90 protein-coding genes, 1 tRNA gene and 4 pseudogenes are annotated in these 91,592 nt (G+C 65.8%); 51 read left to right on the top strand and 44 right to left on the bottom strand.

Translation table 11 applies throughout. The features are described 5' to 3' along the window. Positions 1-389 precede the first annotated feature (389 nt). From C475_RS01025 to C475_RS01040, 4 genes are all read left to right on the top strand, one after another. Entirely contained in the window at positions 390-833 is a 444-nt protein-coding gene (locus C475_RS01025) for a thiol-disulfide oxidoreductase DCC family protein (protein WP_006881861.1), read from the top strand. A gap of 130 nt (positions 834-963) precedes the next feature. After that, positions 964-2,271 (top strand): substrate-binding domain-containing protein, encoded by a 1,308-nt coding sequence (locus tag C475_RS01030; protein ID WP_082223219.1) that lies wholly within the window; start codon positions 964-966, stop codon positions 2,269-2,271. A gap of 54 nt (positions 2,272-2,325) precedes the next feature. After that, a complete protein-coding gene (locus tag C475_RS01035; protein WP_006881863.1) occupies positions 2,326-3,213 on the top strand; it encodes an ATP-binding cassette domain-containing protein in 888 nt (295 codons plus the stop codon). Between the two features lie 5 nt (positions 3,214-3,218). Next, positions 3,219-4,916, top strand: coding sequence for an ABC transporter permease (locus C475_RS01040; protein WP_006881864.1), 1,698 nt, complete (start codon positions 3,219-3,221; stop codon positions 4,914-4,916). Between the two features lie 36 nt (positions 4,917-4,952). On the opposite strand, the gene tgtA is transcribed toward C475_RS01040, so the two are convergent. The 4 genes from tgtA to C475_RS01060 are packed head-to-tail and all read right to left on the bottom strand — an operon-like array spanning position 4,953 to position 7,772. Continuing rightward, complete coding sequence (gene tgtA, locus C475_RS01045) at positions 4,953-6,428, bottom strand: tRNA guanosine(15) transglycosylase TgtA (protein ID WP_006881865.1); 1,476 nt, start codon at positions 6,426-6,428, stop codon at positions 4,953-4,955. A 45-nt stretch (positions 6,429-6,473) separates the two neighbouring features. Beyond that, positions 6,474-6,908 carry a type II toxin-antitoxin system VapC family toxin gene (locus C475_RS01050; protein WP_006881866.1) on the bottom strand — a complete coding sequence of 145 codons (435 nt, stop codon included), beginning with the start codon at positions 6,906-6,908 and terminating at the stop codon, positions 6,474-6,476. Continuing rightward, a complete protein-coding gene (locus C475_RS01055; RefSeq protein WP_049929830.1) occupies positions 6,905-7,180 on the bottom strand; it encodes a hypothetical protein in 276 nt (91 codons plus the stop codon). The genes C475_RS01050 and C475_RS01055 overlap by 4 nt, the downstream gene beginning before the upstream one ends. Before the next feature lie 43 nt (positions 7,181-7,223). Then, positions 7,224-7,772 carry an NUDIX hydrolase gene (locus C475_RS01060; protein ID WP_006881868.1) on the bottom strand — a complete coding sequence of 183 codons (549 nt, stop codon included), beginning with the start codon at positions 7,770-7,772 and terminating at the stop codon, positions 7,224-7,226. A 100-nt stretch (positions 7,773-7,872) separates the two neighbouring features. On the opposite strand from C475_RS01060, the gene C475_RS01065 reads away from it, so the two are divergent. Then, positions 7,873-9,138 (top strand): hypothetical protein, encoded by a 1,266-nt coding sequence (locus tag C475_RS01065; protein ID WP_006881869.1) that lies wholly within the window; start codon positions 7,873-7,875, stop codon positions 9,136-9,138. A 39-nt stretch (positions 9,139-9,177) separates the two neighbouring features. On the opposite strand, the gene C475_RS01070 is transcribed toward C475_RS01065, so the two are convergent. Continuing rightward, positions 9,178-10,467 (bottom strand): outer membrane protein assembly factor BamB family protein, encoded by a 1,290-nt coding sequence (locus C475_RS01070; protein ID WP_006881870.1) that lies wholly within the window; start codon positions 10,465-10,467, stop codon positions 9,178-9,180. Positions 10,468-10,610: 143 nt separating this feature from the next. On the opposite strand from C475_RS01070, the gene C475_RS01075 reads away from it, so the two are divergent. The 3 genes from C475_RS01075 to upp all read left to right on the top strand — a co-directional run bounded on the left by C475_RS01075 (position 10,611) and on the right by upp (position 12,366). Continuing rightward, positions 10,611-10,805: a hypothetical protein gene (locus C475_RS01075; protein ID WP_006881871.1), complete on the top strand. Its 195-nt coding sequence runs from the start codon at positions 10,611-10,613 to the stop codon at positions 10,803-10,805. Positions 10,806-10,911: 106 nt separating this feature from the next. Further along, the gene (locus C475_RS01080) at positions 10,912-11,610 is read left to right on the top strand and encodes a type 1 glutamine amidotransferase domain-containing protein (RefSeq protein ID WP_006881872.1); all 699 of its coding nucleotides are present in this window, start codon (positions 10,912-10,914) and stop codon (positions 11,608-11,610) included. A 75-nt stretch (positions 11,611-11,685) separates the two neighbouring features. Then, positions 11,686-12,366: a uracil phosphoribosyltransferase gene (gene upp, locus C475_RS01085; protein WP_006881873.1), complete on the top strand. Its 681-nt coding sequence runs from the start codon at positions 11,686-11,688 to the stop codon at positions 12,364-12,366. 25 nt (positions 12,367-12,391) lie between these two features. Here upp and C475_RS01090 read toward each other — a convergent pair whose 3' ends face one another. Continuing rightward, positions 12,392-12,622, bottom strand: coding sequence for an Lrp/AsnC family transcriptional regulator (locus C475_RS01090; protein WP_006881874.1), 231 nt, complete (start codon positions 12,620-12,622; stop codon positions 12,392-12,394). A gap of 1 nt (position 12,623) precedes the next feature. Beyond that, entirely contained in the window at positions 12,624-13,304 is a 681-nt protein-coding gene (locus C475_RS01095) for a potassium channel family protein (protein WP_006881875.1), read from the bottom strand. A 182-nt stretch (positions 13,305-13,486) separates the two neighbouring features. On the opposite strand from C475_RS01095, the gene C475_RS01100 reads away from it, so the two are divergent. Further along, a complete protein-coding gene (locus tag C475_RS01100; protein WP_049929832.1) occupies positions 13,487-13,717 on the top strand; it encodes an Lrp/AsnC family transcriptional regulator in 231 nt (76 codons plus the stop codon). Between the two features lie 48 nt (positions 13,718-13,765). On the opposite strand, the gene C475_RS01105 is transcribed toward C475_RS01100, so the two are convergent. After that, entirely contained in the window at positions 13,766-14,863 is a 1,098-nt protein-coding gene (locus C475_RS01105; protein ID WP_006881877.1) for a thiamine pyrophosphate-dependent enzyme, read from the bottom strand. Between the two features lie 120 nt (positions 14,864-14,983). On the opposite strand from C475_RS01105, the gene C475_RS01110 reads away from it, so the two are divergent. Next, on the top strand, positions 14,984-15,337 hold the full coding sequence (locus C475_RS01110; RefSeq protein WP_006881878.1) for a hypothetical protein: 354 nt from the start codon (positions 14,984-14,986) through the stop codon (positions 15,335-15,337). Between the two features lie 46 nt (positions 15,338-15,383). Here the strand turns inward: C475_RS01110 and tmk are convergent, their stop codons facing one another. Then, positions 15,384-15,989: a dTMP kinase gene (gene tmk / locus C475_RS01115; protein ID WP_006881879.1), complete on the bottom strand. Its 606-nt coding sequence runs from the start codon at positions 15,987-15,989 to the stop codon at positions 15,384-15,386. Between the two features lie 131 nt (positions 15,990-16,120). Here tmk and arcS point away from each other — a divergent pair, with 131 nt between their 5' ends. Continuing rightward, positions 16,121-17,917 (top strand): archaeosine synthase subunit alpha, encoded by a 1,797-nt coding sequence (arcS, locus tag C475_RS01120; protein WP_006881880.1) that lies wholly within the window; start codon positions 16,121-16,123, stop codon positions 17,915-17,917. Between the two features lie 155 nt (positions 17,918-18,072). Beyond that, positions 18,073-19,371 (top strand): UDP-glucose 6-dehydrogenase AglM, encoded by a 1,299-nt coding sequence (gene aglM, locus C475_RS01125; RefSeq protein WP_006881881.1) that lies wholly within the window; start codon positions 18,073-18,075, stop codon positions 19,369-19,371. A 40-nt stretch (positions 19,372-19,411) separates the two neighbouring features. Here the strand turns inward: aglM and C475_RS01130 are convergent, their stop codons facing one another. Beyond that, the gene (locus C475_RS01130; protein WP_049929834.1) at positions 19,412-19,591 is read right to left on the bottom strand and encodes a hypothetical protein; all 180 of its coding nucleotides are present in this window, start codon (positions 19,589-19,591) and stop codon (positions 19,412-19,414) included. Positions 19,592-21,708: 2,117 nt separating this feature from the next. On the opposite strand from C475_RS01130, the gene C475_RS01135 reads away from it, so the two are divergent. After that, on the top strand, positions 21,709-22,059 hold the full coding sequence (locus C475_RS01135) for a hypothetical protein (RefSeq protein ID WP_006881882.1): 351 nt from the start codon (positions 21,709-21,711) through the stop codon (positions 22,057-22,059). A 294-nt stretch (positions 22,060-22,353) separates the two neighbouring features. Continuing rightward, complete coding sequence (locus C475_RS01140; protein WP_006881883.1) at positions 22,354-22,596, top strand: HalOD1 output domain-containing protein; 243 nt, start codon at positions 22,354-22,356, stop codon at positions 22,594-22,596. A gap of 213 nt (positions 22,597-22,809) precedes the next feature. Here C475_RS01140 and C475_RS23675 read toward each other — a convergent pair whose 3' ends face one another. Beyond that, positions 22,810-23,232: a MarR family transcriptional regulator gene (locus C475_RS23675; RefSeq protein WP_161625153.1), complete on the bottom strand. Its 423-nt coding sequence runs from the start codon at positions 23,230-23,232 to the stop codon at positions 22,810-22,812. A gap of 726 nt (positions 23,233-23,958) precedes the next feature. Between C475_RS23675 and C475_RS01150 the strand changes: the two genes are divergently transcribed. Both C475_RS01150 and C475_RS01155 read left to right on the top strand, forming a co-directional pair. After that, positions 23,959-24,918 (top strand): sugar phosphate nucleotidyltransferase, encoded by a 960-nt coding sequence (locus tag C475_RS01150; RefSeq protein WP_049929836.1) that lies wholly within the window; start codon positions 23,959-23,961, stop codon positions 24,916-24,918. A gap of 94 nt (positions 24,919-25,012) precedes the next feature. Further along, positions 25,013-25,615 (top strand): metal-dependent hydrolase, encoded by a 603-nt coding sequence (locus C475_RS01155; RefSeq protein ID WP_006881886.1) that lies wholly within the window; start codon positions 25,013-25,015, stop codon positions 25,613-25,615. A gap of 40 nt (positions 25,616-25,655) precedes the next feature. Here C475_RS01155 and C475_RS23680 read toward each other — a convergent pair whose 3' ends face one another. Both C475_RS23680 and C475_RS01160 read right to left on the bottom strand, forming a co-directional pair. After that, on the bottom strand, positions 25,656-25,796 hold the full coding sequence (locus C475_RS23680; protein WP_161625154.1) for a hypothetical protein: 141 nt from the start codon (positions 25,794-25,796) through the stop codon (positions 25,656-25,658). 44 nt (positions 25,797-25,840) lie between these two features. Continuing rightward, complete coding sequence (locus C475_RS01160; protein ID WP_006881887.1) at positions 25,841-27,103, bottom strand: glycosyltransferase family 2 protein; 1,263 nt, start codon at positions 27,101-27,103, stop codon at positions 25,841-25,843. Positions 27,104-27,659: 556 nt separating this feature from the next. On the opposite strand from C475_RS01160, the gene C475_RS01165 reads away from it, so the two are divergent. Further along, entirely contained in the window at positions 27,660-28,580 is a 921-nt protein-coding gene (locus tag C475_RS01165) for an NAD-dependent epimerase/dehydratase family protein (RefSeq protein ID WP_006881888.1), read from the top strand. A 229-nt stretch (positions 28,581-28,809) separates the two neighbouring features. Here C475_RS01165 and C475_RS01170 read toward each other — a convergent pair whose 3' ends face one another. Together C475_RS01170 and C475_RS01175 are read right to left on the bottom strand one after the other, a co-directional pair. Then, positions 28,810-29,820: a DUF1616 domain-containing protein gene (locus C475_RS01170; RefSeq protein ID WP_006881889.1), complete on the bottom strand. Its 1,011-nt coding sequence runs from the start codon at positions 29,818-29,820 to the stop codon at positions 28,810-28,812. Between the two features lie 103 nt (positions 29,821-29,923). After that, positions 29,924-30,196, bottom strand: coding sequence for a hypothetical protein (locus C475_RS01175; RefSeq protein WP_006881890.1), 273 nt, complete (start codon positions 30,194-30,196; stop codon positions 29,924-29,926). Between the two features lie 393 nt (positions 30,197-30,589). Between C475_RS01175 and C475_RS01180 the strand changes: the two genes are divergently transcribed. The 3 genes from C475_RS01180 (at position 30,590) to C475_RS22920 (ending at position 34,696) form a co-directional block, all read left to right on the top strand. Next, positions 30,590-31,786 (top strand): nucleotidyltransferase domain-containing protein, encoded by a 1,197-nt coding sequence (locus tag C475_RS01180; RefSeq protein WP_006881891.1) that lies wholly within the window; start codon positions 30,590-30,592, stop codon positions 31,784-31,786. A gap of 321 nt (positions 31,787-32,107) precedes the next feature. Next, positions 32,108-33,535 (top strand): hypothetical protein, encoded by a 1,428-nt coding sequence (locus C475_RS22915; RefSeq protein WP_152436294.1) that lies wholly within the window; start codon positions 32,108-32,110, stop codon positions 33,533-33,535. Between the two features lie 276 nt (positions 33,536-33,811). Continuing rightward, positions 33,812-34,696, top strand: coding sequence for an alkaline phosphatase family protein (locus tag C475_RS22920; RefSeq protein WP_152436295.1), 885 nt, complete (start codon positions 33,812-33,814; stop codon positions 34,694-34,696). A 48-nt stretch (positions 34,697-34,744) separates the two neighbouring features. On the opposite strand, the gene C475_RS01190 is transcribed toward C475_RS22920, so the two are convergent. Beyond that, entirely contained in the window at positions 34,745-36,190 is a 1,446-nt protein-coding gene (locus tag C475_RS01190) for a flippase (RefSeq protein WP_006881893.1), read from the bottom strand. A gap of 68 nt (positions 36,191-36,258) precedes the next feature. Further along, a pseudogene (locus C475_RS22120) lies at positions 36,259-36,893 on the bottom strand (IS6 family transposase). Between the two features lie 96 nt (positions 36,894-36,989). Between C475_RS22120 and C475_RS22125 the strand changes: the two are divergent. Continuing rightward, positions 36,990-37,916 (top strand): glycosyltransferase family 2 protein, encoded by a 927-nt coding sequence (locus C475_RS22125; protein ID WP_006881895.1) that lies wholly within the window; start codon positions 36,990-36,992, stop codon positions 37,914-37,916. 16 nt (positions 37,917-37,932) lie between these two features. Here C475_RS22125 and C475_RS22130 read toward each other — a convergent pair whose 3' ends face one another. Next, the gene (locus C475_RS22130) at positions 37,933-39,378 is read right to left on the bottom strand and encodes a lipid II flippase MurJ (RefSeq protein ID WP_006881896.1); all 1,446 of its coding nucleotides are present in this window, start codon (positions 39,376-39,378) and stop codon (positions 37,933-37,935) included. A 170-nt stretch (positions 39,379-39,548) separates the two neighbouring features. Here C475_RS22130 and C475_RS01200 point away from each other — a divergent pair, with 170 nt between their 5' ends. Continuing rightward, complete coding sequence (locus tag C475_RS01200; RefSeq protein ID WP_006881897.1) at positions 39,549-40,481, top strand: alkaline phosphatase family protein; 933 nt, start codon at positions 39,549-39,551, stop codon at positions 40,479-40,481. A gap of 5 nt (positions 40,482-40,486) precedes the next feature. Then, a complete protein-coding gene (locus C475_RS01205) occupies positions 40,487-41,554 on the top strand; it encodes a glycosyltransferase family 4 protein (RefSeq protein WP_049929842.1) in 1,068 nt (355 codons plus the stop codon). Here the strand turns inward: C475_RS01205 and C475_RS01210 are convergent. The 6 genes from C475_RS01210 to C475_RS01235 all read right to left on the bottom strand — a co-directional run bounded on the left by C475_RS01210 (position 41,545) and on the right by C475_RS01235 (position 48,782). After that, positions 41,545-42,654 carry an alkaline phosphatase family protein gene (locus tag C475_RS01210; protein WP_049929845.1) on the bottom strand — a complete coding sequence of 370 codons (1,110 nt, stop codon included), beginning with the start codon at positions 42,652-42,654 and terminating at the stop codon, positions 41,545-41,547. The two genes, C475_RS01205 and C475_RS01210, sit on opposite strands and share 10 nt — an antisense overlap. Before the next feature lie 124 nt (positions 42,655-42,778). Further along, positions 42,779-44,740: a hypothetical protein gene (locus C475_RS01215; protein ID WP_006881900.1), complete on the bottom strand. Its 1,962-nt coding sequence runs from the start codon at positions 44,738-44,740 to the stop codon at positions 42,779-42,781. Between the two features lie 64 nt (positions 44,741-44,804). Continuing rightward, a complete protein-coding gene (locus C475_RS01220) occupies positions 44,805-45,986 on the bottom strand; it encodes a glycosyltransferase family 4 protein (protein ID WP_204366132.1) in 1,182 nt (393 codons plus the stop codon). Next, entirely contained in the window at positions 45,983-47,299 is a 1,317-nt protein-coding gene (locus tag C475_RS01225; protein WP_006881902.1) for a sulfatase-like hydrolase/transferase, read from the bottom strand. The genes C475_RS01220 and C475_RS01225 overlap by 4 nt, the downstream gene beginning before the upstream one ends. After that, on the bottom strand, positions 47,296-47,508 hold the full coding sequence (locus tag C475_RS01230) for a hypothetical protein (protein WP_006881903.1): 213 nt from the start codon (positions 47,506-47,508) through the stop codon (positions 47,296-47,298). Before C475_RS01230 ends, C475_RS01225 begins: the two co-directional genes overlap by 4 nt. Before the next feature lie 2 nt (positions 47,509-47,510). Beyond that, positions 47,511-48,782, bottom strand: coding sequence for a sulfatase (locus tag C475_RS01235; RefSeq protein WP_006881904.1), 1,272 nt, complete (start codon positions 48,780-48,782; stop codon positions 47,511-47,513). Between the two features lie 125 nt (positions 48,783-48,907). On the opposite strand from C475_RS01235, the gene C475_RS01240 reads away from it, so the two are divergent. The 5 genes from C475_RS01240 (at position 48,908) to C475_RS22930 (ending at position 54,010) form a co-directional block, all read left to right on the top strand. Next, on the top strand, positions 48,908-50,059 hold the full coding sequence (locus C475_RS01240) for a glycosyltransferase family 4 protein (RefSeq protein WP_006881905.1): 1,152 nt from the start codon (positions 48,908-48,910) through the stop codon (positions 50,057-50,059). A 540-nt stretch (positions 50,060-50,599) separates the two neighbouring features. Then, entirely contained in the window at positions 50,600-51,217 is a 618-nt protein-coding gene (locus C475_RS01245; protein WP_152436296.1) for a hypothetical protein, read from the top strand. A 130-nt stretch (positions 51,218-51,347) separates the two neighbouring features. After that, entirely contained in the window at positions 51,348-53,267 is a 1,920-nt protein-coding gene (locus C475_RS01250; RefSeq protein ID WP_006881907.1) for an asparagine synthase-related protein, read from the top strand. A gap of 124 nt (positions 53,268-53,391) precedes the next feature. Continuing rightward, positions 53,392-53,553 carry a hypothetical protein gene (locus tag C475_RS22925; RefSeq protein ID WP_006881908.1) on the top strand — a complete coding sequence of 54 codons (162 nt, stop codon included), beginning with the start codon at positions 53,392-53,394 and terminating at the stop codon, positions 53,551-53,553. Between the two features lie 298 nt (positions 53,554-53,851). Continuing rightward, positions 53,852-54,010, top strand: coding sequence for a putative RiPP precursor (locus C475_RS22930; RefSeq protein WP_152436297.1), 159 nt, complete (start codon positions 53,852-53,854; stop codon positions 54,008-54,010). A gap of 81 nt (positions 54,011-54,091) precedes the next feature. Here the strand turns inward: C475_RS22930 and C475_RS01255 are convergent, their stop codons facing one another. From C475_RS01255 to C475_RS01270, 4 genes are all read right to left on the bottom strand, one after another. After that, a complete protein-coding gene (locus tag C475_RS01255) occupies positions 54,092-55,006 on the bottom strand; it encodes a phosphoenolpyruvate carboxykinase (ATP) (protein WP_006881910.1) in 915 nt (304 codons plus the stop codon). Between the two features lie 124 nt (positions 55,007-55,130). Next, the gene (locus C475_RS01260; RefSeq protein WP_049929849.1) at positions 55,131-56,918 is read right to left on the bottom strand and encodes an ABC transporter ATP-binding protein; all 1,788 of its coding nucleotides are present in this window, start codon (positions 56,916-56,918) and stop codon (positions 55,131-55,133) included. Between the two features lie 179 nt (positions 56,919-57,097). Next, positions 57,098-57,544, bottom strand: coding sequence for a lasso peptide biosynthesis B2 protein (locus C475_RS01265; protein ID WP_006881912.1), 447 nt, complete (start codon positions 57,542-57,544; stop codon positions 57,098-57,100). 7 nt (positions 57,545-57,551) lie between these two features. Continuing rightward, positions 57,552-57,842 carry a PqqD family protein gene (locus C475_RS01270; RefSeq protein WP_006881913.1) on the bottom strand — a complete coding sequence of 97 codons (291 nt, stop codon included), beginning with the start codon at positions 57,840-57,842 and terminating at the stop codon, positions 57,552-57,554. A gap of 316 nt (positions 57,843-58,158) precedes the next feature. On the opposite strand from C475_RS01270, the gene C475_RS01275 reads away from it, so the two are divergent. Beyond that, positions 58,159-59,019, top strand: coding sequence for a hypothetical protein (locus C475_RS01275; RefSeq protein ID WP_152436298.1), 861 nt, complete (start codon positions 58,159-58,161; stop codon positions 59,017-59,019). A gap of 113 nt (positions 59,020-59,132) precedes the next feature. Next, positions 59,133-59,648 carry a DUF192 domain-containing protein gene (locus tag C475_RS01280; RefSeq protein WP_235728424.1) on the top strand — a complete coding sequence of 172 codons (516 nt, stop codon included), beginning with the start codon at positions 59,133-59,135 and terminating at the stop codon, positions 59,646-59,648. 683 nt (positions 59,649-60,331) lie between these two features. Here C475_RS01280 and C475_RS01285 read toward each other — a convergent pair. After that, positions 60,332-61,422 (bottom strand): annotated as a pseudogene (locus C475_RS01285) (NAD-dependent epimerase/dehydratase family protein). Positions 61,423-61,730: 308 nt separating this feature from the next. Between C475_RS01285 and C475_RS01290 the strand changes: the two are divergent. The 9 genes from C475_RS01290 to cofG all read left to right on the top strand — a co-directional run bounded on the left by C475_RS01290 (position 61,731) and on the right by cofG (position 69,673). After that, positions 61,731-62,201, top strand: coding sequence for an NUDIX hydrolase (locus C475_RS01290; RefSeq protein WP_006881918.1), 471 nt, complete (start codon positions 61,731-61,733; stop codon positions 62,199-62,201). A gap of 268 nt (positions 62,202-62,469) precedes the next feature. Next, complete coding sequence (locus C475_RS01295; RefSeq protein ID WP_082223223.1) at positions 62,470-63,264, top strand: MarR family transcriptional regulator; 795 nt, start codon at positions 62,470-62,472, stop codon at positions 63,262-63,264. 117 nt (positions 63,265-63,381) lie between these two features. Further along, positions 63,382-63,978, top strand: coding sequence for a tRNA (pseudouridine(54)-N(1))-methyltransferase TrmY (gene trmY, locus C475_RS01300; protein WP_006881920.1), 597 nt, complete (start codon positions 63,382-63,384; stop codon positions 63,976-63,978). A gap of 106 nt (positions 63,979-64,084) precedes the next feature. After that, positions 64,085-64,157, top strand: a tRNA-Pro gene (locus C475_RS01305). 327 nt (positions 64,158-64,484) lie between these two features. Beyond that, positions 64,485-65,387, top strand: a complete 903-nt coding sequence (locus C475_RS01310) for a complex I NDUFA9 subunit family protein (protein ID WP_049929850.1) — start codon at positions 64,485-64,487, stop codon at positions 65,385-65,387. 266 nt (positions 65,388-65,653) lie between these two features. Further along, a complete protein-coding gene (locus C475_RS01315; protein WP_006881922.1) occupies positions 65,654-66,838 on the top strand; it encodes a tubulin/FtsZ family protein in 1,185 nt (394 codons plus the stop codon). Then, complete coding sequence (locus C475_RS01320; protein WP_082223224.1) at positions 66,816-67,580, top strand: hypothetical protein; 765 nt, start codon at positions 66,816-66,818, stop codon at positions 67,578-67,580. The genes C475_RS01315 and C475_RS01320 overlap by 23 nt, the downstream gene beginning before the upstream one ends. After that, a complete protein-coding gene (cofC, locus tag C475_RS01325) occupies positions 67,581-68,222 on the top strand; it encodes a 2-phospho-L-lactate guanylyltransferase (RefSeq protein WP_006881924.1) in 642 nt (213 codons plus the stop codon). A 302-nt stretch (positions 68,223-68,524) separates the two neighbouring features. Next, a complete protein-coding gene (gene cofG / locus C475_RS01330) occupies positions 68,525-69,673 on the top strand; it encodes a 7,8-didemethyl-8-hydroxy-5-deazariboflavin synthase subunit CofG (RefSeq protein WP_006881925.1) in 1,149 nt (382 codons plus the stop codon). Between the two features lie 8 nt (positions 69,674-69,681). Here the strand turns inward: cofG and C475_RS01335 are convergent, their stop codons facing one another. After that, positions 69,682-70,500: a beta clamp domain-containing protein gene (locus C475_RS01335; protein WP_006881926.1), complete on the bottom strand. Its 819-nt coding sequence runs from the start codon at positions 70,498-70,500 to the stop codon at positions 69,682-69,684. A 271-nt stretch (positions 70,501-70,771) separates the two neighbouring features. Between C475_RS01335 and C475_RS01340 the strand changes: the two genes are divergently transcribed. Next, positions 70,772-71,329 carry a hypothetical protein gene (locus tag C475_RS01340; protein WP_006881927.1) on the top strand — a complete coding sequence of 186 codons (558 nt, stop codon included), beginning with the start codon at positions 70,772-70,774 and terminating at the stop codon, positions 71,327-71,329. Between the two features lie 40 nt (positions 71,330-71,369). On the opposite strand, the gene C475_RS01345 is transcribed toward C475_RS01340, so the two are convergent. Further along, positions 71,370-71,759, bottom strand: coding sequence for a UPF0146 family protein (locus tag C475_RS01345; protein WP_006881928.1), 390 nt, complete (start codon positions 71,757-71,759; stop codon positions 71,370-71,372). Between the two features lie 40 nt (positions 71,760-71,799). On the opposite strand from C475_RS01345, the gene C475_RS01350 reads away from it, so the two are divergent. The 3 genes from C475_RS01350 to C475_RS01360 all read left to right on the top strand — a co-directional run bounded on the left by C475_RS01350 (position 71,800) and on the right by C475_RS01360 (position 73,945). Continuing rightward, complete coding sequence (locus C475_RS01350) at positions 71,800-72,321, top strand: archaemetzincin family Zn-dependent metalloprotease (protein WP_006881929.1); 522 nt, start codon at positions 71,800-71,802, stop codon at positions 72,319-72,321. Positions 72,322-72,438: 117 nt separating this feature from the next. Next, positions 72,439-72,636, top strand: coding sequence for a hypothetical protein (locus tag C475_RS01355; RefSeq protein WP_006881930.1), 198 nt, complete (start codon positions 72,439-72,441; stop codon positions 72,634-72,636). 172 nt (positions 72,637-72,808) lie between these two features. Beyond that, a complete protein-coding gene (locus tag C475_RS01360) occupies positions 72,809-73,945 on the top strand; it encodes an ATP-binding protein (protein WP_006881931.1) in 1,137 nt (378 codons plus the stop codon). 9 nt (positions 73,946-73,954) lie between these two features. On the opposite strand, the gene C475_RS01365 is transcribed toward C475_RS01360, so the two are convergent. Both C475_RS01365 and C475_RS01370 read right to left on the bottom strand, forming a co-directional pair. Further along, entirely contained in the window at positions 73,955-74,953 is a 999-nt protein-coding gene (locus C475_RS01365; RefSeq protein WP_006881932.1) for a WD40/YVTN/BNR-like repeat-containing protein, read from the bottom strand. Positions 74,954-75,218: 265 nt separating this feature from the next. Beyond that, positions 75,219-75,407, bottom strand: a pseudogene (locus C475_RS01370) (SDR family NAD(P)-dependent oxidoreductase); the annotation flags it as partial. Positions 75,408-75,569: 162 nt separating this feature from the next. Here C475_RS01370 and C475_RS01375 point away from each other — a divergent pair. Continuing rightward, positions 75,570-76,505: an ROK family protein gene (locus C475_RS01375; protein ID WP_006881934.1), complete on the top strand. Its 936-nt coding sequence runs from the start codon at positions 75,570-75,572 to the stop codon at positions 76,503-76,505. A gap of 50 nt (positions 76,506-76,555) precedes the next feature. Here C475_RS01375 and C475_RS23685 read toward each other — a convergent pair whose 3' ends face one another. The 5 genes from C475_RS23685 to C475_RS01395 all read right to left on the bottom strand — a co-directional run bounded on the left by C475_RS23685 (position 76,556) and on the right by C475_RS01395 (position 79,375). Beyond that, entirely contained in the window at positions 76,556-76,693 is a 138-nt protein-coding gene (locus C475_RS23685) for a hypothetical protein (protein ID WP_006881935.1), read from the bottom strand. Positions 76,694-76,717: 24 nt separating this feature from the next. Continuing rightward, positions 76,718-76,963: a type II toxin-antitoxin system HicA family toxin gene (locus tag C475_RS01380; protein ID WP_006881936.1), complete on the bottom strand. Its 246-nt coding sequence runs from the start codon at positions 76,961-76,963 to the stop codon at positions 76,718-76,720. Positions 76,964-76,966: 3 nt separating this feature from the next. Continuing rightward, positions 76,967-77,170: a type II toxin-antitoxin system HicB family antitoxin gene (locus tag C475_RS24800; protein WP_006881937.1), complete on the bottom strand. Its 204-nt coding sequence runs from the start codon at positions 77,168-77,170 to the stop codon at positions 76,967-76,969. 67 nt (positions 77,171-77,237) lie between these two features. Then, on the bottom strand, positions 77,238-79,070 hold the full coding sequence (locus tag C475_RS01390; RefSeq protein WP_006881938.1) for a ribosome biogenesis/translation initiation ATPase RLI: 1,833 nt from the start codon (positions 79,068-79,070) through the stop codon (positions 77,238-77,240). 2 nt (positions 79,071-79,072) lie between these two features. Next, positions 79,073-79,375, bottom strand: coding sequence for an EMC6-like membrane protein (locus C475_RS01395; protein WP_006881939.1), 303 nt, complete (start codon positions 79,373-79,375; stop codon positions 79,073-79,075). Between the two features lie 215 nt (positions 79,376-79,590). Between C475_RS01395 and C475_RS01400 the strand changes: the two genes are divergently transcribed. The 4 genes from C475_RS01400 (at position 79,591) to C475_RS01415 (ending at position 83,833) form a co-directional block, all read left to right on the top strand. Further along, positions 79,591-79,863, top strand: a complete 273-nt coding sequence (locus C475_RS01400; RefSeq protein ID WP_006881940.1) for a MarR family transcriptional regulator — start codon at positions 79,591-79,593, stop codon at positions 79,861-79,863. A gap of 151 nt (positions 79,864-80,014) precedes the next feature. Beyond that, positions 80,015-81,838, top strand: coding sequence for a hypothetical protein (locus C475_RS01405; RefSeq protein ID WP_006881941.1), 1,824 nt, complete (start codon positions 80,015-80,017; stop codon positions 81,836-81,838). Between the two features lie 83 nt (positions 81,839-81,921). Continuing rightward, on the top strand, positions 81,922-82,227 hold the full coding sequence (locus tag C475_RS01410; protein WP_006881942.1) for a CPCC family cysteine-rich protein: 306 nt from the start codon (positions 81,922-81,924) through the stop codon (positions 82,225-82,227). 100 nt (positions 82,228-82,327) lie between these two features. After that, positions 82,328-83,833, top strand: a complete 1,506-nt coding sequence (locus C475_RS01415; protein WP_006881943.1) for an arylsulfotransferase family protein — start codon at positions 82,328-82,330, stop codon at positions 83,831-83,833. A gap of 34 nt (positions 83,834-83,867) precedes the next feature. Here C475_RS01415 and C475_RS01420 read toward each other — a convergent pair whose 3' ends face one another. The 5 genes from C475_RS01420 to C475_RS01440 all read right to left on the bottom strand — a co-directional run bounded on the left by C475_RS01420 (position 83,868) and on the right by C475_RS01440 (position 88,421). After that, positions 83,868-85,013, bottom strand: a complete 1,146-nt coding sequence (locus C475_RS01420) for an iron transporter (protein ID WP_006881944.1) — start codon at positions 85,011-85,013, stop codon at positions 83,868-83,870. Between the two features lie 139 nt (positions 85,014-85,152). Beyond that, positions 85,153-86,463 carry a DUF7405 family protein gene (locus tag C475_RS01425; protein ID WP_006881945.1) on the bottom strand — a complete coding sequence of 437 codons (1,311 nt, stop codon included), beginning with the start codon at positions 86,461-86,463 and terminating at the stop codon, positions 85,153-85,155. Between the two features lie 105 nt (positions 86,464-86,568). Next, a complete protein-coding gene (locus C475_RS01430; protein ID WP_006881946.1) occupies positions 86,569-87,081 on the bottom strand; it encodes a winged helix-turn-helix transcriptional regulator in 513 nt (170 codons plus the stop codon). Positions 87,082-87,097: 16 nt separating this feature from the next. After that, positions 87,098-87,436 carry a DUF7471 family protein gene (locus tag C475_RS01435; protein ID WP_006881947.1) on the bottom strand — a complete coding sequence of 113 codons (339 nt, stop codon included), beginning with the start codon at positions 87,434-87,436 and terminating at the stop codon, positions 87,098-87,100. A 133-nt stretch (positions 87,437-87,569) separates the two neighbouring features. Next, entirely contained in the window at positions 87,570-88,421 is an 852-nt protein-coding gene (locus C475_RS01440) for a ZIP family metal transporter (RefSeq protein WP_006881948.1), read from the bottom strand. Between the two features lie 101 nt (positions 88,422-88,522). Between C475_RS01440 and C475_RS01445 the strand changes: the two genes are divergently transcribed. The 3 genes from C475_RS01445 (at position 88,523) to C475_RS01455 (ending at position 91,442) form a co-directional block, all read left to right on the top strand. Continuing rightward, on the top strand, positions 88,523-89,179 hold the full coding sequence (locus C475_RS01445) for a hypothetical protein (protein ID WP_006881949.1): 657 nt from the start codon (positions 88,523-88,525) through the stop codon (positions 89,177-89,179). A 161-nt stretch (positions 89,180-89,340) separates the two neighbouring features. Next, positions 89,341-90,432: an archaeosine biosynthesis radical SAM protein RaSEA gene (locus tag C475_RS01450; protein ID WP_006881950.1), complete on the top strand. Its 1,092-nt coding sequence runs from the start codon at positions 89,341-89,343 to the stop codon at positions 90,430-90,432. Between the two features lie 407 nt (positions 90,433-90,839). After that, entirely contained in the window at positions 90,840-91,442 is a 603-nt protein-coding gene (locus C475_RS01455) for an NUDIX hydrolase (protein ID WP_161625155.1), read from the top strand. A gap of 35 nt (positions 91,443-91,477) precedes the next feature. Here the strand turns inward: C475_RS01455 and C475_RS24805 are convergent. Continuing rightward, positions 91,478-91,592, bottom strand: a pseudogene (locus tag C475_RS24805) (phosphoribosylformylglycinamidine synthase I); the annotation flags it as partial.

Raw genomic sequence — 91,592 nt, forward strand, 5'->3', positions numbered from 1 at the left:
GCGCTCTCGACGTCGATATCACCCTCTCGGCGGGCGGGTCGGAACTGCTGGCGACGAGCGAGACCGTCGCGAACGACTCGAGCACGCGGATCACTCGCGACTGGTCGGGCGACGCCGCGGCCTACCGCCTGCGAGTCGACGCGGCCGACACGGATCTGGGCATAGACGCGGATCTGCCGGACGGGACCTGGCCCCGCGGGCGCTGTGCGTGGGCCGAGGTCGACTTCGGCAGCCCCAACCGGGAGCGCCAGCCCGGCGGCGAGACGGAAACGTACTCCGCCAGCGCTCGACTCCGCGACAACGACGAGGGCCCCTTCGGCGAGCAGTGCCCCCCGGAGTGACCGCGGTGGGTGGGGTCTTTCAAGTGCGTCGCCGCCGTAGCGTGAGTGATGGCCGAGGACATCCCCCGGGACAAGCCGATCCTCCTGTTCGACGGCGTCTGCAACCTCTGCAACGGGTCGATCCAGTTCGTCATCGAACACGACCCCGAGGGCGTCTTCCGTTTCGCGCCGCTGCAGTCCGAGGCGGCGGAGCGGTTGCTAGAGGACGTTGGCTTTCACGACTACGACTTCGATACGTTCGTCCTCGTCGACGGCGACGACTACTACACGAAGTCCGACGCCGCGCTGCGGGTCGCGCGTGAGCTGGGGTTCCCGTGGTCGCTCGCGGGAGTCGGGCGCGTCGTGCCGCGTCCCCTCCGGAATGCGGTGTACGATACGGTCGCCAGTCACCGCTACGCCGTCTTCGGGAAGCAGGCCCAGTGCATGATCCCCTCGCCCGAGATTCGAGAGCGATTCGTCGAGATGAGCTCCGGGGACAACTCGTCTTACTGATAGGCCGACGAGTACGCCGAGCAAGCGGCTTCGCTTCGCAGACGACCAGGCACGCCCCTCAGCGACGGAAAGGACAGCAATGGTACATAATTACCGCATTATTTTATATTATGTATTTTAATAGTGTGGTATGAGTTCGCAAGACACAGTGGACAGTGATAGACTCCCGATCGAGGTGGGTTCGAGGGTTTCCCGACGCGACGTGATGAAACAGATCGGCGCGGCGGGCGCCGCGCTGGGACTGGCCGGCTGTCAGACGGAGAACGGGGGGACGGCGACCGGTGACGGAAACGACAACGGTGACGGCGGTGACGGCGCGGCCCAGGCCGGGGACTTCGAGTTCTCGCGCCACCCGGCGGTCGCCCCGCCTGGCTGGGACGCGTCGAAGACGCGACAGGGGTCGGGACAGACCGAGCGGACCGCGGTGTTCGTCCTGCAGAACATCGACAACCCCTTCTTCATCCCGATGACCTGTGGATTCCACGACGCGCTCAACATCTTCGGGTGGGACGGTCAGGTCACCGGCCCGCCGGCGAACGGCGGTATCCCGGACCAGGTGAGCCTCATCGAACAGAACGTCTCGAACATGGAACCGGGCGACGTGCTGGTAACGACCGTGCTGAACAACGAGGCGTACAACGACGCGATCCAGAACGCGCTCGACAACGACATCGCAGTCGTGAACGGTCACTCGACCCCGGCAACGCGCGACTGGAACTACGACTACATGATGAACGATGTCGGGTTCAGCTACCGCGACCAGCCGATGATCGTCCCCCACGTCGGCATCCGCGACGCACGCGGGGGCGCGGCGATGGCCGCCGAGGCGTACGACCGCCTTCAGGAGAAGATCCCCGACAAGGACGAGTACACCGTCCTGATCACGAACGAACTGCCCGATAACCCCTCTGTCACCCGGCGTGTCAGCGCCGACGCGGCCGACCTCGGGACCGCCCAGCGCTACTTCGAGGCGCAGAGCGACCCGTCGGTGAGCCTCTACAACGATCAGATCATCAACCCACCCGCGAGCATCGCGGACGCCCAGACGCAGATCGTCGACACAATCTCGGGCGCGGACGTCGACGGCGTGGTCTGCTCGGCGTTCTGGGGCGCGGTCGGCGCCGGGCAGGCACTCGAGGCCGGCGAACTCGAGGGGCCGATGGTCGTCTGCGGGTTCGACCTCCTGCGCCCCCTGCTCGAACAGATCGAGGCGGGCAACGTCGACTTCACGGTCGGTCAGGACCCCTACAGTCAGGGGTTCCAGAACGTCCCGCTGGCGTGGATGTACCTGGAGCGCGGCATCGAGATGAAAGACCTCGAGTGGGGCGTCTCGGTCTGGGACCAGGAGAACGTCGACTTCGCGCTCGAGCGGCGCTCGTGGGCCGGCGACGGCGGCCTGCTGCAGTGGCAACAGGAGAACTACGACTTCCTGCGGTGAGCTGTCAGTCGTAGCGAGCCAGACACGCGAATGTCCGCCTATCCAACCCAATCAATGTCACAGTCAGACTCAGACACGGAATCGGACGCGGCGCCGTCCGCCGACGCGGCGGGCGCACAGCCGGGAGACGCCACGGCGAGCGCGGGGGAGCCCGAGGTCCCCGTCGCGGATGACGAGGAGGTGGTGCTCCGGACGAAAGACCTCACCAAGTTCTTCGGCGCCATCGAGGCGGTGCGGGACGTCAGCCTCGACGTCAACGCCGACGAGATCCTCGCCATCGCCGGCGACAACGGCGCCGGAAAGACGACGTTCATCAAGATGCTCTCGGGGGTGCTCGAGCCGACGCGCGGCGAGATCTTCCTCCGGCAGGACGGTCGGCTCGAGCGACAGTACTTCTCCTCGTCGAAGGACGCCATGGACGCCGGCATCGCGACGGTCTACCAGGGCCAGCACCTCAGCCCGACGGCCAGCGCCGCGAACAACATCTTCCTCGGGATGGAACCGCTGAGAGACGGCCCCGAGGGGTGGCTGTTGCGCCGGGTCGACGACGAGTACATGATCGGCGAGAGCCGGAAACTGCTCGCCGACATCGGGTTCGACTTCGACCCGCGCACCCCCGTCGACGAGCTGTCGGGCGGGCAGAAACAGGCCGTCGCCGTCGCGCGAGCGCTCATCAGGGACCCGCCGATCATCGTCCTCGACGAGCCGACCTCGGAGGTGTCGACGACGGGCACCGACAAGATCATCGACCTCGTCAGGGGCATCCCGGACGGGGAGAAGTCGGTGATCCTCATCTCGCACAAGATCGACGTCGTCGTCGACGTGGCCGACCGGATCGCGGTCATGCGCGACGGCGAGGTCGTCGAGGTGCTGGACACCCAGCGCGACGACGTGGCGCGCATGGACATCGTCGAACGGATGCACCGGGAGCGGGAGCGCTGATCGCCGTGGCGACCGAATCGACCGGCGTGCGCGGCCGGGTCAGCTCGACCGCGGCGTCCGTGTTCGACCGGCGCGAGGGGAGCGTCCTCGTCGGCCTCATCGCCATCTTCTTGGTCGGCGTCTACATCGATGCCTCTCGCTTTCTCCTGCTTGACAACATGGCCCGCATCCTCCGGTCGGCGGCGACGACGGCCATCATCGGCTACGGCGTCGCGCTGCTGATGGTCACTGCGGAGTTCGACCTGTCGGTCGGGTCGATGTACGGCGTGGCCGCCGGCATGGGCGCCATCCTCGTCGGCGGCGACGCGTTCGGCTTCCACCCCCTGTTCGCGCTCGCCGTCATCCTCGTCTTCGCGCTCATCTTCGGGATCACGCAGGGACTCGTCGTCACGAAGATGGAACTGCCGTCGCTCATCGTCACGATCGGGACGCTGACGCTCCTGCGCGGCGTCCACCGCATCCTGCTCGGCGGCACGACCGCCTCGGCCAGCGAAGTGGGGCTGCTGAAGTGGCTCGGCGGCCCGATCATCATCGCGGACCTGCCGTTCGTGAACGGACCGATACGCTACCAGGTTCCGTTCCTCCACGACCAGGTTCACAGCTTCGGCCAGTTCTCCATCCTGATCGTCTGGATCTTCGTCCTGCTGGGCCTGTTTCACTACATCCTCAACTACACTCGCTTCGGGCGCCACGCGCGAGCGACCGGGGACAACATCGAGTCCGTCGAGACGACCGGGGTCGACCCGGAGATGGTCAAGCTCGGCTGTTTCGGGCTCTGTTCGCTGACGGCCGCGTTCGCCGGGCTCGCCTTCCTCGGTCGGTTCGGGTCGGTCTCCTCGGGGAGCGGGGACGGACTCGCGCTGGTCGTCATCGCCGCCGTCGTGCTCGGCGGGACGAAGCTCACCGGCGGCGAAGGGTCGATGGTGGGCGTGCTGTTCGGCGCGCTCGTGCTCGCGACCGCTAACAACGTACTCGCCCTGGCGGGCCTGAACGTCAGCGGCTGGCAAGGCGTCATCACCGGCGGGTTCATCATCGCCGCGATCGGCCTCGACGTCATCCTGAAGGGGTTCAGCTACGACCTGCTGGAGTCGTGGTACGCCACGCCGATGCGGAACCTGCTCGCCTCCCCCCGCGAGTTCTTCGCGACGAACGCCGAGCAGAAAACCACCGACGACACCTTCGGCTTCCTGATGCTGACCGTCGGCGTCGCGGCCGTCGCGACGAACGTCCTCGCGTGGATCCTCGGCACCGAGGCGGTCAGCGGAGCGCTCGGTCTGCCGGTCGAGGACTTCAAGCTGTTCCTCCTCGGGGGCTGGCCGGAGACGGTCGCCCAGATCTACTTCTTCCTGATGCTGATGACGCTGCTCGCCGCGGCCGCGGTCGCGGTGGCGACGCAGTACTTCGACAGCCGCGGCGACTACGAGGACGCGCTCGTCGCCGTCTGTTACGGGATGGCGGCCGCCCCGCTGTTCGCCGTCCCCACCGTCCTGCTCGGGTTCGGCATCTTCTTCGTCGTCAGTCCGATGGTCTCGGCGCTCCTGGCGGCCGTCCCGGTCGTGCTCCTCATCGGCTGGACGATGGCCGCCGGGGTCACGGAGACCCACGACCTCTCACGCGGCCGCGCGTTCGCCGTCGTCGGCGCGGTCTACCTCGTCTGGGTCGTCGCGGCAGGGGTCGTCGCTCTCGGGCTCTCGACCGCGTGAATCCGGGCCTCGGCGGTCGGGAGCGCCGCCCCAGTCCTACTCCGCTCCGCGCAGGTTCCACAGGTCGACGCGCTCGGGAAGCGCGTCGAGCGCGCTCGCGGGCCAGTCGTCGTGGGCGAGCGTGAACTCGGTGTCGGGGTGGGCGGAGACGAGGCGGGCGACGCCGGCCGCGGCGGCCTCGTAGGCGGGCGCTTCGAAGCGCTCGGGCGTCTCGGCGGTGAGCGGGTAGCCGTCGGCGAGTTCCCGTGGGAACGGGCCAAAGGGCGGGAGCAAGTTCCAGCACTCGTCGAAGTCGTCGTGGCCGTTGCCTTCGGTCAGCAGCACCGAGTCGCCGCGCGGGTCGAGGCGGTCGAGGCGCTGGTGATGCCGGACGACCTCGGGCCGGCGGGCGCTCTCGCCGGAGAGGTGGAAGAAGGTGTCCTTGGAGACGGGGTCCGTGCGTTCGAGTTGGGCGGCGTGGTCGAGCAGGGCGCGGTAGCCGTCGAGCATCGCCGGGTGGCCACGGGCGCGGGCCTCGACGAGTTCCAGCAGGTCGCCCCGGCGGATGGCCTGCTTGATGGTGCGGAGTTCGCCGTAGGAGACGTGGAGGTTGTGCTCGGAGAGCAGGCGCTCGCGCTCGTCGGCGTCGAGCGAGCGGACTTCCGCGGGCGTGTGGCTCGTACAGACCGGACAGGAGCAGGGGAAGTAATCCAGGTCTTCGAGGTGTTCGGTGGTGCGGACGGTCATGTAGCGGTCGTCGCGGGCGTAGATGGCGTAGGCGGCGGAGTCGAAGAGATCACAGCCCAGCGCGACCGCGAGGGCGAACATCATGGGGTGGCCGGCGCCGAACAGGTGGACGGGCGCGCTCTCGGGGAGGCCGCGCTTGGCGGCGGCGACCACGTCCGCCAGGTCGGCGTAGCGGTACTCGTTCATCATCGGCACGACCGCGCCGACGGGGAACACGTCCAGCCCCGACTGCGCGGCGTGGGCGCCCGCCGCCTCGCGCAGGTCGGTGTAGGTCGACCCCTGGACCGGCGCGTTGACGAGCATGTCGCCGGTCTCGACCTCGGCGGCGGTGGCGAGCCGTTCCTGGGTGGTCGCGAGTTCGCCCTCGGCCTGCTCGCGCGAGACGTCCGGCGGTGTGGGGATGTCGACCGGTGTGCCGATATCGGAGCCGATGCGGTGCTGGAAGTCGAGTATCTCCTCGGTGGTTACGTCGATCTGGCCGTACTCGGCCAGCTGGAAGGATCCCGAGTCCGTCACGACAGCGCCGGAGAAGTCGAGCAGGTCGTGCAGTCCCTGCTGTTCGACGGGCTCGCGCAGGTCCTCGCTGCCGTAGAGGACGTAGGAGTTGGTGATGAGGATCTCGGCGCCGAACTCCGATTCGAGCTGTGCGGGCGTGATGGTCTGGAGGTGGGGGTTGATGACGGGGAGGAGCGCGGGCGTCTCGACCGTGACGCCGGCGCGCGGGACCTCCAGTTCGCCCAGCCGCCCGGCGGCGTCGTAGCGGTCGACCTCGAAGACGTCGGTCATTGCCCGCGTTTTCCCGCGGGCGGGCCTAAGGGTTGTGTTCGGTTGCTAGTCGAGGTCGGCGGGGTCGATCCGGTCGACGATGCCGTCGAAATCGTCGTCGAAGCTCAACACGGAGTCGATATCGCGTTTTTTCATCAAGGCGATCGTCGTCGCATCGGTAAAGCTGAGGCCCTGATCGTCGAATCGTTCGAACGTGTCGACCGCTTCTCGGAACACAGATCGGTCGATGTGTTCGAGTGTGACGAGATTCGGGTAACCGGTAGCGCCTCGTATTCGCCGTCCGACTCGGTTTGCGCGCTCGAACGATCCCGTGCGACTGAGCGTCAGCGTCACAGCCTCGTCGTAGAGATAGTCGCTTACGTACGGTTGCCCCTCGTCACCGTCGATGACTGCATCGAATGCCCGTACTGCGGCGTCATGACGAGTGGCGTCGATGTCGGCGTGAGCGTAGAAAACACCGCTGTCGACGATGACGCTCATCCGTAGAGGATGTCGTCGATATCGTCCTCGTCCGTTTCGACCCCGGAGGAGAACATCCCGCTATGGAACGCCTCACGTTCCTCTTCCGAGAGCGGGACGGTCGATTCGCGGAACGAATCGACGACTTCGGACTTCGATTCGTGTGCGTCTTTCAACAGACTGGTCATGATCTCCTGTTGGGTGACTTTCTTCCCGGTCCGTAGTTTGATCTCGGCCTGTAGCTCCTCCAGTAGCGACTTCCCCTCCTCGTCCATTTTGACTGCCGTCGCCATACTCGATGGTAGCGTCCGAAACCAGGTTAACTTTTCTACCAGACTACTCCTCGCCGAACAACGCGAAGTACAGCACCCCCAGCATCGACCGGCCGTCACGGAGTTCGTCCTCGCGCGCGGCGTCGACGAGGGCGTCGAAGGTCGTCGTCTCGACGCGGATGTCCTCGTTGTAGTCCAGGTCCTGCTCGCTACGCTGCTCGCAGTCGCGGGCGACGAAGTAGTGGAAGACGGCGTCGGAGAAGCCGTTGGCGGGCTCGACGGTCGTGAGGTGTTCGACCTCCCCGGGGAGATACCCCGTCTCCTCTTCGAGTTCGCGGGCGACGCACTCGGCGGGGTCGGCGTCCTCGGCTTCGATGCCCCCGGCGGGCAGGGCGAGGTTCACGCGGCCGACGGGCTGGCGCCACTGCTCGATGGCGACCACGTCGCCGTCGGGGGTGAACGGGAGGACGACGACGCTCTCGCCCTCGGTGAGGTAGTCGAACTCGGCCTCCTCGCCCGACGGGAAGCGCACGGTGTCGGTGAGGATGTCGAACCCTTCGCACGAGTAGGACGTTCGGCTGTCGATGGTCTCCCAGGCCAGATCGTCGGTCATGGTGGCAGGGGCGGCGCGAGCGGATTAGCGGTGTCGGTTGGCCGCGAGCGCTCGCAGTCGCCGAGCCCGAGCTTTTCCGGCCGGCGGCCGAACCGTGGGTATGGACGAGCCCTCGCCCCGGAAGAGCCGAGCCGCGGCGTCCGAAACGGACCAGCCGGTGGCGGTCGCGGAGGAGTCCGGAGAGGGGGCACCGACGGTCGACGTGGGACTGCTCGCGGCGACGGGGTCGCGGGTCGACTCCGACCGGCTGGTGGCGTTCGCGACCCGGCTGGCCGCCGACGGCGCCGACGAGCTGGCGGCGGCCACGGGAGCGACCTGGCGGTTCTACGCCGAAGAGCCCGAACCGCTGCCCGACGCGGGGCCGCGGCGGCCCTCGGAGTTCCTCGACGAGGCGGCGCTGCGGATGGTCGAGGGGCCCTACGACCTGGTCGTCGTCGTCACCGACGCGCCGCTGCTCGCGCGGAGCCGCCGCCGGGTCGCCGGGCTGGCGTCGCCGCTCAGCCGGGTCGCCGTCGTCTCGACCCACCGGCTCCGCGTGTCGGGCCGCGACAGCCCCAGCCGACCGCTGGACGCGCCGGCCGTCCGGTACAACGGCGCGGCGGTCATGCTCCACCAGGTCGGACACCTGCTCGGCGCCGACCACGACCCCAGCGGCGGCGCGATGGCGCCCTACGAGTTCGACCGCGACCGACGGTCGGTACCGTCGTTCGACGCGGACCTGACGCGGCGGCTGGCACGGCTCGCGCCGGCGATCCCGGAGGAGTCGGTCGAGTCGCGGAGCGTCACCGAACTGGTCGGGTTCCACCTGCGGAGCGCGGCGCGCCACCCCGGCGAGGTCGTTCGGTCGGTGGCGACCAGTCGGGCGCCGCTGTTGCCGCTGTCGCTGCCGAAACTGTCGACCGCGGCGGTGGCGCCGACGCTCATCCTCGTGTTCAGCGCCGAGACGTGGGACGTGGGGCTCAACCTCGACAACGGGACGGCGGCGCTGTTCGCGGTCGTCAGCGTCCTCGCCGCGGCGGCGTATCTCATGTTCTCGCTGAACCTCAACGTCCCGCGCGAGCGTCGCGGCGTCGTCACCGAACACGTCGCGCTGCTCAACGTCGTGATCCTGGCGATCCTCGTCGCCGGGACGGTCGGGCTGTTCGCGCTCGTCGGCGGGATCATGCTGGTCATCGCCTACGTCGTCTTCCCGCCGAACCTGATGACCAACTGGCCGAGCCTGGAGGACCCCGTCGTAACGACCGTCGACATCGTCCGCATCGCCGGGTTCATCGCCACCGTCGGCGTCCTCTCCGGCGCGCTCGCCGGCGGGCTGGAGGACCGAACGATCCTCCGCCACCTCGCGCTGTTCCGCCGTCGTCCCTGACCGCTGGCCATCACTGAGCGCTCGCCGTCCCTGTTCCCGTTACCCGTCCGCGTCGACGATCCGATAGAGCCCGCCCGATTCCTCGGGGTCGGCGTCCCGGTCGTCGGCCGCTTTCGCATCGAGGTAGGACGTGGCGGCGCGGTCGGTGAAGTAGACGGCGTCGTCGGTGACCAGCGGCGCGCACGTGACGACGCCGACGCCCTCGACGCTCCAGACCTCGTCGCCGGACGCCTTCTCGACGGCGTAGCAGGTGTCGTCGTAGGCGCCGACGACGACGTGCTCGCTCGTGACCGTCGGGCAGCCGATGATCGACCCGCCGGTGTCGAACGACCAGCGCTCGGCCCCGTCCTCGAACGCCAGCGCGTAGAGGTGCGAGTCGTGGCTGCCGACGTAGACGGTGCCGGTCTCGACCTCGATCGAGGGGCCGGACATCACCAGGTCGTCGGTCTCAAACGACCACTCCTCGGTACCGTCGTCGAGCGAGACCCGGTAGACCGTCCGGTCCCACGACCCGAAGACGGCGCTGCCGTCCGCGGTGGCGATCGGTCCCTTGATCTCCTCGCCCGTCGGGAACGTCCACAGGTACTCCAGGCCGGGGTAGCTCCAGCCGTAGAGGGAGCCGTCGTTCGAGCCGACGACGAGACGACCCGCCTCGCGGTCGATCGCGGCGGTCGAGTGGGGGTGGTCGGTCACCCGCTGGTCCTCCCAGGTCACGTCGCCGGTGACGGCGTCGACGGCGAACATCGCGCCGCTGGGGTCGTGGTACTCGACGGCGATGTAGACGGTGCCATCGTGATACCCCGGGCTGGAGCCGATGGCGTCGCCGAGTTTGCTCCGCCAGTAGCGCTCGCCGGATTCGAGGTCGAAGGCGTACAGCGCGCCGTCGTAGGCGCCGACGTAGACGACGCCGTTGGCGACCGCGGGCGTCCCGTGGACGCCCCGCGAGGTCGGGTCGACCGAGGAGCGCCAGACCTCCTCGCCGGCGGGCGTCACCCGCCGGATCTCGCCGTTGTCGCCCGGGACGACGATATCGCCGCCGGGGACCTCGACGGGGCTGGCCTTGGCCGCCGTGTGGTCGCCGGTGTTGACCTCCCAGATGGTCCAGTCGACTTCGGGGTCGGTCGGAATCGTGGCCTCGGGATAGACGCCGCGTCGCTGGAGACCGCCGCGGAACTCCGCGGTCGCGGTCTCGCTGAGCGGCTCGCCGTCGGTCTCGATCCTGCCGCCGACCTCCGTTCCCCCGGGCGCCGCCACGCAGCCCGCGAGGCCGGTCGCGATCGCGGCGCCGGCCGCCCCGAGGAACGCCCGTCGTGACTGGCGCTCGTCCATGTAGCCGGTAGTCGTCGCCGGGTCGTTTCACTGTTACGGGCCGGCGACGGGTCGAGACCCCTCCGCTCGTTCGTCTTCCGCTCCACGCGCTCGCGGTCCGACCCCACCCGCACAGCTAAGGGCTCGGCGGCCGCGCTCCCGGTATGGCGACCGACGAGGCGCCCTCGGGCGACATCCGCGTGTTGCTCGTCCTCGATCTCGTCCTCTCGCTGCTGTTCAGCGTCGGCGCCGTCTACGCGCTGGACCTGGCCGGGGTCGGCGAGTACACGTGGGAGAACGTCGCGCTCGCGACGCTGTTCCTCGCGGTCGTGACGTACGTCGCGGTCCTCAGGCAGTGAGCCGTGGCGCGAGCGACAGGCGAGGACGACCGCGCTGCTCCGCGGAGCCGGCAAGCCGTTCGGTCGCCGGATCGGTTACCCGTCTGGATCCCGTAGCGCGCGTGCTATGACATCCGCACTGTTCGTCGTCAGCGAGGAAGGCTACTGGGGAGAGGAATGCATCGAACCGCTCACGACGCTGGAGTCGGCGGGCGTCGACGTGACGGTCGCGACGCCCTCGGGCGACCCGCCCGTGATCGACGAGCGCTCGGTCGACCCCGACGAGGTCGGCGAGGAGACCGCCGAGCGCGTCCGCGACGTTCACGAGAACCACGCGGAACTGAACGACCCCGACCCGGTCGCTCGCGCGAGTGCCGACGACTACGACGCCGTCGTCTTTCCCGGCGGCCACGGTACCGCGTGGGACATCAACCAGGACCGCCACGCTCGGGCGCTGCTCCGGGAGGCCGTCGCCGGCGACGACGGGACGGCCCTGGTCGTCTGTCACGCCGTCGGGCTCCTGGCTTTCACCCGCGCCGACGACGGCGATTTCCTCGTCGACGGCCGCGACGTGACCGGCTTCCCCAACGAGTGGGAGGAGGGGATCGTCGACGACGACGACCGAATGCCCGGCGGTCGGAAGCTTCCCTACTGGGTCGAGGACGAAGTAAAAGCCGCGGGGGCCAACTGGGACGCCGAACTCGACGCTGACGAGAGCGTCACCGTCGACGGAGACCTGGTGACCGGCCGCGGTCCCGGCTCGTCGGCCGCCGCCGCGCAGGCACTGCTCGACGAACTCGGCGTCGCCGCCGAGGCGAGCGACTGAGACGGGACGGCGAACGCGAGGGCGGGACCGACGTCTCGCGGTGGCTATTTGGTGGGGCCGGACCCACTCGCGGGTATGACGATCGAAGACCGCGGCGACGCGAGCCTGATCACCCACGCACTCGCGTCGGACGTGTTGACGCGGCTGCGCGACGTGCAGACAGAACAGGTGGAGTTCCGGAAGGGGCTGGTCAAGCTCGGCCGGATCTGCGGCTACGAGATCATCGACGGCGCGATGGAGACTGAGTACGTCACCGTCGAGACGCCGCTGACGGAGACGATGGGCCAGCGCGTCAAGGGACTGGACGACGTGGTCATCGTCAACGTCCTCCGCGCGGCGACGCCGTTCGTCGAGGGGCTGCTGAAGGCGTTCCCGCGCGCTCGCCAGGGCGTCATCTCCGCCAGCCGCGACGAGGCGGCGGGCATGGACGGGTCGGGACAGTTCCCCATCTCCGTCGACTACGTCAAGCTCCCGGACATCGAGCCCGAGGACACCGTGATCGTCGCCGACCCGATGCTGGCGACGGGGTCGACGATGTGCGCCGTCCTCGAACGGGTGCTGGAAGGCCAGCCGGAACCGGAGAACCTGTTCGTCCTCTCGGCGGTGAGCGCGCCCGAGGGACTGCTGGCGGTCGGCGACGCCGTCCCGGAGGCCGAGTTGCTCACCGTCGCGATCGACGACGAACTCGACGACGACGGCTACATCGTGCCCGGACTGGGCGACGCCGGCGACCGGGCGTTCCGGACGACGGAGTAGGACGGAGAACGGCCGTGGGGCGCCGTCAGTCCATCGCGACGTAGGTCTGGGTGTCCTCGATGCCGTCGAGGCTCTGGATGTGGGTGGCGGCGACGGCCTTCACGTCGGCGGTCTCGTCGACGCTGACGGTGGCGATGAAGTCAACGTCGCCGGCGACGATGTAGGCGTCGTCGACGCCCTCGACGTCGAGGATCTCCGATTTGAGTCGCTCGGCGTCGCCCGAGTGGGCCTTGACCATGACGTAGGCGCGGACCATCTCAGGCACCCCCCGTCGCGGCGACGGCCTCGCCGACGACGATCTGGCGCACGTCGTCGAGTTTCTCGAAGTCCGCGAGGATGGCGAGCGTGTCACCGACCTCCAGGGACACGTCCTCGTCGGGGATCGACAGGGGGTCGCCCTGTTTGCCGAACGCGAGCAACTCGGTATCGGCGGGCAGTTCGAGTTCGCTCAGGGTGTAGCCGCGCATGGGCGACTCCGGCGTGACGGTGAGTTCGACCAGCTGGAGATTCTGCGCGATGTCGGCGACGGCGCGGATGTTCCCGCCCAGCAGGGCGTTCTTGGCGACGATGGCGCCCAGCCGTTCGGGGTAGATGACCTCGTCGACGTCGGAGGCGTACTTGCGGTAGATGTCCTCGCGGTACTCCTCGTCGATCCGGAGGACGGTGCGACAGCCGTGGTGTTTCGCGACCATGCACGCGACGAAGTTCGTCGAGAGGTCGCCCGTCAGTGCGCCCAGAGCGTCCGCCTCCGCGAGGTCGGCGGCGATCAACACCTGCTCGTCGCTGGCGTCGCCCTCGATGACCTCGTAGCCCTCCGCCGTCGCGCGGTCGACCTTCGTCGGGTCGCGCTCGATGAGGACCACCTCGTGTCCGCTGTCTTCGAGTGCGCGTGCCGTTCGCAGCCCGACGCGGCCGGCACCCACGATAACGAATCGCATGGTAACGCGTACGACCAGGCAGGGAATAAAGCTACCTCCGATCACCCCCCGATCGGTGGGTCCGAATCCCCGACTGAATCTCCCGACCGTATGCGTGCGTGTTAGTCTCACCCTATCCGATTACTGCGGGCTTCGCGGTACGGGGGAAGGTTTTTGGAGTCACCGCGAGAAGTTCGGGTACGATGGTGCGGGCCTTTATCATGGTGAAGACGGCGGCCGGGAAGTCCGAACAGTTGCTCGACTCGATCCGGGGGATCGACGGGGTCGAGGAGGCGCACATCGTCGCCGGCCAGTACGACATCATCGTCGAGGCGGTCGGCGAGGAAGTGTACGACCTCATGCACGGCGTCGCGACCAGGCTCCGCGATATCGACGGCGTCGCCGACACGAAGACGTACATCTGCCTCGACTGAGCGCTCTCCTCCCGGTCGGGTCTTCGGTATCGCCGGCCGATCCCCGTTTCACTCGCTGGACCGCTCGCGTCCCTGGGTCTCGCTCTCGGTGACCGCCCGGTCGGTGGCGGCTCGCTGGACGGTCCCACGGCGCTGGTCGCGGACTCGCCGCGGAAGCGCCGCGTAAGCGTGGTCGAACACGTCGCCGGGGTCTGGTTCGCTCTCTTCGGCGGCCGCCACGGCCTCGGCGACCTCGGTCGTCGCCGCCTCGCGAGCCGCGTCGACGAATCCCGCCTCGACGACGCCCTCCTCGCGCAGGTAGTCGGCGTACCGCTCCAGCGGGTCCGCGGTCCGCCAGTCGGGGAGGTCCTCGGTGGCGGCGTCGCGGTAGCGGTCGGGGTCGTCCGCGGTCGTGTGTGGACCCCGCCGGTAGGTCAGGCTCTCGACGAGAACCGGGTCACCCGACAGCGCCGACGCGCGGGCCTCGGCGACGACCTCGTAGACCGCGACGGGGTCGTTACCGTCGACCCGCACCCCCTCGAACCCGTAGGCGTTCGCCTTCCCGGCGATGGTCTCGCTGGCCGTCTGGCGCTCGGTCGGGACGCTGATCGCCCAGCCGTTGTTCTCGCAGAAGAAGACGACCGGCGCCGAGAACACGCCAGCGACGTTCATCGCCTCGTGGAAGTCCCCCTCGCTCGTGGCGCCGTCACCGAAGCAGGCGCAGACCGCGGGGTCGTCGTCGCGGTGGCGAGCGGCCATCCCCGCGCCGACCGCGTGGGGAAGTTGGGTCGCGATCGGTGTCGCCTGCGTGAACGTGACCGGGCCTCTCCCGGTTTCCGTGTCCGCCTCGGCGACGGGTTCGTACTCGGAGTATCCGCGTCGAAAGCGGAGGATATCGGCCGGCGAGCGGCCGCGGGCGAGTTGCATGGCGTTCGAGCGGTAGGTCGGAAAGAGCCAGTCGTCGTCGGTCAGGGCGTGGGCGGCGCCGACCTGCGAGCCCTCCTGGCCGACGAACGGCGGGTAACCGCTCATCCACCCCCTGCGCTGGAGCGCGACCGCTCGCTCGTCGAAGACGCGGGCGCGGACGATTCCCCGGAGGAGCCGGCGCGCCAGCTCCGGGTCGACGCCCGTCTCGCCCAGCGACCGCTCGCCGATGACGCGATGCATGGTGTCCCGGTTGGCGCGGCGGCCGGAAAGCGATTGCGTCGGGTCCGGACGGCGACCCGGCCAGAGACGACGCCCGCTCGCAGTCGACACCTCAAAGAGCGCGCGACACTAACGGTCGGTATGGTCACCGCCGTCGACGCGGTCGAGCTGGTCTTCCTGATCGTCGTCCACAGCGCGGTCGCCGCCCTGATGACGCGGTTTTTCCGCGTGCGGCTGTCGACCCGCTGGGGCGGTTTCCTCTACGCCGGCATCCTCGTGCCGATCGCGCTCGTCCTGTCGACGCTGTTTTTCAGCGGTATCTTACCGCTGGGACCGGATCTGGGGTCGGCCGGCGCCGTCGTGACGCTGATCATCCTCCTGCCGACGGTGGCGGGCATCACGTTCGACTACTTCTGGATGCCCTCGCCGGACGAGGTGGACCTCCCCGAGCGCTGGGACAGGGACGAGCGACCCAACCGCTACGAGAACCGCTGACCGGCCGCCGCTGCGCCGCGGCCCGCTTGCGCGGACGCCCCCGCGATCACCCGCCCAGCAACTCCAGCACCGCCGCTTGCACGTCGGAACGCACCGCCTCCTGGGGGCGGGTCGCGTCGATCCGGACGAACCGCTCGGGGTCGTCGTCGATCAGCCGCTCGTAGTTGTCACGTACCGATCCGAGGAACTCGACCTGTTCCATCTTGTTCGTCGCGCCCGCGCGACGGGCGCCGGTCTCGGGGTCGACGTCGAGGTAGATCGTCGCGTCGGGGCGGCGAGTGAACGGACGGTGTACGTCGCGGACGTAGTCCAGCGGGTCGTCGACGTCGAGGTGTGGGTGGGCGTCGAGCGTCGCGCCCTGGTAGGCGTACCGCGAGTCGGAGTAGCGGTCGGAGACGACGAGGCGACCCGCTGAGAGCGCCGGTCGGACCACGCGGTGGAGGTGGTCGGCGTGGTCGGCGGTGTAGAGGAACAACTCGGCGATCGAGTCGGCGTCGGCGTCGCCGATCGAGCGGGCGACCGCCTCGCCGTACCACGACTCGGTGGGCTCGCGGGTGAACGCCGCGTCGTCGGGCAGCGCGTCGCTCTCGGCGAGGTGGGCGGCCGCCGAGGATTTTCCGCTGCCGTCGAGCCCCTCCAGCGTCACGAGCATACCTGCCTGTCTCGGTGGCCCCACCTAAACGACTCGGTGGCGACCTGTGGCGGACGCCCGGGTCGACCCCCGCGCAGGGCCGGACGACGCGAGACGATAGCCTCATCCCGGGCGACACCGACGGGACGGATATGACCGACCACTTCGAGGTCCACGAGCGCGACGGGGCGGCCCGTCTCGCCGAGGTGCGCCTCGACTCGCCGGTGACGACGCCCGCGCTGGTCACCGACGCCGACCGCGACGACGACGCGCCCGAAGCCGGGGTCGCGGCGCCGGTCCTGGCCGACGCCGGGACCGGCTGGGCGACCGAACCCGACGCGCCGGCAGGCGACGACTCGCGACTCACCGTCCTGCCCGCCCGCGGGTTCCCGTCGGGGACGCCCGACGAGGTCGAGGAGGCGTTCGCGCCGGAGGTCCCCGAGGCCGACTACCCGAGCGCCGCCGTGATCTCCGCCGACACCGCCACCGACCTGGGCACCGACGCCTACGTCCTCTCGGGAGCGCCCGGGATCGCCGGCCACGCCGCGAAGTTCGTCGATTCGATCGTCCGCGTGCGGGAAGCGATCCCCTACGACGCCGCCCTCTACTTGCCGGGCGTCGCGACGCCCGCGAACGTCGCGACACTGGTCTACGCGGGCGTCGACCTCGTCGACGCCGACCGCGCGGTCGTCCGCGGCACGCAGGGCCGCTATCTCACCGTCGACGACCACCAGTTCCTCGAAGATCTAGACGAACTCCCCTGTGCTTGCCCCGCCTGCCAGCAGCCCCGCGAGGAGTTCGACCGGACGGACTGCGCGCGCCACAACGTCAACGCGCTGTCCACCGCGCTCGCGACCGTCCGCCGACGGATCCGCGACGGGCGTCTCCGGGACTACGTCGAGGGCCAGGCCCGCCACGAACAGTGGCTCACCGCCGTCTTCCGCCGGCTCGACCAGCAGTACGGCTACGTCGAGGAGCGCACGCCTATCCTCCGACAGGCCGAGATCACCGCCGCCACGGAGGACACGATCCGGCGCGTGGAGATCCAGCGCTTCGCCGAGCGAGTCACCTCGCGCTATCGCAACCGCTTCGACAACCCGCTCGTGCTGGTCCCCTGCTCGGCACGTAAGCCGTACAGCGACTCCCAGAGCCACAAACAGTACCACGACGCCGTCCAGTGGCGCGCCCACAAGGTGTCGATGACCTCCCCCATCGGCGTCGTCCCGCAGGAGCTCGAACTCACCTACCCCGCCCAGCACTACGATTCGGTGGTGACCGGCCGCTGGAGCGAAAACGAGATCGAGTTCGTCGCAAACGTGCTGGAGCGCTATCTGGAGAACACGGACTACCCGCGCGTCATCGCGCACGTCCCCGAGGACTACCGGCCCATCTGCGAACGCGTCGAGCAGTCGCTGGGGACGGAGTTCACTTACACCGTCGAGGACCACCCGACCACCACCGACTCCCTGGGCAACCTCGCGAGCGAGCTCTCGGGCGGGCCGAAGTACGGCAAGCGCGAGCGCCAGCACAACACGATCCGCGCCATCGCCGACTACCAGTTCGGCGCCGGTGCGGGCGACGAGCTGTTCGACGACCTCACGGTTCGAGGGAGCCACCCCGGCCTGCAGGCCCACGACGGCGACGGCGAGCAACTGGCCGTGGTCGTCCGCCCCTACGGCACGCTGGCGTTCACGCTCGCCGGCGCCCGCCACTGGGTCGACAGCGACGCCCCCACCAAGCGCGTCGAGATCGACGACTTCGTCCCCCACGGGAGCGTCCTCGCGCCCGGTATCGTCGACGCCGACGACGACATCCGCGTCGGCGACGAGGTCGTCTTCGAGGGACCGAGCGCCTTCGCCGTCGGCCGCGCGGAGATGTCCGGCCCGGAGATGGCCCGCTCGACCCGCGGGATCGCCGCGCAGGTCCGCCACGTCGACGAAGTGGACTGAGCGGGGACGCCGGTCCGAGGCGGTCACGGTCCGCGTTCGTTCGAGTTCGCTCCGCGCGAACGGGGACGGGACCAACGACTCGACTCGCGACGCGAACCGAGCGTCGCCGGATCGATCCGAATCCTGAAGACCTGTGGTGGACAACCCATTCGTCAATGCACGTCAGCATCGTGGGCAGCGGGTACGTCGGGACGACGGTCGCCGCCTGTCTCGCCGAGTTGGGCCACGACGTGACGAACGTCGACATCGACGAGGACATCGTCGCCGCGATCAACGACGGGGAGTCGCCGATCCACGAGCCCGGTCTCGCCGACCTCGTGGCCGAGCACGCCGGCGACACCCTCCGGGCGACCACCGACTACGACGCCGTCCGCGAGACGGACGTGACCTTCCTCGCGCTGCCGACCCCCTCCGAGGACGACGGCGCCATCGACCTGGCCTACATGGAGGCCGGCGCCGCCTCGCTCGGCGAGGCGCTGGCCGACAAGGACGGCGACCACCTCGTCGTCGTCAAGAGCACCGTCGTCCCCGGCTCCACCGAGGAGGTCATCGCGCCCGCGATCGAGGAGACTTCCGGGAAGACCGCCGGCGAGGGGTTCCACGTCGCGATGAATCCCGAGTTCCTCCGGATGGGTACCGCCGTCGAGGACTTCCTCGACCCCCAGAAGATCGTCTTCGGCGCCCGCGAGGCCGCCGCCTACGATACGTTGGGCGAGGTGTTCGAACCGCTGGTCGCCGAGAGCGACGCCGCCGTCGTCGAAACCGGGATCCGCGAGGCCGAGATGATCAAGTACGCCAACAACGGCTTTCTCGCTTCGAAGGTTTCCCTCATCAACGACATCGGAAACATCTGCAAGGAGTTCGACGTCGACGCCTACGAGGTCGCCGACGCCATCGCCCTGGACGACCGTATCGGCGGGAAATTCCTGCGTTCAGGGCTCGGCTGGGGCGGATCTTGTTTCCCAAAAGACACAAATGCCATCATCGCGGCCGCACGCGACGCCGGCTACGAGCCGCCCGTCCTCGAAGCCGCGGTCGAGGTGAACGATCTCCAGCCTGAACGTCTCCTCTCGCTACTGGACGAGCGGACCGACGTGGCCGGCGAGCGGGTCGCGGTGCTGGGCCTGTCGTTCAAGCCCGGGACGGACGACGTTCGGAAGACTCGGGCGGTGCCGGTCATCGAGGGACTGCAGGAGCGCGGGGCCGACGTGGTCGCCTACGACCCCGTAGCGGCCGAGAGCTTCGACGACAGCTACCCCGATATCGAGATCGAATACGCCGACAGTGCCGCCGAAGCGCTGGAAGGCGCCCGCGCGGCGGTCGCGGTCACCGACTGGGACGAGTTCGCCGCGCTCGATTCGGAGTTCGACGCGATGGCGACCCCGCTGGTCCTCGACGGCCGGCACATCGTCGAGCGCCGCGAGGGCGTCGAATACGTCGGTCTAACGTGGTAACGCTCCCGGAAGCGGTACCGAAGCCGACCCGGCCTCGCCCTTACCACCCGTAGCGCTCGGTCCCGTATCTACCAGTACCGTATCCCATCGTCCGGTCGATGTCGGCCCCTCCGGCCGTCGCTCCGGCCAGTGCTACGCCTGCAACGGTCAGATAGGTCCGCCGATCGATCCCTCTCTCGCTCCCCTCCGGCTCGGCGTCCGAGTCTGGTTCCTCCTCCACAGTCGCCTCCGTCCGAACAGTCCCCCGGTTCTGGCGCGACCGATATGAACCCACTGACAGTACCTGCGACACACCGGCCGCCGCCGGGCTCGAGGCCGCCGTGGTTCGTGCCGGCCACCCCTCGGTCCGGGGCCGGTATCGCGCCGAATACAATAGTAGAGAATAGAATACATCACCAGATCCATAATATATATGTTATTATTTGGGTCGGCAGGGTGGGGGTGAGTGTGCGGACGATTGCATGCAACAGAGCGGATTCGAACTGCGGTCCCACGGAGGTTCAGGGCTCGCGACCGGCGTTCCGGATCCGGCGCTTCGAGGAAGCGGCGAACTGCACGACCTCGGGACGTGTCGTCGAGATCTCCAGCTGTGCTGCGCTGTCGACACCGACCGAAAGCGAGCGGGAAAGCGGGGTTTCGGCACGATGAGACGGCTGCGAGTGGTGACTTCGAACCGCGCGTCGAACGGGCGATCGATGGACGACCTCGTTCGGAGCGGCCGGAGATCCGGTACAGACACTATCTCACGACGGGTTTTCTTCGAACCACGACGGGTCCCGGGGCGCTATTGTTCAACACCAGAACATATAATAATAAATATATAGAAGTATTTCTCACAAGTGCCAGCTGCACGGAGTTAGGATACAGAGATAACTCTGCCACAGTCGGACAGTGGTGAGCGTATAAATTTCCGGTGTTGACTGACAGGACGCCGTGAAGTCCGGGTGACTGTGGCGGCGACCGACGCGGTGCCTGACAGCTACGTGTCACAGAACAGAGGGGGCGCCGACGAACCGACGGTTCCGTCGTCGAGAGTGCATTCCGGGAACCGCCCCGCGCTTCCCGATCGGGGTGGCCGAACAGGCCTTCCGCGGTGGCCGAGTTGGAGTGATACGTGAGAAACTGACTGAGCGATTTCGAATTCCGTCAGGTATCGGAACGGAAGTCCACAGGAGGAGCCACGTTTGGGGGTTGGGGCTGGGTTGTGTGATCGAATGGCGGGTGGGCTCCTCTGTGGTCTCGAGCCACCGAACGGACGCTGACCGTCCCGGACGAGAAACTGGTAACTCGCCGTCAGTTCGGCGGCATCTGGCCATTTAGTTACCGGCCATATAACGATTGCTTGGATAACAATTCGTAGATTGGTCGTGAACCGCTGCCAGCGGTTTCGTGAAGGTGGTTTCGTCCCGTTCCACCGATCCGTTCGACGGAAGCCACGAGGTCAATATCGGCCCCGCTCGCGTGAGCTCCTGTTGCCGTGGGCTGGCCATCGCTGGCACCGTTACCAGATCTGAATTCGGTCTTATGGACCCGATAGCCGCCTGTATCGGTGCTCTCACTCCCGACGGGGCGTGGTCGGTCGGCGGAGCCCGCTCGCGAAGTCCGACAGAGACTCCTTTCCCCCCGACCGGGCGGGCTCCCGCACGAGTCCGCTATCAGTTTGCGAACCCACCGGTCTCACTCGTTTTCGGCGACTCTGTCCCGATCTGTTCCAGTGCGTGCGCCCACACTCCGTGCCGTTCTGTGGCCAGGCTCCGGTCGCTGGACGACCTACTTCTTCGCTCTCCGGCCGCTTCGACCAATATCAACATCGATTCTACCCACCCATCATTCATTCAGTTTGATATTAATATCCGAATTTCATTACCTCCCGTCTTCGAACTGCATCTTTTCGAAATTTCTCTACACATAGCCACATGCACTTTATTATACCGAGTTAAATTGGTCATTCAGCCAATTACAGACCCCCTCGTAGTAACCTGTTTTATTTTTAACTATGTGGGCCGGTATTATTCCCGTCATTCCACTGGATAGACATTTTCAATAACAATAGTATACGTGTAATCTGGTCTCGCTCGGTAGTTCGGTCGGCCGGTCGTCCGGTCACAGTGAATCACGCATCGTTAGATCGGGAATCGGATCGACGAAACGGATTCGAGACCGTTGCTTCACCACCGACTTCTCGTGTCGTTTCGAACCGCGAGCCGTCGCGTGACCTGCCGAAATGTCGTGCCTCGAGCTTCGTTCCCGGAGTTTCCCGGAGCTTCGAATGACACCGATCTGCAAGTATAAGTGATAGGCGGTTCACCTATCCACTGAAGATAAGCGGGCCGTGGCATGATCAGGATCCCACTGCGGCAGAGCCTCGAGGAGTTCATCAGCCATCTCAGCGAGTACGCCGTCCACCTCTGGGCAATCACCGTGTTGTTCTACGGTTTCGGCGACCTCGGAACGACGTTCATCGGAGTTTCGGTCACGGGCATCGCAGAGACGGGGCCGGTGGCGGGGCCACTACTCCGGCGGTTCGGCTTCCAGCTCGTGGTGGTAGTAAAGCTCTTGTTCCTCGCAATTTGTTTCGCCTTTTGGCGCCTGGTGCCCGACCGGGTGGCCGTCGGTATTCCGCTCGGTCTCGGTGTTCTCGGCGTCGTCGTGGTCCTCTGGAACGTCTCGATCATCCTCACCCGCTGAGGTGCGGCCGTGGACGACGACGTTAGGTCGTTGAGACCGGCTATCGACCGGGACCTGTCCCTGCTGTTCGTGAGAGTCCTCGCTGGAGCTGCGTGACGCGCTCCTCCCGACACAGCGTCGGTTCACACACGATTCACTGCCGACTACGGATTCATTGCCGACTACTTGCCGGATTACTCCGATCGCTCATTTCGTTCGTTTCCGTAGCGTTGAGTGATTATGTGAGACATAGCCGGAGGTGCAGAGTCTTTAACCGCAATCGGGTGCAGCATCTCCGTTGTGGGTGACCCAGCTATGGCCGAAGAGCTCCACTACCGCATTATCCAGGGACTCGCTGAAGCCGAAGGGACCGGCCCGGAGGACCTCGAGAGCTGTCTGTACGAGTACACCGACATCGACGCGCTCACGAAGCTCTACCAGCAGGGCTGTGTCAACCCTACGGTGACGTTGGAGATTCGGGACCACGAAGTCACCGTCACCGACGAAGGCGACGTACGCGTCGACGGAAAGCTGCGGACGCTATCCTGTGGCGGGTAGTCGAGCGTAGATCCAGCCTCGGCTCGGACTCTCCAATATCTGTCATTTCTAAACCAGATACAGATACTGATAGGAAGCCGATTCGAACGCACGGCTCCGCGGGCCCGACGAACTATCCCGCGGACGGAGCCGTGCCTCGGGTCTCGGGTGGCGCTCCGTTACGGACACCGCCTCAACCGGCGAGCACGTCCCTTCAAACGGGTGGAAAAATCCTCACAGTATCCGGCGGAGGAGCGCCAGTTCGTCCTCTTTCGAGAGGTACTCCGCGTCCAGACATGCGTGGATGATCTTGTGGGCGAGGTCGGGGTCCCACTCCGCAGTGTCGTTCCGGGCCGGCCCGTCGCCGATCCGCTCCTCCAGCGAACTGATCCGGGACTCGAGTTCGTGGATCTGATCCTCCCGGGTGGAACGGTTCCGAATCCGTGGGCCGTCGCCCGGTTCCTCGTCGAACAGTCGCTTCACGAACGCTCGTCGGTTCGTCCAGTCGAACCCCTCGATCTCGTTGACTCGTTTCGAGACCGTGGCTCTCGTCACGTCGAGGGTTGCCGCGATCTCCTCCTGCGTCGCCGTCGGCTCCCGGTGAACCGCACGGAGCGTCTCCCACTGTTTGTCCGTGAGCGCCGCGGGGTCAGTCACCTGAGACCCGCTGCTCGCCCCCGAGTCGCCGGAGCCCACTTCGGTGAGGCGGTTGGCTGCCGCTCGGTCGGCCCCCGGAAAGTCGTCACGGTCGTCGGTTCTCGCTCCGGTGTCTGACTCGGGAGACACCTCACTGTCCGGTCCATCTAGATCTGTCGAAGTTCCCGACTGTCGTTCGGTCCCCCTTTCGCTCGCCAGGTCCGGGATCTTGAGTTCAGTCTCTTGATCGGGGCTGTCGTCCATCGTGGATTGCTCGGTATCGATGTCTGTATCGCGATTGCTCTCACCGTGACCGTCCGCCCGCTTGGTTCGAGATCTGTCCTTCGCCGGGTCGCCGTATTCCTCTAGGACACGCTCGACGAACAGCTCCGACGCCCCACCCACGTGGTCCGCGATCCCCGTGAGTGACGCGTTCGGGTTCGACTGCGCGACGTCGAGGATCTTTTTGTGAATCATCGCCCTCGGTCGTGACCCGGCACTGATAGTATGCTCAGCGGTAGTTGTTTCAGATTTTCCCATCCGGATCCTCCCGCAAGTAAGTGATATACAAATTCAACAATAAGTCTTCTCCTTATATTAGTTTTAATACGCACACGTCTGGGAGCGACCGAGTGAGCGAACGTGCTCTCGACCGACCGATTACCGTTCGGCGCCCCCGCATCACCGACGCTCGATTTCGGGCTATCCGGGGGGTAAAAATAAGTGAGTTGGTGACAACTCCAAAACATGGACGCAATCGTGCTGGCTGGGGGGTTCGCGACCAGGCTATGGCCGATCACCAGCGATCGGCCGAAGATGTTTCTCCCGATCGGTGAGACGACGGTGATCGACAGTATCTTCGGCGAACTCGAAGCGGACGACCGGATCGACGACGTCTACGTGTCCACGAACGAAGAGTTCGCGGACGACTTTCGAAGGCACCTCTCGGACTCGCCGTTCAGTAAACCGACGGTTTCGGTCGAAGCGGCCGGGGCCGAAAACGAAAAGTTCGGCGTCGTCGGTGCGCTCGGGGAGCTCGTCGAGCGCGAGGGGCTCGACGACGACACGCTGGTGATCGCGGGTGACAACCTGTTCAGCTTCTCCCTCTCGGAGTTCGTCGACGCGTTCGACGACTACGGAGCGACGACCGTCGCCGCGTACGACGTCGGGACTCTGGACCGAGCCACCCAATACGGCGTGATCGATACCGAGGGCGACCGCGTCGTCGAGTTTCGGGAGAAACCATCCGATCCGCCGAGTACGCTCGTCTCGATCGCCTGCTACGCGTTTCCCGCCGAGACCGTCGGACAGTTCGAGACGTACCTCTCGGGGGACAACAACCCGGACGAACCGGGCTGGTTCATCGAGTGGCTCATCGACCGCGAACCCGTGTTCGCCTTCCCGTTCGAGGGGGCATGGTTCGATATCGGAACCCCCGATGGATACCTGGACGCGTTCTCGTGGCACCTCGACGGGGCGACGATCGTTCACCCGGAGGCGACGGTTCGCAACTCGGACCTCGGAGCGAACGTTCACGTCATGCGCGGTGCGACGGTGGTCGACTCGGCGCTCGAACACACAGTCGTGTTCCCCGACGTGAAACTTACCGATAGCGAACTTCACTCCTCGATCGTCGACACGCGAGCCGAACTGACCGGGGTTACCCTCTCCGACGCGCAGGTCGGGGCGAACACGTCGTTGGAATAGCCCTCGGTGGATCGAGATGGCTGGACACTCCCCGAACGTCCCCGCCGGAAGCGGTCCGGTAACTGACTCCCGCTCGCCGAGTGCGTCCGCATAGATGGAGCCGTTCGTCCATCTCGCGCTCGGCTATCTCGTCTACTCCCTCGCCTGTCGACTGTGGACCGGTCGTCCGCCCTCCGGCGCCTCGACGCTCGTGCTCGCGTTCGCTACGCAGTTCCCCGACGCGGTCGACAAGCCGCTCAACTGGTGGTTCGACATCCTCGACGGGCGGGGGATCGGCCACTCGATACTGACGATGGCGCCGCTCTGTGTCGCGCTCTACGTCCTCGCTCGACGATCCGGCCGCGAACGGTTGAGTAGTGCGTTCGCGGTCGGGGTCGGAACGCACCTCTGTTACGACGCGCGGGTCGCGCTGGGGCCCGGAGCGATCAGCGAATCGGCGCCGTACCTACTCTGGCCGCTGGTCCCCGCACCCACGTACCCGAAGGACAGTCTCACCGACCACCTCGATCACGTGGTCTTCGTCGTTCGCTCGTTCGCTCGGGAGCTGCCGGCCGCTCTCTTCTCCGAGGGGGCCCTGCGGATCGTCGGGGTGGCGTGTTTCACTCTCGCCCTCTGGGTCTACGACGGGCGGCCCGGACTCGAAGTCGTGTCCGCGACGCTCCGAAAGTCGCTCCGACAGCTGCGACGAGAGACCTGATCGGCGCCGCGGCTCGCCTTCCGCCCCGCCCCCCAGGGCGTTACTCTCGCGCTTCGAGCGATTCGACGAGCTGCAGTGACTCCCGGATGTGCCGGTGTTTCTCCGTATCGTCGTCGGAATACAGTGCTTCGTAGAGGTGGTCCTCGATCGAGCCGGTTATTCGCTCTTCGTCTCTGTCCATTGTGGTTCGCTCACTGTCCGTCTCGATCGCTGGGTGGGTGTTCGTCATTGGGCTGTCTTGGTGGTACCGAGCATGCTCAGGAAGAACGAGCAGAAGACCGTTTGCACGCCGATCATCGTGACCGTCGACGCCAGGAGATTCACGGACGCGGAGGGGACGGCTGCGTAGCCCTCGACCGTCCACGCCACGACCGCGTAGCCCAGGATGGCCGCGCCGATACTGAACGTGACGAGCCCGACCGACGCGCCGTGTTCCAGCCTGAACCGGTTCCGGATGAAATCGGTGACCGGATCCGCCGGCTCGCGGATCGGGTCGGTCGCGACCGAGCTGAACATCGCGAGGCTGCCGATCTGGTAGGCCACGACCGTGATCAGGCTGCCGCCGATCATCGTCTGGAGCCCGAACGTCACCGACCCCAGTTGCGTCCCGAACAGCGACAGCGCCATAACCGAGATTCCGAGCAACCCGAACAGGACGGCGGGCGCCGAGAACAGGTACCCCGGCGCGTTCACGAGCATGAACTTCACGTGTCGCCAGCCGTCGCGGAAGCTGTCGAGGGTCGCTTCGCCTTCACGTTCGTGATACGTGATCGGTCGCTCTTCGATGGTCATGTCCTTGGCCGCCGCGTCCATGATCATCTCGCTGGCGAACTCCATCCCGGTGGTTTCGAGGTCGAGCCGGTCGAGCGCGTCCCGGTCGAGGACGCGGAGCCCGCTGTGGGCGTCACTGACACCGGCGTCGTAAAACGTGTTCAGGAACTTCGTCAGCAGCGGGTTGCCGACGTACTGGTGGAGCGGAGGCATCGCACCCTGCTTGATCTCCCCGTCGAGGCGACTCCCCATGGCGATGTCGACGTCGTCGCGGTTGGCCAGCTTCACTAGCTTCGGTAACTCCTCGAAGTCGTAGGTCGTATCCGCGTCGCCGATCGCGACGTATTCGCCGCGGGCGCGCTCGAAGGCGTACTTGTAGGCGTTGCCGTACCCGCCCTCCTCGGGCTCGACGACGATCGCGCCCTTCTCGCGAGCGATCTCCGGCGTCCGGTCGGTCGAACTGTCGCTGACGAGTATCTCGGTGACGACACCGAGCTCCGCGACCGCCGATTTCACGCGGCCCATACACTCCGAGATGCCCTCCTCCTCGTTGAGTGTGGGCATAACGACTGTCAGACTCGGCTCGCGCTCGCTGTCCGCCTGAACCAGCAGGGACTCGGCGTGCGACCCCGACGCGGCGTTCGCACCGTCTTCGATCGCTACCTCGTCGACTGCACCCTCCGTCACGTCGCTGCTCGGGTCAGTGTCCGCCGACATATCACTTCGCCTGCTCGCCGCCGTCAGCTGCGATTCGGGCATCTGCGGACCCGTCGCACTGGACCGGACTTTCCCCACATTCGACGCACACGTAGGTGCTCTCGACGGTCTCGACGACTGGGGCGTTGCAGTTGATACATTTGATGCTTGCCGTCCGTGCCGCTCGTGGATATCGACTCACCCGTTTTCACCTTCGTCAATGAACTGATTGGATGACGACCATATAATAGTTTACTCCGTTCTGATAATTGATCCTAATACGTTACGTAGACCTCGGTAACACACGACTGTCTCCGGCTTTCATCCGGACGTGACCCGCCTGTCGATCGCTAAGGAGTCGATAATCTCCACATCTAACTATCCGTGAATAATTTCACACGTGTGAACTGTTCGGGAACGAACGAAACGCGGCGGTGTGCGCGCGCGACGGGGATAGATCGATCGGATATCATTTCGGTCGCGTCGCCCGGTCCGACGGCGGCCGACCCCGAAATGTCGGCTGTGAGACCTCTCGTGAACGGCCGTTTTTAATACGCCCGGGACAGGCATTTCGGATATGCAAGGGAAACGAGTGCTGGTCACGGGCGGTGCGGGATTCATCGGGTCGAACCTGGCGAACTCCCTCGCCGAGGACAACGAGGTCCTCGCGCTGGACGACTGCTATCTGGGCACGCCGGACAACCTCGACGAGTCGGTCGAGTTCGTCGAGGGGTCGGTCCTCGACGAGGACCTGCCGACCGACGTGGACGCGGTCTTCCACATCGCGGCGCTGTCGTCCTATGCGATGCACGAGGACGACCCCACGCGGGGCGCCCGTGTCAACGTCGAGGGCTTCGTCAACACGGTCGACCAGGCCCGCCAGGACGGCTGTGACACGGTCGTCTACGCCTCGACGTCCTCTATCTACGGCGACCGCACGGATCCCTCGCCCGAGGACATGCCTGTCACGGTCAACACGGGGTACGAGGCGTCGAAGCTCGCCCGGGAGAAGTACGCCGAGTACTTCGCCAACCACTACGACATGTCCATGGCCGGCATGCGCTTTTTCTCGGTCTATCAGGGTATGGAGGACGGCGCGGAGGAACACAAAGGCGAGTACGCCAACCTGATCGCGCAGTTCGCCGACGATATCGCCAACGGCCGCAACCCCGAAATCTGGGGCGACGGCTCGCAGACGCGGGATTTCACCCACGTCGACGACATCGTCCGCGGGCTCGAACTCGCCGCCGACCACGAACTCACCGGCGTCTACAACCTCGGCACCGGCGAACAGTACAGTTTCGACCACCTCGTCTCCCTCCTCAACGACGAACTCGGGACCGACGTGGAGCCGGTCTACGAGGAGAATCCGATCCCCGAGGACGTGTACGTCCACGACACCATGGCCGACGCCACGAAGATGCGCGAGGCCACCGGCTGGGAACCGGAAATTTCCTTCGAGGAAGGCGTCGAACGAGTCTGCGCCCAGTACGACTGAGTCGGGGAGTCGTCTCTCGTTTCGCGGTCCGTCGGCGGCGCGGTCACGATTCGTCGAGCCGGTCCGTCGTGGCTGGGTTTCCGTCCGATTCACTCGTCTAATCGATAGAAAACAGGCGCGATTATCGTCGTGTTTTACCAGTCCGTTCGCTCGGCTGCGCGGAATTCATACGTCGGGCGCGCTGTGTAGCGGGAGTCCACCGCTCACACGGGTCTCACGCCGTCGGGAGCTATCGTTCGTTCACGTCGATCCACAGGCGTGCGTCCCGATAGGCGTTGCCCACTGTCGGGTCCTCGGGCGGACTCTCCCTGTACAGCAGATACGTGAGGCGGAGTCGCTCCCCCGCCATCGACGGCCGAACTGCGTGCTGGCGATGCCACGTCTCGTTGGCCGCCAGACGGGGTTCGAACCGGTGCAATCGTTCGGATTCGACGACCCTCGTCGAGCTGGCTCGAAGCTCGACGCGGTCGAGGCGGACGACGACAGTGTAGGACGTCGTCGTCTGCTCGTCGTTCTGTATCCCGACGACGAGCGACCGGGATTCACCGACCGTGAAGTTCTGCGGGTAACTCTCGGCGGTCAGGTCCCCGGAGTCGTCCGCCCCGAGGAGATAGAATTCGCTGAACTGCGCTCCCTGTTTCGGGTCGACTGCAACGAAGCCGACGCTCCCGACAGCCAGCAGGAGCGAGACCGCGACGACGGCCGTCAGGGCGGTGTCTCGACTGGTCTCCGTCCGGAACAGGTTCGACCGAGCTGCCGAGAGCCACCGCCGATACGGCACGGAGTATCGCAGCTCCGACGGGAGCGCCCGACGCCGACGCACGGCTACCGCGACGAGAGCGAGGACGAGCCCCGCGAGCGAGGCGACGACGGCGTCCGGGGCGAGCCCGACCGGGGAGAGGTCGAGAACCAGGCCGACGACGGGGATCACCGCGATCGAGGTACCGAACGACAGCGCGACCCGTTCGTAGAGCGTCAGGCCGTCGCTGACGGTCCGGTCGCCGCCGCTCTCGTCCGTCTCGTGATGACCGTGCGGGAACAGCACCGCGACGAGCGCCCAACCGGGGGCGAACAGCGCGAACGGAATCGCGACCAGCGCCCGGACCAGGGTCTCGTTCACTATCGGCAACACGGCCGCAGCGACGACGACCGACGTGAGACCGACGACCCCCGCGAGGTCAGCAGGGAGACCCGACGGGCGCTTCCCCGCGGCTTTCACCTCTCGGAGATCGGTTCCCATGGTCAGGCGTCTCAGTGCGTCGTGAAAAGTTCACTGATGGTGTCATCGTTCACACCGAGCCGATCCGCGTTCCGCACCACAGCGCGTCCGGACCGCCCCGCCGTCAGAACAGCCACGGTGAGACCCTCGCGACGAACTGCCGTACGAGCACGAACACGAAGCCCGCGAGACCGAGCACGGTTAGCCAGTAGACGTGCCGTTGCCAGGTCAGTCCCACGTAGACGGTAAGCGTCAGTTCCCGCGCCGCGAGCAGACCGATGAGCGAACAGACGAAGAACAGCTCGTAGGAGAAGGCATCGAGAGCGATCAGCGAGAGTAACGCAGTGCATACCCACCCCATCGAGAGAACCAGAAACTGGTCGCGGGTGGTCCACATATCAGCTAGTATGATATGCCGGCATACGAAAGTATCGCCGTACTCGCTGTCGAGCGGGGCCCGACGACGGAACGCGAACCGTCGGCCGGGCCCGACAGTGGCGCTCCTCCTCGATCCGTGACGGCGGCTGTAGCGTTCGGAGTCACGACCGTTCGACTCCGTTCACGTGAACGTTCGTTCGCTCACGTCCGAAGCAACCAGTATCCGTTCCCCGCTGTCGGATGGCGCTCGGGACGGACCTGGGGAAAATAGATAAAGGAGTGTCAAGAAGTCCAGCCAAATGGGTGTGATGGCGTCCCACCGCGTAGGAGGTGGCGGAACCGCTTTCGAACGGTGGCCGCCGGTTCGGCATCGAGACAGTACGCGGCAGTTCGAGAGTCGGGGGTAAACCGGATGGGTTCACTCACGACCGGCCACGAGACCGACCTCCCCGAGGAGTTCGCGACGCTCCTGAATTGCGGCCGGTACTTCCTCGCGGATAGAGAAACCGAAGGGGCGCACGCGCCGTCCAGCGTCTCGGTGTCGGCCACGGAGTGGGAAGGGGTTCACGAGTTGGCGAGGCAGCACGGAATGGAGCCGCTGCTGATCCGGTCGGTGTCGGATCCGGGTAGTGACGCCGGCGCGTCGGAGTTGCAGACCGTGGTAGAGCAGCGACGACAACAGTTACAGACCCGTACGCTCGGAATGGTCGCCGAACTGCTGGCGGTGCTGGACCTGTTCGACGGGCGCGATATCCCCGCCCTCGCGTACAAGGGCCCGGTCGCGGCGGCACGGGCCTACGGCGACCCGTCGTATCGCACGTACGCAGACCTCGACTTGTTGGTTCCCCAGTCCGCGCAACCCGCGGCTCTCGAGGTGCTCGAACGGCGGGGCTACCGGCGCCAGGCGGTCAACGGGCCGGTGTTCCAGACCGTCCTCCAGCGGCCGAGTGATAGCTTCGCAATCGATCTTCACACGCACGTTATCCCCGACTTCTTCCCGTTCGAGCTCCCCTTCGAGGGCCTGTACGAGGGGCGGGATTCCGTCGCGGTGAGCGGGCGGACGGTCCCCACCCTCTCGACCGAAGACGCGTTTCTGGTCCACTCCATCCACGGGTCGAAACACCACTGGTTCCGCCTGGAGTGGATCCTGACCACGGCGCTGGTGGCGCGCCGCGTCGAGGATCTGGGCGCTGCGCTCCGTCGAGCCGCCGACATCGGATGTGAGCGCATGGCGCTGCTTGGACTCGAACTGTCCCGGCGGCTCTTCGACGCGTCGTTCGGTGCGGCGGTCGAGAGCCGACTAACCGCTCGGACCGGCTCGGCCGTGCGGAGTGCGGCCGAAGATATCGTCGACTGGATCGTCCACGAGGACTGGTCGGCGGACAACGACAAACGGACGCACCTCGCGGACTTCCGCCTCCGATCCAAGCTCTTCGGTCGGCGCCGCGACAAGGCTCGGTTCTGGGCACGAGCCCTGACGAAGCCCCGTACCGACGACGTCGAGTGGGTATCGCTCCCCGGATGGCTCTCACCGCTCTACAGGGTCGTCCGCCCAGTTCGGCTGCTGCTGGAGTACCGACAAGCGATGACGAACGGCCTTTCGAGGTGATCAGAGCGTCCGCTCCGGGGCCTCGGAGCGAGTTGGTCGTCCCGTCCTTTAGTTCGTGTCCCAGCCGGCACCCCATACCTCCGAACGCGAGGGACCAGCGAGACGCCCGATTGCGTGAAAATTTCAGTCACAAGGCACGTAAACTACGATAAGGCTTATTCACGTGTGTGAGAATTTTCAAGTGATGTGTCCGTCCCGAACCCGGATGCCGGTTTCTACGACCGACGGTCCGCAGCGCCGATCGACGGGTTCGAGACTCGGGCCCACTCCGAATAAACGGACGAAGATACCCGTTACAGAGCTCTCAGCGGAGGACAACCAATGAAAAGAACACCGAATCACCAGTACAACGTTCCCGAAGAGGGTGCCAAAGATTGGCACGTCGCGCTGAACGAAAATTTCGAGCGTATCGACGAGGGAGTCGAGATCAGAGATACCGAGGCGAACAAGGGAGACTACGATCCGAGAGACGGCGCGAAGTACGAAGCGACGGACTCCGGTGCGGTGTATCTCGGAAACGGCAACAGTTGGGTACTCGCTAATCGACGAGTGAAGTCCTTCCAAGCGGAAAGCGTCAACAACGTGAGAACGCCGTCGGACACGGATATCGAATCGTTCCGTACTGTGGCCGAAGGGGGTGGAGTCATTCGATTGAAGCCGGGTGCCACCTACGAATGGGACGAGACGTTTACCTTCGACCCCGAAAGTAACGAAACGCTTCGCGTGATCGCACACGGTGCGACGATCGATCACAGTTCAGACCCCGCTGTCGACATCCACACCTCGAATCCCGAGGCGATAGAGAGTACTCCGAGCAGATTCGTTTGGCGGGGTGGTGAATTCGTCGGCCCCGGTCAGTCAGGGGATTCGTCTGTTTCGGGATTGAGCGTTCCCGACCACGCACCGGATGTGAATGACGGGAGCGCACATTTCAGATTGCTAGCTTCGTCCTTCCATACGATATTTGTAGAGTCGTCGGAACAGGTCCGAGCATCGATTTACGTGAAGAATCAGCGCCAGAACGGCGATTCGGGATGGTCGGAGGGTAATAAACTCGGGGTTAGCCGTGGCCACGCACGGATACGCGATCAGAGTGTCGACTTCTTCCTCCTTGCGGTTGGGTCTCAATACGTTTCCGGAGATGCAGGGGGAAGCATGCGAAATATTCAGATCGAATATCCGTGGGGGTCCGGAAGAGGTGCTACTGCAACGATCTATCAGGGAGGGGCCAATTGGCAAGGTGGGAAGCTAGAGTTCCGAGGGAATCTTCCTCCGGGCGGATGGGGCTGGTGGTCGGATGGCGGAAACGACGGGATGGATATTCACTGGGAATCAGAGTTCGGGGACAGTGAGAGTACTGATATAGAATTTGCAGGAAACAACGCAGTTCCACCCGTTTTTACTGCCAGAATAACCAATCCGGATGCAGGAATTATCAACGGAAGGCCGGGAAACATATTCGTCCGCCGCATCGGTGGTGGAATACGATCACCGGACGGAAAAAAAGGATTTCAGATCGAGAGTGGCAATGATAGGTGGACGTTCCAATCGAATACGCTCATCGATGCGGGCTCGTATTCTACGAATACCCCAGTAAATCTCGCCAACAGAGACGGCAATAAACATACGCAGATGCGGTATCACAACGGGTCGGATGGTTCGCCTCCTGGTTGGTACTGGTGGGATGCTAACGGGGATGAATCCAAAGAGACCTGGATCATGATGGGGAATAATTCTGTGAAAATCTAAGTCGCTGATCGCTACGTCACTCCGATCGACTCCCAACTCGTGAAAGGGTAGTTACGCTCCGTAACTACAGACTCGGCGACTGACACCGGACGCACACCCGAATCACTCAGTCGAGAGTCTGCTGTCGTCCCACGAACGACAGGTCTATCCACGTGATAGCATCGTTGAGGCGTTCGAGATCGAGCATTGACACCCAGAGATCGATGCCTCGTTCTCTACCGGGACGACCATTCAACTGAGGAATATTTATTGCCAGTTGGTCAATATCGACAACACATGGTAGATACGGGGTCAGTAAAATTTGCTCTCCGCTATCCAAAGGTAGCGGCGGCTCAAGTTTGGAAAATGCGACAGGAAAAGCAAGATCCGGCATACGATCCAGATGGCGTGTACATTCATGACGAAGACTGGGATATAATGATTATTTTGGATGCTTGCCGGTATGATACATTCGCCGAACATTCTACTCTCGACGGTGAGCTTGCTCGTAAACGGTCACGTGGGTCCACCAGCGAGGAATGGATCCGAGGCAACTTTTCTGAAGAGGAACACGGGGATCTTGTCGTGGTAGCGACAAATCCGTTCTACAAGGACTTGGCCGGTGAGATCGACCTGAAGGTCCATCACTTTGAATGGGTGGAACCGGACGATTACGGAAAGGAGTTAACAGACCCTGATCGCGTCACAGAGCGAGTTCTGGAGATGGCGGAGAAATATCCGAACAAACGGATTCTGGCACATTACATGCAGCCACATGCCCCCTATATCGGTTCTGTGGGTGAGAAGGTTCCATTCGAACGGGAGCCCCTGCATCAAGCCATCGTACGAGGCGGAGTCGAGCAAGATGTTGTACGAGGCGCGTATCGTGAAAATCTCGAAATTGTGCAAAAATCCATTCGACCCATCGTGAGCGGCGAGTACGGAAAAGTAGTCATTACAGCCGATCATGGTGAACTGTTGGGCGAACGGATTCTTCATTCCGTCCCACTGACCTCCTATTACGGTCACCCGTATGGATGCGACCACGAAGCAACACGGATGGTCCCTTGGTTGGAAGTCCCGTGCGAGACTTCGGATCGCAGGACGGTTCGCGATGAAGAGGCGACAGGCATCCATTCTGAAGATGTTAGTGATCAATTGGAAGCTCTCGGATATCTCTGAAGAGAGAGGGGTCTCCCCATCGGTGCGAACGTTCGGCAAACGGTTGAGCTATTGACTGTCGACGGGTAGTGCTGTTCGGGTCATTTCTGTAAGGAATTCTCGTAGTGGTTTGTACAATACGATGATCAAACCATATGTTACTGCGCCGACCGCCACAATCGCTGCCAATTCCAACAATGAATCCACGGACATCGACTCGTAAACGAGCCTCACGACCACCCACATTGCTGATGCAGATACCGCACACCACGCGCCTTCCTGTATTGGTAGGGAAATTTCCATAAATTGCCGCAGATAATGTATCTGAAAGCCAAGAAGGACCGCCGATGAGACGAGGGTGGCCACAGCGGCGCCGACGATGCCAAACATCCAGATGAGTAAAACGTTCAATACCAGATTCACGGTTGCGGATATCAGGATCGGATAGGCAGCGAGTTTGGGTTTGTTGATGCCCCAGATCACCTGACCGAGTATCGAATGAAATGCCTGTAGAATTCGTTCGCCAGCCAAAATCGTCAAGGCAAGCGCAGCAACTGTGAACTCCGGCCCGAATAGTATGCTAAGCAGGTCTTCCGCGAGGATCGTGGTCCCTGCAAAGGCTGGAATGACGATCATCAACCCGGGTAGCGTTGCACGCGGGATCACGGACTCAATTTGTTTGAGCGCATCTTCGGATTCCCACCGGCTGAACTGAGGAAATACAGTTGTAGCGATGGACCGGCTGAGTAGCATGACAACGAGGGTTAGCCGCCATGCATTCTCATACGCCCCGATATCAGCGCGAGTCGCAGTGATCCCGTACGAAACGAATAGCGAGAGAATGACCACGTCGATCCAACTGTAGATGTATCCCCCAGTCTCAGCGATGGCGCTGTATTTTCCGAAGCTGAGAAGCGATCGGGCATGAGCCAACGAGGGCAGTGATACCCCAGTCGAAACTTTCCACCAACCGACCACGGCCATGAGAATACAACCAACGAGATATCCGTAGATGAGTCCGCGAACTCCGAACCCCTCGAGGTAGAGGGCGTACCCAACGACGAGCCAGCAAAGTGGCCGGATAACCTCGATTAAGGCTGTTTCCCCGACTCGCAACTCACCCCGTAATACGTTCAAGGAGAAATCGCTCGCTTGCTTTGCGAAGAGGGTGGCAATGAAAAGAAGCGCTAGCTCGGAGCCGAAGAATTGGTCGATGTATCCTCGCCCGACGTACAGTACTATCGAGATTATGGTCACGAAGCCCAACCGTAATGTTATTGCTGTGCCCAGGTGCCTCTCCGGGTCTTCGCCTTCACTTATCCGCTTTTCCGTGGCAGTTGCAAGGCCAAACGTTGCAGGAATGGACACGATTCCGAGTAGGGCGATAAAGGGGTAGTAGGTACCGAGTGGTGATGCACCCAACGCCCGCGAGAAAAGGACGACAGCTAAAAACTGAGAGGCTGACTTCCCGACACGGGCGATTAGTATCTTGATGCTGGATTTTATGATATCCATTAGATACGCTTTATCACCAAGTCGTCACGTAGCCACAATAAATCTTAGTTTGGGAAAGGGGGTCGTGCTTAGTTAGCGGCATTGTGCCAGCGAGTGAAGACCTGGTGCCACGATTCGGCTGTTTCCGGTTTGACGTGGCTGAAGCAGTTCGAGAGCGACGAGGTTCGGCGCTTGAGTTCGCGGAAGATCCGTTCGACAGCATGCCGATTTCCGTGGCGACGCATCTGAAATCGGAGCCCTGCTCGACGAAGTGCGGCTTGGAGATGCTGGGCGCCATCGACGAGAAACACAGCGGTTTCGATATCGTGTTTCTCGTGCAGTTCCCGGAGGAACGTCTCGGCGAGCGCGGTGGTGGTCGTCGAGAACAACCGCACGTGGAGCAAGTGATTTGTCTCCGGATCAGCGGCGGCGTACAGCCAGTATGGCTCGTCGTCGATCCGAACCACAGTCTCCTCGAGCGCGACGTGATTCGGACTCTGTCCGGCGTCACGCTGTAGATCAGCCTTCTGAACCCGATCGTGGATCGCTTTCCGACTCCGCTGGACACCAAACGTGTCGAGCAAATCGACGGTTTCGACAGCGGCAGTCCCGCTACATACGTTTGAATACCGAGTGCCATCGCCTGCTCGGGTGTCCGCTCGCGCTCCACAAAATCAAAATCTTTTGAGTCTCTATGACCGCTGAGGCGAGGGATTTCTGGCATGGAAAGGAATCACATCACCTCACATTTCGCCTTTGACTAAACACGATTGCTCAATTCGTACAAACACTTATCTATCGCAGATCAGATCATAGACATATGAGAGATGGTCCTTTAGTGTCAATAGTCACCCCAACGTACAATAGACCGGATAAAATCACAGATGCTATCGACGAGGTTGCGAAACAATCATACACTAATCTTCAGCACATAATCGTCGACGGGAACTCCGAAGCTCCGATAAGGGATATCGTTTCAGATCACGTGGAGAGTTCAGACATTGACTGTGAAGTTATCGCAGAGATACAGTCAGAGAACGAAGGGATTAGCTCAGCCCGGAATATGGGGCTTGAAATTGCGGATGGAAGTTATATCGCATTTCTCGATGACGATGACCAGTGGTATCCGGACAAGATCGAGCGACAGGTACGTTTGGCAGAGGAGGAAGACGCGGATTTCATACACTGCGGGATCGAGCAGCGTGAAAACGGCCATGTGTTTTCAACACAGGTGCCGAAAGTTGAACGAGACCTCACGAAAGAACTACTGACTGGTGCCCCAATAAAGAGCCCCTCAACGGTTATGATCAGCTCCGAGCTGTTTGATCAGACCGGTGGTTTCGATGCGGATCTATGGATATACGAGGATTGGGACTTTTATATCAGATGCTCGTTACATACAGAATTTGCGGGGGTACAGGACGTGCTCGTGACGCGCCAGCACCACGACTCCCAATTGAGTGGAAACTACCAGAAAAAGCTGAGCTCTGCCGTCCCGAGATTGAAACGAAAACATAGGAGTTTAGCGAGAGATTATGACGTAGAGGAGAGATTCGTTGCCACACTGGAGAGGTTTCTGGCAGCGAGCGCGATTAAGTCTGGGCAGTACCGTTCAGCACGCAATCATTATATAAACGCCGTGAGGAACGATATCTCAGAGGAAGATATCGTCCGGTTACTCGCACTTTCCGCTGGTGGCATCTCATATAGACCCCTGCAACGCGTGCGTCGTCGACTTATATCCTAATTCGTAGAGATGGATATCATATCCACTGGTCTTTGATAACCGGTTGTAACAGTGATTGTATTTCGTGACGCGTAGGAGAATACAATAAGATGAGCGAGGAGTAGGTTGCAGCACCGACGAACACGATCAGAAGGAGGTCGACGGCTGAACTAACCCCAATCTCTGAATGAAGAACATACACCAATACACCCATTACTGCCGATGCAACGAGACTCCATGCTAGTTGCCAGAATGGAACCTGGACGTTGATATAGCGATTCAAGAAGTGTGCTTGCAAAGTTGCATTTACACTGAAAGAGATAGCGGTTGCGATCGCTGCCCCAGTAATACCCAAGACAGAGATTAGAACGATATTCAATATTATATTTAGTACAGATCCAATAGCGGTCGCGATGGCACCAAGCTTTGGTTTATTTATTGCACCCAGCGAATGTCCGAAAATTGCCTGTACTGACTGAAATAGTTTTTCTCCCATCAATATGATCAGAGCGATCCAGGCCACTGTGAATTCAGGTCCAAATAGAATCCTGAGAATGTCTTTAGATAAAACTAATGTTCCAGAAAATGCCGGGAAAACGACTAATAAACCCGGAAGTATAGCTTTCGGGAGTAGGTTTTCGATTTTCTCTGTGGCATTTTCTGCATCCCACTGGCTAACTTGAGGAAAAATTGTCACGGATATCGCTCGACTCACCATCGTCACTAGTAGGGATATTCGCCACGCATTCTCATATGCGCCGATCTCTGCTCTATTAGACGCTAGATTTAAAGACACGAATGCAGTCAAGATTAGGACATCCATCCAGCTATAGAACAGACCGCCGACAGCACCTATGACGCTCCAGCGTCCGAATCCAAGGAGTGAACGCAGATGTGCTAGGCTCGGCCAAGACGGTTGTACTGAGACTTTTAGCCATGCTATCGTAGCCATTCCAATCGATCCGCAAATATATCCATATATAACTCCCTCAATGCCGTGCCCATACGAGTATAATATGTACCCAAAAACTAACCAGCCTAATGGCCTGACAGACCTCGCAATTGCCGTCTCTCCGACTCTCATCTCACCCCGGAGGACTGCAATTCCGAAGTCACCAATCAGCCGAATAATTAACGCGATTATGAGGAGATCAGTGACTTCTGCGCCAAGATACTGATTGATTTGATTACGAAACAGTACAGTTGAAAACAGCACAAAAAGGAACGGAGGAATTTTTGCGAGGATTGCCGCGCCCAGAAACTCACTTTTGTTCGTCCCTTCACTGATTCGCTTTTCAGCTGCGATCGAGATTCCAAAGTTAGCTGGGATCACCAGCACCCCTAGTAAAGCGATAAACGGATAGTACGTCCCCAGCGGAGACGCTCCGAGTTCTCTCGAAAATACGACTACTGCCAGGAATCCCGAGAGGGAGTTTACTATTTTTGCACAGAGGATCTTCAAACTGGACTTAGCTAAGTTCATATATCACACACATCGAAATTGAGCTCGAATGTATCCATCTTTTTGAGTGAGGCACTCCCGTAGCTCGTGTCGATTCATCAAAGTTACTAAGATCTATTTAAACTATCCACTCACAGCGAAATTACGAACGACCGAAATCTTGATTCGTCGGCCCGACAACTGACAGACCGATGGAAGTACAGAGGAGTCAAATCCGACTCGGGCTCTCGAATCCCAAACTCTTGGCGCGGAAGTTATCGCAGTTCTATAATTACACGAGTTCACGGTCGGACTACAATCCGAAGGGGATCGACTTCATGTCTCAAGACTGGGACTGTCTGGCGATTCTCGATGCGTGTCGGTACGACCTGTTCGAGGCGGAGAACACGATGGAGGGAGACCTTCGGAAGGTCGTTTCACGGGGCTCCGCGACACCGGAATTTCTCCGTGGGAACCTCCGAGGTCGAGAATTCCTGGATACGGTCTACGTGACGACCAATCCGATGCTTCGCCGACATGCCGACGAGATCAACACGCGATTTCACGAAGTGATCGACCTCTGGACCGGAGATACGTGGGATCGCGAACACGAGACCGTTCTGCCGGAGACGGTGACCAGGGAGGCACTAAAGGCTGCAGACGAGTTCCCGAACAAACGGATCTTCGTCCACTACATGCAGCCTCACTACCCGTTTCTCGGCGCTGACACCGACTTCGACAAGGGACATATAGACGACTCCTCGACGGACGGACTCACGACCTGGATGCAAGTGATGACCGGTGAGATCGATATCGATCACGGCACTCTGTGGGAGGCGTACGCGGACAATCTCAGACGCGCGCTTCCGCACGTGGAGGAACTCGTGGAGAGCGTAACCGGAAAGTCAGTCGTGACCTCCGACCACGGGAACATGCTCGGCGAACGGTCGTCGCCGATCCCGATCCGGGAATGGGGACATCCGCAAGGTATCTGGACCGACGAACTGGTCTGTGTCCCCTGGCTCGAAACAGAATGGGAGACCCGGCGGGAAGTCACCAGTGAACCTCCCAGCAGCGAAACGGAAGGTAGTGACTCCGGCTCTGTCGAGGAGCGACTAGAGAGCCTCGGTTATGTGGACGGCTGAGTTCGATGCCCGAGATCGCCATGATCCATCGCGCGGAGCACCCACATCCCGCTCACGAGGGGTTCGCGGAAGCGATCGGTGCTGATATCCTCAGTCTCAGTGAGTACTCGATACCCGGCGGGGTCGGGCGTCACTCGATCCCGGAAGAGATCATCAATGGACCCCTTCTCTCGGACTACGATATATTCATCTCCGAGGGAACGAGAGCGCTGTACGGCTCTCTGGCGAAACGTCTCACGTCAGACAGTACACTCATCTATCTCGTCGGCGACCACGACCTGTATCAGCTCACCGACGACTCCTATCAGCCGGAATCAACCCTGAACAGATTGATCAGTGAATACGGAATCGATGTTCTAAGCGCTGTATTCGACAGGTACATCGACGGCTGTATGGTGATATCTGAATTCACTGGCTCCTGCGTCGAAACGGTACTAACCGATAAGCCGTATCGGATCGCCCACCCCTACATTCAGCCTTCGGTCTACCGAACGTTGGAACACGTTTCCCCGAATTTAGAGAGTAAGACGGCTGTCACTGTCGGCTCGTACTCCTACTACAAGGGCCAAGATCTCCTCGTTGATGCGTGGGAATCGGTTCGGGAAGCCCATCCCGGTGCAGAACTGAAGCTCGTCGGGACGGGGTACCCACCGGAGTTCCAATCGGTGCCCGGAGTCACGGTCGCCGGATACGTAGAGAACCTCGCTGACGCCTTTGAGGGGTGTTCGCTGTACGTGCAGCCGTCCCGAGCGGATGGGTTTGGGGTGAGCGTGGTGGAAGCGATGCACAGTGGCTTACCGGCGATCGTCACGACGACAACGGGGAGTAAATCCGAGGTTGAGCGTGTCAGTTCGGATTTGATAACTGACCCGTCGAGAGACGCGATAGCGAACGCCATCTCCGCGTATTTCAGTAGGGATTTTGACGCCCGATGCCGACTCTCTCAGGCAGCACAGAAACGTGGCTCGAAGTTCGATTGTGAATCTCGAAAAGACGAATTTCGGTCCCAGTTCGACGAGTTGGTGTCGGATATTTCCGGATCCGCTCCAATTCGAAACGTCGATCAGGCATAGCCGAGATCTTCGAGCCGTTCGTGAATCACCTCGTTTTCGAGAGCGGACGTGACAGTGTCGGTCGAGTCCCGCTTCTTGGGAACTTCGCAGTCGATCTGTAGTCGGTCGAGTATCGCCGGAGTCACGTCCGTGTGTCGTTCCAGTTCGAACGAATCAGTTGCGCCCCAGACACCTTGGGTCGTGTCGTGGTCCATTCGCATCTGCTTGTCGGGTCTATAATCGGACGCGGGTCGCATCCCGTGGTCCGAGAGAACCAGTGTCGTTTCTGGGTCGACGGCGTCGACGACCTCCCGAGTCACTCGGTCGATCAGCTCGTACGCGTCTCGGATGATCGACGTGTCCTCAGTTGCGTGCATGATATCGTCGAGTCCGCGAAGCATGAGGAACCCGACCTCGAATTCCCGTTCGGGTGACGTTTTTTCATAGAGTTCGACGTATTTCTCCGCGTTCGCCTCCATGCGCTGTAAGTGTTGATCGCAGTACGGTCGTTCCGATACCGACGGATCGTTGACTGGTGACTCTTTTTCGACGTAGTACCCGGCGTCACCCCCATCGTATACAGTCTCTTCTAACTGTTCAGGGTAGACGACCGGATTGCTAGCCTCTTCGAATTTCGGCGCAGGAATACCCGAAACGACGACGCCGTTGGTTTCCCAGATCGGATACGTCAGCGGGAGCCCGTATATGAGGCCGTCTCCCTCAGTATACTCCCAGAAGCGCTTGTACGAGATGTTCGTACTGTTTACTTTATCGCCCTTCTCGCCTTTCGTACCGGCTCCGAGTGCTCCCATGACACGTCCGATCAAGATACGTCGAATCAGCGGGGGAAGCCACGTCTGAGTGGCGAGATACTGTATCGAACCGGCGAGTTGGTGACCGGAGTATGGACCGTACACGAACCCCAACATCCCGTGTTCGGAGAAAGGAGCACCAGTAGAGATCGTCGTCCACGCATTCGCGCTGCTGATGTATCCGGCTTTGTCAAACGGGTACTCAGGAAGTAGTTTCCCTTTTTCAGACAGCGACTCCCAGAAGGGAAGGTCGAACTGTGACAGGTGGCGACTGGTCGCTGCGTCCCATCCGATGACAAGAGTCTCCATAGTGACGTAGTCCGCGCGGCACCTATTAGTCGTTCTGAATATGAATGTTATTCACACTCAAATAGGTCGACCGTATACCCAATTCCTGCCCCGACCAGATTCAGAGAGACGGGCAGATCAGAATTCAGTTCGGGGAAATCCCGGAGAGAGATCGGTTGTCCGGCATTTCCGTCCGATACACTCCTGTCTGTCCGTTTGTGTATACTTTCGATTCGGAAGGGGTGGCCGGTGAGTCTGCGAACACGAACTGTCGCCCGCCGAAAGTGAGACCGACACTCACCAGGACTCCTGTTCTGTCTGTGAGTGCGGAGTACGAATAGACTGCCCCCCGCTCGAGTACGCTAGTGTTCGCTCTGCCGGTGACTCGCCCTGTTCGTTCTATCGGAACGTTCGTATTCGGCGGAACGATACGGCTCGTGTTCTCGGAACCGAAACGCTCGGTCCAGGTCTCTCCGTGGTTTAACTGCGCAGTGTCGAACTGCCTGAAGTGGGGGATATCGTCGGAAACCGGAGAGGTTGCCTTGTCGGCTACGGGCGACGCGAGGCTCGTCACTGCCAACACACAGATCACTACCGCCACGATCCCACGCCCGGCGCTGATCGAAACCCGTCCATCGGAGAACCGATTCGTCCTGCCGAGATAGTAGAAGACGGTTCCTGCGCAGATGTTGAACCCGAACAGACCGAGGAGTGCGTAGAACCGCTGGGGGGCGGTGTCGACGGAGTTCGTGACGATGCTCACGATGAGCAACAGTGAGACTAACCCCATCCAGACGAGGACGTAGTCGTACTCCCACTCGGACCGCCGGAACATCCAGATCGCACCGACGATGAAGAGAGCGAACAACAGCGTCTGGGCGGCCGTACTGACGAAAAGCACGTCCAGCGGGAGATCCGAGTATCGGCCTGGTCCACCGGCCGCGGCACCGGCCTCCGTCCCGGCCGCACCGGTCGTGACCAGAACTGCCAACACCAGCCCTGCGATCCGCGACAGCAGGGCCTCTTGATGGAGGGGATTCCCCAGGATTCCGATGGTGTACAGCGCGACGAAAAAGATGGGCGAGCCCACCGGCACTTTCTCGTACTGGTCTTTCAGAACACTATGGCTCAGCCCCGAGAACAGCCCGAACACGGCCAGAAAGACGAGGCCCGCGCCCGCACTGAACCGGTGTCCGAAGATGATCGCCGGTGCGAGGACGACGCCGATAGTGAACCACGCCCTGCGGTCTCCCTGCCGCGACGCCTCCGACTGGTACAGGTTGGCCGCGACGATGCCGAGCAGCAGTATGATCGGATAGAAGAAGTTGAGTTTGTTCGGGTGCATTCCGCGACCGATCATCCAGCTCATCACGCTGAACACGAGCGCGCTGTACAGCGCGACTCGCTTCGGGAGCACCGGAAAGACGCGGTCCAGCATCCCGAGCAGCAACACGGTCCCGACCAACACCAGCGTCGCCAGGAGGTAGTACGACGCCTTCGCCGACAGCCCGGACAGATAGGCGAACTCGGTCACGTACGCGAGATGACCCGCGTACCGCGCCTCGGACGCGGGTATCTGATAGGTCGAGAAGACACTCTCGATCACGGGAATGTATCTGTAGTTGGTGTCCGGTGCGTACATCCCGGCAGGGAACAGGAACTGGCTGCTCCAGTAGGTGAAAAACGCCAGCACGAGGATCTGCGGGACGACTCGAACTCGACTCTCTCCCCGGGCGATCTGGTACCCGATGGCTCCGGCGTAGCCCCCGAACAGGACGTACAGCAGGTCCGGGCGGTGGTAGGTGTTGAACCGGAAGAGCACGACCATACTCAGGACGTACAGACTCGCCAGCAGTAGCGGGACGCGTGCGTCGAGAGGCTTCGGGTCCGCCCCATCGGTGGACGGCTCGGTATCACGGAACCGGCCGATGAGGGTCCCGACGATAGCGATGGACGACCCGATCACGACGCCGAGGACGGGACCGACGATAGACCAGAACTCGATCGAGACGAAAAAGCGCAGCAGTAGCCCGCCGACGGCCAGCAGCGGTATTGACGCGTACTTCCGGAGCAGTGCCAGCCCGCCGTGGAACGCGCGCCCGATCATGGCCGTCGGCCTCCGGAGGACGACCGAGTGTCCGCCCCGTACACGCCCTTCCGAGCGTATCGCGTCACGCTCGTTGGCCTCTCGTTAGTTCCGCGTACTCGGTCTCGACGCGTGCAGCGATCTCGCTCCACTCGTGGTCGCTGGCCCACGCCTCGGAGGACTCGGCCATCCGCTCGTACGTCTCGGGGTCGCCCAGTAACTCCTCCATTCGGGTCGCGAGTTCGCCGACCCCCTCGCGCGGGACGAGGTACCCCGTCTCGCCGTCGGCGACTGCGGTCGGGATGCCGCCGACCTCGGTGCCGATCACGGGGGTCCCACAGGCCATCGCCTCCATGAAGACGATCCCGAACCCCTCGTACTCCGAGGGCAGGACGAACAGCTCGACCGACGAGTACAGCGACGGTAGCTCCTCGTCCGGGACGAACCCCAGGAACGACACGTCCTCGGCGACGCCCAGGTCTGCGGCCAGATCCTTCAGCGACGACTCCAACCGCCCGGTCCCGGCGATCAGCAGCTCCGCGTCGGTCCCCTCGGCCCGCGCGAACGCGCGGATCGCCTTGTCGATCCCCTTGCGCGGGTCGAGGCGGCTGAGGACCAGCACCGACGGCCGGTCCTCGCTCACTGCGGGGTGGCTCCCGGGTCGCTCGCTGAACCGCTCGGTGTCGATCCCCGGCGGAACCGTCCGGAGCTTCGACTCGTCGAACCGATACAACTCGCCCAGTTGCTCGCGCGTGTGGTCGCTGACCGCGACGATCCGGTCGGCGAACCGACCGCTGACGGCGTCCATCACCACGTTGATCGGGTGGAACACGTACTTGAACAGATAGTCCGGGGGGCTCTGGGGGTCGACCGACCGGGCCTCGTCGTAGGACGTGCCGTGGCTGGTCAACACCAGCGGGGCGTCGAGCGACCGGAGGAACCACGGATCGAGCGCGAACGTCGAGGCCGGCATCAACGTTCCGTGAATCACGTCGTACTGCTCGAAGTCGATCCGACGCCGGCAGGCGATACTGAAATACAGCGTCGAAACCACGACGAGCGGCCGCGCCTTCGTGATCCTGGTCACCGAGACGTTCGCCTGCGTCGGCGGCGGGTCGTCGCCGTCGGGAACCGCCTGGGTGTACACGTCCACGTCGTGACCCCGCTCGCCGAGCGCGTTCGCCAGCTCGTACGCGTAGGTCGCGCCGCCGCCCGTCCGCGGAGGGTACATCTTCGTTATCAGGCAGACCCGGAGGCCGTCAGTCATACTGTCGCGTCCTCCGCGGCGAGTTCCTCGGTCACTCGACGGATCGACGCTTTCTCGTCCCGCGTTCGGTCGTGGCGGTCGAGGACCGCCGAGAGCGACTCGGCGATCTCCCCGTGACTCGACGAGAGGTCTTCGCGCTCGCCCGGGTCCTCCTGCAGGTCGTAGAGTCGTTCGGTGGCCGCTTCACGGTCACGGACGAGCTTCCACGACCGCGTCCGGACGGCCCGGTGTCGGTCGTTCTCCGTCTTCGACAGCACGGCCCGGTCGGTGTACGCCGTCGGGTCGAACCCCGTCGGCTCGGCCAGGTCGGTCAGCATGTCCGGCAGCGACCGCAGCGAGACCTGCTCGTCGACCTGCCCGCGGACGCCGGCGTTGTGGACGAACATTGGCACCCGGAGGTTCTCGTCGTACAGCGCCTGCGGGTGTCCGAAGTTGCCGTGGTCGCCGACCGCCTCGCCGTGGTCCGCACAGAAGACGGTGACCGGATCGTGCGGGGCGACGGCGTCGGCGAGTTCGTCGACGAACGCGTCGACCGAGCGAACGGCGTCCCGGTAGGCGGCGCCGATCATGTCCCGGGCGTGGCCGGGGATCTCCTCGTCCGAGCTCTCCCCGTGCCAGTAACGCAGGATCGAGTAGTACATCTGCCAGGCCGACGCCTCCTCGCGGAACCGCCGCGGCGTGATGTACGGCTGGTGGGAGTCGAGGATGAACACCCAGAGGAAAAACGGCTCCGACAGCGCCGACAGCTGCTCGGTGACCAGCTCGAAACTGCCCGGCCACTGCGAGAACCACTCTTTCTTGTCGCTCCACCCGAGGGGGTCGCCCGGTAACGCGTCCAGGCCCGTATCGGCCAGTTTGAACAGCGTCGAATCGGAGAGCTGCGTCGAGGAGATGTCGTCGCTGTCGGCGCTGATCTCGAAAAACCGGTCGAAGCCCGCGTCGAAGTTGCTCTCGCGGGTGGTCCAGGGGTTGGCAGTGATCCCTGCGGTCTCGTACCCCATCGCCTGCAGCCGCTCGCTGAGGTGTCCGAACCGCGCCATGTGTCGGCCGATGCGCTGCTGGCGACCGCGCCAGTCGGCCATCGACCACTCCGGGTCGTCGGCCATGAACTCGCCCGTGAACAACACCGGGATCGACGACGGCGTGCGCGGTCCGGTCGCGACCGCCTGCGTGAACGAGACGCCGTCGTCGGCGATCCGGTCGATCGCGGGAGTGAGGCTCGAACCGGAGTCGACGAACCCGCAGTGGTCGGCACGGAGGCTGTCGACCGTGACGAACACGAGGTTTCGTGCGTCCGTGTCCGTCGCCGTCATTCGTTCAGATACCCCAGCGACTGGAGGCGGTCCTCGACGCCCTCGTCGTCGACCGCGGGCTCGCGCCTGTCGGCGCCGTCCGCGTCGAGACTCGCGAGCACCTCGTGCAGGACGTACTCGGCGTAGTCGTCGGCGGTCTCGAACTCCGTGTGTTCGGCCCGGGTTTCGATGCGTTCGATCAGGTCGTCCGAAATCGAGATGTCTGCCATCGTTACTTGTACCCCAGCGCGGACAGCCGGTCTTCGATCGCGTCGTCGACCGCCTCGTTCTCGCTCGCCCCGGCCGTCGCGCCGGCGTCCGTTCGGTCCGCGACGTGGGCGCGCAACTGTGCGGCCGTGTCTCCCTCCTCGTGTTCGCCCGAGAGCGAGAGGTCGGCGGCCGTCGTGTCGTACTCCCCGAACCTGGTGGCCGACTCGCTCCGCGCGCTGAACCGCCGGAGGTGCGCGTCGGCGTCCTCCCCGCGGGCCTGCGAGAAGACCACCCGGTCGGCGTGCTCCTCGGGGGCGTCGGCGACCGCACGCAAGTCCTCTCCGGGTAGTCCCTCCGCCGATGCGCCGGCCGTTTCGAGCGCGGTCCGTGCGACGTCGAGCGTGCTGACCGGCGTTTCGACGGTGACCGACGGCACGTCGGGCCCGGTCATCACGAGCGGGACGTGGACCAGTTCGTCGTGCAGGTATCGCGGATGCTCGAAGTAGCCGTGTTCGCCGAAGGCGTCGCCGTGGTCGGCGGTGAGGAGGACCAGCGACTCCGAGAGGAGCCCCCGGTCACCCAGTTCGTCGAACAGCGACCGGAGCCGGTCGTCGGTGTACTTGATCTCCGCGTCGTAGAGATCGCGCAACCGCTCGCGCTCCGCGTCGGTGATGCTCTCGGGGTCGTCTATCGCCCGCTGGTAGAGGTCCTGGGCGGCCGAATCCGGGACGACCTCGCCGTGGAACTCGCGCTGGTACGCCGCGGGCGCTTCGTAGGGCCCGTGGGGGTCCATGTAGTGGTTCCAGAGGAAAAAGGGGTCGTCGTCCAGCGAGTCGAGCCAGTCCAGCGACCGCTCGTTGATCTCCGAGGCGCGCGCGTAGTGGCGGTTCCGAACCTTGTCGAGCGCCCGCTGTGCGAGCGCCAGCAGCTTGTTCTTCCCGAGGTGAAGGTCGTCGTCGAAGTGGTCGAACCCCTGGTCGAAGCCGTAGGCGCGCGACACGAACGGGTTGGAGTGGAAGCCGGCGCTCGTGAATCCGTTCGACCCGAGCGTCGCAGCGACCGTGTCCGCGTCGCGCTGGTATCCCGCGTCGACGGCGTCGTCCGGATACCGCCCGGTCAGGATCGACGGCACCGCCTCGCGAGTGTGCGAACTCGCGCTGAACGCGCGGTCGAACCGCGCACCGTCCGCCGCGACGGACGCGAGGAACGGCGATGTCTCCCGCCCGTAGCCGTAGCACGAGAGGTGGTCGGCCCGAAGGGCGTCGAATGTAATGAGGACGATATTCCGCGGCATGGCCATCGAATTGCTATCCCTGTCGTTCGGGTATAATGTTTCTCCTTCACACAAATTCACACTGCCACGAAACAGGGAAACACAATTACCGTGGGCCGCGAAGCGACGGTCGACGGAGTCAACCAGTGCATATCGCGTTCGTCTCCAACGTCGTCTACCCGTTCGTCAAGGGCGGTGCGGAGAAGCGGATCTACGAGATCGGACGCCGTCTCGCCCGGGACGGACACGCGGTGACGGTCTATGGGCGCCACTACTGGGACGGCCCCCAAGTCACCGAGCACGAGGGAATGACGCTCAGGGCTGTCGCGCCCGGCGCCGACCTCTACGCCGGCGAACGACGGTCGATCACCGAGGCCCTCGATTTCGCCGTTCGGGCCGCTCCCTCGCTTCGCTCGGCGCTGTCCGACCGCGACCACGATCTGGTCGTCGCGTCCGTGTTCCCGTACTTTCCGGTGCTCTCGGCGAAGGTGTCGGCGCTCGGCACGGACGTCCCGCTCGTCACGACCTGGCACGAGGTCTGGCGCTCGCACTGGGAGGAGTACCTCGGTCGGCTCGCCCCCTGTGGCAAGCTCGTCGAGCGGGTCACCGCGCGGACACCGCAGCTCCCGGTCGCCGTCTCGGGCGTCACCGCCGACCGCCTCGCGACGCTCGGCCCCGACCGCGACCGGATCCGCGTCGTCCCGAACGGGCTCGACACCCAGCAGGTCCGGACGGCGCCGCTCCCGGACGACCCCGCCGAGGGCTACGACCTCCTGTATGCCGGCCGGCTGATCGAACACAAGAACGTCGACCTGCTGCTCGACGCGTTCGACAGGGTCGCCGACCGCCACGACGCGACCCTCGGGGTCATCGGCGACGGGCCGGAAGCCGACGCACTTCGTCGGCAGGCGAGCGGCCTCGACGCCGCCGCCGATATCGAGTTTCTCGGCTTCCTCGACGACTACGAGGACGTACTCGGCCACATGCGAGCCGCGGACGGCTTCGTCTCCCCGTCGACCCGGGAGGGGTTCGGGATCACCTTCGCCGAGGCGATGGCCGCCGGATGCACCGTCGTCGGTGTCGAACACCCACACTCGGCGGCCTCGGAGGTCGTCGGCGATGCCGGCTTTCTCGCGGACCCGTCGGTCGCGGCCGTCGCGGACGCGCTCGACCGCACGCTCGACGGTGACAGGCCGGCCGTCGACCCGACCGAGCGCGTCGAGCGCTACGACTGGTCGTCGGTCGCGCGACGAGCCGAACGGACCTACGAGCGCGCCCTGAACGGGGCGTGGTCGTAGTATGCCCGCGCGGCACTCGCCCGAGCGCAACGGTTTTAGCACCTCCCTGGGCGGTCCCGTGAATCCGTTCACTCCTGCCGCCGAGACCGATTTAATCAGTGATTTTATAGTATTAGCAGACTTCGCAACGCTCAACGCACCGGTGTCGTCACCGGAACCTCGATGGCGGCTGGGCCCGGTCTACCGCCGGTCGATGTCGACCCGAGCGCGGGACCCGGTCGCCCCGGTCGCCGACCATAGATACGAGAGACATAACGAATGAGTCCTGAAGCGAGCTACGAGTCGCGGGGGACGGATCCCGATTCGGACGCGAGGGCCGATCCCGATTCGGACGCGAAACGGGAGGTACCGCGCGCACGTCGCGAGCGCGACCGTGCGAGAGCCGGTGGGGCGAGTATACTGGCGGTCGGGTATCGGGGCGGAGCGGTCCTGTTGCTTCTGGCGGCGGTCGTTTCGGGAGGCGCCGCGTTGTTCTATCCCTCCGTTTCGGAGCCCCTCACGGCGCTCGCGGGTGTCGGTGCGTTCGGAGCGGTCGTCTGTATGGTGCTTTCGAGCGGCTTTCGCCACCCCGTCGAAGTGGGCCAGAGCCTGTACGGCGCGACCGTCGAGAACAGAGCCGCAGTCGTGGACCACTTCGCCGTGACCGGCCATCGGACGTACGTTCCGACGGGCGAGCGTCCGGTCGACGCCCGGCTCTACGTCGGCGGGACGATGGACCAGCCCGTCCCGCCAGCCGAGAAACTGGACTCGCTGGTCGTCGGCTCCGACGACCGCCGGGCGCTGTCGCTCGTTCCGACGGGTCGGGGGCTGGCTCGCGACTTCGAACCGGCGGTCACGGACCTCCCCGACGAGGACAGGGCGGTCGTACAGGCGCTGCTCGAAGGCGTCACGGATTACTACGAGCTCGCGGAATCGACGGGCCTCGAACGGATCGCGGACCTGGACGTCGCGGATCGGAGGCGAGTCACGGTCCGGGTCAGGGGGGAGACGGTCGGGGACGCCGGCGAACTCGACAACCCCGTCCAGTCGTTCATCGGAGTCGGTTTGGCCGTCGCGATGGGGACCCCGATCGAATCCGAATCGACCGTCAGGCAGGGGGCGACCTACCTGTCGTTCGAGTGGAACACGAACGACGACGCACCGAGATCGACCGAATGAACCACCCGCTCAGACATCGCGCTCGGTTCGGTTCGCCAGCCTCGAACCGTACCGCGAGCGGCCGGGAGCGGCCGTCCGGTCACAGCGGTCGGTGCCAGTCGAGCGTGGCGGATCGAACGGGTGGGGACGAATGAGCGGCATCGTCGCGCTCTTCGACCGCGGTCGCGGGGGCGTCGATTCCGACCTGGAGGCGATGCACGAGCGCATCGCCCATCGAGGGCCCGACGGTGACGAGACCTGGTGTGACGGCACCGTCGGACTGGGCCACCAGCAGCTCCGCTCGACGCCGGAGGCCGAACACGACGACCAGCCGTATCGCGACGGCGCAGCCGTCGTCGCCGGCGATATCCGTCTCGACAACAGAGCGACCCTGCTGAACGCGCTCGACGTCGCGAACGGCGGGAAACCGGTTCCCGATAGCCGGCTGGTGCTCGCGGCGTATCGGCGGTGGGGTGAGGCGTGTCCGGAGCACCTCGTCGGGTCGTTCGCGTTCGCGCTGTGGGACTCGGCGGCCGGGCGTCTGTTCTGCGCCCGGGACTGCTTCGGTGTCAAGCCCCTGTACTACCACTCGGGCCCCGACACCTTCGCGGTCGGGTCGGAGCCGAAGGCACTCGTCGCGCTCCCCGACGTCGACCGAACCCCTGACGAGCGGAAGATCGGCGACCTCCTCACCGGGACGTTCGAGGACAAGGAGCGGACGTACTACCGCGATATCGACCGGCTTCCGCCGGCCCACGCGATCAGTGTTCGCAGCGACGGCATCCGGACGTGGCAGTACTGGGACCTCGACCCGACCGACAGTATCAGTCTCGGGTCGGACGCCGCCTACGAACGGCGATTCCGGGAACTGTTCGAGCAGGCCGTTCGCTCTCGACTCCGGACGGACGGGGCCGTTGGAACCGCGCTGAGTGGAGGGCTCGATTCGTCGTCGATCACGGTCGTGGCCCGTGACCTGCTGTCGTCGACGGAGCCGCTGTTCGCCTTCTCGAACGTGTACGACGACGCCCCGGCGAGCGACGAACGGGAATTCATCGAGCTGGTGACCGAGCGTGAGGGGATCGACTCGCAGTACGTGTTCATGGACGGTATCGGAATGTTCGACGACCGGGAGTCGATGGGCTGGCACTACGACCAGCCGCCCCACGACACGATGCACCACGCGATCTGGGAGCGGATGAAGCGTGTGGACGAGACGGGTGGGAACGTCGTTCTGGAGGGGGCGCTCGGCGACAGCGCCACCGGGTACGGGCTGGGACTGATACCGGAACTGCTGCGGACGGGGCGGTGGCGACGGCTCGCCGCGGAGATCCAGGCCATCTCGGAGCTGGGCGGTGCGCGGAGACATCGGGTCTTCCTGCGCCACGCCGTGGCGCCGCTCGTCCCGCCGGCGGTCCGCCGAACGTACCGACGGGTCCGCGACAGACCCGTGCTGGCCGGGCGGAAGAATCCGACGCTTCGCCCGGAGTTCGTCGACCGGGTCGGCCTCGACGAGAAGTTACGAGAGCGCTATGCGACCGGTTCGGTGCTCAAGGAGACGGCTCGGCGCCGCCAGTGCCGGTCGCTCACGTTCGGAACGATCACCGCGAGCCTCGAAACGACCGACCTGGTCGCCGCCGCCTTCGGCGTCGAGCCTCGCTACCCGTTCACCGACAGGCGACTCGTCGAGTTCTCCCTGGCGATGCCACCGACGCAGCAACTCTCCGAGGGGTGGACCAGGTCGATCATTCGCCGGTCGCTCGCCGACCTGCTCCCCGAGGAGATCAGGACTCGCGTCTGGAAGACCGATATGAGCCAGGGGTTCTGGAACTCGCTCGCGCGGGAAGACGACCGACTCCGGCGCCTCGTCGGCGACCCCGGCCCGATCGAGCGGTTCGTCGACCCGGACGCGCTGCGAGCGGCCCGCGAACGGTTCACCGAAACCCAAAACACCCGCGATGCGCGAGCACTGTGGCGCGCGCTCTCGCTCTCGACATGGATGCAGACGTGGGTCCACACGAACGACGAACTGCGCGAACCGCCTCGTGCGCTCGGTGACGATTCGCGACCGTGACTCGGCCGCGACGGTTCGATCCTGTGGATCCGCCGAATTTCTCGTCTATCGCCGGTGTGAAGCGAATTCACTCCTGTATCGGAGTAACCTTTATAATAGAAAGACGACAATCGTGTGATGAGTCATGGAAAGAGATACGAGTGACTACGGTGTGCCTGAACTGACCGAATACGGGTCGGTTGAGGCGATTACGGAACAGCAATTCAACAAAGACGGCATGTCGACCGACCAGTACACTGACGACACTAACGGCGAGATCGTGGGATCGCTTAGCGAGTATCCCTGAAAGCGGTCCGCCGTCGAGTCGAGGTCAGTACTGGTCGTCGCGACCGCCCACTTTCTCGACACCGACGGCTCAGACGGACACCGTTCGGATACGAGTATCCCACCTTAGATGTTCGTCCGGTCGTCGCCGTCTCAGTTCCACCATCGAACGACGTGTGTGCCGGATATCGTTTGTTCACATACGCGTGTTAGGTCGTCGTTCACTACCAGTCGACAGTCAGTCACATACCCGTTCCGCCGAATCACGATCCCGATCCTACGCTGGTTTTATGTTGTTTGCCAAGGTTGTTCCAGTTAGGATGACGCGTCAGCAATCCAACAACGAGTACACGTCGCCCCAGATGACCGAATACGGCTCAGTCGAATCGATCACCGAGCAGTCGAACAAGGAAGGCGGGGGCACCGACCAGTACAGCGACAACACGCCGCTCGTCGGTTCGATCTCGCCCGCGTCGTAACGTACCATCGCTTATAATCGGTCGGTCAAGCAGTTTCGGTGTCAGGTAACAGCCGTTCCCGTCGCCGGACACCGGTCGACTTCATCCTTCTACGAGCCGACCACGTAGCGCGTCCTCGGCCACCTTTTCGACCAGTTCCGGGAGTCTATCGTGGTCCTGCGGACGCTTCAACACGCGGAACGCCGCGGTGTCGACCACGCGCGAGCAGTGCTCGAAGTGGGTCCGGGACTGCTCCGTGTCAGAGAGCAGCCCACGCGCGTGCGTTCGGGAGACGAGTTCGAGCAGTTTCGCGCGGCCGCTCAGCTCCTCGAAGCGGAGGCCGTCGCCGCGCTGGAGTTTGAAACACCGAGTGAGAGGGACGGGGTCGGGTATTTCGGACACCGACAGGTACCGTTTTTCGTACCACGACTCCTCCGACGGGGTGGACCGGTCCGTGACGTCCAGTGCCGCCGCGGCGTCCTCCCGCAAGCGCAGCTGCGGGACGCCCGGGACGACCATCGGAGTCCCGGAGCCGAAACGGATTCCGACCACGTCGTCCTCCAGCATCGAGTACCCCTCGAGCTGCATCGCCGTCGCCGTGGTCGACTTTCCCGCCCCTCGCGGTCCGAGAAACACGACCCCGTTTCCGCCGATGGACACCGCGCTCGCGTGCAAAACGAGATGGTCGCGCTGGTGGAGCACGAGCCCCAGCATCTCGTTTTCCAGCAGCCGGCGAAAGAGGTCCCGGCCCACGACTTCCTCGGAGTCCGGGTCACAGACGACGCGTTCGCCCCCTTCGACCAGGAACGACCCGATCGAGTCGTACGACAGCCGACAGACCCCCGGCGACGCCGCGATCCGGCGACCGTCGAACGCTTCGACCGTCTCGGCTACGGGTGTGACCGCCCCGGTGCGGAATTCGACGTCGACGCTCGCGGGCTCGTCCGGAAGCGGCGGGAGCTCGGGGAGTGTGAATTCGGATCGGATGGTGAGGTCGTACGCGGAGTAATAATGCATTGGCGCCCCCTGTTGTCAACTCAGTACACAGTTGGGCACAAGTTAAAGCTGCCTGCCCCGGTCCTGCGACGACGGCCGTAGCGCCTCCGGGCGGGTTTCGAGTCCGTGACCGACCAACGAAAATTCACGATTGTGTCGCGTAGAGTTCGGCGTACGTTCCGTCGCTCGCGAGCAGTTGGTCGTGTGTCCCGACTTCGGTGACCGATCCATCGACCAAGGTGTAGATACGGTCGGCGTCGTCGACCGTCGAGAGGCGATGTGCGATACTGACCGTCGCGTACTCCGATTCGAGGGAGCGGATCCCTTCGTAAACGGTCTGTTCGATGTTCGAGTCGAGTTCACTCGTCGCCTCGTCCAGCACCAACACGTCGGCGTCTTTCAGGAGCGCCCGAGCGATCGCGACCCGCTGTTTCTGGCCGCCGGACAGCCGCACCCCGTCTTCCCCGAGCTCCGTCCCGTAGCCGTCGGGCAGTTCCGGGAGGAATTCGGTGACCTGTGCGGTTTCGCACGCCCGTTCGACCGCTCGGTCGGATGCGTTTCGGTTCCCAACCGAGACGTTCTCCCGCAGGGTTCCGTCGAACAGGAACGGGTCCTGACGGACGACGGCGAGGCGCTCGCGCCACTCGCGAACGTCGAGATCCCCGATCGGTGTTCCATCCGCACGGATCTCGCCCGCGTCCGGCGCCTGCAGGCGACCGAGGAGCGCGATGACGGTCGATTTTCCCGCGCCCGACGGCCCGACCAGTGCGACTGTCTCGCCGCGCTCGACCGAAAACGAGACGTCGTCGAGAACCCGTTCGCCGCTATCGTACGAGAACGAGACGTCGTCGAAATCGACGCGCCGTACCGTCCGGATCGACTGGTCGCCCCCGGTAGCCGGCGCGTCCCGTTCGGCGAGCGATTCCAGCCGGTCTCGCACCCGCACGAGGTGCGGGAGCTGGCCGTCCAGCGTGTACAGACGGTTGTTGATCTGGTTCACGACGGGCGACAGTCGGAATATCGCGAAGAGGAACACGCCCAGTCGTGCGATCGAGAGCGAGGTCATCCGGAACCCGGCGTAGACGAGTCCGAACACGACGATCACGTTCGCGAACTGGTTGAGATTCTGCAGCGCGGCCTGGTTCCGGCGGAGCCTGACGTTGCTGGTGACGTATCTGTCGAGCGATTCGTGCATCCTGTCGACGAACTCCTCTCGCATGTTAAACAGTCGCACGTCGCGCGCTCCCTGGAGGCTCGCCTGGGAGACCGTCTGGAGCTCGTCGTTGACGTTCGCGACTTCGTCGCCGACCGCGTACGCCGGTTCGAGCACGTAGCGGACGAGGAGGGTACTCACGGTGAGACTCACGACGGCGACGGCAGTCAGCACCGGCGACAACAGCGTGGCCAGGATCAGGTAGACACCGCCCCGGAGCACGATCTCCGTGATGTTGAACGTGGCCATGACGATGCCGGCGGCCCTGTTCGTCTCCGTGATGAAACTGTTCAGGAGGTCGTCCGATCCGACTTCGTCGATGTAGTCGACCGGGCCGTACATCAGCGAATCGAACAACCGTTCGCGGAGCTCACGCTGGTAGCTCACGCCGAGGATAGCTCGGAGCCACCCGCCGACGAAGCTGAGCGCGAACCGGAGGAACATGACCGCGCCGAGACTCACGATGAGGTACTCGAGAGTGAAGGGGATCCCGAAGCGTTCGTAGAATCGGACGAAGAGACCCAACAGCCCGTCGGCGTCGGTCGGAGACGACGACTGGGTTATCTCGATGATGGGCAACAACAGGCCGAGACCGACCCCCTCGAGGAACGCTGCGGCGAAGCTCACGACGACGACCCCTATCCCGAGCCACGGTCTGAATTGGGCCGCTTCGTACACCGCCGATACTTTCTCCCGAAGCGTCGGACCGGTGTCTGTCATTCCGAACACACCATCACAGCGGAACGCCGCCGCGGCCCTCGACCCGGTTCCAGCTCCCGAACCCGCGCTCGCGGACACCGCGCGTGGTCGATCGGACCCGATATCGACATCTTCGGTCGCCGGAACTCCGGTGATCGACCGTACGTCGTGATGCTACTCATCTTTCGATAACACTCTGTTTAGCGTTCATCTCCGGCGCTTATCGCTGGGAGCGGTTCGTACTCTTCCAGGTTGTCCACGTCTCCGATCAGCACCTCGTCTCCCGACTCGATCCAGCTGTGTGCCCTGACACTATCGGCCTCGTCCCTGTCGACGCCGATCCGGTGTTCGAACGAGTGGCCGTAGGTTCGGAGCAGTACCTCCGCGGTCAACGAGCGGACCAGACAGGTCCGGGACCCCGGCAGCCACGAGTCCGCGACGTCGACCGCCGCGACCACCTGACCCGCGGTCGGTGTTCCCGGAACGAACCGCGCGCCGAGGTCACCGGCTCCGGCCAGTACCCACCTGAGCCGATCGAACGAGACGGCGAGCAACCCTCCCGAAATGACGACCAGCAGTCCGCTCGCGACCGCGAGTCGAAGCCGGTCCCCCGGCGGGGCCGAGACGAATTTTCTCACCCGTTCCATCGGCACTTCACCGATCTTCGACGATCCGAGCGAGGTCCTGTTCGACCAATTCGTCGACCAGAGATTCGATATCCGACCGGCATCGTTCCCTCTCGACATCGAACTCGGTTTCGATCTGCTGTGTGATCTCGGCCATCGACCGGGGCTCCTGCATCGTTTCCCAGATCCGGGTCCCGACCTCGTTGAACCCGAAGTACTTCCCCGATCCCGTATGCAGGATCACGGACTCCCCATCGAGCGTCGTCGAAAGCGCGTCTTCGACCGCGGCCACGGTCGTCGAATCCCTGTAGTCACCCATTGTTCGTTGTCAGTTACGGTAGCGTCTTCCCAACAGAATATAAATCCTGACCTTCACGTCGCGTTCACGCGACCGACCGAACCGAGTACTCCGCCGGACCACTCGACCAAAGGAATTTAGTATAAGCGGTTTAGTCCTGCCAGCAAGACCCACATTTGTCCGGTACCGCTATCGTTGAACCCGTTCTCCGGCTTTCGAACGAACGCGCTCTGGGAGAATCAACTCTGAGACTCGAGCGGGGTGCTTTTTCATTCGTCTTCCGGAACACCAGTACGACTCGCAGTATGAACGAGACAACCGCTATGGGATCGGAGGGATGCGGGCGTGGATCACCGCTCTCGACTGCGCTTCCGCGTTCCGGTGCGATCCCGCCGGAAGGCCGCAGACGACATCAGGGGGACTGCTCGTCGAGGGGGGCCGGATCTCAGATTCGGAACCGACTATGAAAGAGGACACGTCGGCGAACTCCGAGGAACGTGACTCCGGCAAGCGGTTAGGGCGCCGGAGCTTTCTGAAAATCGGCGCCATCGTCTCCGCGGTCGCGACATCCGGGTTCGGTATGAGCGGGGTCCTCTCGGGAGAGGACGCCGGGTCGGGGACCGACACCGACACTCGATTCGGCTACGGTGGGACGCCCATCGCGACGACCGGGACGGGAGGGGACTCGGACGTCGAAGGGACGACGCCGGCCGCGACCGATAGCACCGCCTCCACGCAGTCGAGCAGCACCGCGACCCCTGAGACGGTCGGTGATACAGTGACCCCGTTGGTATCGACGACAGCGACGCCGACTGCGGTCGGGGCTCCGACCGAAACTCCGGCGCCGACAGTGACCGATCAAGGGGGTAGCGGCCCCGGCGGCGTCGACGGTGCAGACAGTTCGGATCAGTCGTCCACCGAAACCCCACCGCTGACTCCGACTGGGACGCCGCCCGACACGCCTCGAGACGCTCCGGTCGACACCGGTACACCGGTTTCGACGGACACCGCGACGTCGACGGCGGCCCCCGGTGGCTCCGAGGCACCGGGCGCAACCCCCACCCCGGCACCCAGTGACTCCGACGCACCGAGCGCAACCCCGACCCCGGTACCCGGAGCGACGGCAACTCGAAACCTCACCGACGAGTACGGTGAGCAGGGTTACGGCGAGTACGGGTACGGCGGTGTCCCGTCGTAGACGAGCGGTTCAACACGGAGTCCAGCCTGTATGGCCGGACCGCCCCTCTTGACCCGCAGGTGAGTGATTTTCCGCCCGCAGATTTACGTACTTAGGGTGATAAAAACTCGATAATGTTAGATCGAAAGAGTTGGATGCGCGCCACCCTCGTACTGTCGGTCGGGCTGATGGTCCTCGTCGTGCTGCGGGCGATTCGGACCCGCTCGTCGAGCGGCGACATCTCCGGGTACGAACGTACCGCGGTGTTCTTTTCCGACGGCGACGGCGCCGAACTGGGAACCGCCCGCGTCAGGATCGCCGACACCGACGCGAAGCGTTACGTCGGCCTCAGTCGCACGGAGTCGCTCCGGGAGGGCGAAGGTATGTTGTTCGTACACCCCTGTGAGCAGTCGGTGTCGTACGTGATGCGGGAGATGTCGTTCCCGCTCGATATCGTCTTCGTCGACGAGGACCGGACGGTGACGGACGTCTACCACGCCGAGCTGCCGGCCGATGGACTCGCGGATTCAGAACTCGAACGATACGACGGACGGGCGAAATACGTCCTTGAACTTCCGTATCAGTACACGTCAGAACGCGGGATCGGAGTGGGCGATCGGATCCGATCGGCGTCCGATCGGGACATCTGAACGCCGGCAACGGTTCCCGTTGCGCCCGTCTTCAGGGCCTATCGGGCGGAACGAGTTCGGAATCGGACCCGCTCGGCGACATCTTTCCCCGCTTCAGCTACCGAAACGATCAGTTCCCGCGCACGCGACGCTACAGTTCCAACCGCGAGCAACGCTACGTACACGATACCGAGGATGAAAATTACGGACACGTCTTTCAGATGTTCCGTCACCGACGTATCTGACGCCATGTGAAGATGTACAGCGATTCACTCGTAAATATATTTCCTCGCTGCTACCAAAAATGAAAACTAGAGTGAAGATCGGCGGCTCCTGCAGGGTTCCGACAGCCACTCCGTCGGGATCCCGGAGCGCGAGACGGGTCCCGACCACAACTCCGGACAGGGGCCCCGGTCAGTCGGGACGATTGTCCCGCGGTTCCTGCACTCGACGACGCTTCGGCCCTCTGTCGAACGACGGGCCGGTGGTCGGCTCGCGGACCCTCATCAGTTCCCCGAACGACCTGTACGGATATACTACACTATATTACATATATACTATTTTGATAGTTATACGGATACTGCCGTCGCTCCGAGAGCGGGCCGACCGTGTCGTCCACCGCCAGTCACCCGGTAGCACCGCTTATCGAGAGGGCGGCCCCGACGGGTGCGAATCGGGGCCCCTCGGGTGGGACCCCCTACCGGTCAGCCGTCGAGTAGCGCCCGCGTCGCCCGCCGCACCGCGTCGTCGCTGGAGTCGTCGGGCTCCCAGCCGAGCGCGGAGAGCTTCTCGATTGAGAGGCGCATCCGCGGGACGTCGCCGACCCACCCGCGGTCGCCGCCGGTGTACTCGTAGTCGGGGTCGAGACCCATCTCGTCGGCGACGATGTCGGCGATGGTCGTCACGGAGGTCGTCGTTCGCGTCCCCAGATTGTAGACGTTGAAGTCGCTGTCGGCGTGTTCGACGACGTGGCANGTCGTCACGGAGGTCGTCGTTCGCGTCCCCAGATTGTAGACGTTGAAGTCGCTGTCGGCGTGTTCGACGACGTGGCACATCGCGTCGACGCACTCGTCGACGTCCATGTACGATTTCTCCTGGCGCCCGTCGCCGAGGATCGTCAGCGATTCGGGGTCGTCTTCGAGTTTGTCGATGAAGTCGGGGATCACGGCGCCCAGTTGCAGGCGCGGGCCGACGATGTTGGCGAAGCGATACACCCAGACGGTGAAGTCGTGGCTGTTGGCGTACACCGACAGCAGGCTCTCCTCGCCGAGTTTGGAGGCGCCGTAGATGCTGATCGGTTCCAGCGGGGCGTAATCTTCCGGAGTGGGCCGAGGCGCTTCGCCGTACACCGTCGACGAGGAGGTGAAGGCGATGTTGTCGACGCCCACCTCGTCCATCCGCTCTACGACGGTTTCGGTGAGGCGGTTGTTGAAGCGGTACTGCTCGATGTCGTCGGCCGCGGCGTTCTTGTTCGCGGCGAAGTGGAACACGCCGTCGACGTCCTCGGTGATGGNTTGTTGAAGCGGTACTGCTCGATGTCGTCGGCCGCGGCGTTCTTGTTCGCGGCGAAGTGGAACACGCCGTCGACGTCCTCGGTGATGGCCTCGGCGGCCACGTCGGGGTCGGTCAGGTCGCCCGCGACGACTTCGACCCCGTCGGGGATCCAGTCGCGCTCGCCGTTCGAGAAATCGTCGACCGCGACCACCTCGTTGTCCGCGACGAGTCGCTCACAGAGGTGCGAGCCCACGAAACCTGCCCCGCCCGTCACGACCAGTCGCTTCCCGGAGAGATCCATATTTCGGGGTTGGGAAGAGCTGGTATGGTTGTTTTGGTGAAATTAGTTCACGGTCGCGGATTCACGGGCGAACCGAACAGTCAGATCGCATATCAAGCGGTGACGGCGGCGGAACGTATCGGATCCGTGTCGGACCAGCCCGTGCGACGTTCACGTTTCGTTCGTGGGTCGTGCCTGAGTGTGCCTGCACCTCGTAGCGCGACTGCTGTTCACGGCGCGAGCGGTCCGGTGGTCGCGGCTGTGTTCGCCGTGTGTCGAGTTGTGATAGCCACTAGATTGAAATCGGTGTGCGTAGGATGGTGGTTTAGATGACAGAAACTCCGCTCCGGGCGACGATTTCCCTGCGCGGCGTCGTTTTCGATACCGATGAGACCGTGCTAGTCGTGAAGCGGGCGAGCGACCGCGGCTGGGAACTGCCCGGCGGTCGGCTCGGCGCGCACGAGGCGTGTCGGGCCGGGCTCGAACGGGAGATCCGTGAGGAGACGAGCCTCGAGCCCGCGGTCCGCGAACCGGTACACACGGTCTCGTGGCGAAACGATGCCGATAACGGTCGGTTCGCGGTATACTACCGGTGTGATGCGAGCGAGCGAGCGGTGACCCTCTCTGCGGAACACGTCGGGCACAGCTGGGTTTCGGAAGCGACCGCCCGCGACCGGCTCAGTGACCCGCAAGCGACCGCCGTCGAGCGCGCCCTCGATGCGGACACCTCTTCGATGCGGACGAGTCCCGCACCCGACGGATCGAACACCGCCGAGGCCGATGTCGAACTGCCGCGATAATCGCTCGCGATCGCTTCCCGAGAGGCCGTGTCGAATCCGAGACGACGACGGGGCGAACCGCGAAACTGGCGCGCCCTCCCTTCGGTGTCTATCGCGCCCCCGTCGGCCCCGGTGCGGGTTCGGTGAGCGGGAACCGTCGTTCGTATCCGTGAATTAACGTTCTCCCCTTTTTACGGAGCGTCAGTTCCCGTATTATGTCACCGGGAGCGGTTTCGCGACGAGAGAACGCTGATCGGGCCTAATACAGCAGTAGACTGTCGGCTAGCCCATGTCGCATTGTCTGGACTCGACGGAGGACGACACCGTACGGAGTTCCGGAGGCGACGGCACCGGAGCGGTGACTTACAGGAGGGTGCTCGATGCCGTCGAGAAGCATCCCGACGCGTCGCCGGGCAGGATTGCCGACGAAATCGGAGACGTTCCGGTCTCGTTCGTGGAGCGCGTCTTCGAGGAGCTCGGTGATCCCACCGACGGCGAACGCCCCTCCGGGCGTTCCGGCGAGACCGGCGAGGACCGGAACGCGCCGGTCACGTCCGCTACCGGGAGCCGTTCGACCGCCCGTGACGTGGAAGCGAAGCGCGACGACAGCGATCCGGAAGCGAGCGCGTGCCTCGAGGGTGACGACCCCGTCCGGGAGCCGGACCTGGCTCCCGAGCAGCGAGCCGTCCTTCGAGCGGTCGCGGAGCGTCCGAGCGCGACGCAAGCGGAACTCGCCGAGATCCTCGGAGCGAGCAGGGCGACCGTCTCGAAGCGGCTCAACGAGATCCCCGGGTTCGACTGGAAGTCCCGGCGGGCGTTCGTCGGGAGGGTGTTCGGCGACGGCGCCGGTCGGTCGCTGCGCGCTCGCGAGCACCCTGAAGGCGATTCGGAGCGTGACCGGTTGGCAGCGCTCGCGGACCGGATCGAGCGGCTGGAGTCGGCGGTCGCGGACCGGTCAGCCTCGACCGGGACTGTCGATGTCGAGACGGTTCGAGCGGTGGTCCACGCCTCTCTCGACGCGGACCACATCTCACGGGAGGAAGAGCTACACATCGTCCGTAATCTGCTAGGGGAGCTACGGTAGGCGCGCGGCCGAGTCCGGCACGCGACGGCGGGGCGCGGTGACTGTCGACCGCACGCCCGACCCGTCCGCCGCCGGTACTTCGACGGAGGTAAATCGCGACCGCGTCTCAGCTCGCCCATGCGCCAGTTCGTCGTCCTCGGCCACGACGCGCCGACGACCCCCGACTTCTCGCTCGACGACATCGCCGGCGGCGCCGGCCGCCTCGACGTGCTCTGTCGCTGTGTCACCTCCGCATTTTTCCTCTCGCACGACATCCGCGAGGCCGTCCGGGTCCACCTCGTCCTCGCCGACGAGTTCACCGTTACCTTCGACGGCCGCGAGCTGCGCCGGCTCAACCCCGACGAGCGCTCGACGGCCGCCCTGGTCCGCGGGGCCCTCGACGAGCGCGAGGAAGCCATCGGCCACCAGCCCGTCGAGACCTCGCCGGGCGTCTCGCTCACCCGCAAGGGCTTCGAGCCGACCCTCGACGCCGCCGCCCGCGACGGCGCCGTCGTCCAGCTCCACGAGGACGGCGACCCCGTCGTCGACGCCGAGCCGCCCGCCGACCCCACCTTCGTCCTCTCGGACCACCGCGATTTCACCGATCGGGAGGCCGACCTGCTGGCCGAGTCCGCCGACCGGCGCGTGCGGCTGGGGCCCGAAGCGCTCCACGCCGACCACGCGATCACCGTCGCGCACAACTACCTCGACACCGACGGCTTCACCGAGTACTGACTCGCCCGGTGGCGTCTGCCGGTTCGAAGCGGCCCGCCGTCGGGCGATGGCCGCGCTTCGGAACTGTTAAAAACGGCCAGCGTCTCCGTACAGGTGCTACCAGCACGGGCCGGTGGGGTAGCTTGGTATCCTTCGGCCTTCGGGTGGCCGTAACCGCGATTCGAATTCGCGCCGGCCCACTTTTCCACCCACTTCGCAACGACGAGCGGCGCGTAGCGCTGCGCGTCACGGGGACGCGACCGGCGACGCCGTGAGCGCCAGCGAGGTGCCCGTAGTGAGTGTGTAGATCACGCCGCCCCCACGTTTCCGCCGCACTACGAGCCGAACCCGCCCCCACGCGGGTCCGTCTCGTCGAGACGGTCCCTCAAGAAACCGAAGGCTCCGAGCCGGCGACGACTCGCCGACAGTTCTTTCGGGCGGACGAACCGCGATCGGCGCCCGTCCGGGCGGAGTACACGACCAGTTGGGCGGGAACGTTTAGGGGTCTGGCCCCAAATAGTTCTGACATGAACGTACTTGTCGTCGGTGGGAGCGGATTCGTCGGGACGCATTTGAGCGAAGAACTGGTCGAGCGAGGGCACGAGGTGACGGTTCTCTCGCGGAGTCCCGACGACGACGGGCTGTCTGCGGCGGTGGACACCTACGCGGGCGACGTGACCGACTACGACAGCATCGAGGGCGCCTTCGAGGGCAAGGACGCGGTCGTCTACCTCGTGGCGCTGTCGCCGCTGTTCAAGCCCGACGGGGGCGACGAGATGCACGACCGGATCCACCGCGGCGGCACGGAGAACTGCCTGCGGGCCGCCGAGGAACACGGCGTCGAGCGGTTCGTCCAGATGAGCGCGCTGGGCGCCGACGCGGACGGGCCGACCCACTACCTGCGGGCGAAGGGCCGCGCCGAGGACCTCGTTCGCGACTCGGACAGCGGGTGGGTGATCTTCCGGCCGTCGATCATCTTCGGCGAGGGCGGGGAGTTCGTCACGTTCACGAAGAAGCTCAAGTCCTGGTTCGCGCCGGGCGTGCCGGTGTACCCGCTGCCCGGCGGCGGGAAGCAGACGCGCTTCCAGCCCATCTGGGTCGGGGAGTTCGTCCCGATGATAGCCGACGCGGTCGAGGACGACGAGCACGTCGGCGAGACCTACGAGGTCGGCGGCCCCGACGTGCTGACGCTCCGGGAGGTGACCGAGCTCGTCTACGACTCGGAGGACAAATCGATCTCGATCGTCCCGCTGCCGATGGCGATGGCGAACATCGGCCTGTCCGTGCTGGGGAGCGTCGGATTCCCGATGGGCAAAGACCAGGTCCGGTCGTTGCGGCTGGACAACACGACCGACCGCAACGACGTGGACGCATTCGGCGCGGACGCGACCGAGTTGACGACGTTCCGGTCGTATCTCGGCGTCGCCTGAGCGACAGGTTCGCCGAGTACCGGTTCGTTACCCGAGGTATCGAGCGCTTTCCCGGCAACCGATCGTGTCGTGTGTCCACGTCCCTCACGGGGTCGTGTCCCACTATCGTTCGATTCGTGTCGATACTCGGAAACGTCGGCTTACCGGGGCCCGGTCGAGCGATTTCGCACGCAGTAGTTGTTCCGCTGACGATTTCGCGTTCGATACCCGGACAAAAAGCTTATATCCGCGTTGGGATTGTTTATTTCTCAACGGTAACGGCAGCTATGAAACTGGCGATGATCGGCTTCGGGCAGGCCGGCGGGAAGATCGTCGACAAGTTCCTCGAATACGACGAGGCAACGCAGAGCGGGATCGTCCGCTCTGCAGTCGCGGTCAACACAGCGAAAGCGGACCTGCTCGGGCTAGAACGAATTCCGGAGGAGAATCGAGTACTGATCGGTCAGGCGCGCGTGAAGGGTCACGGCGTCGGGGCCGACAACGAGCTCGGCGCGGAGATCGCCGAGGAAGACATCGACGAGGTCCAGGGGGCCATCGACAACATCCCCGTCCACGAGATCGACGCGTTCATGATCGTGGCCGGACTCGGTGGCGGGACCGGTTCCGGCGGTTCACCGGTCCTCGCGAAGCACCTCAAGCGGATCTACACCGAACCGGTGTACGGCCTGGGCGTGCTGCCCGGCGGCGACGAAGGGGGCATCTACACGCTCAACGCCGCGCGGTCGTTCCAGACGTTCGTCCGCGAGGTCGACAACCTGCTCGTGTTCGACAACGACGCCTGGCGCAAGTCCGGCGAGTCGATGGAGGGCGGCTACGAGCAGATCAACGACGAGATCGTCCGGCGGTTCGGCGTCCTCTTCGGCGCCGGTGAGGTCGGCGCCGGCGACGAGGTCGCCGAGAGCGTCGTCGACTCCTCGGAGATCATCAACACGCTCTCCGGCGGGGGCGTCTCCACCGTGGGGTACGCCGCCGAGACCGTCGAAGAGCAGGACTCCGGTGGACTGCTCTCGCGGTTCAAGGGCGACGACGACGGCCTCGACGACAGCGGCATGGACACCGCAAACACCACCAACCGGATCACGTCGCTGGTCCGGAAGGCGGCGCTGGGGCGGCTGACCCTGCCCTGTGAGATCGACGGCGCCGAGCGGGCGCTGCTCGTGATGAGCGGCCCGTCGAACCACCTCAACCGGAAAGGCATCGAGCGCGGCCGGAAGTGGCTCGAGGAGCAGACCGGTTCGATGGAGGTTCGCGGCGGGGACTACCCCGTCCGCGAGAACAACGTCGCGGCGTCGATCCTGCTGTCGGGCGTCCACAACGTCCCGCGGATCAAGGAGCTCCAGCAGGTGGCGATCGAGGCACAGGACAACATCGACGACATCCGGCAGCAAAGCGAAGAGAACTTAGAGGACTTGGTTGAAGATGACGAAGATGAGCTGGATCCGCTCTTCTAAGAGCGCCGCTCTGGTCGCATTGCTCGCCCTCTCGCTCGTTGCGGTCGGGACAGCCGGTGCTATCTCGGTTTCCCCCGGCGAGGTCCCCAACGAGTCGCAAGTCGGCGAGACGGTGACGACGACGGTGACCGTCGAGGACCCGTTCGTCGACATGCCCGACGAGTGGACGCTCCAGGGGAGCACCGAGCTCACTAACGTCAGCTGGACGGTGACGGTCCGTCAGCAGGGCGAGCAAGTGAGCCAGGAGACCTTCGGCGAGCAGTCGTTCGATCACCCACTCAACGCGAGCAACAACGGCGACACCGTGATCGTCGAGATCACCGGTGACACGCCGGCGGTCGATAACTACACGTACGAGCCCGCCGAGACCTACACGCTCTACGACTTCGACACGGTCCAGGGGAGCTCGACGAACGATCTGAACGCCACCGCGGTTCACCACTACACGAACGCCAGCAAGAACGCGCGGTTGGCCATCGACGAGGCCGCCGCGGCGGTCAACGAGTCCGGCACGGGGCAGAACGACCTTGACCAGGCGATCTCCGCCTACGAGAACGGCAACTTCGAGAACGCCGAGTCCAACGCGCAGGACGCGGTCGAGGCGGCCGAACAGGCCCAGCAGTCCTCTCAGCGCAACCAGACCATCCTGATGGGTGTCGGTGCGCTCGTGGTCCTCGCCATCATCGGCGGCGGGATCTACTACTGGCGCTCCAACCAGGACGAACCGACGAAGCTCCAGTAGATGCGCGTCGTCGTCCCGTTCGCCCCCGAGCGGCCCAAGACTCGCCTCGCGCCGGTCCTCGACGAGGCCGGACGGGTCGCCTTCGCGCGGACGATGCTGGACGACGTCCTCTCCGTTCTTTCGACGCTCGACCGCGAGCGTGGCGTCCCCGTCGATCCGCTCGTCCTCTCGACGGCGTCCGTCGACTGCGGGGCGCCCGTGACCGTCGACGACCGGCAGCTGACCGAGGCGGTGAACGACTATCTGCCGACGAGCGACGGTGACGACCCGGTCGCGGTCGTCATGGCCGACCTGGCGCTCGTGACGCCGGCGGCGCTCGAAGGGCTGTTCGAACCCGACGCGGACGTGGTGATCGCGCCCGGCCGCGGCGGCGGGACGAACGCCCTCGTCGTCCGCGATCCCGACTTCCGCGTCGACTACCACGGCGCGTCGGTCCGCGACCACCGCGATATCGCCCGCGAAGCCGGCCTCTCGGTCGCACACGTCGACTCGTTCCGGCTCGCGACCGACGTGGACGAGCCGGCCGACCTCGTCGAGGTGTTGCTCCACGGGACGGGCGAGGCCGCGACGTGGCTTCGCGAGGCGGGCTTCTCCGTCGTCGCGACCGACGGCCGCGTCGATGTCGAACGGAATTCGGGCTGATCCCGAACGAAATTCGGACAACGGTTTTCATGTGGTAAGACAACTATCCACATGCACGGGCCGATCCCGTGTAGACGGGTCGCGTTTCCCATCGCGCACCTGGCTGCGTCGTCGGTTCCGCTCCCAGACGCCCCGACGCTCGGAGGCGCGGCTGGCCGTTCCGCGGTCGGCAGCCCACGGGTCCGCCGCCGACCGTTCCATTGTTCATCGCGGTTCGGCGGACCCTCGCCCGCTGGCTCCCTCGACGTCCGCTCGTCTCCGGGAGCGTCAACGCTTTCCCGGTCGAACGCAGACGAGCGAACGTGATCCCCGGCGCCGACGAGTACGACGTGACCGTCGACCCCGACCCCGCAGCCGTCGAGCGCCTGCTCGCGGTCACGCCGGCGGACGTGAGCGCGGCCGACGAACTCACTTTCGCCCGCAACGTGTTCGTCCCGCTGACGACCGCCTGCCGGTACACCTGTACCTACTGCACCTACTACGACCCGCCCGGCCGGGCCGAACTCATGTCCCCCGAAGCCGTGCGCGAGGTCGTCCGCCGCGGCGCCGACGCCGGCTGCACGGAAGCGCTCTTCACCTTCGGCGACGACCCCGACGACCGCTACACCGCGGTCCACGACCAGCTCGCCGAGTGGGGCCACGACTCCATCCACACGTATCTCCGGGAGGTCTGCGAGATCGCTCTCGACGAGGGGCTGCTCCCCCACGCCAACCCCGGCGACCAGACGCGCGAACAGCTGGCGACCGTCGCGGACGTGAACGCCAGCATGGGCGTGATGCTCGAAACCACCGCCGACGTGCAGGCCCACGGCGGCCCCCGCGCCAAGAGTCCGGGGCAACGCCTGCACACCATCCGCACCGCTGGCGAACTCGGCGTCCCCTTCACGACGGGTATCCTCGTCGGCATCGGCGAGGACTGGGCCGACCGCGCCGAGAGCCTGCTGGCCATCCGCGAGTTGCACGAGCGCTACGACCACGTTCAGGAGGTCATCGTCCAGCCGGTCCGGGAGAACGAGCGCTGGACGGGCGGCTCGCCGGGCGTCGAGACGCTCCGGCGGACGGTCGCGATGGCCCGCTGCGCCCTGCCGGAGGAGGTTTCGGTGCAGGTGCCGCCCAACCTCGCGCCCGTCCGCGACGTGCTCGACTGCGGCGTCGACGACCTCGGCGGCGTCTCACCGGTCACCGACGACCACATCAACCCCGATTACGCGTGGCCCGCCCTGCGCGAACTCGAGGATATCGCCGACTACGCGGGCGTTCCGCTCTCCGAACGGCTCCCGGTCTACGAGCGGTTCCTCCCCGCCCGGCTCCGGTCGACGGGCGTCGAGCCGGCGGACCCGCCCGCCGAGCCCGACCGCTGGATCTCCGCGCGGATCGCCGACGCTATCGACGCCGGCGACGACGCGGGCGAGCGGTATCGCGCGGTGCTGTCGGGCGGGGCCGCGGACTGAGTCGTCCGCTATCGCCTGATCCGCGGCGCCAGCAGCCACCGCCCGGTCCCGTCTCCGCCCGCGAAGGCGTGTTCCAGCGAGAGCGGACAGCCACCCTCACCGCCGCCGACGAACTCGACGGTCACCGGGACGCCGCTCGGGATCGCCCCGACGATGTCACGGAGGTAGTCCACCGAATACAGCGACTCGACGGCCCCCGCGTCGAGCGCGTCGAGGTCCGACTCGTCGAAGTCGAGCCGCACGTCGTCCGTGTCGCCGCTGGCGGCGACCGTCAGCGTCCGCTCGTCGGCGTCCACCGCGAACGTCGCGTGGTCGGCGACCAGGTCCGCGGCGCGGACCGCCCGCCGGAGGTCGCCGGCCGCCATCGTCGCGCTCGCCGCCACCGATCCCGCGTCGACCCACTCGACCGCCCTGACCGCCTCGGTGGCGATCGGTGCGAACGCGTACTCGACGGCCCCCGCGCTCACGTCGAATCGCCCGTCCTCGCCAAGCCTCAGTCGGACCGACTCGTCGCCGGCCAGCGAGACCGCGTCACCGAGGCGGTCGAGCGCCACGCCGAACGTCGCCTCGTCGGCCTCGTAGGCGTCGAAGGCCTCGCGGTCGAGCCGTAGTTCGGCCATCGCCACGTCCGCCGGGTCGCGCGCCCGGAAGGCCATCCCGTCGCCGACGGTCAACCGACACTCGTCGGCGACCGCCGCCGCGGCGTCGACGGCCGTCGCTAGCCGCTCCGCGCCGAGACGTACGTCGAGGCCGCCGCTCGCCGGTTCCGTCGTCCGATTCGCTGTCGATCCCTCGCCGTCGCCGTCCTGTCGTTGTCGGGCAGTCATGTCTGTGGTCGTCGGTCGCGTGCGGGAGGAAGCGTTAACCGACGCGCCGACGAACCGGCGGCCGGGCGCTTCGCCCGCGTTCTGCGCGGCCGGCGACACCTGCCAGGGAGCCCGGCCGCGCGTCGTTTTCTACCCGAGCGACTGCGTTCGCGCTCGGTGTGTCTCCTCGTTCCCCGACGACCCCGTTAAGCGTTGCGTCGATACGTTCGTCTGTACCCCGTTTCGGAGTATAATCGCTTAAATACGGGGGCGATATAACCTGATATAGAGTATGTCTGACGGGGAGCGACCGCGGGGTATCCTCTCGCCCGCGGACCGGGCGTATCTGCGCGGCGAGACGACCTTCGACAGCGACCAGAGCGAGCGCAACGCTCGCGCGCGGATCCGCGAGCGGATGCTCGCGGGCTTGCGGGACTTCGACCTGCTGGCCGACGCGCTCTCGGAACGGGACCGCGAACTGGTCTTCGGGAAGCACGTGGGCGACGACCCCGAGGCGGTCCGGTCGCTCATCGCCGCGCTGGCCGTCTGCTATCGCGGCGCGGACGAGGCCGCTCTCGACTTCGGGACGCTCCTCGAAGAGGGCGTCAGCCGCGCCGAGGCCGACCGCAACGTGGCCGCCGCCGTCGACTTCGAGGTGCGCCGCGAGCCGCTCGACGCCGACCGGCTCACGCGGAAGCTCCGGCGGACCGGCTCGCTCACGCTCTCGGAGCTGTCGTACCTCCGCGAGACCGAGGACGTGAGTCTCGACCGCCTGCTCGACCGCTACGCGACCGACGTGGAGACCGACGAGGGCGACGACTGGGTCCAGGCGAAGATGACCAGCTTCTGACCGTCGCCGTCGAACGGGCGACGAGGCGGTCGACTCGTCGTCACCCGCGGGCGACGAACAGCGTCTCGGCGGGCAGGGTCTCCCGCTCGACGGGAACGAGCGGCTGGTCGGTGCCGAGCGTCGTGAACATGAACGCGGCGTCGGCCTCGCGGGCGGCGGCCAGCGTCGGCCGGTGGAGTTCGGGCGGGAGGTTCAGCGCGTACACCAGTTCGGCGTCGGCGTACACCGACGAGTCGGGGTCGGTCACGTCGTCGACGACGAAGTGCACGGGGTCGGGGACCGACCGGACCCGGCGGTCGGTGGCGACCACGTCGGTGTCGGTCTCGGCGAGCGCGTCGGCGACGACGGGCCGGCGGCCGATCCCGACCTCGACGGCGGCGTCGAACTCGGCGAAGCGAGCGACGAGTGCGTCCAGCGTCTCGGGGATCACGTCGGGGAGTTTATATCGGCGGCACGCATAAACACCCCGTATGCACGTCGACATCGTGCCGGTGGGCGACGTCCGCGCCGAGGTCAAGCGCGAAGCCTCGGCGAGCCTCCGGGCCGTCTACGAGAGCGACGTGACGATGCACGACACGCAGTCGATCCCCTCCGGCGCGTACGACCGCAATCGCGACCAGTACAGCGCGGAATCGTTCATCAAGCTCGCCACCCGCGTGGGCGACGGCGACAAGAACATCGCCGTCACCCCAAAGGACCTGTTCTATCACCGCCGCAACTACGTCTTCGGCCTGGCCTACCTCGACGGGAAAGGGTCGGTCATCTCTACCTATCGGCTCAACACTTCCTCCGACGGCGGCATCTCCCGGCGCTCGGACGAAGACGTGTTCTCCGACCGCGTCCGCAAGGAAGTCATCCACGAGATCGGCCACACCATGGGCCTCGAACACTGCGACAACAAGCGCTGCGTCATGAGCTTCTCCCCGACCGTCCGCGAGGTCGACATCAAAGACGAGGCGCTCTGCGGGACCTGCCAGCGCCAGGTCATGTGAGCGGTAAAGTCGGAACCCGACACACAACACCGCTACCGACGTTTTTCCCCGCTTGGCGGCGGTATACCAACGTGGTTAGGCACCAGCGCTATTCCGGGGCCCCGCCAAGCAGAGGTGATGAGTGAATCCCAGAACCGCGAGCGCACGCGTGAACTCGGCGAACTGTTCGTCTCGGTCACCGGCGACGACACCGTGACGGAGTCCCAGGAGGAAGACGGCGAGAAGGTTTCCGAGTCGGAAGACGACGAGTACGCGATGGGCGACGACGGCCTCGACGGCGCCATCGACGCGGACCTCGACGGCGCGTCGAACTGACAGAGCGAGCGCGGTCGCGTGGACGCGGCGCGCCCCTCCGGCTTCTCGACCTGACGCTACCCGCTCGCGCCGCGACGTGCCGGCGGCTCGAACTGTGCAGAGACCTCCGTAGCGGCGCGGTTCGGGGCTGTGAGGCACCCGATTGAAAAAAGAGTAGACGCAATCGATGAACATGAACACGAATCGTCGGTGGGAGCTGAGCCCGCTGGCGATCGGAGTCGTGGGGATCGTACTCGCGGCGACGGCGTTCGTCCATCACGGCGCCGAAGCGGCGGCGCTCGACTCGGTCCGGGGGCCGCTGCTCGCGTTGCTGATCGACGGGGCCCCGGCCGTCGGGCTAATCTACGCGGGCCACCGGCTGCGCCGCACCGACCTCGCCGCCGAGTACCGGTGGGTGGTCGCCGTCTGGTGTCTCGGCGGCGTCGTGGTCTTCACGAGCGTGGTCGGGCTGACCATCGCCGTGCGGCTCCTGGAGGACAGAGTCGTCTCGGAGCCGACGTTCACGCTGCTGGTCGCCGCGTCGTTCGGCGGCCTGGCCGGCACGCTCGCGGGCTACTACCGGGCACGGGCGGTCGCCGACGCCACCCGAGCCGAGCGGGCGAGCGACGCGCTGGCGTTCGTCAACGGCCTCATCAGACACGACCTCCGCAACGACATGCAGGTGATCCGCGCCTACGCCGAAGAGATCGAAAACGCCGACGCGCCCGCCGACGCCGCAGTGTGCGACCACGCGACGATCGTCCGGGAGAAGACCGACGAAGCGTTCGAACGCATCGACACGGCGGGCTCGCTGGCGGAGACGGTCGCCGACGAAGCCGACTACGAGCCCGTCGACCTGGCCGCCGTCGCCGAGGACGCGGCCGCGAGCATCGAGTCCGCCACGGCCGCGACCGTCAGCACGGACCTCCCCGACCGGGCGCCGGTCGCCGCCAACGCCGGCCTCCGCTCGGTCGTCGACAACCTCACCGAGAACGCCGTCGAACACGACGACAGCGGTGACCCTCGGGTCGCGCTCTCCGTCGAACCCGGCGACGAGACGGTTCGACTGACCGTCAGCGACGACGGTTCCGGGATCCCGCCCGGAGAGCGCCCCAGCGCCTACCACCACGGCGGGGAGACGGACGGCGGCGGGCTCCGCATCGCCGCGACGCTCGTCGAGCGCTACGGCGGCGACCTCCGGATCGCCGACGACGGGGGCGTCGGTCCGGGCGACGGTACCACCGCCGTCGTCGAACTCCCCAGCGCCGCGGACGGGAGCGAGCCGTCACGGGCGTCGGCGAACGGGACCGGTGCCGGGGGCAATGCGTGAGACGCGCGCTCAGTTCTCCACCCGCGTCAGCGGCGTGTACCGACCCGTCAGTTCCTCGTTCACCGGCAGGTCGCCGACTGCGGCCCACTCACCGTCCCGGTGGACGAGCATCGACCCGCGGTGAGTCGCGACGACGAGGTCGCCGTCGGCGGCGGTCATCCCGGTGACCGTCTCGTCGCTCGCGGGGAAGTCGATGACTTCGATACCGCTGTCCCGCAACGCGAACAGTTCCGGCTCGGCGTCCGCGTCGTCCCACGTCGAGGAGTTCGCCAGCGCGCCGCCGGCGTAGACCGTCCCGTCGACCGAGACGACCGACCGGAAGTATCGCTGGTCGAACGCCTCGTCCAGCCGGGTCCAGGTCGCGCCCGCGTCGGTCGTCCGGAACAGGCCGAAGCCCGTCGCGGCGACGTACTCGCCGGCGCCAACCGCGCGGAGCTCGTGGATATCGTCGTCGACACTCGACTCGTCGTCGCCCGGCCCGCGGCGCTCGGTCCAGGTCTCGCCGCCGTCGTCGCTGACGTGGACCCCGCCGACCTCGACGCCGGCGACGAGTCGGTCGGAACCGGCCGGGTCGTGGTGGATGTCGCGGACCTGCGCGAGGTTCTCGTGGCGAGGGAGCCGCCACTCCTCGCGAGAAGGGAGGTCCCGGAACCCCTCGCACTCCGTCCAGTCGACCGACGGGGCGTCGGCGCCCTCACCCGTGGCCGCGCCGCCGTCGAATTCGCCCACGTAGACGCGAGCGGGCCGGGCCCCGGCGTAGAACCGCCCGTCCGGGAGCGCGCCGACGCTGTACACCTGTTCTTCGGGGACGGCCAGGTCGGTCCACGTCTCGCCGTCCGTGGAATGAACGAGACCCGTCGTCGTCGCGGCGAAGAGTCCGTCGACGGAGCCGAACTGACGGAGACGCATCACACGCCCGCTCTCGAGGACCCGCTCGGCCGTCCGGTCGGCCGAGCCGTCGAGGTCGGGGAGGCGATACACGCCGTCGTCGCTGCCGGCGAGGAGCATACGCGAATCGACGACCGGCTGTCACTAAAACGCTCGCTGAAGCGGACTTTCGTTCGGAGACCGATACGTGGGGTCGCGGGTCGGTCCCGTAGTCAAATATGGCGGTCGCCANTGGTACCCGAATTTCCGGAGAACGCCGACGATCTCCTCGCCCGAGAAGTCGCGTGAGACCATCGGTCGCCGTCGACCCACAGCGTCTCGCCGGTGAGGTAGTCGGCGCCGTCGCTGGCGAGGGAGCGATAGGCGTCCGTCAGATCCTCCGGTCGCCCCGCTCGCGCCGGCGGTTCTCGGCCGCCGCGTCGGCGTCGCGGTCCTTCGGGTCGGCCCGCACGTCGGCGTTGATCACCGTCGCGCCGGCCTCACCGAAGCCGAGCGCGACCGCGCGGCCGATGCCGGAGCTGGCGCCCGTGACGCTCACCGTGTCGTCCGAGAAGTCCGCGGAGACGCGTCCCATACCGGGGGAGGGCGCCGGAGTCTCAACGGCGTTTCCGGCGGGGGAGACAGGTCGGAGGGCGCGGGTGTCCCCGGTCCGGGGCGAGCGGTGCCGTCGAGGCGCCATCGGGCCGCGGGAGTGACATCCGAATACTCATACACGGTCGGTCGGATCGTCGGACAGATGGATCGCGTCGCCGCGTTCGGTATCGGGAGCACGAACTTTCGGGCGGCCGTCGCTACCGCAGACGGGACGCTACTGACAGACCCCGTCGTCGAGCCGACGCGCCCTCGCGAGCTTGCCGACCAGCTCGCGGCAGCAGTCGGCGACCTGCGGCGATCGACCGACCGGCCCTTCGACGCCGTGGCCGTCTCGACCGCGGGGCTCGTGGACGACGCCGGCGGCGCGATCCGCGAGTTCGATACGCCCGACGGGGAGACGGTCGACCGGATCGCCGTCGCGTCGGCGGTCGACCGCGCCCACGGACTTCCCGTCACGCTGGTCAACGACTGCAACGCGGCCGCGCTCGGAGAGTGGCACTACGGGGCGCGCGAGGACGAGAACTGCCTCGCCCACGTCACGTTCGGGACCGGCATCGGCGGCGGCGTCGTCGCGGACGGCCGCCTCCTCCGCGGCGAGGACGGGCAGGCCGGCGAGTTCGGGCTGCTCCCGGTCGCCCCACACGACTACGAGAGCACGGGAGTCACCGGCGCCTGGGAAGCGGTCTGCTCCGGCCGCGGGATCCCCGCGCTCGCGGCCAGACACATCGAAGCGAACGCCGGCCCCGCTGACGCGGAACGGGTCGACACCGACGCCCTCACGGCCGAAGACGTCTTCGTCGCGGCCGACGGGGACGAGCGCTGGGCGGTGGAGTGTCTCGACGCGGTCGCGCGCTACAACGCGGCCGGGGTCGCGGCGGTCTGCAACGCGGTCAACCCCGGAGTCGTCACGCTCGGTGGCGGCGTCGCGCTGCACAACCCCGATCGGATCGTCTCCGGTATCGAGGAGCACCTCGATCGGTTCCTGTTCGTCGACCGACCGACGATCCGACTCACGCCGCTGGGCGACGACATCGGGCTCTACGGCGCGCTCGCTGCCGTCGGCGCCGAACAAACGTAGCGGGAGGCGGGGCTGTCGGACACCGAGGTGGCGACGACCGCGGTCAGCCGCTAGAAGTTCTCGTTGGCCGACTCTTGTTCGCGGCCGAGCTGGCTGCCGGCCCTGTTGACCTGCGGGTGGCCGATACACTCGTCGCGGCGGACGGTGATGTCGAGAGTCGCGAGGGACTCGGTCGTGCCATCACGCACTCCGCACAAGCTGCGAGGCGCGACTCAGCGATGGTCGTCGATCCACTCACACCACGAGCGAAAGTCGTCGGCGCCGCACTGGTCGGCGATCTGCTGCAGCGTTCCCGTCCGAACGCGGTCGTGCAATGGCACGGTATCCGTCCGTTTCTCGCCCGTCTCCGGATGCGTGTACTTCAGGATCGCGTGGTCGCCGCGCGTCCGGTCGTGGCGGTACCCGAATTTCCGGAGAACGCCGACGATCTCCTCGCCCGAGAAGTCGCGTGAGACCATCGGTTACTCGTCGAACCACGGCGCGTCCGGTTCCGGGGCCTCGCTGTCGGCTTCCTCGGCCGCCTGCGTCGCTTCGACGGCCTCGTCGAGATTCGCCAGCGCCTCCGTCCTGCTCGGCCCCTGACTCGCGACGCCGGTCTCTTCGTCGATAGCCGACCACCAGCCGTCGTCTTCCTCCACGAGACGGATCTCCCGCCCTGTGCTCATACGCGACGGTACGGCGGAATGTCGGAAAAGGGTTCGGACGTGTCGGGAACGAGCCCCAGCCGTCGATTCAGTCCGAGTAGTAGTACTCGCCGGCGTTCTTCTGCTCGCGGTCGAGCTGGCTCTCGGGCTTGTTGATGCGCGGGCGGCCGGTGCGCTCGTCGCGGCGGAAGGTGATATCGAGGTTCGCGAGGAACTCGTTCATGCCGTCGCGCATGCTCACCGGCGGCGAGGCGCGGCCGTGTTCGGCCGGCTCGCCGTCGAAGACGAGCATCCGGTCGGCCAGCAGGTCGATCATGTAGATGTCGTGGTCGATCACGAGGGCGGTGGCGTCGTGGTTCTCGGCGTAGCGGCGGATGGCGGTGGTTGCGCGGACCCGCTGTTCCACGTCGAGGTGTGCCGAGGGTTCGTCGAGCAGGTAGAGGTCGGCGTCCTCGGAGAGGCAGGCCGCGATGGCGACGCGCTGGCGTTCGCCGCCCGACAGATCGGTGAGGTCCTGCTCCATGATGCGGTCCAGTTGCAGGGGGTCGGCGATCTCCGTGTTCCAGTAGGAGGTGCCGAAGTCGTCGGTGATCGAGGAGAGGAACGCGTCGACGCGCATCGGCTGGTCGATCTCGACGTACTGCGGTTTGTAGGCGATGTCGAGTCGCGCGTCGACCTCGCCCTCGTCGGGCTCTAGCCGGCCGGTCAGCAGCTGGGCGAACGTCGACTTCCCGATGCCGTTCGGGCCGACGACGCCCAGCACCTCGTTCTCCTGGATCTCGCCGCCGTCCACTTCGAGGGAGAACTCGCCGTCGCCGTAGGACTTGCTGAGGTCGGGGTACTCGACGACCACGTCGCCCTCCGCGGTGGAGCGGGGGGCGTGTTCCTCGAACTGGATGGACTCCTGGCGGACCCGCATGTTCTCGTTCTCCAGGTAGCCGCCGAGGTACTCGTTGATGCCGTTCTTGGTCGATTTGGGGCTCGTGACGACGCCGAACGCGCCCGGCGACCCGTAGGCGACGTGGATGGTGTCGGCCAGCAGGTCCAGGATGGCCAGGTCGTGTTCGACGACGAGCATCGACCGGCCGCCCTCGTCGGCGAGTTCGCGGACGAGCCGCGCGGCGGTCATCCGCTGGCCGATGTCGAGGTACGGCGTCAGCTCGTCGAGGAAGTAGAAGTCGGCGTCGCGGGCGAGACAGGCCACCAGCGCGACCCGCTGGAGCTCGCCGCCCGAGAGCGTGTCGATGTCCTGGTCGACGACCGGCCGGATGCCGACCCGGTCGATCAGCTCGTCGAGAGCGCCGCGTTCGTCGGTCCGTTCCAGCAACTGGCGAGTGGTGCCGTCGAACTGGTCGGGGATCTGGTCGACGTACTGCGGTTTGCGCGCGACGGTCACGTCGCCCTCGCGGAGCTGTTCGAGGTAGGTCTGCAGCTCCGTCCCGCGGTACTCGTCCATGATGGTCTCCCAGGCGGGCGGGTCGCCCGACACCTGGCCGAGGTTCGGGGCCATCTCGTCGGCGAGGATGCGGACCGCGGTGGTCTTCCCGATGCCGTTCGGGCCGAGGATGCCGGTGACCTGACCCTCCTGGGGGGCCGGCAGACCGTAGAGGGCGAAGGCGTTCTCGCCGTAGCGGTGGACGGGGTCGTCGTCGAGTTCCTGCGGGAGGTTGATGATCTCGATGGCGTCGAACGGACACTTGTTGACGCAGATGCCGCAGGACTCGCCGAGGCAGATCTCCTCGGAGATGTGGACCTGGTCGGCGCCGCCCTCGTAGCCGTCCTCGCCCTCGAAGCGCTCCTCGCGCGTGACGATACACTCCTTGCCCGAGCGGTTAGGCGGGCAGAAGTTCGCGCACTCGTAGTTACAGCGGTCGGGCTGACATCTATCGAGGTCGACGACCGCGATCGAATCGTCCGCCATCGTTACAGGGGCGTCTCCGCGGTCAGGAGGATGCCCCAGGAGACGAACCACAGCGAGAAGGTGATGAAGGCGATGTAGAGGTACTCCTTCACGCCGAAGTCGTCTACGTCGATGCCGATCGCCATGTAGACGGGGATCTGGACGAGTACCGCCGCGCCGAGCAGGTACAGGCCCAGCCGGTCGTTCGGGCCGGCGGCCAGCGCCTGGGCGGCCACGCCGGCGCCGATCCCCAGCACGGAGGCGAACGTCGTCACCGTCAGCCCCCGGAGGTGGTCGTCCCACCCCTCGGCGGTTTCGGTAGCCATACGTTCGTCTCGGCCACGCGGCCTCAAAAGCCGTTCGTTCCTGCCCCCGGCGACCGACTCGCGAGCGCCGCGCGCACCCGCGCCCACGCGGCGGCCGACCCTCGGCCACACCGCGACCGAGCCCGCCCGTATTCGACCGCGTTCCGGCGGTACTGTGGCGTCTTGGCTGTCGCCAGTGTCAATCTTTATTGTAGACGCGCCCTACCCATCTACCGATGCCAGAGACAGACGGGGACGACCTCAGCGACTTGCCGCCGAGCGCGAAACTCGTCTTCAAGGTACTGGAGTACGACGGTCCGCTCACACAGAAGGGGATCGTCGAGGAGTCCATGCTTTCTGCGCGGACCGTCCGCTACGCCCTCGAACGCCTCGAAGACGTCGGCGTCGTCGAGGAAGACGTCTACTTCGCCGACGCCCGCCAGAACCTCTACGAGATCGATCTGACCGACTGCGACGGCGACTGCGAGGCCGCCGCCTCCGCCGACTGAGTCCGTTTTCGCTCTCTCGACTCGCGTTTTCTCCGTGCGTTTCCGACCCGTGACCGCCCCGTGTAGCCGACGAGGCCGGCGGTGCCGCGGCGCGCGCCGTCGTTCCGGGGTCGCCGACAGGTATTTGACCGCGAATCCGAATACCCGGACGATGCGTCGGTCCTCGGTCGCCCTCGCAGCCCTCCTCCTCGTCGGTGCGGCGGCGACACTGACACTCACCGGAGCCCTCCCGGTCGGCGATAGCGCGACGAACGGCTCCGCGGACGCCGGTCTGTTCGACAGGCAGGCCACGGCGACGCCCGCGAACGACGCGGACGGCGACGGCCTCCCCGACGGCGTCGAGCGCACCGAATACGACACCGACCCCGCGAGCGACGACACGGACGGCGACGGGCTGGGAGACGGCGCGGAAGCCGAACGCGGACTGGACCCCACCGCCGCGGACACGGACGGGGACGGACTGCCCGACGGCCGCGAACTCGAACTCGGCACGAACGCCAGCCGCGCGGATTCGGACGGGGACGGGCTCGAAGACGGCGCTGAAGCCGAACGCGGGACGGATCCCGCGGTCGCCGATACGGACGACGACGGGCTGAGGGACGGTCGGGAGGGCGCTCTCGGGACGAACGCGACGCTGGCGGACTCGGACGACGACGGCCTCGAAGACGGGCGAGAGGTCGACCTCGGCACGAACGCCACCGCAGCGGACTCGGACGACGACGGGATCGAAGACGGCGCGGAAGCCGAACGCGGGACGGATCCCACGGTCGCGGACACGGACGGGGACGGCCTCGCCGACGGCCGGGAGGCCGACCTCGGCACGAACGCGACCGCTCCCGACACGGACGGCGACGGGCTCTCGGACGCGACCGAAGTCGAGGGAGCGACCGACCCGCTGACCGGCGACACGGACGGGGACGGGCTCGCCGACGGCGCCGAACGCGACCGCGGGACGAACGCGACGCTGGCGGACACGGACGACGACGGCCTGGCGGACGGTCGGGAGGACGACCTCGGGACGAACGCGACGTTGGCGAACTCGGACGACGACGGCCTCACCGACGGCGAGGAAGCCGACCGCGGGCTGAACGCGACGGCCGCGGACACCGACGGCGACGGGCTGGCCGACGGCGAGGAACTGGTGCGCGGGACGAACGCGACGGCCGCAGACACCGACGGCGACGGACTGTCCGACGGCCGCGAGCTCGAACTCGGCGCCAGGCCCACGGTCGCGGACACGGACGGCGACGGCCTCGACGACGGCCGGGAGGCCGACCTCGGCACGAACCTCACCCTCGCGGACACCGACGGCGACAGCCTCGACGACGGCGCCGAGGTGGATGGGGTCACCCGCGGCGGCGCCCGCTTACCCGACGCCGACCCGCTACACAAGGATCTGTACCTCCAGATCAACGTCAGCGAGAACGCGGAGGCCTTCGACGAAGGCGAACTCGCGGACCTCCGTAAAGCGTGGGCCGACATGCCCGTCTCGAACCCCGACGGCGAGTCCGGGGTCGCCGTCCACGCCGACCAGGGGTCGCTCGACCGCTCGGTCACGATCGCCAGCGAGCGCGACTACGCGGCGCTCAAGCGCCAGTACGACAGCGAGTCGTTCATGGGCAACCGCAGCGGCGTCTACCACCTCGTCACCGTCGTCGACGTCGACGCCGAGTGGGCCGGCCGCGCGCCCGCGCCGGGCACGTTCGCCGTCGTCTCTACGCAGCATCACACCGAGTTCGACGGGACGAGCTACCGGACGTTCATCGCCGTCCACGAACTGTTGCACAACGTCGTCGGCCCCCTCGACGAGGCCAATCGGTGCCCCGGCGAGCACGGCGGTCGGGGCGGCGCCTACCACACCTGCGAGGGGTATCTCAGCTACGACGACCCCGGCTCGGCGCAGTTCCTCCCCGACTCCGTGGCCGCCGAGCTCGAACGCGACGGGCTGCTGAAGCAGTTCGACCTCGGGCGATAGCGGCGGCTCGATGTCAGGGCGGCCGCTGCACTCGCGGGACTCCCCGTCGCCACCCATTTCTCCCGACGGCCCCAAGGGCGGCCATGGCAGACCCCCGGGGAAACCCCGCGGCGCGGGAGCGGGGCTACTGTCCCTGCTGTGGCTATCGGACGCTCCCGCCGGGGCCGCCCGGCTCCTACGAGCGCTGCCCGGTCTGCGACTGGCTGGACGACCCCATCCAGTTCGCCGACCCCGAGTTCGTCAGCGACACCAACCACGTCGCGCTCGCGGAGGCCCGTGCCAACGTCCGGGCGTTCGGCGCCTGCGTCGAGGACGCCGCGCCCAGCACGCGCGAGCCGAGCGAGGACGAGCCCCGAGATCCGAACTGGCCCTACGAGCGCGAGGGGTGAGGCGGGGCGGACGGCGACCGTAACGGGGCGGGGCCGTGCTACGTCGACTCGTCACAGACCCGAAGGCTTATTCGCGAACGAGGCGGAAAGACGTGCTACGATGGACGTATCGCGCGGCAGCGCCCTGGTCTTGCTCGGCGTCGGCCTCTTCCTCGCGACGATGGTCGTCGGCGCCGCGACCGCCCCCTCCGGGTCCGCCGGCGGCGTCGACGCGCCGGCGACCCCCACGCCCTCACCGGACGACACCGCGGCCCCGTCGGACCCCGACGCCACGGCCGCCCCCTCCGGCGCGCCCTCGCCCGACGAGCCCCAGACGCTCGTCGGCAACCAGGGCGGCTGGGTGACCCACGGCAGCGTCATCGCCTTCGACGGCCGGTCGGTCGCCTGGCGAAACACGCAGGCCGACGGCTACTTCGAGGTGAGCAGGCTCGACGACGGCCGCGTCCTCGCCGCCTTCGCCAACGAGAGCTCCGACGACTGCGGCGAGATCGGCGCGCCCTGCGCCCGGACGGGCTACCGGATCATCGAGCCCGGCAGCGGGGAGATCCTCTCGGAGTACAGCTTCCCCGTCGGGTCGATCACCAACAGCGAGGTCCACGCCGCCGACGCCACCGGGGACGGCGCCATTGCCTACGTCGACATGGACGCCGAGCGGGTCGTCGTGGTCGAGAACGGCACCGAGGTCTGGGAGTGGCGCGCCAGCGAGCTCTACGAGGCGCCCGACGAGCCGGCGAGCCGCGACTGGCTGCACATCAACGACGTGGACACCATCGGCGACGGCCGCTTCCTCGTCTCGGTGCGCAACGCCAACCAGCTCCTGATCGTCGAGCGCGGCGAGGGCGTCGTCGAGATCATCAACGAGGACGACGGGACGAGCGACGAAAACTGTCTCAAGAGCGGGCGGCTCTACGACGCCGACGGCGACGGTGACGTGCGCTGTGGCGACCCCGGCGTCATCAAGGAACAGCACAACCCGCAGTGGCTCGGCGACGGGGCGGTGCTGGTGGCCGACAGCGAGAACGACCGCGTGGTCGAGCTCCACCGCACCGACGACGGCGACTGGGAGCCCGTCTGGGCGGTCGACCGGGCCGGCGGCATCGCGCTCACCTGGCCGCGCGACGCCGACCGCCTGCCCAACGGCAACACCCTGATCGCCGACTCCCGCAACCGACGCGTGATCGAGGTCAACTCCCGGGGCGAGATGGTCTGGAACGTCTCGGTCGGCGCCGCCGCCAAGCACGGCCCGGGCATCGTCTACGAGGCCGACCGGCTCCCCTACGGCGAGTACGCGGGCAGCTACGACGGCGGCTCGACGGGGACCGACGCGAACGGCACCGTCACCGACGACGGGAGCGCGACGGCGACGAAGACCCCCCTGCCGCGGATGACCGCCGCGAACAGCTCCGCCGGGCTGACCGCCCCCGACGACGAGATTCCCCTGCTCTCGGAAGCGGTCGCCGGGCTCCAGGGCACCTTCGCCTGGGTGCCCATCTGGTTCGGCGAACTCCACCTCGCCGCGACGGCGCTCGGACTCCTGTTCGTCCTCGTCGGCGGCGTCGACCACCTGCTCGCGGCGCGCGGCGTCTCAGTCCCCGGGCGGGAGTAGACGTCCCGCCCGCGGCCGACACCGCCCCGCCGACCTATTCTCCGACGGTCATCGAGAGCTCGTCGAAGGAGACGAACGCGGTTTCGTACCCTTCGTGACGGGCGATCTGCGGGATCGCGTCGACCGAGAGCGTCAGGTCGTCGCCCGACTGGACGTCCGCGACGGTCCCGTAGTGATACCCCAGGTCGGGGTGGACGGTCGCGGTGAGCGGGCCGTCGTAGAGGGTCGTCCCGTCGCGGACGACCGTCGCCGACAGCGACGCCTGGGGGATCGGGTAGCCGTTGTACGGCGTCCGCATCGAGACGGCGAGATACGAGCGGTCGCCACCGGACCCGGAGTCGGTCGCGGTGCCGTCACCGCTCGCGTCGGTCGCCGTGGCGGTGGCGCTCGATTCCGAGCCCTCGGCGGAGACACCAGCGGGCGGCGACGCCAGTCGCGAGACGACGAAGCGGGCGTCGCCGCTGGTCCCCTCGCCGACGACGGTTCCCGGCACGTCCTCGGGCGCGGGCGTCGCGGAGACGGGCATCATGTCCATCGACATCGGGTCGAGGGCGTCCCGTTCGCCCTGGCGGTCCGGGAGCCGCTCGTAGGAGATCGCTTCGAGGGTCGACTGGGAGAACTCAAGGGAGAAGGTGGTGCTGGCCAGCTCGCCGAAACGACCGCTGAGCGCGCCCGCGCGGCGAGTGGGGAGCGGCGGGACCGTCACTTCGACCTCGTAGGTGCCGTCGCCGTCGAGCGCGAGGTTGTCGCCGGCGTGGACGCCCATGTTCTGGGAGAGCATCGGCCACAGCGACTTGCCGCTGGTGAGCGTCTCGCCGTCGCGGGTGATCGTCGTCGTGACCGACCCGTGCGGGAGGACGGTCCCCGTCTCGGGGTCCCAGACGGTCGTCATGAGGTGCAGCGAGTCCGAGCCTTCGATTTCGACCTTGTTCGGGCTGTCGCCGCTGACGAGCCAGAACCGGTGGGGGTAGCTGTATGTCAGCGCGACCCGGAAGTCGCCGGCCGAAGCCATACCGACCATCTCCATTCCCTCGACGTGGCTGGGGACGTAGACTGCGTCGGGGCGGTCGGAGACGAGCGGCGGCGACCGCGCCGAGCGCGTCTGAAAGAGCGACCGACACCCGGCCAGCCCGACCGACGCCGCGGCCGCGCCCGCGGCGAGGAAGCGTCGTCTGTGCATACCCGGTCCTAATCGCTGTACCCAAAAGCGGCTTCTGGTTGGGTTCTCGAAAGCGGCCGGGACCACCCCGGGCCGTCGGTCGATTCCGACGACCGGGCGGCCGCACCGTCGGTCGCTCGCCGCGACGCTCGCGGACCCGTCAGGCCCCGGGTCGCGGGGTCGGGAGCGCCCGCGACTCCCGCGGCGGGAGGAGGTAGTTGCCCCGGCGGCGGACGTTGATGTACTGGAGGATACCGTTGTTGGCGCGCTGGCCGACGGCGCCTTCGGCGGCGGCGTCGGTCCCGTTCATCGCCTCGCGAGTCTTCACGAAGTCCGATATCGACTCCTGCAGCGCGAGGAAGTGCAGGCCCGCACGGTCGCCGTCCGTCGAGTCGAAGTCCCGGCGGAGCATCACCGGCCGACCGTCTTCGCGGGCGCGAGCGTTCTTCTGGGCGTGGCCGACGACGCCGTCGCGGGCGTCCTCTTCGACCGTCTCGGCGCAGCCGCCGACGCCGCTGGAGTTCCCGAGGTTCTCGCCGGTGCCCTCGATCACGTCGTTGTCGGCGTGTGCCGGGCAGAACATCGACGCTTCGCGGTGCTCGCGGCTGTCCTGCTCGTACCACTGGGTGAGATTGAGATCCATCGAGGAGACGTGCTGGGCGGTCCCGCCGGCGAACGGCCCCTCGGCGATGGTCACGCTGTCCTCCGTGGCCTGGGTCTTCTCGAAGCCCGACTCGAAGCCCATGTACAGCGGCGAGTCGTCGGGCACCGGTTCGGAGTCGGGGATCCCCGCCACGTCCTGGTTGTCGGCCGGGAGGCCCTCGCCGATGAAGCCGGTCCGGCGGGCGCGGCCGTCCTCGGCCAGGGCGGCGCGCTCGAAGACGCCGTCGAAAGTGGCGTCCATCGCGCGGCCGTTCACCTCGTCTCGTTCGCCCAGGAGGCCCTCCTCGGCGGCCAACAGGACCGAGCCGTAGTCGCTGGCGAGGTGAACCACCGCGTCGGGCTCGTCGGGAACGGGGTTCTCGAAGGGGGCCAGCGCCTCGGGCGCCGGCAGATCGACGCTCTCGGGCAGGGCGCCCTCGAAGCGCTCGAAGTACGCGGGGGCGTAGCCGACCGTAAAGAGGAGGCCGATATCGCCGTCGTCGGTATTGGGTGGGTAGGCGCGTTCGAGCGAGCGGAGGGCGGTCTCGGCGGTCTCGCGGTCGGCGTCGGCTGGCGTCCCGTCGCCGGCGTAGTCGAGATACAGCAGGAGGTGGTGTTTCGGCGGGACGTGGTTGCCGTGGTCGTCGGTGCGGAGGGCGTCGTTCCAGGCGTGTTGGCGGCGGGACAGCCCCGAGAGGTCGTCGGGCCCCTGCGGGAGGTCGGGGCTCTCCCGACCCAGGCAGGCCGACAGCGCCGCGGACCCGCCGATGGCGACGGCGGCCTTGACGAACTCCCGGCGCGAGACCCCGCGCTGGCGACTGGGTGGCATCGACGGTTCTAGCGGCTGGTCCGACAAGGGGGTTCTGGTCGGCCACTCGAAAGCCGTCGGGGCCGACGAGCCGCGAGCCCGAGCGCCGCGGTCGCCACGGCCCACCTACTCCGCGAGCAACCGGTCGACCAGGCGGGTGAACCGGTCGACCAGTCGCTCCGGCAGCGACGGCTCGACGGTCCTGAGCAGTTCGGCGGTCTCCCCGGGCGCTTCGAGCGCGAGCGTCACGCGGCCGCGCTCGTCGCGGCGCTTGGCGACGAGGTCGAGGTCGACGAGCCGGTCGAGGTGCCACTCCAGCGTGCTGCGGGCGATGCCGACGCCCTCGGCGGCCTCCGCGGCGGGCGTCGGACCGTTCCGGAGGAGGAAGACGACGATATCGGCGGCGGTCTCGCGGTGGAGGACCGCCAGCGCGTGCCGCTCGAACGCGTCGCAGTCGGGCGGGTAGTAGTGGGTGCGGCCGTACAGGTCCGCGGCGACGACCCGGTCGTCGAGCTTCCGCAGGTGGTACTGGACCTGCCCCGGAGCGAGGTCGAGTTGGCGGACGAGTTCGCTGAAGTAGACGCCCGGGTTGTCGGCGACGTGGGCGGCGACGCGGGCGCGAGTGTCGGTGTCGGTCATTGTGAGCGGGGCGTCGTTACAGCGGCTTCTCGGGGGCGCTCGGTGCGGCCGACCGCGCGTAGTAGATGGCGCCGAGCAGGAAGGTCGCGACCGTTGCGTCGAGGGCGTGTTCGGCGAAGTGGTGCAGGCCGGCGTCGAGCGGGCCGAACATCGCGAGCGCGGAGACCACGGTGCGAGCGAGCAGCGCGCCGAGCGCGAGGACGACCAGCAGGTACGACCGGGAGCCGCGCTGGCCGAGCGCCGCGACCGCCAGCGCGAGCAAGAGTCCGGACCCGACGCCGGCGAGCAGGTGAACCCCGAGCAGGCCGGGGTCCGGCGAGGGCGCGGCGTGGGCGACCGTACGCAGCGGTGTCACACGCGCAGTAGTCGTCGCGCGCACCTAAGTCGGTCGTTTCCGGCTCGCGCGTGGCGACGACCCCGTTCCGAGCGGACTGGCGTGAGGTCACCCCGCCAGCGGCCGGGAGCGCCCCTCCCGTCGTCGGACCGACCTACGCCAGCGAGATATCCAGGTAGAGCATGACGACGACGCCGACGATCGTCCCGAGCGTCGCGATCCGCTCGTTGCCCCGGAGGTGCGTTTCGGGGACGATCTCGTCGCTGATGACGAACAGCATCGCGCCGGCGGCGAATCCCATGGCGTAGGGGAGGATCGGCGCCGCGAACGTGACCGCGAGCGCGCCCAACAGGACGAGCGGGACCTCGACGATCCCCGACCGGATCCCCGTTATCATGGCGTAGAAGCGCCGGTCGAGGCCGGCGTTGACGGCGGCGACCGAGACCGCGAGCCCCTCGGGAATGTTCTGGATACCGATGGCGAGCATGAGCGCGACGGCGCTTCCGACCGACGCGTCGCCGGCCGCCGCGGAGCCGAATCCGACCCCCACGGCGAGCCCCTCGGGCATGTTGTGCAGCGTGATCGCGAGGATGAACAGGACGACGGAGGCGAGGCGGTCGTCGTCGACCGGGAGGTCGTCGCCGGGGTCGGCCGCGTCCTCGCGGCGCTTGCCGGTCAGCAGGTAGTGCGCGTGCGGCACGAGCACGTCCGCCCGGTCGAGCGCGAGCGCCCCCAGGAGAACGCCACCGAGGACCGGCAGCGGGTTCCCGCCGGGCGTCGCCTCGATGCCGGGGAGGATGAGGCTCGTGAAACTCGCGGCGAGCATGACGCCGGCGGCGAAGCCGAGCGCCCCGTCGAGCGCCCGCTCGGAGGGGTCGCGCCAGACGAACACGAGCGAGGCACCCAGGAGGTTCAGCCCGGCGATGACGAGTCCGCCGATCAGAGCCTGGATCAGCAGCGTCTGAGCACCGAGTATCTCGACGAGCGCGTCGACCGGTCCGACCATCTCTCTGGCGCGACGCGGCCCGCTCACATAAATGCCGGCGACGTGTTCGGGCGGCGGCGCCGACCGCACATATACCCGTCCGGCGGCCCAACTGGCGGGACATGAACGGTCAACAGCTCGTCGAGGCGGTCCGCGAGGCGGGGGCGACGGAACTGGATCGGCTGGGGTCGGACAAGTACCTCATCGCCGCGACCGGCGCCGACCTCGAACGGGCGCCGGTGCTGCGGTCGGTCGCGGAGTCGGCCGCCAGCGGCCGAGCGACCTTCTCGCGGTGGGCCGACGAGGCGACCGGCGACGCGGCGTCGGCGTTCGAGACGGCCGCCGAGGGCGAGCGCGAGCAGTTCGAGCGCGTCGTCGACTCGCTCTCAGCCCTTCCGAACGACGACGCCGACGCCGCGGCGACCATCGACGAGACGGACGCGCCGCTGCACGCCGCGCTGGCCGACACCGACGGGACCGTCGAGCGCGTCGCGGCCGCGTTCGTCGGCCGCTCGCTGGTCGCCGACCGGACGTTGCTGCAGGTGGTCAACTTCTTCGTCAACGAGGCCGACGAGGGTCGAGCGGACCTCGCCCGGGAGCTGCGGAGCGGCGCGGGGGAACGGCTCGACGAGGGCGTCGACCTGCTCGATTCGCTCTGCGAGACCGAGGCCGACTGGGAGCGCGCCCGGCGAGCCGCCGAAGCCGTGGTCGAGGCGGCCTACGAGGAGTACGCGAGCGCGCTCGACGCGATGGGCGTCGACCCGAAACCGGTGTGTTAAGTCGTCTTTTCCGGCCGAGCGTCGGCTTCCGTGCTCCGAGCGTCGCGAGGCGACGCTCGGACCACCGACGGACGACTTCGTCGACCGTCGCGGTCGCGGGTTTCAAACAGCGAAGCCCGCGACCGCCGACGTTTTATCGTCCGACCGGATAGGACGGACCAATGAGCCAGCCGAGCCCCGACGTCTACGAGCAGGGCAAGGGGATGGACGCCCACAACAAGGTGATGCGCGAGGTGCGCTCGCGCAACGACGCCAGCTACGACCCGCGCGAACCCACGCGGGTCTGGCTCGACGAGGACAACACCCCCGACGGCTTCGTCGACTCGCTCACCATCATCCTCAACACCGGCGGCTGTCGCTGGGCCCGCGCCGGCGGCTGCACCATGTGCGGCTACGTCGCAGAATCGGTCGACGGCGGCAGCGTCGCCCACGAGGACCTGATGACCCAGATCGACGCCTCGCTCGAACACGAGGCCGACAACGCCGAGGACCTGCGCGGCGAGAAAGCGGATCTCATCAAGATCTACACCTCCGGGTCCTTCCTCGACGAGCGCGAGGTGCCCGCCGAGACCCGCCAGGCCATCGCCGAGACGTTCGGGGATCGGGACCGCATCGTCGTCGAGTCGCTGCCCGATTTCGTCGACCGCGGGAAGATCCGCGAGTTCACCGAGCAGGACCTCGAGTGCGACGTGGCCATCGGCCTGGAGACCGCCACGGATCGGGTCCGCCGCGACTGCGTCAACAAGTACTTCGACTTCGCCGACTTCGAGGACGCGTGCGCCGAGGCGGGCGCCGTCGACGGCGGGGGAGTCAAGGCGTACCTCCTGATGAAGCCGCCCTTCCTCTCGGAGGGCGAGGCCGTCGAAGATATGAAGCGGTCGGTACGGCGCTGTCTCGACGTGGAGGGGTGTCACACCGTCTCGATGAACCCCTGCAACGTCCAGCGCTACACGATGGTCGAAGACCTGTATCACGACGGCGGCTACCGCCCGCCGTGGCTCTGGTCGGTCGCCGAGGTGCTGGAGGCGACCGCCGACGTCGACGGGATCGTCGTGTCGGACCCGGTCGGTCACGGTTCCGAGCGCGGCCCGCACAACTGCGGCGACTGCGACGACCGCGTCCAGCGCGCGATCAAGGACTTCGACCAGCGCCAGGACCCGTCCGTCTTCGACCAGGTCTCCTGCGACTGCGAGCACACGTGGGACGCGGTCGTCGAACGCGAACGCAGCTACTCCCTGCCGCTCGCCCGGTAGCCGCTCGACCTCGTTTTCGCGCCGTCTCCGCCGACCCGTTCGACCCGAAACGATCCCCCTCGTTCACGGCCGTGTGCCCGCCGTTGGCACGGTTCGGTCGGTTGGGGTCCTGCGATTATACTTTCACTCCGGTTGCCGTGGGTTTTTATGCGTCAACGTTCAATGTCGACGTAGGGGCCCTGGAGACCCCGACTGTCACACGCTCCAGCCCCTACGTTCCCCATCCTATCTTATCCGCCCACAGAGCTACCTCCGTCGTGAGCCGCGGCCGTGACCGCCCCGTCGTCCTCGTTCGATAGCGTCGCGAGCGTCCGCGGCGGTAGCTTTCCGCCCCGGTGGGGCCCGCCGGCCCGAAGATTTCGTCGGTAGCGGTGGGATTAATGCCCGTGGTGGAGTACGGCGCGCCGATGACGCAGCGCGACCCGCGCGACCGCTACGACGACCTCGTCGAGCGCGTCGAGCGCCACAAGGTCGACGGGGAGCGGTTCGACGAACTACGCCAGGCCGAGGTGTTCCAGTCCGGGTGGGGCGTGGCGGGCGTCGTCCTCGACGAGGAGGTGGGGAGTACCTGGGGCAGTCGGACACGGTCCGACGACGGCGAGCGCCTGCTGGCTATCCGAAACAGGGCCTACCCCACGGAGTGGACGCTGCCCGGCGGCGCGGTCGAGAACGGCGAGTCGCTCGCTGACGCAGTGGTCCGCGAGGTGCGCGAGGAGACCGGGGTCGCGGTCGACCCCGTGCGGCCCGTCGGCGTCGACGAGAGCGTCGTCGTCGAGGAGCCCGGTCCCGGCGGGAGCGACGGCGGCCGCCGGGTCGAGATGGCGTTCGTCCACTTTCTCTGTCGCGCGACCGACCCGGCGGTAGCCGACGGCGGCGACCTGGGCGACGCCGACGAGGCGATCACCGAGGCGGCCTGGTTGGAGTCACTGCCCGAGGACGTGTTCAACCCCGCCCACACGCGCGAGGTGTACGAGTCGGCCCGTGAACTGCTCGGGGAAGGTGACTTCTGAGACTGTCGGCGGTCAGAAACGCGGAGAGTGGGGCGTTACTCGCCGAACGCGCGGAGGACGCCCTGGCCCTCGGTCGACCCGATATCGGGCAGGGAGACGCGCTCGGGGTGGGGCATGAGGACGGCGACGGAGTCCCGTTCGCCGAGGACG

Origin of the sequence: Halosimplex carlsbadense 2-9-1 (assembly GCF_000337455.1) — an archaeon.
Classification (GTDB): Archaea; Halobacteriota; Halobacteria; order Halobacteriales; family Haloarculaceae; genus Halosimplex; species Halosimplex carlsbadense.

Bases quoted from the DNA above. Each gene is read 5' to 3' on its own strand.
- C475_RS01025 (WP_006881861.1), top strand. From the start codon at position 390: ATGGCCGAGGACATCCCCCGGGACAAGCCGATCCTCCTGTTCGACGGC.
- C475_RS01030 (WP_082223219.1), top strand. From the start codon at position 964: ATGAGTTCGCAAGACACAGTGGACAGTGATAGACTCCCGATCGAGGTG.
- C475_RS01035 (WP_006881863.1), top strand. From the start codon at position 2,326: ATGTCACAGTCAGACTCAGACACGGAATCGGACGCGGCGCCGTCCGCC.
- tgtA (WP_006881865.1), bottom strand. From the start codon at position 6,428: ATGACCGACGTCTTCGAGGTCGACCGCTACGACGCCGCCGGGCGGCTG.
- C475_RS01050 (WP_006881866.1), bottom strand. From the start codon at position 6,908: ATGAGCGTCATCGTCGACAGCGGTGTTTTCTACGCTCACGCCGACATC.
- C475_RS01055 (WP_049929830.1), bottom strand. From the start codon at position 7,180: ATGGCGACGGCAGTCAAAATGGACGAGGAGGGGAAGTCGCTACTGGAG.
- C475_RS01060 (WP_006881868.1), bottom strand. From the start codon at position 7,772: ATGACCGACGATCTGGCCTGGGAGACCATCGACAGCCGAACGTCCTAC.
- C475_RS01065 (WP_006881869.1), top strand. From the start codon at position 7,873: ATGGACGAGCCCTCGCCCCGGAAGAGCCGAGCCGCGGCGTCCGAAACG.
- C475_RS01070 (WP_006881870.1), bottom strand. From the start codon at position 10,467: ATGGACGAGCGCCAGTCACGACGGGCGTTCCTCGGGGCGGCCGGCGCC.
- C475_RS01075 (WP_006881871.1), top strand. From the start codon at position 10,611: ATGGCGACCGACGAGGCGCCCTCGGGCGACATCCGCGTGTTGCTCGTC.
- C475_RS01080 (WP_006881872.1), top strand. From the start codon at position 10,912: ATGACATCCGCACTGTTCGTCGTCAGCGAGGAAGGCTACTGGGGAGAG.
- upp (WP_006881873.1), top strand. From the start codon at position 11,686: ATGACGATCGAAGACCGCGGCGACGCGAGCCTGATCACCCACGCACTC.
- C475_RS01090 (WP_006881874.1), bottom strand. From the start codon at position 12,622: ATGGTCCGCGCCTACGTCATGGTCAAGGCCCACTCGGGCGACGCCGAG.
- C475_RS01095 (WP_006881875.1), bottom strand. From the start codon at position 13,304: ATGCGATTCGTTATCGTGGGTGCCGGCCGCGTCGGGCTGCGAACGGCA.
- C475_RS01100 (WP_049929832.1), top strand. From the start codon at position 13,487: ATGGTGCGGGCCTTTATCATGGTGAAGACGGCGGCCGGGAAGTCCGAA.
- C475_RS01105 (WP_006881877.1), bottom strand. From the start codon at position 14,863: ATGCATCGCGTCATCGGCGAGCGGTCGCTGGGCGAGACGGGCGTCGAC.
- C475_RS01110 (WP_006881878.1), top strand. From the start codon at position 14,984: ATGGTCACCGCCGTCGACGCGGTCGAGCTGGTCTTCCTGATCGTCGTC.
- tmk (WP_006881879.1), bottom strand. From the start codon at position 15,989: ATGCTCGTGACGCTGGAGGGGCTCGACGGCAGCGGAAAATCCTCGGCG.
- arcS (WP_006881880.1), top strand. From the start codon at position 16,121: ATGACCGACCACTTCGAGGTCCACGAGCGCGACGGGGCGGCCCGTCTC.
- aglM (WP_006881881.1), top strand. From the start codon at position 18,073: ATGCACGTCAGCATCGTGGGCAGCGGGTACGTCGGGACGACGGTCGCC.
- C475_RS01135 (WP_006881882.1), top strand. From the start codon at position 21,709: ATGATCAGGATCCCACTGCGGCAGAGCCTCGAGGAGTTCATCAGCCAT.
- C475_RS01140 (WP_006881883.1), top strand. From the start codon at position 22,354: ATGGCCGAAGAGCTCCACTACCGCATTATCCAGGGACTCGCTGAAGCC.
- C475_RS01150 (WP_049929836.1), top strand. From the start codon at position 23,959: ATGGACGCAATCGTGCTGGCTGGGGGGTTCGCGACCAGGCTATGGCCG.
- C475_RS01155 (WP_006881886.1), top strand. From the start codon at position 25,013: ATGGAGCCGTTCGTCCATCTCGCGCTCGGCTATCTCGTCTACTCCCTC.
- C475_RS23680 (WP_161625154.1), bottom strand. From the start codon at position 25,796: ATGGACAGAGACGAAGAGCGAATAACCGGCTCGATCGAGGACCACCTC.
- C475_RS01160 (WP_006881887.1), bottom strand. From the start codon at position 27,103: ATGTCGGCGGACACTGACCCGAGCAGCGACGTGACGGAGGGTGCAGTC.
- C475_RS01165 (WP_006881888.1), top strand. From the start codon at position 27,660: ATGCAAGGGAAACGAGTGCTGGTCACGGGCGGTGCGGGATTCATCGGG.
- C475_RS01170 (WP_006881889.1), bottom strand. From the start codon at position 29,820: ATGGGAACCGATCTCCGAGAGGTGAAAGCCGCGGGGAAGCGCCCGTCG.
- C475_RS01175 (WP_006881890.1), bottom strand. From the start codon at position 30,196: ATGTGGACCACCCGCGACCAGTTTCTGGTTCTCTCGATGGGGTGGGTA.
- C475_RS01180 (WP_006881891.1), top strand. From the start codon at position 30,590: ATGGGTTCACTCACGACCGGCCACGAGACCGACCTCCCCGAGGAGTTC.
- C475_RS22915 (WP_152436294.1), top strand. From the start codon at position 32,108: ATGAAAAGAACACCGAATCACCAGTACAACGTTCCCGAAGAGGGTGCC.
- C475_RS22920 (WP_152436295.1), top strand. From the start codon at position 33,812: ATGGTAGATACGGGGTCAGTAAAATTTGCTCTCCGCTATCCAAAGGTA.
- C475_RS01190 (WP_006881893.1), bottom strand. From the start codon at position 36,190: ATGGATATCATAAAATCCAGCATCAAGATACTAATCGCCCGTGTCGGG.
- C475_RS22125 (WP_006881895.1), top strand. From the start codon at position 36,990: ATGAGAGATGGTCCTTTAGTGTCAATAGTCACCCCAACGTACAATAGA.
- C475_RS22130 (WP_006881896.1), bottom strand. From the start codon at position 39,378: ATGAACTTAGCTAAGTCCAGTTTGAAGATCCTCTGTGCAAAAATAGTA.
- C475_RS01200 (WP_006881897.1), top strand. From the start codon at position 39,549: ATGGAAGTACAGAGGAGTCAAATCCGACTCGGGCTCTCGAATCCCAAA.
- C475_RS01205 (WP_049929842.1), top strand. From the start codon at position 40,487: ATGCCCGAGATCGCCATGATCCATCGCGCGGAGCACCCACATCCCGCT.
- C475_RS01210 (WP_049929845.1), bottom strand. From the start codon at position 42,654: ATGGAGACTCTTGTCATCGGATGGGACGCAGCGACCAGTCGCCACCTG.
- C475_RS01215 (WP_006881900.1), bottom strand. From the start codon at position 44,740: ATGATCGGGCGCGCGTTCCACGGCGGGCTGGCACTGCTCCGGAAGTAC.
- C475_RS01220 (WP_204366132.1), bottom strand. From the start codon at position 45,986: ATGACTGACGGCCTCCGGGTCTGCCTGATAACGAAGATGTACCCTCCG.
- C475_RS01225 (WP_006881902.1), bottom strand. From the start codon at position 47,299: ATGACGGCGACGGACACGGACGCACGAAACCTCGTGTTCGTCACGGTC.
- C475_RS01230 (WP_006881903.1), bottom strand. From the start codon at position 47,508: ATGGCAGACATCTCGATTTCGGACGACCTGATCGAACGCATCGAAACC.
- C475_RS01235 (WP_006881904.1), bottom strand. From the start codon at position 48,782: ATGCCGCGGAATATCGTCCTCATTACATTCGACGCCCTTCGGGCCGAC.
- C475_RS01245 (WP_152436296.1), top strand. From the start codon at position 50,600: ATGGTGCTTTCGAGCGGCTTTCGCCACCCCGTCGAAGTGGGCCAGAGC.
- C475_RS01250 (WP_006881907.1), top strand. From the start codon at position 51,348: ATGAGCGGCATCGTCGCGCTCTTCGACCGCGGTCGCGGGGGCGTCGAT.
- C475_RS22925 (WP_006881908.1), top strand. From the start codon at position 53,392: ATGGAAAGAGATACGAGTGACTACGGTGTGCCTGAACTGACCGAATAC.
- C475_RS22930 (WP_152436297.1), top strand. From the start codon at position 53,852: ATGACGCGTCAGCAATCCAACAACGAGTACACGTCGCCCCAGATGACC.
- C475_RS01255 (WP_006881910.1), bottom strand. From the start codon at position 55,006: ATGCATTATTACTCCGCGTACGACCTCACCATCCGATCCGAATTCACA.
- C475_RS01260 (WP_049929849.1), bottom strand. From the start codon at position 56,918: ATGACAGACACCGGTCCGACGCTTCGGGAGAAAGTATCGGCGGTGTAC.
- C475_RS01265 (WP_006881912.1), bottom strand. From the start codon at position 57,544: ATGGAACGGGTGAGAAAATTCGTCTCGGCCCCGCCGGGGGACCGGCTT.
- C475_RS01270 (WP_006881913.1), bottom strand. From the start codon at position 57,842: ATGGGTGACTACAGGGATTCGACGACCGTGGCCGCGGTCGAAGACGCG.
- C475_RS01275 (WP_152436298.1), top strand. From the start codon at position 58,159: ATGCGGGCGTGGATCACCGCTCTCGACTGCGCTTCCGCGTTCCGGTGC.
- C475_RS01280 (WP_235728424.1), top strand. From the start codon at position 59,133: ATGTTAGATCGAAAGAGTTGGATGCGCGCCACCCTCGTACTGTCGGTC.
- C475_RS01290 (WP_006881918.1), top strand. From the start codon at position 61,731: ATGACAGAAACTCCGCTCCGGGCGACGATTTCCCTGCGCGGCGTCGTT.
- C475_RS01295 (WP_082223223.1), top strand. From the start codon at position 62,470: ATGTCGCATTGTCTGGACTCGACGGAGGACGACACCGTACGGAGTTCC.
- trmY (WP_006881920.1), top strand. From the start codon at position 63,382: ATGCGCCAGTTCGTCGTCCTCGGCCACGACGCGCCGACGACCCCCGAC.
- C475_RS01310 (WP_049929850.1), top strand. From the start codon at position 64,485: ATGAACGTACTTGTCGTCGGTGGGAGCGGATTCGTCGGGACGCATTTG.
- C475_RS01315 (WP_006881922.1), top strand. From the start codon at position 65,654: ATGAAACTGGCGATGATCGGCTTCGGGCAGGCCGGCGGGAAGATCGTC.
- C475_RS01320 (WP_082223224.1), top strand. From the start codon at position 66,816: ATGAGCTGGATCCGCTCTTCTAAGAGCGCCGCTCTGGTCGCATTGCTC.
- cofC (WP_006881924.1), top strand. From the start codon at position 67,581: ATGCGCGTCGTCGTCCCGTTCGCCCCCGAGCGGCCCAAGACTCGCCTC.
- C475_RS01335 (WP_006881926.1), bottom strand. From the start codon at position 70,500: ATGACTGCCCGACAACGACAGGACGGCGACGGCGAGGGATCGACAGCG.
- C475_RS01340 (WP_006881927.1), top strand. From the start codon at position 70,772: ATGTCTGACGGGGAGCGACCGCGGGGTATCCTCTCGCCCGCGGACCGG.
- C475_RS01350 (WP_006881929.1), top strand. From the start codon at position 71,800: ATGCACGTCGACATCGTGCCGGTGGGCGACGTCCGCGCCGAGGTCAAG.
- C475_RS01355 (WP_006881930.1), top strand. From the start codon at position 72,439: ATGAGTGAATCCCAGAACCGCGAGCGCACGCGTGAACTCGGCGAACTG.
- C475_RS01360 (WP_006881931.1), top strand. From the start codon at position 72,809: ATGAACACGAATCGTCGGTGGGAGCTGAGCCCGCTGGCGATCGGAGTC.
- C475_RS01365 (WP_006881932.1), bottom strand. From the start codon at position 74,953: ATGCTCCTCGCCGGCAGCGACGACGGCGTGTATCGCCTCCCCGACCTC.
- C475_RS01375 (WP_006881934.1), top strand. From the start codon at position 75,570: ATGGATCGCGTCGCCGCGTTCGGTATCGGGAGCACGAACTTTCGGGCG.
- C475_RS01380 (WP_006881936.1), bottom strand. From the start codon at position 76,963: ATGGTCTCACGCGACTTCTCGGGCGAGGAGATCGTCGGCGTTCTCCGG.
- C475_RS24800 (WP_006881937.1), bottom strand. From the start codon at position 77,170: ATGAGCACAGGGCGGGAGATCCGTCTCGTGGAGGAAGACGACGGCTGG.
- C475_RS01390 (WP_006881938.1), bottom strand. From the start codon at position 79,070: ATGGCGGACGATTCGATCGCGGTCGTCGACCTCGATAGATGTCAGCCC.
- C475_RS01395 (WP_006881939.1), bottom strand. From the start codon at position 79,375: ATGGCTACCGAAACCGCCGAGGGGTGGGACGACCACCTCCGGGGGCTG.
- C475_RS01400 (WP_006881940.1), top strand. From the start codon at position 79,591: ATGCCAGAGACAGACGGGGACGACCTCAGCGACTTGCCGCCGAGCGCG.
- C475_RS01405 (WP_006881941.1), top strand. From the start codon at position 80,015: ATGCGTCGGTCCTCGGTCGCCCTCGCAGCCCTCCTCCTCGTCGGTGCG.
- C475_RS01410 (WP_006881942.1), top strand. From the start codon at position 81,922: ATGGCAGACCCCCGGGGAAACCCCGCGGCGCGGGAGCGGGGCTACTGT.
- C475_RS01415 (WP_006881943.1), top strand. From the start codon at position 82,328: ATGGACGTATCGCGCGGCAGCGCCCTGGTCTTGCTCGGCGTCGGCCTC.
- C475_RS01420 (WP_006881944.1), bottom strand. From the start codon at position 85,013: ATGCACAGACGACGCTTCCTCGCCGCGGGCGCGGCCGCGGCGTCGGTC.
- C475_RS01425 (WP_006881945.1), bottom strand. From the start codon at position 86,463: ATGCCACCCAGTCGCCAGCGCGGGGTCTCGCGCCGGGAGTTCGTCAAG.
- C475_RS01430 (WP_006881946.1), bottom strand. From the start codon at position 87,081: ATGACCGACACCGACACTCGCGCCCGCGTCGCCGCCCACGTCGCCGAC.
- C475_RS01440 (WP_006881948.1), bottom strand. From the start codon at position 88,421: ATGGTCGGACCGGTCGACGCGCTCGTCGAGATACTCGGTGCTCAGACG.
- C475_RS01445 (WP_006881949.1), top strand. From the start codon at position 88,523: ATGAACGGTCAACAGCTCGTCGAGGCGGTCCGCGAGGCGGGGGCGACG.
- C475_RS01450 (WP_006881950.1), top strand. From the start codon at position 89,341: ATGAGCCAGCCGAGCCCCGACGTCTACGAGCAGGGCAAGGGGATGGAC.
- C475_RS01455 (WP_161625155.1), top strand. From the start codon at position 90,840: ATGACGCAGCGCGACCCGCGCGACCGCTACGACGACCTCGTCGAGCGC.